General features: G+C 52.9%; 105 protein-coding genes, 1 tRNA gene, 3 rRNA genes, 1 other RNA gene and 3 riboswitches (2 of these 113 cut by a window edge). Of the genes, 89 read left to right on the top strand and 21 right to left on the bottom strand.

The genetic code is table 11. The features are described 5' to 3' along the window. The 4 genes from MKY74_RS03825 to rsmI form a co-directional block, all read left to right on the top strand. Positions 1 to 555, top strand: the 3' portion of a protein-coding gene (locus MKY74_RS03825; protein ID WP_076176646.1) for a PSP1 domain-containing protein. It extends 246 nt beyond the left edge of the window; the window shows 555 of its 801 coding nt (coding positions 247–801); the start codon falls outside the window, past its left edge; its stop codon occupies positions 553 to 555. A gap of 29 nt (positions 556 to 584) precedes the next feature. Next, the gene (gene yabA / locus MKY74_RS03820) at positions 585 to 950 is read left to right on the top strand and encodes a DNA replication initiation control protein YabA (protein WP_076176647.1); all 366 of its coding nucleotides are present in this window, start codon (positions 585 to 587) and stop codon (positions 948 to 950) included. A 111-nt stretch (positions 951 to 1,061) separates the two neighbouring features. Then, positions 1,062 to 1,829, top strand: a complete 768-nt coding sequence (locus MKY74_RS03815) for a tRNA1(Val) (adenine(37)-N6)-methyltransferase (RefSeq protein WP_076176648.1) — start codon at positions 1,062 to 1,064, stop codon at positions 1,827 to 1,829. Continuing rightward, positions 1,826 to 2,710 (top strand): 16S rRNA (cytidine(1402)-2'-O)-methyltransferase, encoded by an 885-nt coding sequence (rsmI, locus tag MKY74_RS03810; RefSeq protein WP_076176649.1) that lies wholly within the window; start codon positions 1,826 to 1,828, stop codon positions 2,708 to 2,710. Before MKY74_RS03815 ends, rsmI begins: the two co-directional genes overlap by 4 nt. Before the next feature lie 307 nt (positions 2,711 to 3,017). Here rsmI and MKY74_RS03805 read toward each other — a convergent pair whose 3' ends face one another. Further along, a complete protein-coding gene (locus tag MKY74_RS03805; RefSeq protein WP_036712714.1) occupies positions 3,018 to 3,272 on the bottom strand; it encodes an AbrB/MazE/SpoVT family DNA-binding domain-containing protein in 255 nt (84 codons plus the stop codon). 323 nt (positions 3,273 to 3,595) lie between these two features. Between MKY74_RS03805 and MKY74_RS03800 the strand changes: the two genes are divergently transcribed. The 13 genes from MKY74_RS03800 to MKY74_RS03740 all read left to right on the top strand — a co-directional run bounded on the left by MKY74_RS03800 (position 3,596) and on the right by MKY74_RS03740 (position 16,300). Further along, positions 3,596 to 4,876: an HD domain-containing protein gene (locus tag MKY74_RS03800; protein WP_076176650.1), complete on the top strand. Its 1,281-nt coding sequence runs from the start codon at positions 3,596 to 3,598 to the stop codon at positions 4,874 to 4,876. Positions 4,877 to 4,934: 58 nt separating this feature from the next. Further along, positions 4,935 to 5,705, top strand: a complete 771-nt coding sequence (locus MKY74_RS03795; RefSeq protein ID WP_076176651.1) for a TatD family hydrolase — start codon at positions 4,935 to 4,937, stop codon at positions 5,703 to 5,705. Between the two features lie 204 nt (positions 5,706 to 5,909). Further along, positions 5,910 to 6,136: riboswitch (cyclic di-AMP (ydaO/yuaA leader) on the top strand. Positions 6,137 to 6,406: 270 nt separating this feature from the next. Beyond that, entirely contained in the window at positions 6,407 to 7,579 is a 1,173-nt protein-coding gene (locus MKY74_RS03790; protein WP_076176652.1) for a 3D domain-containing protein, read from the top strand. 227 nt (positions 7,580 to 7,806) lie between these two features. Continuing rightward, a complete protein-coding gene (gene rnmV / locus MKY74_RS03785) occupies positions 7,807 to 8,361 on the top strand; it encodes a ribonuclease M5 (protein WP_076176653.1) in 555 nt (184 codons plus the stop codon). Then, positions 8,358 to 9,248, top strand: a complete 891-nt coding sequence (gene rsmA / locus MKY74_RS03780) for a 16S rRNA (adenine(1518)-N(6)/adenine(1519)-N(6))-dimethyltransferase RsmA (RefSeq protein WP_076176654.1) — start codon at positions 8,358 to 8,360, stop codon at positions 9,246 to 9,248. The genes rnmV and rsmA overlap by 4 nt, the downstream gene beginning before the upstream one ends. A 56-nt stretch (positions 9,249 to 9,304) precedes the next feature. Further along, positions 9,305 to 10,204 carry a sporulation peptidase YabG gene (yabG, locus tag MKY74_RS03775; protein WP_076176699.1) on the top strand — a complete coding sequence of 300 codons (900 nt, stop codon included), beginning with the start codon at positions 9,305 to 9,307 and terminating at the stop codon, positions 10,202 to 10,204. Positions 10,205 to 10,441: 237 nt separating this feature from the next. Continuing rightward, positions 10,442 to 10,717: a biofilm formation stimulator Veg gene (veg, locus tag MKY74_RS03770; RefSeq protein ID WP_076176655.1), complete on the top strand. Its 276-nt coding sequence runs from the start codon at positions 10,442 to 10,444 to the stop codon at positions 10,715 to 10,717. Positions 10,718 to 10,851: 134 nt separating this feature from the next. Further along, positions 10,852 to 11,031: a small, acid-soluble spore protein, alpha/beta type gene (locus tag MKY74_RS03765; RefSeq protein WP_076176656.1), complete on the top strand. Its 180-nt coding sequence runs from the start codon at positions 10,852 to 10,854 to the stop codon at positions 11,029 to 11,031. A gap of 411 nt (positions 11,032 to 11,442) precedes the next feature. After that, entirely contained in the window at positions 11,443 to 12,297 is an 855-nt protein-coding gene (gene ispE / locus MKY74_RS03760; RefSeq protein WP_076176657.1) for a 4-(cytidine 5'-diphospho)-2-C-methyl-D-erythritol kinase, read from the top strand. Positions 12,298 to 12,417: 120 nt separating this feature from the next. Further along, entirely contained in the window at positions 12,418 to 13,248 is an 831-nt protein-coding gene (gene purR / locus MKY74_RS03755; protein WP_076176658.1) for a pur operon repressor, read from the top strand. Positions 13,249 to 13,442: 194 nt separating this feature from the next. Beyond that, the gene (gene spoVG / locus MKY74_RS03750) at positions 13,443 to 13,727 is read left to right on the top strand and encodes a septation regulator SpoVG (RefSeq protein ID WP_076176659.1); all 285 of its coding nucleotides are present in this window, start codon (positions 13,443 to 13,445) and stop codon (positions 13,725 to 13,727) included. 123 nt (positions 13,728 to 13,850) lie between these two features. Further along, a complete protein-coding gene (glmU, locus tag MKY74_RS03745) occupies positions 13,851 to 15,242 on the top strand; it encodes a bifunctional UDP-N-acetylglucosamine diphosphorylase/glucosamine-1-phosphate N-acetyltransferase GlmU (protein ID WP_163883102.1) in 1,392 nt (463 codons plus the stop codon). 104 nt (positions 15,243 to 15,346) lie between these two features. Beyond that, positions 15,347 to 16,300, top strand: coding sequence for a ribose-phosphate diphosphokinase (locus MKY74_RS03740; RefSeq protein ID WP_076176661.1), 954 nt, complete (start codon positions 15,347 to 15,349; stop codon positions 16,298 to 16,300). 76 nt (positions 16,301 to 16,376) lie between these two features. Here the strand turns inward: MKY74_RS03740 and MKY74_RS03735 are convergent, their stop codons facing one another. Next, positions 16,377 to 16,577, bottom strand: a complete 201-nt coding sequence (locus tag MKY74_RS03735; protein WP_076176662.1) for a hypothetical protein — start codon at positions 16,575 to 16,577, stop codon at positions 16,377 to 16,379. Between the two features lie 149 nt (positions 16,578 to 16,726). Here MKY74_RS03735 and pth point away from each other — a divergent pair, with 149 nt between their 5' ends. The 36 genes from pth to lysS all read left to right on the top strand — a co-directional run bounded on the left by pth (position 16,727) and on the right by lysS (position 55,619). Beyond that, positions 16,727 to 17,287, top strand: a complete 561-nt coding sequence (pth, locus tag MKY74_RS03730) for an aminoacyl-tRNA hydrolase (RefSeq protein ID WP_076176663.1) — start codon at positions 16,727 to 16,729, stop codon at positions 17,285 to 17,287. Between the two features lie 80 nt (positions 17,288 to 17,367). Continuing rightward, a complete protein-coding gene (locus MKY74_RS03725; RefSeq protein ID WP_076176664.1) occupies positions 17,368 to 17,598 on the top strand; it encodes an anti-sigma-F factor Fin family protein in 231 nt (76 codons plus the stop codon). Positions 17,599 to 17,838: 240 nt separating this feature from the next. Beyond that, entirely contained in the window at positions 17,839 to 21,363 is a 3,525-nt protein-coding gene (gene mfd / locus MKY74_RS03720) for a transcription-repair coupling factor (RefSeq protein ID WP_076176665.1), read from the top strand. After that, positions 21,350 to 22,543 (top strand): peptidylprolyl isomerase, encoded by a 1,194-nt coding sequence (locus MKY74_RS03715; protein ID WP_076176666.1) that lies wholly within the window; start codon positions 21,350 to 21,352, stop codon positions 22,541 to 22,543. Before mfd ends, MKY74_RS03715 begins: the two co-directional genes overlap by 14 nt. Before the next feature lie 245 nt (positions 22,544 to 22,788). After that, positions 22,789 to 23,331, top strand: coding sequence for a stage V sporulation protein T (gene spoVT, locus MKY74_RS03710; RefSeq protein WP_076176700.1), 543 nt, complete (start codon positions 22,789 to 22,791; stop codon positions 23,329 to 23,331). 189 nt (positions 23,332 to 23,520) lie between these two features. Next, entirely contained in the window at positions 23,521 to 25,200 is a 1,680-nt protein-coding gene (locus MKY74_RS03705; protein WP_076176667.1) for a putative polysaccharide biosynthesis protein, read from the top strand. A 218-nt stretch (positions 25,201 to 25,418) separates the two neighbouring features. Next, on the top strand, positions 25,419 to 26,909 hold the full coding sequence (gene mazG / locus MKY74_RS03700) for a nucleoside triphosphate pyrophosphohydrolase (RefSeq protein WP_076176668.1): 1,491 nt from the start codon (positions 25,419 to 25,421) through the stop codon (positions 26,907 to 26,909). 316 nt (positions 26,910 to 27,225) lie between these two features. Beyond that, a complete protein-coding gene (locus MKY74_RS03695) occupies positions 27,226 to 27,498 on the top strand; it encodes an HU family DNA-binding protein (RefSeq protein WP_076176669.1) in 273 nt (90 codons plus the stop codon). 1 nt (position 27,499) lies between these two features. Further along, positions 27,500 to 27,778: an RNA-binding S4 domain-containing protein gene (locus tag MKY74_RS03690; RefSeq protein WP_076176670.1), complete on the top strand. Its 279-nt coding sequence runs from the start codon at positions 27,500 to 27,502 to the stop codon at positions 27,776 to 27,778. A gap of 187 nt (positions 27,779 to 27,965) precedes the next feature. After that, positions 27,966 to 28,247 carry a sporulation protein YabP gene (yabP, locus tag MKY74_RS03685; RefSeq protein WP_076176671.1) on the top strand — a complete coding sequence of 94 codons (282 nt, stop codon included), beginning with the start codon at positions 27,966 to 27,968 and terminating at the stop codon, positions 28,245 to 28,247. After that, positions 28,244 to 28,822, top strand: coding sequence for a spore cortex biosynthesis protein YabQ (gene yabQ, locus MKY74_RS03680; RefSeq protein WP_076176672.1), 579 nt, complete (start codon positions 28,244 to 28,246; stop codon positions 28,820 to 28,822). The genes yabP and yabQ overlap by 4 nt, the downstream gene beginning before the upstream one ends. A 60-nt stretch (positions 28,823 to 28,882) precedes the next feature. Next, positions 28,883 to 29,248: an FtsB family cell division protein gene (locus MKY74_RS03675; protein ID WP_076176673.1), complete on the top strand. Its 366-nt coding sequence runs from the start codon at positions 28,883 to 28,885 to the stop codon at positions 29,246 to 29,248. Between the two features lie 125 nt (positions 29,249 to 29,373). Then, positions 29,374 to 29,865 (top strand): S1 domain-containing RNA-binding protein, encoded by a 492-nt coding sequence (locus MKY74_RS03670; protein ID WP_076176674.1) that lies wholly within the window; start codon positions 29,374 to 29,376, stop codon positions 29,863 to 29,865. 536 nt (positions 29,866 to 30,401) lie between these two features. Beyond that, the gene (gene spoIIE, locus MKY74_RS03665) at positions 30,402 to 32,813 is read left to right on the top strand and encodes a stage II sporulation protein E (protein ID WP_373309647.1); all 2,412 of its coding nucleotides are present in this window, start codon (positions 30,402 to 30,404) and stop codon (positions 32,811 to 32,813) included. 166 nt (positions 32,814 to 32,979) lie between these two features. Continuing rightward, on the top strand, positions 32,980 to 33,717 hold the full coding sequence (locus MKY74_RS03660; protein WP_076176676.1) for a vWA domain-containing protein: 738 nt from the start codon (positions 32,980 to 32,982) through the stop codon (positions 33,715 to 33,717). Then, complete coding sequence (locus tag MKY74_RS03655) at positions 33,701 to 34,648, top strand: serine/threonine protein kinase (protein ID WP_076176677.1); 948 nt, start codon at positions 33,701 to 33,703, stop codon at positions 34,646 to 34,648. The genes MKY74_RS03660 and MKY74_RS03655 overlap by 17 nt, the downstream gene beginning before the upstream one ends. A 75-nt stretch (positions 34,649 to 34,723) precedes the next feature. Further along, complete coding sequence (gene tilS / locus MKY74_RS03650; RefSeq protein ID WP_076176678.1) at positions 34,724 to 36,169, top strand: tRNA lysidine(34) synthetase TilS; 1,446 nt, start codon at positions 34,724 to 34,726, stop codon at positions 36,167 to 36,169. A 52-nt stretch (positions 36,170 to 36,221) separates the two neighbouring features. Beyond that, positions 36,222 to 36,761, top strand: a complete 540-nt coding sequence (gene hpt, locus MKY74_RS03645; RefSeq protein WP_076176679.1) for a hypoxanthine phosphoribosyltransferase — start codon at positions 36,222 to 36,224, stop codon at positions 36,759 to 36,761. A 113-nt stretch (positions 36,762 to 36,874) separates the two neighbouring features. Continuing rightward, a complete protein-coding gene (ftsH, locus tag MKY74_RS03640) occupies positions 36,875 to 38,995 on the top strand; it encodes an ATP-dependent zinc metalloprotease FtsH (protein ID WP_076176680.1) in 2,121 nt (706 codons plus the stop codon). A gap of 440 nt (positions 38,996 to 39,435) precedes the next feature. Next, positions 39,436 to 40,374, top strand: coding sequence for a quinolinate synthase NadA (nadA, locus tag MKY74_RS03635; protein ID WP_076176681.1), 939 nt, complete (start codon positions 39,436 to 39,438; stop codon positions 40,372 to 40,374). 39 nt (positions 40,375 to 40,413) lie between these two features. Further along, positions 40,414 to 42,030, top strand: a complete 1,617-nt coding sequence (nadB, locus tag MKY74_RS03630; protein WP_076176682.1) for an L-aspartate oxidase — start codon at positions 40,414 to 40,416, stop codon at positions 42,028 to 42,030. Next, positions 42,020 to 42,886: a carboxylating nicotinate-nucleotide diphosphorylase gene (nadC, locus tag MKY74_RS03625; RefSeq protein ID WP_076176683.1), complete on the top strand. Its 867-nt coding sequence runs from the start codon at positions 42,020 to 42,022 to the stop codon at positions 42,884 to 42,886. Before nadB ends, nadC begins: the two co-directional genes overlap by 11 nt. Before the next feature lie 5 nt (positions 42,887 to 42,891). Then, positions 42,892 to 43,659 carry a type III pantothenate kinase gene (locus MKY74_RS03620; protein WP_076176684.1) on the top strand — a complete coding sequence of 256 codons (768 nt, stop codon included), beginning with the start codon at positions 42,892 to 42,894 and terminating at the stop codon, positions 43,657 to 43,659. 108 nt (positions 43,660 to 43,767) lie between these two features. Then, complete coding sequence (gene hslO, locus MKY74_RS03615; RefSeq protein ID WP_076176685.1) at positions 43,768 to 44,652, top strand: Hsp33 family molecular chaperone HslO; 885 nt, start codon at positions 43,768 to 43,770, stop codon at positions 44,650 to 44,652. Between the two features lie 17 nt (positions 44,653 to 44,669). Then, positions 44,670 to 45,626 (top strand): peptidylprolyl isomerase, encoded by a 957-nt coding sequence (locus tag MKY74_RS03610; RefSeq protein WP_084204274.1) that lies wholly within the window; start codon positions 44,670 to 44,672, stop codon positions 45,624 to 45,626. A gap of 250 nt (positions 45,627 to 45,876) precedes the next feature. Continuing rightward, positions 45,877 to 46,815, top strand: coding sequence for a cysteine synthase A (gene cysK / locus MKY74_RS03605; RefSeq protein WP_076176686.1), 939 nt, complete (start codon positions 45,877 to 45,879; stop codon positions 46,813 to 46,815). A 192-nt stretch (positions 46,816 to 47,007) separates the two neighbouring features. Then, positions 47,008 to 48,606 (top strand): anthranilate synthase component I family protein, encoded by a 1,599-nt coding sequence (locus MKY74_RS03600; protein ID WP_076176687.1) that lies wholly within the window; start codon positions 47,008 to 47,010, stop codon positions 48,604 to 48,606. Between the two features lie 4 nt (positions 48,607 to 48,610). After that, positions 48,611 to 49,192 (top strand): aminodeoxychorismate/anthranilate synthase component II, encoded by a 582-nt coding sequence (pabA, locus tag MKY74_RS03595; protein WP_076176688.1) that lies wholly within the window; start codon positions 48,611 to 48,613, stop codon positions 49,190 to 49,192. Then, positions 49,189 to 50,076 (top strand): aminotransferase class IV, encoded by an 888-nt coding sequence (locus MKY74_RS03590; RefSeq protein ID WP_076176689.1) that lies wholly within the window; start codon positions 49,189 to 49,191, stop codon positions 50,074 to 50,076. The genes pabA and MKY74_RS03590 overlap by 4 nt, the downstream gene beginning before the upstream one ends. Positions 50,077 to 50,111: 35 nt before the next feature. Further along, the gene (gene folP, locus MKY74_RS03585) at positions 50,112 to 50,936 is read left to right on the top strand and encodes a dihydropteroate synthase (protein ID WP_089550450.1); all 825 of its coding nucleotides are present in this window, start codon (positions 50,112 to 50,114) and stop codon (positions 50,934 to 50,936) included. Between the two features lie 59 nt (positions 50,937 to 50,995). Further along, entirely contained in the window at positions 50,996 to 51,358 is a 363-nt protein-coding gene (folB, locus tag MKY74_RS03580) for a dihydroneopterin aldolase (RefSeq protein WP_076176691.1), read from the top strand. Between the two features lie 9 nt (positions 51,359 to 51,367). After that, positions 51,368 to 51,916 (top strand): 2-amino-4-hydroxy-6-hydroxymethyldihydropteridine diphosphokinase, encoded by a 549-nt coding sequence (gene folK, locus MKY74_RS03575; RefSeq protein WP_076176692.1) that lies wholly within the window; start codon positions 51,368 to 51,370, stop codon positions 51,914 to 51,916. Then, on the top strand, positions 51,868 to 52,071 hold the full coding sequence (locus tag MKY74_RS03570) for a helix-turn-helix domain-containing protein (RefSeq protein WP_076176693.1): 204 nt from the start codon (positions 51,868 to 51,870) through the stop codon (positions 52,069 to 52,071). The genes folK and MKY74_RS03570 overlap by 49 nt, the downstream gene beginning before the upstream one ends. A 64-nt stretch (positions 52,072 to 52,135) precedes the next feature. Beyond that, entirely contained in the window at positions 52,136 to 53,158 is a 1,023-nt protein-coding gene (gene dusB, locus MKY74_RS03565; RefSeq protein ID WP_076176694.1) for a tRNA dihydrouridine synthase DusB, read from the top strand. Between the two features lie 269 nt (positions 53,159 to 53,427). After that, positions 53,428 to 53,904, top strand: coding sequence for a transcription elongation factor GreA (greA, locus tag MKY74_RS03560; protein WP_076176695.1), 477 nt, complete (start codon positions 53,428 to 53,430; stop codon positions 53,902 to 53,904). Between the two features lie 200 nt (positions 53,905 to 54,104). Continuing rightward, the gene (gene lysS, locus MKY74_RS03555; RefSeq protein WP_076176696.1) at positions 54,105 to 55,619 is read left to right on the top strand and encodes a lysine--tRNA ligase; all 1,515 of its coding nucleotides are present in this window, start codon (positions 54,105 to 54,107) and stop codon (positions 55,617 to 55,619) included. Between the two features lie 46 nt (positions 55,620 to 55,665). Here the strand turns inward: lysS and MKY74_RS03550 are convergent, their stop codons facing one another. Further along, positions 55,666 to 56,322 (bottom strand): TetR/AcrR family transcriptional regulator, encoded by a 657-nt coding sequence (locus MKY74_RS03550; RefSeq protein WP_076176697.1) that lies wholly within the window; start codon positions 56,320 to 56,322, stop codon positions 55,666 to 55,668. 90 nt (positions 56,323 to 56,412) lie between these two features. Between MKY74_RS03550 and MKY74_RS03545 the strand changes: the two genes are divergently transcribed. The 14 genes from MKY74_RS03545 to MKY74_RS03480 all read left to right on the top strand — a co-directional run bounded on the left by MKY74_RS03545 (position 56,413) and on the right by MKY74_RS03480 (position 70,960). Next, positions 56,413 to 56,952: a hypothetical protein gene (locus tag MKY74_RS03545; RefSeq protein ID WP_076176698.1), complete on the top strand. Its 540-nt coding sequence runs from the start codon at positions 56,413 to 56,415 to the stop codon at positions 56,950 to 56,952. A 387-nt stretch (positions 56,953 to 57,339) separates the two neighbouring features. Continuing rightward, a 16S ribosomal RNA gene (locus MKY74_RS03540) occupies positions 57,340 to 58,892 on the top strand. 201 nt (positions 58,893 to 59,093) lie between these two features. Further along, positions 59,094 to 62,021: ribosomal RNA gene (locus tag MKY74_RS03535) — 23S ribosomal RNA — on the top strand. Positions 62,022 to 62,081: 60 nt separating this feature from the next. Continuing rightward, positions 62,082 to 62,198: ribosomal RNA gene (rrf, locus tag MKY74_RS03530) — 5S ribosomal RNA — on the top strand. Together the 16S, 23S and 5S rRNA genes form the textbook arrangement of a ribosomal RNA operon. A 382-nt stretch (positions 62,199 to 62,580) precedes the next feature. Next, entirely contained in the window at positions 62,581 to 64,038 is a 1,458-nt protein-coding gene (guaB, locus tag MKY74_RS03525) for an IMP dehydrogenase (RefSeq protein ID WP_076176925.1), read from the top strand. 223 nt (positions 64,039 to 64,261) lie between these two features. Further along, on the top strand, positions 64,262 to 65,584 hold the full coding sequence (locus MKY74_RS03520) for a D-alanyl-D-alanine carboxypeptidase family protein (protein ID WP_084204312.1): 1,323 nt from the start codon (positions 64,262 to 64,264) through the stop codon (positions 65,582 to 65,584). 117 nt (positions 65,585 to 65,701) lie between these two features. Then, positions 65,702 to 66,583, top strand: coding sequence for a pyridoxal 5'-phosphate synthase lyase subunit PdxS (gene pdxS / locus MKY74_RS03515; RefSeq protein WP_076176926.1), 882 nt, complete (start codon positions 65,702 to 65,704; stop codon positions 66,581 to 66,583). Positions 66,584 to 66,602: 19 nt separating this feature from the next. Beyond that, positions 66,603 to 67,181, top strand: a complete 579-nt coding sequence (gene pdxT, locus MKY74_RS03510) for a pyridoxal 5'-phosphate synthase glutaminase subunit PdxT (RefSeq protein WP_076176927.1) — start codon at positions 66,603 to 66,605, stop codon at positions 67,179 to 67,181. A gap of 225 nt (positions 67,182 to 67,406) precedes the next feature. After that, complete coding sequence (serS, locus tag MKY74_RS03505) at positions 67,407 to 68,696, top strand: serine--tRNA ligase (RefSeq protein WP_076176928.1); 1,290 nt, start codon at positions 67,407 to 67,409, stop codon at positions 68,694 to 68,696. Positions 68,697 to 68,763: 67 nt separating this feature from the next. Then, a tRNA-Ser gene (locus tag MKY74_RS03500) sits at positions 68,764 to 68,852 on the top strand. Positions 68,853 to 68,983: 131 nt separating this feature from the next. Next, positions 68,984 to 69,328, top strand: a complete 345-nt coding sequence (locus MKY74_RS03495) for a hypothetical protein (protein ID WP_076176929.1) — start codon at positions 68,984 to 68,986, stop codon at positions 69,326 to 69,328. Positions 69,329 to 69,344: 16 nt separating this feature from the next. Beyond that, positions 69,345 to 69,521 (top strand): hypothetical protein, encoded by a 177-nt coding sequence (locus MKY74_RS03490; protein WP_163883141.1) that lies wholly within the window; start codon positions 69,345 to 69,347, stop codon positions 69,519 to 69,521. A gap of 30 nt (positions 69,522 to 69,551) precedes the next feature. Further along, positions 69,552 to 69,707 carry a small acid-soluble spore protein P gene (locus tag MKY74_RS03485; protein ID WP_076176930.1) on the top strand — a complete coding sequence of 52 codons (156 nt, stop codon included), beginning with the start codon at positions 69,552 to 69,554 and terminating at the stop codon, positions 69,705 to 69,707. 170 nt (positions 69,708 to 69,877) lie between these two features. Continuing rightward, on the top strand, positions 69,878 to 70,960 hold the full coding sequence (locus MKY74_RS03480) for a hypothetical protein (protein WP_076176931.1): 1,083 nt from the start codon (positions 69,878 to 69,880) through the stop codon (positions 70,958 to 70,960). A gap of 61 nt (positions 70,961 to 71,021) precedes the next feature. Here MKY74_RS03480 and tadA read toward each other — a convergent pair whose 3' ends face one another. Next, entirely contained in the window at positions 71,022 to 71,528 is a 507-nt protein-coding gene (gene tadA / locus MKY74_RS03475; RefSeq protein ID WP_260845856.1) for a tRNA adenosine(34) deaminase TadA, read from the bottom strand. 286 nt (positions 71,529 to 71,814) lie between these two features. Between tadA and MKY74_RS03470 the strand changes: the two genes are divergently transcribed. Then, complete coding sequence (locus MKY74_RS03470; protein ID WP_341011642.1) at positions 71,815 to 74,115, top strand: ATP-binding protein; 2,301 nt, start codon at positions 71,815 to 71,817, stop codon at positions 74,113 to 74,115. Positions 74,116 to 74,163: 48 nt separating this feature from the next. Then, entirely contained in the window at positions 74,164 to 74,868 is a 705-nt protein-coding gene (rluF, locus tag MKY74_RS03465) for a 23S rRNA pseudouridine(2604) synthase RluF (RefSeq protein WP_076176933.1), read from the top strand. Between the two features lie 141 nt (positions 74,869 to 75,009). On the opposite strand, the gene motB is transcribed toward rluF, so the two are convergent. Together motB and motA are read right to left on the bottom strand one after the other, a co-directional pair. Further along, entirely contained in the window at positions 75,010 to 75,825 is an 816-nt protein-coding gene (gene motB / locus MKY74_RS03460) for a flagellar motor protein MotB (RefSeq protein WP_076176934.1), read from the bottom strand. Further along, positions 75,809 to 76,609 (bottom strand): flagellar motor stator protein MotA, encoded by an 801-nt coding sequence (gene motA / locus MKY74_RS03455; protein ID WP_076176935.1) that lies wholly within the window; start codon positions 76,607 to 76,609, stop codon positions 75,809 to 75,811. Before motA ends, motB begins: the two co-directional genes overlap by 17 nt. A 345-nt stretch (positions 76,610 to 76,954) precedes the next feature. Between motA and MKY74_RS03450 the strand changes: the two genes are divergently transcribed. Together MKY74_RS03450 and MKY74_RS03445 are read left to right on the top strand one after the other, a co-directional pair. Further along, on the top strand, positions 76,955 to 77,248 hold the full coding sequence (locus MKY74_RS03450; RefSeq protein WP_076176936.1) for a hypothetical protein: 294 nt from the start codon (positions 76,955 to 76,957) through the stop codon (positions 77,246 to 77,248). Between the two features lie 186 nt (positions 77,249 to 77,434). Then, on the top strand, positions 77,435 to 77,740 hold the full coding sequence (locus MKY74_RS03445; RefSeq protein WP_076176937.1) for a 4a-hydroxytetrahydrobiopterin dehydratase: 306 nt from the start codon (positions 77,435 to 77,437) through the stop codon (positions 77,738 to 77,740). An 83-nt stretch (positions 77,741 to 77,823) separates the two neighbouring features. On the opposite strand, the gene MKY74_RS03440 is transcribed toward MKY74_RS03445, so the two are convergent. From MKY74_RS03440 to MKY74_RS03415, 6 genes are all read right to left on the bottom strand, one after another. After that, positions 77,824 to 78,183, bottom strand: a complete 360-nt coding sequence (locus MKY74_RS03440) for a c-type cytochrome (protein ID WP_076176938.1) — start codon at positions 78,181 to 78,183, stop codon at positions 77,824 to 77,826. 164 nt (positions 78,184 to 78,347) lie between these two features. Beyond that, a complete protein-coding gene (locus tag MKY74_RS03435; protein WP_076176939.1) occupies positions 78,348 to 78,836 on the bottom strand; it encodes a GNAT family N-acetyltransferase in 489 nt (162 codons plus the stop codon). 221 nt (positions 78,837 to 79,057) lie between these two features. Beyond that, entirely contained in the window at positions 79,058 to 79,549 is a 492-nt protein-coding gene (locus tag MKY74_RS03430; RefSeq protein ID WP_076176940.1) for a C40 family peptidase, read from the bottom strand. A 3-nt stretch (positions 79,550 to 79,552) separates the two neighbouring features. Beyond that, a riboswitch (cyclic di-AMP (ydaO/yuaA leader) is annotated at positions 79,553 to 79,692 on the bottom strand. A 377-nt stretch (positions 79,693 to 80,069) separates the two neighbouring features. Further along, the gene (locus MKY74_RS03425) at positions 80,070 to 80,537 is read right to left on the bottom strand and encodes a C40 family peptidase (RefSeq protein WP_076176941.1); all 468 of its coding nucleotides are present in this window, start codon (positions 80,535 to 80,537) and stop codon (positions 80,070 to 80,072) included. A gap of 4 nt (positions 80,538 to 80,541) precedes the next feature. Next, positions 80,542 to 80,679, bottom strand: a riboswitch (cyclic di-AMP (ydaO/yuaA leader). Between the two features lie 273 nt (positions 80,680 to 80,952). After that, positions 80,953 to 81,795, bottom strand: coding sequence for a hypothetical protein (locus MKY74_RS03420; protein WP_076176942.1), 843 nt, complete (start codon positions 81,793 to 81,795; stop codon positions 80,953 to 80,955). Positions 81,796 to 81,805: 10 nt separating this feature from the next. Further along, the gene (locus MKY74_RS03415; RefSeq protein ID WP_076176943.1) at positions 81,806 to 83,794 is read right to left on the bottom strand and encodes a M1 family metallopeptidase; all 1,989 of its coding nucleotides are present in this window, start codon (positions 83,792 to 83,794) and stop codon (positions 81,806 to 81,808) included. Positions 83,795 to 83,945: 151 nt separating this feature from the next. On the opposite strand from MKY74_RS03415, the gene MKY74_RS03410 reads away from it, so the two are divergent. Then, positions 83,946 to 84,455, top strand: a complete 510-nt coding sequence (locus tag MKY74_RS03410; RefSeq protein ID WP_076176944.1) for a YwhD family protein — start codon at positions 83,946 to 83,948, stop codon at positions 84,453 to 84,455. 131 nt (positions 84,456 to 84,586) lie between these two features. Here MKY74_RS03410 and MKY74_RS03405 read toward each other — a convergent pair whose 3' ends face one another. Both MKY74_RS03405 and MKY74_RS03400 read right to left on the bottom strand, forming a co-directional pair. Next, positions 84,587 to 85,252, bottom strand: a complete 666-nt coding sequence (locus MKY74_RS03405; RefSeq protein WP_084204313.1) for a DNA-3-methyladenine glycosylase — start codon at positions 85,250 to 85,252, stop codon at positions 84,587 to 84,589. 254 nt (positions 85,253 to 85,506) lie between these two features. Then, positions 85,507 to 87,555, bottom strand: coding sequence for a transglycosylase domain-containing protein (locus MKY74_RS03400; protein ID WP_076176945.1), 2,049 nt, complete (start codon positions 87,553 to 87,555; stop codon positions 85,507 to 85,509). A gap of 396 nt (positions 87,556 to 87,951) precedes the next feature. Between MKY74_RS03400 and speE the strand changes: the two genes are divergently transcribed. Both speE and speB read left to right on the top strand, forming a co-directional pair. After that, the gene (gene speE, locus MKY74_RS03395) at positions 87,952 to 88,779 is read left to right on the top strand and encodes a polyamine aminopropyltransferase (RefSeq protein ID WP_076176946.1); all 828 of its coding nucleotides are present in this window, start codon (positions 87,952 to 87,954) and stop codon (positions 88,777 to 88,779) included. 14 nt (positions 88,780 to 88,793) lie between these two features. Beyond that, on the top strand, positions 88,794 to 89,663 hold the full coding sequence (gene speB / locus MKY74_RS03390) for an agmatinase (RefSeq protein WP_076176947.1): 870 nt from the start codon (positions 88,794 to 88,796) through the stop codon (positions 89,661 to 89,663). 97 nt (positions 89,664 to 89,760) lie between these two features. Here the strand turns inward: speB and MKY74_RS03385 are convergent, their stop codons facing one another. The 5 genes from MKY74_RS03385 to MKY74_RS03365 all read right to left on the bottom strand — a co-directional run bounded on the left by MKY74_RS03385 (position 89,761) and on the right by MKY74_RS03365 (position 96,575). After that, positions 89,761 to 91,050 (bottom strand): ABC transporter substrate-binding protein, encoded by a 1,290-nt coding sequence (locus MKY74_RS03385; protein ID WP_076176948.1) that lies wholly within the window; start codon positions 91,048 to 91,050, stop codon positions 89,761 to 89,763. A 173-nt stretch (positions 91,051 to 91,223) separates the two neighbouring features. Beyond that, positions 91,224 to 92,843, bottom strand: a complete 1,620-nt coding sequence (locus MKY74_RS03380) for a response regulator transcription factor (protein ID WP_076176949.1) — start codon at positions 92,841 to 92,843, stop codon at positions 91,224 to 91,226. Next, positions 92,818 to 94,605 carry a cache domain-containing sensor histidine kinase gene (locus MKY74_RS03375; protein ID WP_076176950.1) on the bottom strand — a complete coding sequence of 596 codons (1,788 nt, stop codon included), beginning with the start codon at positions 94,603 to 94,605 and terminating at the stop codon, positions 92,818 to 92,820. The genes MKY74_RS03380 and MKY74_RS03375 overlap by 26 nt, the downstream gene beginning before the upstream one ends. Positions 94,606 to 94,776: 171 nt before the next feature. Continuing rightward, positions 94,777 to 95,613, bottom strand: coding sequence for a carbohydrate ABC transporter permease (locus tag MKY74_RS03370; protein ID WP_076176951.1), 837 nt, complete (start codon positions 95,611 to 95,613; stop codon positions 94,777 to 94,779). After that, complete coding sequence (locus MKY74_RS03365) at positions 95,610 to 96,575, bottom strand: carbohydrate ABC transporter permease (RefSeq protein WP_076176952.1); 966 nt, start codon at positions 96,573 to 96,575, stop codon at positions 95,610 to 95,612. The genes MKY74_RS03370 and MKY74_RS03365 overlap by 4 nt, the downstream gene beginning before the upstream one ends. Before the next feature lie 258 nt (positions 96,576 to 96,833). On the opposite strand from MKY74_RS03365, the gene MKY74_RS03360 reads away from it, so the two are divergent. The 3 genes from MKY74_RS03360 (at position 96,834) to argS (ending at position 100,351) form a co-directional block, all read left to right on the top strand. Further along, positions 96,834 to 98,033: a WD40/YVTN/BNR-like repeat-containing protein gene (locus MKY74_RS03360; protein ID WP_076176953.1), complete on the top strand. Its 1,200-nt coding sequence runs from the start codon at positions 96,834 to 96,836 to the stop codon at positions 98,031 to 98,033. Positions 98,034 to 98,249: 216 nt separating this feature from the next. Then, a complete protein-coding gene (locus MKY74_RS03355; protein WP_076176954.1) occupies positions 98,250 to 98,675 on the top strand; it encodes a DUF1934 domain-containing protein in 426 nt (141 codons plus the stop codon). Then, complete coding sequence (argS, locus tag MKY74_RS03350) at positions 98,672 to 100,351, top strand: arginine--tRNA ligase (RefSeq protein WP_076176955.1); 1,680 nt, start codon at positions 98,672 to 98,674, stop codon at positions 100,349 to 100,351. The genes MKY74_RS03355 and argS overlap by 4 nt, the downstream gene beginning before the upstream one ends. A 155-nt stretch (positions 100,352 to 100,506) precedes the next feature. Here argS and MKY74_RS03345 read toward each other — a convergent pair whose 3' ends face one another. Next, a complete protein-coding gene (locus tag MKY74_RS03345; RefSeq protein ID WP_076176956.1) occupies positions 100,507 to 101,670 on the bottom strand; it encodes a S8 family peptidase in 1,164 nt (387 codons plus the stop codon). A 386-nt stretch (positions 101,671 to 102,056) separates the two neighbouring features. Between MKY74_RS03345 and rpoE the strand changes: the two genes are divergently transcribed. From rpoE to rpmE, 8 genes are all read left to right on the top strand, one after another. After that, complete coding sequence (gene rpoE, locus MKY74_RS03340) at positions 102,057 to 102,614, top strand: DNA-directed RNA polymerase subunit delta (protein WP_076176957.1); 558 nt, start codon at positions 102,057 to 102,059, stop codon at positions 102,612 to 102,614. Between the two features lie 419 nt (positions 102,615 to 103,033). Next, complete coding sequence (locus MKY74_RS03335) at positions 103,034 to 104,635, top strand: CTP synthase (protein ID WP_076176958.1); 1,602 nt, start codon at positions 103,034 to 103,036, stop codon at positions 104,633 to 104,635. Positions 104,636 to 104,810: 175 nt separating this feature from the next. Then, positions 104,811 to 105,194, top strand: a complete 384-nt coding sequence (locus MKY74_RS03330) for a response regulator (RefSeq protein ID WP_076176959.1) — start codon at positions 104,811 to 104,813, stop codon at positions 105,192 to 105,194. 182 nt (positions 105,195 to 105,376) lie between these two features. After that, the gene (gene fba, locus MKY74_RS03325; RefSeq protein ID WP_076176960.1) at positions 105,377 to 106,231 is read left to right on the top strand and encodes a class II fructose-1,6-bisphosphate aldolase; all 855 of its coding nucleotides are present in this window, start codon (positions 105,377 to 105,379) and stop codon (positions 106,229 to 106,231) included. Positions 106,232 to 106,427: 196 nt separating this feature from the next. After that, positions 106,428 to 107,678, top strand: coding sequence for a UDP-N-acetylglucosamine 1-carboxyvinyltransferase (locus tag MKY74_RS03320; protein WP_076176961.1), 1,251 nt, complete (start codon positions 106,428 to 106,430; stop codon positions 107,676 to 107,678). A gap of 197 nt (positions 107,679 to 107,875) precedes the next feature. Continuing rightward, complete coding sequence (gene rho / locus MKY74_RS03315; protein WP_076176962.1) at positions 107,876 to 109,222, top strand: transcription termination factor Rho; 1,347 nt, start codon at positions 107,876 to 107,878, stop codon at positions 109,220 to 109,222. 24 nt (positions 109,223 to 109,246) lie between these two features. Further along, entirely contained in the window at positions 109,247 to 110,521 is a 1,275-nt protein-coding gene (locus MKY74_RS03310) for a radical SAM protein (protein ID WP_076176963.1), read from the top strand. A gap of 122 nt (positions 110,522 to 110,643) precedes the next feature. After that, positions 110,644 to 110,841, top strand: coding sequence for a 50S ribosomal protein L31 (gene rpmE, locus MKY74_RS03305; protein WP_076176964.1), 198 nt, complete (start codon positions 110,644 to 110,646; stop codon positions 110,839 to 110,841). 161 nt (positions 110,842 to 111,002) lie between these two features. Here rpmE and MKY74_RS03300 read toward each other — a convergent pair whose 3' ends face one another. Beyond that, positions 111,003 to 112,250 (bottom strand): stalk domain-containing protein, encoded by a 1,248-nt coding sequence (locus MKY74_RS03300; protein WP_076176965.1) that lies wholly within the window; start codon positions 112,248 to 112,250, stop codon positions 111,003 to 111,005. Between the two features lie 181 nt (positions 112,251 to 112,431). Between MKY74_RS03300 and ffs the strand changes: the two genes are divergently transcribed. The 4 genes from ffs to recR all read left to right on the top strand — a co-directional run. Continuing rightward, positions 112,432 to 112,699, top strand: an RNA gene (ffs, locus tag MKY74_RS03295) — signal recognition particle sRNA large type. A 224-nt stretch (positions 112,700 to 112,923) separates the two neighbouring features. Then, positions 112,924 to 114,645 (top strand): DNA polymerase III subunit gamma/tau, encoded by a 1,722-nt coding sequence (gene dnaX / locus MKY74_RS03290; RefSeq protein WP_076176966.1) that lies wholly within the window; start codon positions 112,924 to 112,926, stop codon positions 114,643 to 114,645. Positions 114,646 to 114,689: 44 nt separating this feature from the next. Then, entirely contained in the window at positions 114,690 to 115,001 is a 312-nt protein-coding gene (locus MKY74_RS03285) for a YbaB/EbfC family nucleoid-associated protein (RefSeq protein WP_076176967.1), read from the top strand. A 27-nt stretch (positions 115,002 to 115,028) separates the two neighbouring features. Beyond that, positions 115,029 to 115,343 carry the 5' portion of a recombination mediator RecR gene (gene recR, locus MKY74_RS03280; protein ID WP_076176968.1) on the top strand. Its footprint extends 285 nt past the window's final position, so 315 of the gene's 600 nt are visible here — the first part of the coding sequence; its start codon is at positions 115,029 to 115,031; its stop codon lies beyond the right edge, outside the window.

Here is a 115,343-nt window from a genome sequence, read left to right as displayed (position 1 = left end):
AAGGATGCTTTTGCCACCTGTTTAAATAAAATCCGCGATCACGGCCTCAAGATGAAGCTGGTGGATGTGGAATTTACGTTTGACCGAAATAAAATTATATTTTATTTTACGGCTGAGGGAAGAGTGGATTTTCGCGAGCTCGTCAAGGATCTGGCCGGTATTTTCCGGACGCGGATCGAGCTTAGACAAATTGGTGTGCGTGACGAAGCCAAGATGCTGGGCGGTATCGGCCCATGCGGTCGCATCCTTTGCTGTTCGTCCTGGCTCGGCGATTTCGAGCCTGTATCCATCAAGATGGCTAAAGACCAGAGCTTGTCGCTGAATCCGACCAAAATTTCCGGCTTGTGCGGAAGACTCATGTGCTGTCTGAAATATGAGCATGATAATTATGAAAGTGTGAAGGAAGAGCTGCCATCAGTAGGCAAAATCGTCATCACATCGTTGGGAGAAGGCAAAGTGGTCGGTATCAATGCCGGCAGCCGAAGCGTCCATGTCCAGCTGTTTGAAATCAGCAAGGTCAAGGAACTGCCATTGGATGATGTTGTCATCAAGTAAACCGTAGAGGTTACTTTCGGGGTGGAAACTTGGAAAAGAAAAATATTTTTGCACACATTCAAGAGATGGAAACACAAATGGAGCAGGTTCACAGTGATCTGGGTGAAATGAAGCTTCTCATCAAAGAGCTGCTGGAGGAAAACAACCGCCTGAGCCTGGAGAATGAGCAGCTGCGCAAAATATTAAAAGGAGCCATACCGGAGGAAGGATCCCCGCTGCCACAACCGGCCCATGCCACAGCAGAGCAGGAGCATGAGATCGAGGACGTGGTGGGGGAAGGATACGACAACCTCGCGAGGCTGTATCACGAAGGTTTCCATATATGCAACGTCTATTATGGACATTTGCGCACAGAAGGCGATTGCCTTTTCTGCCTGTCTTTTCTGAATAAATGAAGCCGTAGGATAACTCCCTACGGTTTTTTTTCAATGTTTTTATGGTTTACAATGGTTTTATGTAAAGTACCAAGGAAGGTTACCCTATGCTGCAGAGAAGGAAAATGAAGAATGAAAATTGATAAATCACAGGTAAGCCTGCGGCCGACGGAACGTCTCGACGATCTGCTGACGCATGATTTGCATATTATCCAAAGCGACGAAGTGTTCAGCTTTTCCATGGATGCGGTACTTCTGGCACGCTTCGCGGGAATTCCGGCCAAGGGGAGAGTGCTCGACCTGTGTACGGGCAACGGTGTCATTCCGATGCTGCTCACCACCCGTACTGCGGCGGCCATCGAAGGTATTGAAATTCAGCCCCGTCTGGCGGACATGGCCCGGCGGAGCGTGGAGCTGAACGGCTTGAATGACCGGGTTCTCATCCGCGAAGGCGATTTGCGGGAGCTGCACAAGGAGACCGGTCACGGCGTATATGACGCCATTACAGTCAATCCGCCCTATATGCCGCTGAACGGCAGCGATATCAAGCTGAATCCTCACCAGGCGATCGCCCGCCATGAAATCAGCTGCACCTTGGAAGAGGTTATTCAGACCTGCTTCAGATTGGTCAAGCCCGGAGGGAAAGTCAGCATGGTTCATAAGCCGCAGCGGCTTGCAGACATTATATCGCTGATGCGGCAGCATCGGCTGGAGCCGAAACGGATTCGCTTTGTTCATCCGAGGGCCCACTTGGAGGCGAATATGGTGCTGGTCGAGGCGATGAGGGAAGGCAAGCCGGAGGTGCGGTTGCTGCCGCCGCTCATTGTATATAATGAGAATAACAGCTACTGCCCGGAAATTCTGGATATTTATTATGGAGCTAAAGAGGGAAAAGAATGAGTCTGAGCATACAAAGCAGTTTTCAGGAAAAAGAAGAGGGCGCGCCGGGTTCGTTATACCTGGTGGCCACGCCCATCGGCAATTTGGAGGACATGACGTTTCGGGCGGTAAAGACGCTAAAGGCCTGTGACATCATCGCCGCAGAGGATACAAGGCAGACGCGCAAGCTGCTCACCCATTTCGACATTTCCCCGTCGATGTTGTTCAGCTATCATGAGCATAATAAGGCGGCAAGCGGACCCGAATTAATACGCTATATAATAGAAGGAAAAAATTTGGCTCTTGTCAGCGATGCCGGTCTGCCGGCGATTTCCGACCCCGGGGCCGATCTCGTCCAGCTGGCGTTGGAACAAGGGATTTCCGTTATTCCGGTCCCGGGTGCCAATGCTGCATTATCCTCCCTGATCGTGTCGGGACTTCCGACCGAGCGCTTTACGTTTATCGGTTTTCTTCCCCGGGAACGCAAAGAGATTCAAGCGGTGCTGGAGCCGCTGCAGGCGGCATCCGGAACGCTGCTGTTTTACGAATCGCCTCATCGGGTAATGAAGACACTCAAGGCCATCCTTGAAATTCTCGGCAATCGGAGAATTGTGCTCGCCCGTGAGCTGACCAAGCGATATGAGGAGTTTGTCAGGGGAACCATTGAAGAATGCCTCGAGTATCTGGAGGAGCATGCTCCGATTGGCGAATACTGCCTCGTACTGGAAGGCGCAGATCCGAAGGAGGAGCAGAAGCAGCGGGATGCTTGGTGGCAGGAGCTGACGGTGGAAGAGCATGTGGAGCATTACGAAGGGGAAGGGTTGCCAAGGAAAGACGCCATGAAGAAGGCAGCCGCCGATCGTGGTGTTTCCAAAAGAGATGTGTATAACGCGCTATTGTAATAAATGCAGTGGTGAAGGAGCAATAGGTAGAAGAGAGTAATTTGGTGGGTAAACCACATTTTTGAAAAGACAGTCGCCTTTTATAGGGATGAAAGTTTTTCCGAGGTTAGGGAATTTGTGGCAAAATGGAAGCAGCCGGAGTTAGGATGCATCGTGCGGCTGCTTCTCTTCTCCTTGTAGCGGTCATCCCGCCGACAATCAAAAAAAATGCCTCCCACGGCCGGGTTCTAAGCCGAGGAGACACCAAGGAGATATGAAAAAGGTTAGAATTAACAATTTGAATTACTCTTATTATATACTAAAAATCTTAATTTGTCACAGGTGTTGGGATTTCTGATATGCAATCGTGACAAACAATTTTTCCTTTGAAGTAAGTAACATTCTCGGCATTGCCGCAGAAGATGCAGGCCGGTTCGTATTTCTTGAGCATAATACGTTCTCCGTCCACGTAAATCTCAAGTGCGTCTTTCTCTCCAATGCCCAAGGTACGGCGCAGTTCAATGGGGATAACTACCCGACCCAGTTCGTCTACCTTTCTTACAATACCAGTTGATTTCATCATAACTGATCATTGCTCCTCTCGCCATAGTTTTAAAATGTCATAATTCGACAACGTTCTCTCTTTAATGATATCAATAATACCAACGATTCCCAAAACAGTCAACCAGTAAATTTGGTTCAATAACCTTACAAATAGCATAACAGCTAGGAAATCACTCATATCAGGATTCTTTTCCAATTATATCGCCTTGGTAGTATAATGTCGATTTGGAAAACCTTAATTCTGCTTATTTCGACATGTATCGACATCAATTGTCAAAAATATTTCAAAATTAAAACACTTAACAACCCGAATTTCACAAAATGAATGGAGTTGACCTGAACATGAACCCACTAAGTGAGGAAAAAGTCTTTAAAGATCCGGTTCACAATTATATTCACGTCCAGGACTCCACGATTTGGAGGCTTATTAATACGACCGAATTTCAGCGCTTGCGGCGGATCCGGCAGCTTGGAACCTCGTATCTGACGTTTCATGGAGCGGAGCACAGCCGTTTCTCCCATTCTTTAGGGGTATATGAGATTACACGGCGGATTATTTCGCAATTTGAGCGCAGCGGATATCCGGATTGGCCAAAAGAAGAGAGGCTGCTGACGCTGTGTGCGGCGCTGCTGCACGACCTGGGACACGGCCCCTTTTCCCATTCGATTGAAGAGGCCTTTCATATGAATCATGAAGACTGGACGCGCCGGATTGTCACCGGAGATACGGAAGTGAATGATATTTTGAGCGAGATTGCCCCGGACTTCCCGGACAAGGTATCCGCCGTCATCGCGAAGACCTATAATAAACCGATTGTGGTGAACCTCGTTTCGAGCCCCTTGGATGCCGACCGGATGGATTACCTGCTTCGGGATGCCTATTACACCGGGGTGAACTACGGTACGATTGATATTGACCGTATTCTGCGGATGCTCCGTCCTTACCAGGGGAGAGTGGTGGTCAAAGAGTCCGGGATGCATGCCGTGGAGGATTATTTAATGTCCAGGTACCAGATGTACTGGCAGGTCTACTTCCATCCGGTAACCCGCAGTTCAGAAATTATTTTGCGCCAAATTTTCCGGCGGGCCAAGGAGCTGTACCACGATGGTTATCCATTTGGCTTTATGGTCGAGCCGCTGCCGCAGCTCTTTGAAGACAAACTGGACGTGCAGGCTTATCTGAAGCTGGACGAGGCGCTGATTCAAACGGCCTTCCTCCAGTGGTCCTATGAGGACGACCGCATACTCAGCGAGCTGTGCACCCGATTTATGCACCGCAAACTGTATAAATATGTAGAAATGGACTCCGTCGATTTGGAAATGATCGATGAAATCCGCCGGGAGTTTGGACAAGCCGGAATGAACCCGGAATATGATCTGGAGATTGATTTTCCGACCGATCTTCCTTACGATGTATTTCGTCCGGGTGACGAGTCGAGCCAGAAACAGATCCTGCTGCTCGACCGCCAGGAGCAGCTGCGGGAAATATCCGAGGTGTCGGATATTGTCCGTTCCATCAGCGGCATTCACCGCGGGAAATATCACTTGTATTATCCGGAAGATAAACTGGAGAAGGCGATAACCGATCTTTCTCCTTCGATTTCTCGTATTTTCAAGCTTTAATGACAAAATACCGTACGAAAATGAACCAGTGGTACCGACAAGAAAGGAGTTCAAATTCATGGAACTGTTCGACACGCATACCCATCTGGATGCGCAACAATTCGACGAGGACCGGGAGCGGGTCATTGACAATGCCGTACAAGCCGGTGTAACCCGGATGATCAACGTTGGTTTTAACCGGGAGACGATTCCATCGACGATGAAGCTGGTGGAAACGTATGATTTTATATATGCGGCCATAGGCTGGCATCCGCAGGACGCCGTTTTTATGCAGGAAGGCGATCTGGATTGGATTGCATCCTTATGCAGTCACCCCAAGGTGGTGGCCATCGGTGAAATTGGTCTGGATTACTACTGGGACACCTCGCCAAAGGACGTGCAGCACCGGGTCCTCCGCCAGCAAATTGGACTGGCCCGAGAGCTCAACATGCCGATTGTTATACATAACCGGGACGCCCATGAGGATATTGTGAAAATATTACGGGAAGAGAAGGCCGGCGAGGTCGGCGGTGTCATGCATTCGTTCTCGGGGAGCTGGGAAACCGCGAAGCTATGCCTGAATATGGGCTTCCATCTTTCGTTTGGCGGACCTATTACGTTCAAGAATGCCAGAGTCCCCAAAGAGGTCCTGGCTCAGGTTCCGATGGACAGGCTGCTCATCGAAACGGACTCTCCTTATCTCACGCCGCACCCCTTCCGAGGGAAGAGAAACGAGTCGGCAAACGTCCGTCTGGTCGCTGAAGCGGCAGCCCAGATTAAGGGGGTTGACCTGGAGGAAATTGCCCATATTACCACCCAAAATGGGCTGGAACGATTTGGAATTGTGTGAAATCGGGAGAAAAACAGCCGAAAAAATGAGCATGAGCGAATGATTAAAGAATTTTAACAAACAAAACGCCGAATATTACATTTTTTTAACCACTTTTTCAAATAAACGTGGTTGATTACCGCTTTACAACATGCATCAAAACAGGATATCATCTTTTCAGTGAATCATTGAGCTGTCGTTAAGGTCTTACCTTCGCAGCTTCATGAACCAGTCTCGCTGAGTCTCCCGCATGGGAGAACGGGGGAACCAATACTGGAGCGGGTCATGATAGACCGGAAGCGGTCCCGTGCTCGCAAGCGTATTTGATTTCTTTTTTGGGTCTCTGGGGTGAATTGAACGGCTTTACGCCATGAGCGTAAGGACGCGAATAGGGCGGCTCTCTTTCGCCCGAACCCGACAGCTAACCCCGTAAGCGGATAAAGAGAGGTACCCTCGTGCATGACAATTCCGATATTCAGACATCCGGAAGCCACGAAAGAGTCCTCGTAAGCTCTTTTCTATCGGCTTCTTTTGTTTTGAATAAAGGAGAGGCAGTCATCATACTGTTGTATAACAGGAGGTGACAAATCATGATGGAGAGATTGGTTCATGGTGCAAGAACGCATGCTTTCTGTGGGTTCTTGTAAAAAATTGAGTATAGTCGCGTCAAATACAATCATGCATAACTCTAGACGGCGAGGCTATGAAGGAGGATCGAGAAAGTGGGCGTTTTCCAACCAGAGAAGACCCATGATTCAAAAATCTCCAGCATGTCTTACGCATTGCGATGGAAGCATGAGAATTTGCGCCAGATCTCCACTGCAGCTATCGTTTCAATCGCGGTTACCCTGATGATCTTGCTGCTCGTGTACAGTCAATCGCGAAAACAAGTTTATTTGGTAGTAGACGGTCAAATGAAATCTGTACAGACCAATACATCTTTACTTCAAGAAATGCTGGATGAGCAGGAAATCAGTCTGAAACCCGAGGACCAAATATCGATGCCGCTGAGCGGGGCTATATCCGACGGCGACAAGGTCGTGATCGACCGCGCGAGTCCTGTGAAGGTGACGGCTGATGGTGCAACGAAGCATTTGTATACAACGGCCAAAACGGTCGGCGACGTGCTGAAAGAAACCGGCGTCAAAGTCAAGGAAACAGACATTGTCACTCCGGCTGTCGAAACGGCGGTCTCCACCAACACGGACATCCGGATCGTCCGGATGAACAAACAAGTGGTACAGCGTCATGAATCCCTCCCCTTCCGGGTGGTCAAAACCTCCGACCCCAGCATTTACAAAGGCGAGTCGCGGGTGATTCAGCAGGGATCTCCTGGCGTCATGGTGCAGTACATCGAGAAGAAGTACAAAGACGGCAAGCTGGTGTCCATGAAAATGGTGGGCAAAAAAGTGCAGACGGTGACCAAGGATAAGGTCATTGCCGTCGGCACGAAGAAAAAGCCTGTTCCCGTAGTGACCGAAGTCAAAACAGCCGTTGCCAAAGCTTCTTCTACCCCTGCCAAGGTGAAGAAGGTCAGCAGCAGCAGCAGTAACAACCGGCTCAGCAAGGCCGGCGTTGACTTTTCCTACAAGAAGCTGATCAAAGTCTCCATGACCGCTTATTCGTCTGGCGAGTCCGGAGTCGGCACACGCACCGCCACAGGAACACGTGTCACGGAAGGCCGCACGATTGCGGTTGATCCAAGCGTCATTCCTTTGGGATGGTGGGTTTACATTGAAGGCGTTGGCTTCCGTCGTGCGGAAGACACAGGCGGAGCCATTAAGGGAAATAAAATCGATATATACTACGATTCCGTCCAGCAGGCACGCAACTTTGGCCGTAAATCCGGCCTTAAGGTGTACGTGATCGGTCCGGTCAAACCGGAGCTGAACTAATTTCGTTTTACTTTGCCATTCTAATGTTATAGTATTATGATCATGAAAATGTCATGCTAAAGAAGAGGAGCTTTCCTCTTCTTTTTGTTGTTAAATTACAGCAGTTTGTCTATACCGGGACCCCGCAAAGTACCTGAACAGGCATCACGGTTTATGCCCACTTGCAGGGACTTGGCTGTCCGGCGGCATTGACGGGTATAATGTACTCGAAAGGAAGACAGGAAATCATGATTAAAGAAGTCATTGTGGTGGAAGGCCGGGATGATACCGTGGCCGTGAAGCGGGCGGTGGATGCCGATACGATCGAGACGGGCGGCTCCGCCATCAATGCGCGTATACTCCAGCGGATTGCGCTGGCCCAGGAGCGGCGGGGGGTCATTGTGCTGACGGACCCGGATCACGCCGGCGAAAGAATCCGCAAAATCATTTCGGCCAAGGTGCCTGGCTGCAAGCATGCGTTTATCCCGGAGGCCGATGCAACCCGCAAGGGGGATATCGGTGTGGAGAACGCCTCGCCTGCGGCGATCCGCAGAGCCTTGGAGCGGGTTCACACCTCTTATGAGGGGGCGGAAAGCCAGATCGACATGGAGGACCTGATGGAGGCGGGGCTGCTGGTGCACCCGGATGCCGCCGCCCGGCGGATGGCGATGGGCAACCTCCTCGGTATCGGCTACTGCAACGGCAAGCAATTTTATAAGCGACTCGCCATATTTCAAATATCCCGCGAAGAATTCGCGGATGCGCTTGCCCGTATCGAAGATGAAGGAGGCCGGACAACGTGAACGGCATGGACGACATCGCCACACCAAGGCGAACCAAAGAAATCATCCAGCGCCACGGCTTTTCATTCAAGAAGAGCCTGGGGCAAAATTTTTTGATCGACCAAAATATTTTAAATAAAATCGTGGACGCGGCCGGACTCGATTCCACCAAGGGTGCCCTGGAGATCGGTCCTGGTATCGGCGCCCTGACCGAAAAGCTGGCCCAGCAGGCAGGGGCCGTCACGGCGGTTGAGATCGACCAGAGGCTGATTCCGATCCTCGAGGAGGTTCTCGCCCCATATCCCGGCGTAAAGGTACATCATGGGGATGTACTGAAGACGGACCTTGCTGCGTTGTTTAAGAGCAATTTTGCCGGCGTATCCAAAGTCAGCGTCGTGGCTAACCTTCCGTACTATGTGACGACGCCGATCTTGATGAAGCTGCTGGAGGAGCGGCTCCCGCTGGAGAACATCGTCGTGATGATCCAGAAGGAGGTGGCGGACCGGATGGCCGCCCGGCCGGGCACGAAGGATTACGGCAGCCTGAGCATTGCCGTGCAGTATTACAGCGTGCCGGAGCTGGTGTGTATCGTACCGAAGACGGTATTCATTCCACAGCCGAACGTTGAATCGGCCGTGATCCGTCTGGCCGTGCGGGAACAGCCGCCGGTTGTGGTTGACGATGAGCGTCATTTCTTCGAGGTGGTACAAGCATCGTTCGCTCAGCGGCGGAAGACGATATCAAACAATCTGAAGAGCCGCTTCTTCCCCAATGAGGGACGGGAGCGTCTGGATCAGCTGCTGCAGGCAGCGGGAATCGACCCGTCCCGCCGCGGCGAGACGCTCAGCATTGAGGAATATGCCGTGCTAAGCAACCTGCTGCGGAAGGAAGGCATCGGCTTAAATTAAACAAAAGATGAACCAATAGGGGGATTCGCCCATACCATGGGGTAGGGGTGATGTTCATGAATATTGGAGACCTGGTCGTGCGCAGATCCTACGGCGGCGATATCGCGTTCCGCGTCGAGGATTTGCGCAGGGACGAAGCGGTGATTAAGGGAACAGAGTTCAGACTTCTGGCGGATTCTCCGCTCGATGATCTGGTAAGGGTTCCTTATGCGCCGGTAAGCGAAAAAACCGAGAAAGCAAATATTAGAGCAAACGAGTCGCTCAGTTTATTGAAACGTCACCGTCAGGAGCAGACCCAGCGGAATCAGGCCACCTTGAGCGGAAGCGGGGAATGGGGAACAGCTGAGCCGGCTTATTTCGAAGTCCCCGGGAAGGTGCTTCATCTGGATGGAGATCCGAATTATTTGAAAAAGAGCCTGAGCCTGTATGAGCAGCTTCGGGTTCCGGCCGAGGGCCATTATGTGAATGAGGCCGGGATGGCGGACGCCCTGTACCGGCTGCTGCCTCGGGTCCGGCCGGATATTGTGGTGATCACGGGTCATGACGGCGTACTGAAGCATCGCCAGAATCATGATTTGTACAGCTTGAACAGCTATAAAAACTCGCAAAACTTCGTCAGGGCGATTCAGGTCGCGCGCCAGTTTGAGCGCCATTACGATCAGATGACGATTATCGCCGGCGCATGCCAGTCGCACTTTGAGGCGCTGCTGCAGGCCGGAGCCAACTTTGCCAGCTCCCCGGGGCGCATCTTGATTCATGCCCTGGATCCGGTATATGTTGCCGCCAAGGCGTCGTTTACATCGGTTAGAGATACGATCAATATGACGGATGTGCTTCACAATACGATCAGCGGCACGCAGGGCGTCGGGGGCATTGAAACCCGCGGGAGCTACCGGATCGGCCTGCCCCGGCTGAACGACTTAACCAAGCTTAAAGTGACGCCGTCGGCCATTTAACATGACCGGAAATGCCATGCAAAGCTCTTGACCTGACAGTATAACGAAATGCAGGAACCGTAATCTGCCGGCGGATTGCGGTTTTTTGTTGTTATCCGGGTGTAAGCAGAAATGAGCTGGGGTTCCGCAAAAAAATTCGTTGACAACATAAAATTGATGCTGATATAATTATTGTTTTGATTTGACAAAACTCTCTTTTCGAGTTATAATGGACAAGGAAAGAGGTGGTCGTCGACAATGGCTAAAAATACGCTGTTGGAAATCAAACGCAATCTCGAAGCTCACGTGGGTCAGAAGATTTCGCTTCGGGCTAACGGTGGTCGTCGCAAGACCGTCGAGCGTACTGGTGTTTTGGAAGAAACGTACCCATCTGTTTTTATTGTGAAATTGGATCAAGAGCATCAAACCTTTAAACGTGTTTCATACAGCTATGCCGATATTCTTACGGAATCCGTGGAGGTTATTATTTGCGATGATAATACCGGCACCCGGATCGAGTTGGAGAAAGCGTAACTTTAATGACAAAACAGCCTTCCTGATGGAGGGCTGTTTTTAGTTGGCAGGGGGATATGGAATGAGGAGCGGCCGGGAGCGGGATAATACTTATGGCAGCAGCCTAATTCCGATGGAACCAAAGGAGGATGTTCATGAGCCGCAGACGCCGCAGTGTCATGTCGGATGAGCTGAAGAATGAGTTGGCTAAGGATTTGGGATTTTACGAAACTGTCCAGCAGGAAGGCTGGGGAGGTATTAAGGCCAAGGATGCGGGCAACATGGTAAAAAGAGCGATCCAGCTTGCCGAACAGGCCGCCGCACGTAAATCCTGATTCACACCAGCAATACCGGCGGAGGCCTCCCAAGCGGGAGGTTCTCCGTTTTTTGAATTAAAGGCTGTGTCCGCTCCGCCCTTTGTCTGTAAACGGAAAATGACTTGACTGGTTCAGTTTGATATAATGATTTGAAGTTGCAGATTTCTGGATTGAACCCAAGAGAAAAAAATGCTTGAGGTTCATTCCAGATTTCTGGATTGAACCCAAGAGAAAAAAATGCTTGAGGTTCATTCCAGATTTCTGGATTGAACCCAAGAGAAAAAAATGCTTGAGGTTCATTCCAGATTTCTGGATTGAGCCCAAGAGAAAAAATGCTTGAGGTGCATTCCAGGTTTCGGATTGAGCCCAAGGATTCGAAGCGGCTTGTGTCAATCCAGATAGAGGGAATCTTGAGGGTGGGTGAACGCCTTGAAAATTTACGAAAAAGCACCGGCCAAAATCAATTTGATGCTGGATGTATTACATAAACGGCCAGACGGGTACCATGAGGTGGAAATGGTTATGACGATGGTCGACCTGGCGGACCGGCTGGAGATGTCGGCTTTGCCCAGGGATACGATTATTATTTCAAGCCAGGCGGGATACATACCGTTGGATGAGAAGAATTTGGCGTTTCAGGCCGCAAGGCTGATTAAGGACCGGTACGACGTCAAGAGCGGTGTGCATATCCATCTGGATAAGAAGATCCCCGTAGCAGCAGGTCTGGCCGGAGGAAGCAGCGACGCCGCCGCCACTCTGCGTGGTCTGAACCGGTTGTGGGATTTGAACATTCCGATAGAGGAGCTGCAGAAGCTGGGTGCGGAGCTCGGATCGGACGTTCCGTTCTGCGTGACTGGAGGTACCGCTCTGGCGACAGGGCGGGGTGAAAAGCTGACGCCTGTGGCGAATCCGCTGCAGTGCTGGGTGATTTTGGCCAAACCGCCGATTAACGTGTCGACCGCGGAGGTCTACGGCAAGTTCAGAGCGGCGCAGGTCAAGGAGCATCCATCGGCCCAAGGCATGATCCGTGCGATCGAAGCGGGAGACTTTCATGGCGTATGCACCCGCCTGGGGAACGTGCTGGAGGATGTGACGCTGAGGCTGCATCCGGAAGTGCAGCAGCTGAAGGAAGGGATGCTGCGTCTTGGCGCAGACGGGGCTTTGATGTCGGGCAGCGGGCCGACCGTATTCGGCCTGGTGTACAAGGAATCGAAGGTGGCACGAATCTATAACGGGCTGCGGGGCTTTTGCAAAGAAGTGTATGCGGTGCGCCTATTGACCTAACTTCGCCAACCATGTTGTACAAATCCGTACAAAAATGATATATTCTTACTATAATATTCGGATTTTCTGGGTGATTTTGCTTTAGATTCCGATGAATACAGCGATAGCGAGGAGTATTTCGTGAAAAAATTAAAGCGAAGCGCGCGTTTGGTGGAGATGACGCAGTATCTTTTGTCCAGACCGCATACATTGATCCCGCTCACCACATTTGCCGATAGATACGGAGCCGCCAAGTCTTCGATCAGCGAAGATTTGGTTATTATCAAGGAAGTGTTTGAGGAGGAAGGCATCGGGGACCTGCTGACGCTGGCTGGGGCCGCCGGAGGCGTGAAATATATTCCGAAAATGCCGAAGGAGCAGGCGCTGGTGTTTGCGAACGATCTTTGTTCCCAGCTTCAGCAGAAGGACCGGATTCTGCCCGGCGGGTATTTGTACATGTCCGATTTACTGGGACAGCCTTCTCTTATGAACGAGGCGGGAAAGATTTTTGCCACTGCATTTTCCGGCAAGGACATCGACGTGGTCATGACCGTGGAGACCAAAGGGATTCCGCTGGCATATGCCACCGGAGCCCAGCTGAACCTGCCGGTTGTTCTCGTGCGCCGGGACCACCAGGTTACGGAAGGATCTGCCGTGAGCATCAATTACGTGTCGGGATCGCATAAGAGCATCCACACGATGTCCCTTTCGCGGCGGGCGCTGAAGGAAAAGTCGCGCGTCCTGATCGTGGACGATTTTATGAAGGCAGGCGGCACCATCCAGGGCATGGTAGATCTGCTGGCCGAATTTGATGCCGAAGTCGCAGGCGTAGGCGTATTGGTCGAGTCGGGAGCGGTGGAATCAGAGGAGCGGCTCCTGCACGATTATGTGTCCCTGGCGACACTGACGGCGGTCGATCCAAAGACGAAAGAAATATTTGTGAGCCCGGGGAATTATTTTGACCCGTCTTAACGTTGAAGAGGCCTGCGGATTTTGTCGATAAAAATATTTTATCGGCGAATAGTTCCGAAGTCTGTCGACACTCACATTCTTATAAAAAAATTCCTGATTTTAGGACATTTTGTTAACTTAAAAAAGAGGATTTCGCGCATGCTGTGTGGAATTATACACCAAGTCTCTGATGGAAAAAGGTGGTGAACACACACATGCAAATTACGGATGTCAGACTCCGCCGCGTTAACTCCGAGGGGAGAATGAAAGCAATCGCATCCATTACCATTGATAACGAATTTGTTGTTCATGACATTCGAGTCATCGATGGAAACAATGGAATGTTCGTTGCTATGCCGAGCAAACGCACTCCGGATGGAGAATTCCGCGACATTGCCCACCCAATCTCTTCCGGCACCCGGGAGAAGATTCAAACGGCCGTCCTGGCGGAATATGAACGCGCTGCCAGTGAAGAAGAAGTGATCGAGGAAGGCGCTTAAGTTTACAATTGGGGTTCAAGGAAAGGAGAGCCAGGACTATGGCTCTCTTTTCTTTTTGCTTATAATACGATATATTCAGTATTGAGCGAGTTCTAGAGTAGGAGGTCAAGATCCTTGAAAAGAATGGCGATTGTTCTTGCCGCAGGGCAGGGAAAACGAATGAAATCCAAACTATACAAAGTGCTTCATCCCGTCTGTGGCAAACCGATGGTTGGGCACGTGGTGGATACCGTCAAACAGGTGAACTGCGAACGGAGCATTGTCATCGTTGGCCACGGGGCAGAGGCTGTCCAATCTTATCTGGGTGAGGCCGCTGAATACGTGCTGCAGGAGCAGCAGCTTGGTACAGGCCATGCGGTGAAGCAGGCCAAAGCTTTACTGGGCTCGGAAGAAGGCTCAACCATTGTCATCTGCGGCGATACTCCGCTGGTCACGGCCGAGACACTGCAGGGACTGACGCAGCTGCATGAAAGCAACAACGCTGCCGCCACCGTACTGGTTGCCTATACGGACCAGCCGCAGGGTTACGGGCGCGTGATCCGCAGCGAGGACGGAAGCGTACTACGTATCGTTGAACAGAAGGACTGCACGCCGGAAGAGGATGCGGTTCGTGAAATCAATACAGGCACTTATGTTTTTGATAATGCGAAATTGTTTGCCGCTTTGGAGAAGGTAACGAACAACAACGTCCAGCAGGAATATTATTTAACGGACGTGATCGGGATTCTTGTAGGCGAGGGAGAAACCGTTCTCGGCTATGTGACCGACGACTACGCTGAGTCGATCGGCGTTAATGACCGCCGTGCACTTTCAGAGGCTGAAGGATTAATGCGGGAACGCATTAATATCCGTCATATGCTGAACGGCGTCACGATCATTGATCCCGCTTCAACGTATATCGGTGCCGACGTGACCATTGGAGCCGACTCCGTGATCTATCCCGGCACGGTACTGAAGGGAAAAACGGTTATCGGTGAAGATTGCGTGATCGGCCCGCAGAGCGATATCAGCGATTCTGTCATCGGCGATGGCGTGACGATCAAGCATTCGGTGCTGGATCAGGCAGAAGTGGGTTCTAGAACATCGGTAGGCCCGTATGCATATCTGCGTCCGAAATCCAAGCTTGGGGAAGACGTCAAGATCGGCGATTTTGTGGAAGTGAAAAATGCAACGATCGATAACGGCTCCAAGGTTTCGCATCTAAGCTATGTCGGCGACGCGACGGTAGGCAAGAACGTCAATGTCGGCTGCGGTGCGATAACGGTCAACTACGATGGGTATAATAAGTTTATGACTGAAATTGAAGATGATGCTTTTATCGGCAGCAATGTGAATCTGGTGGCTCCGGTGAAAGTGGGCAAAGGAGCCTACGTAGTAGCGGGCTCGACGATTACCCAATCGGTTCCTGAAAATGACCTGGCCATCGCCAGAAAACGCCAGGAGAATAAACCGGGGTATGCCGAGAAAATTCGCTCCAAGGCCAAAGCCAAGAAGGAAAGCAAGCAGCAGGTTTAAACGTAAAGCGTCCCCGTCTTACCGGGGAGTGTGAGATACATGGTTTCAAGCGGCATGGAGGCAGGCCAGAATTTCAATGAACCAGCACGGAGGGTTTTAATTCTATGACTTATTGTGATTCGAAGTTAAAAATATTTACATGTAATTCCAATCCGAAGCTCGCACAGCAAATTGCGGATTATATCGGCATCCCCATGGGGGATTCGCATACGACCAGCTTCAGTGATGGTGAGATTCAGGTAAAATTATCGGAGAGCGTTCGCGGCTGCCACGTTTATGTCGTGCAGTCGACATGTGGTCCGGTAAATGACAATCTCATGGAACTGCTGATCATGGTCGATGCGCTGAAGCGTGCTTCTGCGAAGAGCATTAACGTCGTAATCCCTTATTATGGGTATGCGCGTCAAGACCGTAAGGCCCGTTCCCGTGACCCGATTACCGCTAAGCTGGTTGCGAATCTGATTGAGAAGGCGGGTGCCCACCGTGTCATCACGATGGACCTGCATGCGATGCAGATTCAAGGCTTCTTCGACATTCCGGTTGATCATCTGCTTGGGGTGCCGATTCTGGCCCAGTATTTCCGTTCCAAGCAAATCGAGAATCCGGTTGTTGTGTCTCCTGACCACGGTGGTGTGGTTCGTGCCAGAAAACTGGCTGATTTCCTGAATGCCCCGCTGGCCATCATTGATAAACGCCGTCCGGAACCGAACGTAAGTGAAGTCATGAACATCATTGGTCATATCGAAGGCAAAACGGCCATTTTGATCGATGACATTATCGACACGGCCGGCACGATCGTGCTTGGGGCCAATGCCCTGATGGAAGGCGGCGTCAAGGAAGTGTATGCTTGCTGTACGCATCCCGTCTTCTCCGGCCCGGCGATGGAACGCCTGGAGAATTCTCCGCTCAGTGAAGTCATCGTGACGGATACGATTCCGATTATGCATCCGGAGCCGAGCAAGAAGATCAAAGTTCTGTCGGTAGCTCCGTTGATGGGTGAAGCCATCATCCGTGTGCATGAGGAATTGTCCATCAGCAAGCTGTTTGAAATCGAATAAGGCAAGGGAAGGTATATGCAAAGAGAGGGTTATGTTTCCTGGCTCCAGGAAATATAACCCTTCTCGCGCATGCTCTTTAATATCCGGGAGTCGACACAAACGTATACAAATTCCGGTTGTAGAGCGTACCTTGAATTTCAACGAAGTGCTTGGTGAATGAGGTAATCGTTCCAATGTCCACGTGTACGCCCTGCCGGAGAACCTGAACGGGAATGCCGTGGATCTGGTGCTGCTGAAAGTGCCGGTGCAGCGTAAGCAATTGGCCGAATTCAGTCATGAACCGTACCACCTTCTTATGGTGATCATGGATGCCATGGCAAGAAGCGATGCAGCATCCTATACTCTATTGTAACAAAATTTGGTGCTAATGCTAACTTGCACAGCAGGCGTAGCGGCAGCGGCCGGTTTGGAGGATCGAATAACGCAATGAAATGGATTGTAGGACTCGGGAATCCGGGATCCAATTATGAAAAAACGCGCCACAACGTCGGTTTTATGATGCTGGATGCGCTGGCGGAGCGGCATGGTATTAAGTTTGGGCCAAGCAAATGCAAGGCGCTGATCGGCGAGGGCTTTATCGGAACCGACAAGGTCGTTCTTATCAAGCCTATGACGTACATGAACCTGTCCGGAGAAGCGGTGCGGGCCTATATGGATTATTACAAGGCAAAGCTCGAGGACATGATCGTCGTTTATGACGACATGGATACGGCAACCGGCAAAATCCGCCTGCGGTATCAGGGCAGCGCCGGAGGCCACAACGGCATCAAATCGATCATCCAGCATACGGGGACGCAAGTGTTCGACCGGATCCGGATGGGGATTTCCCGGCCCGAGCCGGGATACGCGATTGTCGACTATGTGCTCTCGAATTTTCCGAAAAAGGAGAACGAGCTGCTGAAGACGATGATTGAGCAAGCCTGCGACGCCGCAGAGTTCAGTCTGAACCATACCTTTGAACAAACGATGGCCAAGTTTAACGGTTGATCTCGGGGGCAGGAACCGGGGGCTAAACGAACGTTTTTTCGGGCATACTGAAGTATAAACGACTTTCAGGAGGCATATAGATGGCAATAAATTATATTTGCCGGCACTGCCGCACGCCGCTCGGAAAAATAGATTCGTCCCTGGTTACCGACGCCCAGCTGGGGTTCCATTCCTTGACCCCGGCAGAACGTAGAGATATAATAGCGTATGATTTAAGCGGCGACGTAACGGTCAAAGTGATCTGCGATTATTGCAGAGAAGCGCTGGAGAACAATCCGGAGCTGAGCCTGTTGGCAAACCCGCTTCAATAATGTTGTGCGCGAAACCGCGGAAAATGCGGACAGATACCGTGAATGGAAGGGCCTTGGCAGTGCTGCTGAGGCTTCTTTTGGGTATTCCTTTTGTCCAGTCTCCTAAGACCAGGCGATGTCCGCTGCCGGTAGATATATTTTAATGAAGCACAGCGAAAAATCACCGCAGTCAGGTATTTTATGGTAAAATTCAATCTACCATCCAAAAGATAACAAGTAAGCATAAGAGAGGTGCCCCCTTTGTTACATGCACTTATAGAAGCTTTCTCTAAAGATCCGGATTTGAAGTCGATTACCGCCGGGTTATCGGCCGGTATGAAGGAACAGCTCGTTTCCGGGTTATCGGGGTCCGCGCGTCAGGTTATGCTGTCGGCACTGTTTGAAGAAATCAAACGCCCGATGCTCGTCGTCACTCACAACATGTTTTCCGCCCAGAAAATCGCGGAGGATTTACAGGAAGCGCTTTCACCAGACCGTGTGCTGTTGTATCCGGCCAATGAGCTGGTGGCAGCCGAATCCGCGGTATCCAGTCCAGAGACCCTTGCGCAGCGTATTGATGTGCTGATGAAGTGCGCGCAGGGGTTTTCGGGCATTGTGGTGGCACCGTTTTCGGGTGTGCGCCGGTTTCTGCCTGCCCCGGAAGTGATGGCCAAAGCCCAAATTGTGATTCAGGATGGAGGCACACTGGACGCTCAAGCATTTCTGGCCCAAATGATCGAAATGGGATACGAACGGGTAGAACGGGTCGAAGGCAAGGGCGAAATGAGCGTACGCGGAGGAATTATCGACTTTTACCCGATGACCTCCCTATTGGCCTACCGCGTCGAGCTGTTTGACGACGAAATCGATTCGATTCGCACATTTGACCCGTCCGATCAGCGGTCAATCGATAAAGTTAAGGAAGTCACTATTACGCCATGCAAGGAGATCATCGCCGATCACCAGAGGCTGGAGCAGGCAGCTGCAGCCACCGCTCAACTGCTGGAAGAGCAGCTTGGCAAGATGACTGACCGGCAGGCAAAACTGCGTCTAACGGAAGAAATGAAACGGGAGATGGAGCTGCTGCGCGAGCATGTCTATTTTCCAGAAATCTATAAATATATCTCTCTGCTCTATCCGGAGCGCAAGACGCTGTATGACTATTTACACAAGGACACCGTCCTCATTCTCGACGAGCCGGCGCGTCTTCTTGAAACAGCCAAACAGCTGGAGCGTGACGAATCCGAGTGGAACTTGCATCTGCTGCAGAACGGAAAGACGCTGCCGCAGCTGCATTTGTCCGTTGACGGCGACGAGATCCTGTACCAGCGTCCGTTCCAGACGATATTCATGTCGATTTTCCTGCGTCAGGTTCCGCATACCCAGCCTCAGAACATCCTGAACTTTATCAGCCGGGGGATGCAGGATTTCCATGGGCAGATGAACGTGCTGAAAGCGGAAATGGACCGTTGGCATAAATCCGGGGTTCAGGTGATGATGCTTGCCAGCAGCGACGAACGGCTCGACCGGATGCGGCGGGTGCTGCAGGACTATAACATCGAGGAGCCGATCATGCTGCAGGGTAATTTGCAGACGGGCTTTGAGATGCCGTCCATTCATCTGGCGGTGATTACCGAGGGCGAAATGTTCTCCCAGAAGCAGCGGAAGATCCGCAAGCTGGGCAAAAACATTGATAACGCCGAGCGCATCAAGAGCTATACCGAGCTGAAGGTCGGCGATTATGTCGTCCATCAAAACCACGGCATTGGTAAATATATGGGTATCGGCACACTGGAAATAAATGGAATCCACAAGGATTATATGCATATCCTGTATGCCGGCGGCGACAAGCTGTCCGTGCCGATCGAACAGATCGATCTCATTCAGAAATACGTCGGTTCAGAGGAAAAGGAGCCGAAGATTTATAAGCTGGGCGGCAACGAGTGGACACGCGTTAAAAATAAAGTCCGCTCTTCGGTACAGGACATCGCCGACGATTTGATCAAGCTGTACGCCGAGCGGCAGTCGACGCCGGGATACGGCTTTGAGAAGGACACGACCGAGCAGCAGGAATTCGAGGAAATGTTCCCTTACGATGAGACACGCGATCAGCTGCGGGCGATCGAAGAGATCAAGAAGGATATGGAGCGGAACCGTCCGATGGACCGGCTGCTGTGCGGAGACGTAGGCTACGGCAAGACCGAAGTGGCGATCCGCGCTGCGTTCAAGGCTGCCATGGAAGGCAAGCAGGTGGCCGTTCTTGTGCCGACGACGATTCTGGCGCAGCAGCATTATGAGACGTTCAGGGAGCGGTTCTCGGGATATCCGATGAACATCCAGGTGCTGAGCCGGTTCCGTTCGCGGAAAGAGCAGAACGAAACGATCAAGGGGATCCGCCAGGGGACGGTCGACGTCGTGATCGGGACGCACCGCTTGTTGTCCCAGGATCTGGTGTTCAAGGATCTGGGCCTCCTGATTGTGGACGAGGAGCAGCGGTTCGGTGTGACGCATAAGGAGAAGCTGAAGCGTCTGAAGACGAATGTCGACGTGCTGACCCTGACGGCGACGCCGATTCCGCGGACGCTGCATATGTCCATGCTGGGAGTCCGGGATCTGTCTGTCATCGAGACGCCACCGGAAAACCGCTTCCCTGTGCAGACGTATGTCGTGGAATACAGCCAGACGCTGGTGCGGGAGGCCATCGAACGGGAGCTGGCCCGCGGCGGTCAGGTGTATTATCTGTACAACCGCGTTCAAGGCATTCATGAAATGGCCGCCCAAATTTCGGCGCTGGTGCCGGAGGCCAAGGTTGGAGTGGGCCACGGGCAAATGTCGGAGACGGAGCTGGAGAAGACGATTCTCGACTTTCTGGACGGGGAATACGACGTCCTTGTCAGCACGAGCATTATCGAGACAGGTGTCGATATTCCGAACGTAAATACGCTTATCGTGCATGATGCTGACAAAATGGGCCTGTCCCAGCTCTATCAGCTGCGCGGCCGTGTCGGACGCTCCAACCGGATTGCGTACGCGTATTTTACGTACCAGCGGGATAAGGTGCTGACCGAGGTGGCGGAGAAACGGCTGCAGTCGATCAAGGAGTTTACGGAGCTTGGCTCCGGCTTCAAAATCGCGATGCGCGACCTGGCGATCCGCGGAGCGGGGAACCTGCTTGGTGCGGAGCAGCACGGGTTTATTGCCTCCGTCGGCTTCGACCTGTATTCGCAAATGCTTGCCGAGGAAATCCAGAAGCGGAAGGTGTCCGTTCTCGGAGAAAAGGTCGAACCGGAGAAGACGTGGAACACCGCGCTCGATATCGGCATCGATGCGTATTTGCCGTCCGAGTACATTTATGACAGCATTCAAAAGATTGAAATTTATAAGAAAGTGGCGGCAGTTTCTTCGTTCGACGACGGGAAAGAGCTGGAGGATGAGCTGCTGGACCGCTTTGGGGAACTTCCTGAGGCGGTAACGAACCTGCTGACCGTCGCCCGGCTGAAGGTATACGGCAAGATGTACGGCATCGACTCCATCAACCGCCGTGGGGATGATCTGATCCTCAAATTTTACGAGGGGCAGGAAAAGGCCGTCAGCACCGCGAAGCTTGCACAGGTTGGCAATCGCTTCGAGAGACGTGTACAATTTGAGCAGGATGCTCAAATGACGATCCGAATCAAAGGCAAGGGGCTTGATGACAAGCAGCTGCTCGATCTGCTGGAACAATTCTTGGAAGCGATCCGTGAGCTGTTCAAATCGAAGGAGGAACTTCAGGATGTTGTTCAATAAGAAAAAAGCATGGAGAGGAATTCTGCTGACTTTGGTGTGCGTACTGACCCTTTCCGTGCTGGCAGCCTGCGAGAAAGGCGGCTCCGATAAAGAGAAGGATGCCAGTAAACCGGTGGCAACCTATGAAGGCGGAGAGATTACGGAGAATGAATTTGAGACACAGAAAAAAATCATGACGTTTATGTCTCCGGAATATGCCCAATTTATGGACATGGCCGATTTCCAGGATTATTTGGTGAAGCAAAAAATTGCTTTTAAATATTTGAGCGGCAAGGCTACGGACGATGCCAAGAAGGAAGGCGAGAAAAAGGCCGGCCAGCAAATTGACCAAATGAAGAAACAGGTGGGCGATGACCAGTTCAAGCAGCTTCTGGGCGACCAGAAGCTCAAAGAGGACGAGCTCAAGCAATATTTGGTGCAGGTTATGACGGTTATGGAGGATATGAACGCCAAAGTGACCGAAGACGACATCAAGAAGCAGTATGAGGCCAACAAGCAGGATTTCATGGTGGCCACGGTGCATCATATTTTGATCGGGCTAACCGATTCGAATAACAAGGAGCGTACCAAGGAAGATGCGCTGAAGATTGCCAAAGACGTCAAATCGCAGCTGGACAAAGGGGGAGATTTTGCCGAGCTGGCCAAAAAGTACTCGGATGATTCCTCCTCCAAGGACAATGGCGGCGTCTACAAAGACTTTACCGTTGGACAGTGGAGCGTGCAGGAGTTCAAGGAGCAGGTGCTGACCCTTCCGCTGAACAAAATCAGTGCTCCCGTCGAGTCCAATCTCGGATACAGCATTATCAAGGTCGATTCCCGCAAGGACACGCCTTATGACAAGCTGACGAACGATCAGAAAGAAATGATCCGGAGCAATCTGGGCGCATCGAAGATCGATCAGTTTATGCAGAATGATCTGACGAAGATCATCAAGAAGATTGATCTGCCGAAAACGGCGGATACGTCCAAGAGCGGCACGGGAACAACCGGAACGGGAACGTCCGGCAGCGGCACGGAAGGCACTCCTTCCGGGGGCTCTACTTCCGGTACATCCGGAAGCGGAGACGGCGCCGGTACAGGCACGACAGGCAGCAGCAGCGGAGATGCCAAAACCACCGATAAAGGTACGACTACTTTTGAAGAAAAGGTAACCGAGCCCGGCGAGGGATCGGGCAAATAATCCATATTCCGCATTGAATCGTGTGCGGGAAGGAAGGCGCGGGCCAGACCCGCGTCTTTTTTTGCGGCAATGAGCTGGATAAAATGTGCAGAACAACCGCAACTAATAGTTCCAACATCATGTATAAGGAATTGGGAATGGATGAATACTATGGGCAGATATCACAACTTATATTCCTGGGACTCACCTCTTCCCATAAGAACAGTAGTTGAAAAATCTTCTCTAGAAAGCGGGGCAACATGTTAATGAAAGCTACTGGAATAGTCCGCCGTATCGATGACCTGGGCAGAGTGGTCATCCCTAAAGAAATCAGACGTACACTGCGTATCCGTGAAGGAGATCCGCTTGAAATTTTTGTAGACCGTGATGGTGAAGTTATTCTGAAGAAATACTCCCCGATCGGCGAGCTGGGCGATTTCGCCAAGGAATATGCGGAGTCGCTGTATGAAGGCACCGGACATACGACCATCATTTCTGACCGCGATACTTTTATCGCCGTTGCAGGCGGCTCCAAGAAGGAATACTTGGAGAAACCGATCGGATCCCTGATCGAGAACTGCATGGACAGCCGCAAGACGCTGCTGGAAACAAACCAAGGCAGCTACGAAATCAGCAAGGACCATCAGGAGAATCTGTCCTCCTTTGTGGCCGCGCCGATCATTTCCGGCGGAGATCCAATTGGTTCAGTGATCCTGCTGAGCAAGGACGAAGCGACCAAGATGTCGCAGCTGGAAGTCAAAATGTCCGAGACAGCCGCTGCTTTTCTTGGCAAGCAAATGGAGCAGTAATCCGGCAGCCCGGTACGGCTCTTCCTCGAGCACCCGAAGCTCCCCCTTCATATTCACGGATAATCCGGGAATGAAGGCGGGAGTTTTTTGTGTCCGCGCTCCTCAGGTATAATAGGTGTATTCGTATCAAAAAAACGGAAGCAACGCCAATTGACCGAGGTTGAATCCGGGCAAAAAGTAGGGAAGAGGATGAAACAGACAGGTGCGGCATCGAAGATGCTGCAGGGGGCTTTGATTTTAAGCATGGCTATGGTGCTGTCGAAACTGATCGGCACGCTGCAGAAAATTCCGCTGCAAAACATGGGTGGGGATGCGGTGTTCGGCATCTATAACACGGTATATCCGCTCTATTCATTAATGATGACGATCGCACTCGCGGGCCTGCCCGCCGCGATCTCGAAATTCGTCGCAGAGGACGAAGCCGTCGGGGGGACGGGGGAAGGACTCCGGGTGATGAGGCTGTCCTCGGTGCTGCTGGCGCTGCTGGGCATCGTCCTGGGGGCCGCCGTGTACACCTGCGCTCCGCTTATCGGGACCTGGATTGACAATTCCAGCGTCGTGCCGGCGGTGCGAACGGCGTCCTTAGCGCTGCTGTTTGTGCCGGTGATGACCGGGATGCGCGGCTTTTTTCAGGGATATCAAAACATGATGCCCACCGCCGTTTCGCAGATCACGGAGCAGTGTGCGCGGGTCGCCGTCATGATCGGGCTGCTGATTTACCTGACGGGGATCGGGGCGAAGCCGGAGACCATCGCAGCAGGGGCACTGCTGGGATCGGCTGCTGGCGGAGCCGCGGGTCTCATCGTCATGCTCGGCTATTGGCGCAGGTTCCGGCGGAATCAGCGTGGCTCTGCCGACGAAGAAGGCGCTGCCGTGTCGGCGCACAAGGAGTCTGCCGTTCGGACGGGCCAGCCGCATCAAGCCGGGCGGGAAAGCAGCTGGAGCCTGCTGAAGCGGATCCTGCTGTACGCGATTCCCGTCTGTCTGGGTTCACTGGCCGTGCCTTTAATCGGCATGGTGGACAGCTTTACCGTACCGCGGCTGCTCAAAGCCGGAGGCGCCGGCGAGGCGGGGGCCATGATCCAGTTCGGCATCTACAACCGCGGCATTCCCATCGTCCAGCTGGTAACGATGCTGGCTACGTCGTTGTCGGTGCTGTTCATCCCCGCTTTGGCGGAGGCCAAGGCGAGAGGCGACCGCGAGCTGGTGAGCGAGCGTACCCGGCTGTCCCTGCGCTGGTTCTGGCTGCTGGGACTCGCCGCATCGGTGGGGATTGCCATTCTGGCCGATCCCTTGAATATCGCGCTGTACCAGGACACGGCGGGCAGCGGCGTCATGCGCTGGATCGCCTTCACTGCCGTCGGCAGCGCGCTCAGCATCATTTCAGCCGCGCTCCTGCAGGGCGTCGGCATCGTGCGTGCGCCGGCCGTGCACCTGCTGGCCGCGGCAGCGGCGAAGACGCTGCTGAACCTGCTGCTGGTTCCGCAGCTGGGCATTACCGGCGCGGCCATCGCCGGCGTGGCCGCGCACTTCCTGGCGGCAGCGCTCAACATCGCGCTGCTGGCCCGCAGCACCGGCCTGCGCATTCGCGCCGGTGCCGCCTTGGCCAAGCCGGCGCTGATGCTGGCCGGCATGGCCGTGGTGGCGGGCGCTGCGGCGCTCGCGGCGGACGCGGTGCTGTCCGCGCTCGGGCTGCCCGCCCGCCTCGTGGCCGCCGCGGCAAGTGTTGCCGGTGCCGCGGCCGGGGGCGCCGTGTTCCTCGCCGGCGCCGTGCTGGCCAAGCTCCTTACCGAAGAGGAGCTTGCGATGCTGCCGAAGATCGGCCGTCCGCTGACCGCCTTACTGAAGCGGGTTCGGCTGCTGCGGTAATAACCGCAGGGACTGGGGAATCTTCTATTTTTGGCCGTCATAGAGGGAGAATGATAGAAGGCGGGGGATTAAAGGATCCGCTGAACTAGCTTCAGTAAAGGGCCGGGCCACGCGGGGACTCTCTTGCGCTTCTGGTTTTCTTTTGAAAAAGAAACCATGATATAGTATATTTATGCCCCATTCCCGGAAGAATGGGAAATAGAGCGGAGGAATGACATATGAGCGCAGTACTGAAGGTTGTCGGTCTCGGTTCGGGCAACCCGGATCGGCTGACGATGGGTATTGTGAAGACATTGCAGCAGGCATCACAAATCTACGTCAGAACGAAAGAGCATCCAGTCATGTCGATGCTGGAGGAGCTGAAGCTCGAAGTCAGTTCGTTTGACCACATCTACGAAGCGCATGATTCGTTTCCGGAGGTGTACGCCTCCATCGCAGAGCGGCTGCTGGAGCTGGCTTCGGCCGCCGATGAACAGAGCGTGATCGTCTATGCGGTGCCCGGGCATCCGATGGTGGCGGAGTCCACTGTTCAGCTGCTGAGGGAGCACTGCCCGCAGAAGGGGATCTCCCTTGAAATCTTGGGCGGGGAATCCTTTCTCGACGAAGCCTTTATCCGACTCGGTTTTGATCCGATCGAAGGCTTTCAGCTTCTCGATTCCACCGGCATTCGCAGCAGCATGCTGCAGCCCCAGCTGCACACCGTAATCGGGCAGGTATACGACGAGTTTACTGCTTCTGAGGTGAAGCTGTGCCTCATGGAGCTCTATCCTGACGATTACCAGGTCGTTGTCGGACATGCGCTTGGTGTCGAAGGGGAGGAGCAGGTGCTTCAGGTTCCGCTGTATGAGCTTGACCGTGCCCTTGGTTACGGTAACCTCTCGCTCGTGTACGTTCCAAGAAGCGACGACGAGAGCCTGCGCCAGCGGACCTTCGCCCGGCTTCATGAGATCGTCGGCATTCTCCGCAGCCCGGAGGGCTGCCCGTGGGACCGGGAACAGACGCATGCGTCGATCCGGAAAAATCTCATCGAGGAAACCTACGAGGTGCTGGAGACCATCGATGACGATGACCCTGAGCATATGCAGGAGGAGCTTGGCGATTTGCTGCTGCAGATCATGCTGCATTCGCAAATGGAGGAAGAGGAAGGCACTTTCAGCGTGTTCGACGTCATTCAAGGGTTGAATGACAAGCTGATTTTCCGCCATCCGCATGTGTTCGGCGAGAACAAGGCCAAGGATGCGGAAGCCGCCTTGCAGAACTGGGATGCCATGAAGGCCGAGGAGAAACGCCGTAAAGGCATTGAGCCGGAGAAGGCGTCCGCCCTGGACGGGATTCCAAGAGACCTGCCGGCGCTCATGAAGGCATATAAGCTTCAGAAGAAGGCATCCAAGGTCGGGTTCGACTGGGATTCCATCGAGGGCGTATTCGACAAGATCGAGGAGGAGCTCGGAGAGCTGCGGCAGGCCGTGGCGGAGGGACAGAGCGTCGACGAGCAGGTAGGCGAGCTGGGTGACCTTTTGTTCGCGGCGGCGAACGCGGCCCGGTTCCTGGATGCCGATCCGGAAGAAGCGCTGTCGAGAACGAACCGCAAGTTCGTCAGCCGGTTCCGTTATATCGAGGATGTGCTGCACGCAGAAGGCAAAACGCTGCAGGAAGCCAGCCTGGATGAGATGGAGGAAATTTGGCAACGGGCCAAAAATGAGGTATGATATGAAATCTCCGGTCCCCGGAGGGACGGAGGGCGCCTTCAATGCCTGCGAAGTGAAGCCCTTTTAGCGAACAGGAATGAATGACTTTCGTATTTCATGGTTCCGATTTCGCGCAAAATTTCCGTTAGATGACACCCAGCAACCTCTTTTTGCAGGGATTTCCTCGGAAATTATAAAAAATTGGCGGATTGAGGCAGGAATTCGGGCGGCACAGCAAGAATACCATACAGAACGCGCCAAAAGCGGTATGATTTGGGGCTAAGCTCCTCTACCGCGCCAATACTTATTTCTTTGTATATTGGGAGGATTATAATTTATGAACAAGACAGATCTGATCAACAACATTTCCACGAAAAGCGGTTTGACTAAAAAAGACGTGGAGTCCGTTCTGAACGGTTTCCTGGGTGAAATTGAGGAAGCTCTGGCAAGCGGTGAAAAAGTTCAGCTGATCGGCTTCGGCACTTTTGAAACCCGCAAGCGTTCCGGTCGTACAGGCCGCAACCCGCAAACCGGCAAAACCATCGAAATTCCGGAATCCAACGTTCCTGCCTTCAAAGCGGGCAACAAGCTTAAAGAAGCCGTAAAATAAGATGCGCGTCGACAAATTCCTTAAGGTATCAAGGTTAATTAAGCGGCGTACTGTTGCGAAGGACGTCTCCGATCAGGGAAGGGTCCTCATTAACGGCAGGGAAGCCAAGCCCAGCAGCACGGTCAAGGTGGGCGATGAGATCACCGTCCAGTTCGGCCAGAAGCTGGTCACCGTGAAGGTGGAGCGGCTTGCCGAAACGACCCGCAAGGACGAGGCGAACAGCCTGTACACCTTGGTCAAGGAAGAACCGATCGCCAAAGATAACGGTTTGAACTGGTAAGCGGGCATTCCAGAAGGCATATACAGCAGCACATTAGAGGCATCTTCCGATCACGATCGGGGGATGCCTTTTTAGCTTGGCATGATGTTCAGCTTGTGCTTAAAGTTCCTCCGTTTCACCCGGCAGGGCTGGTTCTAAACCCCGAAACCGCTCCATAAGCTATTGTTAAGAAGGAGGGGTACATGCCATGATCGAGCAAGCGAAAAACAAGCAGCATGAATTGCATATGCTGAATCGCAAGCAGCTGCACCTGACGGGGGTAAACAATGTGGAGAGTTTTGACAGCGAGGAGTTTCTGCTCCAAACCGAGCTAGGGCACCTGACCATCAAAGGCCAGAATTTACATATTAAAAATTTAAACCTGGAAGAAGGCCTGCTCTCGATCGAGGGCCACGTGAATTCCCTGGTTTATTTGGATCCCGGTTCGCACGGCAAAAACAAAGGAATGCTCGGCAAGCTGTTTAAATGAGTCCACAGATTCAATGGATTACCCTGCTGTGGATGCTGTTCTCGGGAGCGGCGTTGGGGGTGGCCTATGACAGTTACCGGGTGCTGTCGGGCCAGCTCCACTTTCCGAAATGGACCCTTCATGTATTGGACGTGCTGTACTGGAGCGCTGCGGCCCTGTTTGTGTTTCGGATGCTGTATATCAGCAATTACGGCCAGCTTCGGTTTTATGTATTTGTGGGACTCTTTATTGGGGTATGGGTATATTTTTTAATCTTGAGTGTTACAACCCAGCGTTTTGTGGTAATGTTAATAAGGACAGTACGTTACGTGATTGATGTGGTCAAGCGTTTGTTTCGGGCGCTCGTCTGGGCTCCGATCCGTGCGATCTTGAAACTGTTGAAGTGGATTGCCGTCATGCTCGGCAGCCTCCTGATGTTTCTCCTCCACGTGATCCTGCGCTGTCTCACGCCTTTCTGGAAGCTGCTTCAATGGATGCTCCGCCCCATCACCTCCCGTCTGAAGATGCCCGAGTGGTTCAGGAAGTTTCTCACCGCAGCTGCAGAGCTGTGGAAGCGATGGTTCTCCAAGGAGTAGACAAGGCTTAGGAACGGCCCGTTACGCAACGATTTCCGTATTTGTAAAGAGGAGGCATTCATGGGAAAATACGCTGCATCACCAGCCCAAACCCGTCCGCAGACTACACAAAAGAATGACAAGCAGCCTGCCGGTCATCATGCTGGCGCACGGAGGCGGATTTTTTTATGGCTGACTTTCATGATTCTGTTTATGGGGTGGGCAGGTTATACCTTTATTGACCAGAATTCGCAAATTGCGGACAAGAGTTCCGAGCTGTCGAAGAAGCTGAGGCTGGAGGCACAGACCACACAGACGAAGGCACAGCTCGAGCGGGACGTGAAACGGCTGAACGATCCGGAGTATATCGGACAGTTGGCAAGGAAGAAATATGGTCTGTATTTGCCGGGGGAAACTCCGATTCATGCGGAATCCACCAGCCCTTAATATAGGCGCTGAAGTGGGTTATTACTCAGTTGACCTGGGTTTACGCTTTATGTATAATCAAATCACCACAGCCAAGGTTTTATTAAATCTTGTTGTATATTTTTAAGGGAGGATCATTTTATTCTATGGCAATCGAAGTGGGCACCAAGTTAGAAGGCAAGGTGACAGGCATAACGCATTTTGGAGCATTTGTGGATCTGTCAGGAGGTGTCACGGGTCTCGTTCACATCTCGGAAATCGCCGATAATTACGTCAAGGATGTCAACGATCACCTGAAGATCAATGATGTTGTGACAGTGAAGGTGATCAATGTCGATAAGGACGGCAAGATCGGGCTTTCCATCAAACAAGCTGTTGATAAGCCGGCATCCGAAGCTCGGCCTCCAAGAGGACCAAGACCGGAACGTACCGGTGGAGGCGGCGGAGACCGTTTTGGCGGTGGCGGTGGTGGAGGTTACAATCGTGAACGTGGCGGGCGTCCGTTTAAGCCTGCGGCCAACAAGACTTCATTCGAGGATAAAATGTCTCGTTTCCTAAAAGACAGCGAGGAGCGCATATCGTCGATCAAGAAGAACACGGAATCCAAGCGCGGAGGCCGTGGCGCGAAACGCATGTAATTTTTACTAACAGATTAGAGCATACGATAACCGTATGAAGCAGATAACCGTAGAGGGCGCCAAGCCTTCTGCGGTTTTTTTGTTTTTGCTGCGGGCCAGGCGCTGTTCTGCAGTCTTCTTCCCATCAAGGGCGGCATTCGGTAATTTTGTCGTTCTGCAAGAAATTACCGACAGCATCCAACGCCATTCCAGCTATCTCTGTCGCAATCGCTAGCCGAAGCGGTGATTTTATTCGGGAGATTCCCCCGGATCGAACCCTCTGGAAACGGGCTGGAAGTGTTGGGGGACAACCAGTCGACCCGGATTTCCGATCATTCGGGAACGCAGGCTTTTTTGTCGGAAATTTCTTGGGCGCTTGTCCGCTGTTCTGACAAACTTTCATGTTTCACCGGTTCTATAATGGGTACCAACAAATCCTACGAAATGGTGGTGCCAAGCTCATGGAAAAATGGAATGTGATGGACGTGCCTGTCATGAAATCGGCAAAGGGGGAAGCGGTCGTGGACGGAATGAGCTGGTCGGAACGGATCCGGAACATGTCGGCCGTGCAGCGGCCGATGCAGTTCCTCGCAGCAAAGAAGTGGATGCTGCTGCTGACTTTTATGGGCTTCTTACTCGGAAAAGCCATGATACTGGACGAGCTGTCGCCGTTTGCGGTCGCCTTTTTTGCAGTCATCGCCTTCATGCGGCGGGATTACATCCTGCCGGTGGGGATGGCCGTAATCCTGGGCTCCCTGTTTGCTCCGTTTCCGGCACCGCTGATCATCGCGGCCGAACTCATCATCTTCCACCTGATGTATAAAGGGCTGAACGCCTTTGACCATGCCGAGTTATCTTACGCCCCGCTGATGGTGTTCGTATCCGCCTTCTGCGTCAAAATATTCATGGTGCTGATCGGTCCGCCGTTTACATGGTATTCCCTGATGATGACCACTGTCGACGCCGTACTCAGCTTTGTGCTGACGCTCGTGTTCATCCAGGCGATTCCGGTGTTTACGTACAGGAAAAAGAACTATCAGCTGAAAAATGAAGAAATTCTATGCCTGATTATCCTGCTTGCTTCCGTCATGACGGGTGCGGTGGGTTGGAGTATATATAATTTGTCCGTGGAGCATGTCCTCTCCAGGTACCTGATCCTGGTGTTTGCGCTGGTCGGCGGGGCGCCGCTCGGGGCTTCGGTCGGCGTCGTAACCGGGTTGATTCTGAGCTTGGCGGATATATCGGCCATTTATCAGATGAGCCTGCTCGCTTTTTCCGGGATGCTCGCCGGCATGCTGCGGGAAGGGCGGAAGGGGGCCGTATCCATCGGCATGCTGCTGGGCTCTTCCATCCTGTCTATCTATTTCAGCGGTCCGGGCGACGTCATGCAGTCCACCTGGGAAACCTGTATCGCCATCGGACTGTTTCTGCTGACCCCGAAGGCGATGATTGCGGTGATCTCCAAGTATGTGCCGGGGACGACGGATCACAGCAAATCGCAGCATGAGTACGCCAAGCGGGTAAGGGATCTGACAGCCGAGCGGGTGACCCAGTTTTCGCAGGTGTTCCGTCAGCTGTCCCAGAGCTTCGGCCAGGTGTCCGGCACGGAGGAGGTGAGCAAGCGGAACGAAGAAATGGACCATTTTATGAATGCCGTGACGGAAGGGGCGTGCGCGAACTGCTTCAAGAAAAACCATTGCTGGGACGCGAAGTTCTATCAAACCTATAAATATATGACCGACGTGATGACTTCGGTGGAGGAGAATCCGGAGATGTCGGCTGAGGACGTTCCGGAGGAATGGAAGAGAATGTGCGCCAAAACCGGCGACGTTGTGGATGTCATGAAGCAGCAGTATCATCTCTACCAACATGATATGCAGTGGAAACGGCAAATATACGACAGCCGTCAATTGGTCGCCGAGCAATTATCGGGCGTATCCCAGGTGATGGAGGACCTGGCTAAGGAAATTCAGCGGGAAGGACAAGCGATGTACCGGCAGGAGGAGCAAATTCGGGACGCGTTGGAGAAGCTGGGACTGTCGATCCAAGGGATCGAAATTATCAGTCTGGATCCCGGACATGTGGAAATTGAAATTGTGCATGCGTATACAAGGGGGTACGATGAATGCCGTAAAATTATTGCGCCGCTGCTGTCCGATATATTGGACGAGCATGTGGCCGTGCTGAATGAAACGTTCAGCAGCACCAAAGACGGGCTTGCAACCGTCATGTTCGGATCGGCCAAAACGTTTGAAATTACGACGGGGGTGGCCGGGGCCGCCAAAGGAGGAGATCTGCTGTCAGGCGACAGCTTCAGTACGGTTGAGCTGGGCAACGGCACTTTTGCCGTGGCGCTGAGCGATGGAATGGGCAACGGAGAGAGGGCAAGGCTGGAGAGCAGCACCGCGCTGAACATTTTGGAGCAGCTGCTGCAGTCAGGCATGGATGAGAAACTGGCGATCAAATCGGTGAATTCCATTCTGATGCTGAGATCCCCGGAGGAGATTTATGCGACGGTGGATATGGCGTTGATTGATCAATATACAGCGGAAACGACGTTTATGAAAATCGGCTCCGCCCCAAGTTTTATCAAACGGGGCAATGAAGTGATTCCCGTCTCGGCAAGCAACCTGCCGATCGGCATTATTCAGGATATTGAGGTGGACTTGGTCACCTTGAAGCTGCAAGCAGGGGACATCGTTATCATGATGACGGACGGCATCTATGATGCGCCGGGTTACGCCGTGAACAAGGAATTGTGGATGAAGCGGATGCTGCAGGAGATCGAAAGTAACGACCCGCAGCATATTGCCGACTGCCTGCTCGAGAAAGTGATTCGTTACCAGCAAAATCAAATTCATGACGACATGACCGTCGTTGTCGGAAAGGTGGAGCATTATCAGCCGGAGTGGGCTACCCTGCATGTGCCGGGCGTCGACCGCATGGAGCGGCCGCGCACGGTCAGCTGACCGCATTGCCGGATCACGATCGGAGGTGAATATGTAAAACTAGTTGTTATCCGTCCCATTGCCCGGGAAATGGGATGGAGAGGCCGGGCAGCCGTTTGAATCTCTCAAAAGTGGAAATACTAGAACCTAAAGGGTGATAGACACTTTTGGGAGGAATGATGCCATCATGAAACAAATTTTATTAATTACGGACGGATGTTCCAATGTCGGGGCAAGCCCGGTCATGGCCGCGGCTCATGCGCTGCAGGAGGGAATTACGGTAAATGTCGCCGGTGTGATCGATTACGGAACGATTGGGGAGCTTGGCAGCTTGGAAATTGCTGAAATTGCCAAGGCCGGCGGGGGGGTGAGCCGCATCGTGGGAACCAGGCAGCTGGCTCAAACGATGCAGATGATGACGCGCAAAACAGTGGTTCAGACAATACAGCAGGCGGTTAATAAGGAGTTAAAGACGATTTTGGGGGACGGATCCCTGGAGGAGCTTCCGCCCCAGCAGCGGTCTCAGGTAGTTCAAGTCGTGGATGAGCTGACCGAAACGACACCGCTTCAAGTCGCCCTGTTGATTGATGCCAGTGCCAGTATGAAGCCGAAGCTGGCTGCGGTCGAGGACGCCATTCGGGATTTGATGCTCAGCCTGCAGGCCAGGGAAGGCCTAAGTGAACTGGCTGTATTCCATTTTCCCGGACGGAACAGCGGAGAGGACGCCGTCATGGACTCCGACTGGATCCAGGATCTTGGCGGAGTGCGCAACTTGTTCCAACGAATCCAAATGAAAGGGGCCACGCCAACCGGACCGGCGATTCTGAAGGTGATTGATTTCTTCCGTTATGGTACACTAGACGGACAAACCTGGCGGGGAAATGACGGAGAAGGAGAAGGGATGCTCGGTGACTACGTCGTCTAGACCGGCATATCCGGCCGGAACGGTAATTACGGGAAAATGGCATAATAACCGCTTTGTGATCCGGCGAGTGCTTGGACAGGGCGGCAATGGCATCGTGTACCTCGTTCACAAGGCCGGATACCGGAATTTGTACGCGCTGAAAATGGGGTATGACACGCTGGATCTGCAGTCGGAGATCAATGTGCTGACCTCATTGCAGTCACAGAGCAGGCGCCAGGACGGGCTGAAGGGGAGCTTCAAAACTCCGTTTCTGCTGGAAGTGGATGATTTTACGGGGATGGGTAAAGAAGTGCCATTCTACGTGATGCGTTATATTGAGGGGAATCCGATCCATCATTTTATCCGCCGGCGGGGCGAGGAATGGGTTGGAATTACAGGGCTGCGGCTGCTCGAAAAGCTGACCGGCCTGCATCGGCTCGGGTTCATATTCGGAGATCTTAAGCCCGACAATGTCATGGTATCGGATTATGGGCAGGTGGAATTGATCGATTACGGCGGCGTCAGTAAAATCGGACGCAGCGTCAAGCAGTTCACGGAATGGTATGACCGGGGTTACTGGAATGCCGGCAGCCGCAGCAGCGATGAAGCTTACGACTTGTTCGCTTTTGCCGTGCTGATGATCCAGCTTCTGAATGAAGAGGGACTGAAGGCGGCCTGCGCCCAGCTGCTTCCGCAGACGCGGAACCGCTCGGAGCTGCTCACCCTGATCGGCCGGAGCCCGAGGCTGAAGCCGTATGCCCAATGGCTGCGCAAAGCAATCCAAGGAGAATTTTCGGGGTCCAGGGAGGCACTGGCCGCGTGGAAACAGCAAATTTATGCACCGGCCATTTCCGGCAGAGCCCCGGGCAAGACGCCGAGGTGGCTGATCAATACGTTTGCCTTCTCAGTCATTATGCTGGGAGCTGCGGTGTACTTTGTATTTTTTAAATGAGCAACACCAGATCGGTGAGCTGTATAATAGAAGATATTGATACATAGGCATGTATGCGAAAAAAGGAGAACATGGATGGAGAGCAGGCAGAAGTTCAGCACAATTAAAGAGCAAGTGCTCCGCACAGCGGAAGAGCACCGCTTATGGTCTCCCCATGACACCCTCGTAGTCGCAGTATCCGGAGGTCCGGACTCTGTGGCTCTTTTGCATGTTCTGAAGGACATTTCCGAAACGGCGGTCCCCCTTAACCTCATTTGTGCCCACGCTCACCATGGGTTGCGGCCGGAAGCGGATGAGGAAGCCGAACTGGTCCGGCGGCTGGCCGCAGAATTAGGCATCCGGTTTGAGATGGCCAGAGTCGACGTACCTTCTTATATGAAGGAGAGCGGCAAAGGGGTGGAGGAGGCGGCCCGGTTCAAGCGCTATGAATTTTTGTTTGAAACGGCTCAGGCCTGCGGTGCCAACACTATCGCTCTGGCCCATCACGCGGACGATCAGGCGGAGACGGTGCTGATGCATTTGCTGCGCGGAAGCGGGCCGGGGGGGCTCCGGGGAATCCGGTTCAAAAGACGGGAAAAAAATGTGGAACTTATCCGCCCTTTCTTACGTATATACAAAACAGACCTCGTGGATATGTGTGAGCAGAATGGTTATCCTTACGCTGTCGACCAGACCAACTTCCAGACCGAGTACAGACGGAATGCAATCCGTCTGGATGTCTTGCCTTATTTAGGGCAATATAATAGTCGGATTGTTCAATCGATCAATCAGATGGCTGACATTATCGGCCCGGAAGACGACTTCGTGGAACAGGCAGCGGTGAACGCATACCGCGAACTGGTACAGTGTAATCATGGAAGGCACGCTTTTCGGGCGCCTTCCTTTTTGGCCTTACATGTCGCTTTACAACGGAGGTTGATTAAACTAATATTAAATTATCTGTCGCCGGGTTCCGAAAACACCGATTATCACAAGATCGAAACCATTCGGCAGGGGATTCATCAGAAAGACAGCACAACATGGCACCTGGATCTGGGCTGCGGCCTGGTCTGCGTACGCGAATACGATTGGATTACGTTTATGCACGGGGTGCCGGAGAAGATGATTGGCTATACATATCGGTTGGATGCAATCGTCCCGGAGTTGTGGTTGCAAGAAATAAGGAAAGTCCTGAGAATGGCGGAGCATACGCCTGAAGTAAATCAATTGTCCAAGATGGCGTTAGACGGTCATCAAGCGGTTTTTGACGCCGATGAGCTGCAGTTTCCGCTCACCATCCGTTCAAGACAGCCTGGGGACACAATGAGAATCATGGGATTAAACGGAAGCAAAAAGGTAAAAGATATTTTCATTGACGCGAAGATACCTCCATCCATGCGCTCCCGCATACCGGTTCTTGTTGACGGTTCAGGCAGCATCGTATGGATCCCGGGTGTAAGGCGTTCGATTCATGCCGCTGTAGGTGCGCATACATCGACGGTGCTTCACTTTTCCTTGGAGGATGCGGGGAATGCGGAGTAACTGTAATGGTCATTGTTAGGCTTTCATAGTATAACGTAGGAGGTTCGCTCAGTTGCAAAACGATATTCAAGAAGTTCTGATCAGCGAAGAAGAAATCCAGAAGAAAATTAAGGAACTCGGTGCCGAGCTGAGCTCGGTATATGAGGGTCGCAACCCTCTTGTGATTTGTGTACTCAAAGGCGCGTTTATTTTTATGGCGGATTTGGTTAAAAATATGACAGTACCTATGGAACTCGATTTCATGGCCGTATCCAGTTACGGGGCGCAGACCAAGTCTTCGGGCGTTGTCAAAATCATCAAGGATTTGGATGTCCCGGTTGAAGGACGTGACGTGCTGATTGTCGAAGATATTATCGACAGCGGTCTCACGCTGAGCCATCTGATTGAGCTGCTCAAGAGCCGCAACGCCAAATCGACGTGCGTGGTTACGCTCTTTGACAAACCTGCCCGCCGAACTGTGAAGCTCGAGGCGGATTATACCGGATTCGTACTCCCTGACGCGTTTGTTGTCGGATACGGTCTGGATTACGCTGAGCATTACCGGAACCTGCCCTACATCGGGATCTTGAAACCGGAAATCTATACCCACTAATTGCGCTACTCAAGCCCATGAGCTTAAGCACGCTCATGCCTTTACCACCTCTATTTGAGATGGTCAGACAGGCTATGGTAAAATAATTAAAGTGTTTTGAGAGGAGGTAGGGGATGAATCGGTTCATCCGGAATTCTGGTTTTTATTTGATTCTTTTTTTAGTTGTGGTGGGCATAGTCCAGTTTGTCAGCAACAGCGGTGAATCTGCTGACAGCCCTAGATACGATCAATTGCGCCAGCAAATCGCTGCTGGTAACGTATCGGAAATTACGGTTCAATTCGACGGTTACGCCTATCTGGTAACCGGTAAATATAAGAATAAACCGGCCGACGTTAAATCAGAGAATTTCTCGACCTACACTCCGGCTACAGATGCTGCAATCGAAGAGCTGGTAGCTGCCAGTGACAAAACCGGCATGAAATTCACCCAGAAGAAGATGGAAGGCGAAAGCGTCTGGCTGACGCTGCTCTCTTCCCTGATTCCTTTGGTTATTATGTTTATTCTCTTCTTCTTCCTGTTCAATCAAGCGCAGGGAGGCGGGGGCAAGGTTATGAACTTCGGCAAGAGCCGCGCCCGCCTATATAATGAAGAGAAGAAAAGGGTTACCTTTGAGGATGTTGCGGGAGCTGACGAAGAGAAGCAGGAGCTTGTCGAAGTCGTTGAGTTCCTGAAAGATCCGCGGAAATTTGCCGCAGTAGGTGCCCGTATTCCTAAAGGGGTTCTCCTCGTAGGCCCTCCAGGTACAGGTAAAACCCTCCTCGCCCGCGCTGTAGCAGGTGAAGCCGGAGTTCCGTTCTTCAGTATTTCCGGTTCGGACTTTGTGGAAATGTTCGTCGGGGTCGGTGCATCCCGTGTGCGTGACTTGTTCGAGAACGCCAAGAAAAACGCACCATGTATTATCTTCATTGACGAGATTGACGCCGTAGGTCGTCAGCGCGGTGCCGGACTTGGCGGCGGGCATGACGAACGCGAACAGACGCTGAACCAGCTCCTCGTTGAGATGGACGGTTTCGGCGGCAACGAAGGCATCATCATCGTGGCTGCAACGAACCGTGCCGACATCCTCGACCCTGCGCTTCTGCGTCCAGGCCGTTTTGACCGTCAAATTACGGTCGATCGTCCAGACGTGAAAGGCCGCGAGGCAGTACTGAAGGTTCATGCACGCAACAAGCCTCTGACCAAAGACGTCAAGCTGGATGTTGTGGCTAAACGTACGACAGGCTTTACCGGCGCCGAGCTGGAGAACCTGATGAACGAAGCGGCGCTGCTTGCTGCACGTCGTAACCGTAAAGACATCTCCATGCGAGAAGTTGATGAAGCGATTGACCGTGTCATCGTCGGTACCGAGAAGCGCAGCCGCGTGATCAGCGACCGGGAGAAGCGGATTGTCGCTTACCACGAAGCCGGCCACACGATTGTGGGCTACTTCTTGGAGCATGCCGATATGGTACACAAGGTAACGATCATTCCACGCGGACGCGCCGGCGGATATGTCATCATGATGCCGAAGGAAGACCGGATGCTTGTGACCAAGCAAGAGCTGCTTGATAAGGTGACGGGTCTCCTGGGCGGCCGGGTCTCCGAGGAACTGTTTATCGGTGAAATCGGAACAGGCGCATACAGCGACTTCCAGCAGGCTACGGGCATCGTCCGCAGCATGATTATGGAATACGGTATGAGTGAGAAGCTTGGACCGCTTCAGTTCGGGTCCTCGCAAGGTCAGGTATTCCTGGGCCGTGACCTCGGTCACGAGCAGAACTACAGTGATTCGATCGCTTATGAGATCGACCAGGAAATGCAGCGCATGACAAACGAGTGCTACGAGCGGGCGAGAGACCTGCTGACCAAGTACTCGAAAGAGGTTCACCTCATCGCGAACACGCTGCTTGAGAAGGAGACGCTCGAGCTTGAACAGATCAAGGAACTGATCGAGCAAGGTTATCTTTCTGAAGACGGCCCGAAAGAGGGCGGAAGCGGAAATGATGAAGGTTCCTCCGAGCATGGCGCTCCTGTCATCGACAACGTCGGTGACGTGCGTGTACGCATTCAGGGCAAGGATAATACCAGCCTGCCAACGGAAGAAATTCCGAACGATGTTCCATCCAACTTGCCGAATGACCCGCCAAGCGATATCAACACGGATACGCCGGGCGACATTCCAAATAACAATGATGGAACGAATGAGAATCCAGGTTCGGGCAACGGCGGAACACCGCCGGAATCCAGATCCTAATCCCATTGCAACAACAGCCCGGAGACGGTTAGCCGTCTCCGGGTTTTTTGTGTCGTTTGCCAGGAAATAAGAGCGGCGGACATTTGAGGTGTTCAAGCATTGAAGCCGACAGCGTTCCGCCTTAACTCTGTCGCACCAGTTAATTTTTTTGAGGGATAGCAGCGATTGGGGCGGCTGCAAGCTCCAAATAGAAGCGAGGCGGCTTAATCGGACGGAATCGAGCGGGAAGCTTTGTTTTCTTCCGGCTAGATAGCATATAAAGATCATTTTAGTCAATTGACAGTATCGTGAACCTTGTGTAAATTAGTTGATAAACAAGATGGTCTCGAGGTTGCAACGGGCAACTTTGGGAGAATTTTCACAAACTATTCATGATGTTATGAGGTTATGAAGCCATCAACCGGGTAAAATCATGGGATTTCAGAGGGAGTGGGTTACTGGTGGAAGCTCTGGCACTGGAGCATAAGCAGGAACAAAAGCGGGAACTGACGGAGAAGCTGCTTAAGCTAAAGAAGGAAAGAAACGCCATTATTTTGGCGCATTATTATCAAAGGGATGAAATTCAGGAAGTAGCGGATTTCCGTGGCGATTCCTTCCTGCTTGCCCAGAAAGCGGCTCAAACCGATGCGGAAGTCATCGTCTTCTGCGGCGTTCATTTTATGGGTGAAAGCGCTAAGATTCTGGCTCCGAACAAAACGGTGCTGATTCCGGATGAGCGTGCAGGCTGTCCAATGGCCGATATGGTCAACGTGGACGGACTCCGCAAACTGAAAGCGCAGCATCCTAACGCCAAAGTCGTTACGTATATCAACTCTTCGGCAGAGATCAAGGCGGAAACGGATATTTGCTGTACCTCTTCCAATGCGGTAAAGGTGATTCAATCGGTCGATTCCGATGAGATCATCTGGGTACCGGACAAAAATTTGGGTCACTATGTGCAGCAGCATACCGACAAGAAGCTCATCATTTGGGAAGGGTACTGCAATACGCATGATATGCTGACGGTAAAAGACGTTGTGGAGATGAAAGCCAAATATCCCGACGCCGAATTTGTCGTACACCCGGAATGCCGTCCGGAGGTCGTAGCCATGGGCGATTTCGTCGGCAGCACCACGGCGATTTTGGAATACTGCAAAAAATCAAGCAGCAAACAGTTTATCGTTGGAACCGAAGACGGTACCGGATACCAGCTTCGTCTCGACAGCCCGGATAAGGAGTTTCATTTCGCCACCAAGTTTTTGGTATGCCCGAACATGAAGGTGAACAATCTGAAAAAACTGGTGAAGTGTCTGGAAACCATGAAGCCGCAAATCTACGTGCCGCCGGTTGTTGCAGATAAAGCCAGAACTTCTTTAGAGCGCATGTTACAAGTACAGTAGCATGCGCTACTCTTTCTCTTAAGACAGGTGAACAGGCACATGATTCCACAATATCTGGTTGACTTTGATCTGCAGACTTTGCCCCGGACCAAGACGGATGTCATCGTCATCGGCTCGGGCATAGCCGGGTTGTATACGGCGATTCAGGCAAGCCAGGACCGGCACGTCATCATGATCACGAAAAAAGCACTGCTCGAAAGCAACACCCGGTACGCTCAAGGGGGGATTGCCGCGGTCATTTCGGAAGATGATTCCCCGCAGTATCACCGGCAGGATACGCTGATGGCGGGGGCAGGGCTGTGTTCATCCTCCTCGGTGGACCTCTTGGTCAATGAAGGCCCGGAGGGCGTCAAGGAGCTGATCCGGCTCGGCACAACGTTTGACCTGGAGAACGGGGAGCTTGCCCTGACCCAGGAAGGCGCACACAGCCACCGGCGAATTTTGCATGCCAACGGGGACGCGACCGGCTACGAAATTGTCAGAGCGCTGGCGGAGAAGGTTGCGGAGCATGATCATATTGAGGTATGGGAGCATCACTTTGTAATAGACGTTATTACAGAAGACGGCGAGTGCAAGGGAGCACTGGTTCAGCGCCCGGATGGACAGCGGATCTTTGTGCAGGCTAACGCGACCGTGCTTTGTTCCGGCGGCGCGGGACAGCTCTACCGGTATACCACTAATCCGGAAGTGGCCACGGCCGATGGTGTGGCGATTGCCTATCGGGCAGGGGCTGAGGTCCGCGATATGGAGTTTATTCAGTTTCACCCGACCGCTCTTTGTTATCCGGGTGCTCCGAGGTTTTTAATCTCCGAAGCGGTTCGGGGCGAAGGCGCCGTTCTGAGGAATATTAAAGGCGAACGTTTTATGGAGAAATACCATGAGTTGCTCGAATTGGCGCCGCGCGACATTGTCGCCCGGGCGATCCTCAGCGAAATGGACGAAACGAAATCCACCTTCGTCTATTTGGATATTACCCATGAGCCGGAGGATATGCTTAAGCATCGGTTTCCGACCATTTACGAAACGTGCATGACTTACGGATTGGATATGTCGACGGACTGGATTCCAGTGGCTCCGGCTGCGCATTATATGATGGGCGGCGTCAAAACGGACCTGAACGGCGAGAGCAGCATCAAGCGGCTGTTTGCCTGCGGCGAAGTGTCCTCGACCGGTGTTCACGGCGCCAACCGACTGGCCAGCAACTCGCTTTCTGAAGCGATCGTGTTTGGACGGCGTATTGTGAACCGCCTGCGGGAACTGTCCCCACTGGACTGGGAGCCTAAAGATATCCGGGTCGATGAGGGGCGTCTGGAATCGCCAAGGCAGGCCATTGTAGAGCGTCGGCTCAAACTTCAGAAGGTGATGGTGCGGTACGTTGGTCTGCGCCGGAACAAGACGCTGCTGCTGAAGGGGCTGGATGAACTGAAGCGCCAGCTGCCGATTTTTCAGTCCGGACTGAGCAAGCGTGAGGAATTTGAATTTGCCAACATGCTGACCAGCAGTTTGCTGGTGACCAGCGCGGCATTGTCCCGGGAAGAGAGCCGTGGGGCGCATTACCGCGAAGACTTCCCCCTGCGGGATGACGAAGGCTGGCGCAAGCATCTGCTGCAGCGGCGGGATCAAGAAATAGTGGAGGAAATCAGCGATGACGTTTAACGGATATGATGAAAGTCTTGTGGAATCCATCCGGCTGTGGCTGAGAGAGGACGTCGGGTCGGGAGATGTGACGACGCTGTCGACCATCCCGGCCGGTCATGAATCCAAGGGAATCATTCATGCCAAGGAAGATGGCGTGGTAGCCGGACTGCCCGTATCGGAGCTTGTGTTTCAAGTCGTGGACCCGGCGCTCACATTCACGCCTCAAGTATCGGAAGGCAATTTTGTAAAGAAGGGAACGGTACTCGCTGTCGTGGAAGGCAGCACGCACCGGATTTTGACGGGGGAGCGGCTGGCCTTGAATTTGCTGCAGCGCCTGTCAGGCATTGCGACCCGGACACGTTCGTTCGTGGATGCGCTTGAGGGCCTGCCTACCCGCTTGGTCGATACCCGGAAGACGACGCCGGGACACCGCATGCTGGAGAAATACGCGGTGCGCGTCGGCGGGGGAGCCAACCACCGCTTCGGGCTGTACGATGCTGTGATGATCAAGGACAACCATATTAAAGGCGCTGGCGGAATCCGCCAGGCCGTGGAGCGTGCCCGGGCGTTTATCCCGCATACGATGACCATCGAAGTGGAGACGGAATCGCTTGAGCAGGTCGAGGAAGCGCTGGAAGCCGGTGCGGACATCATCATGCTGGATAACATGAGCCAGGATCTGATGAAAGAGGCTGTCCGGCGTATTAAGGCCAAGTCCCCGCATGTGACCGTGGAGGCTTCCGGCAACGTGTCTTTGAAGACTGTGAAGGGGATCGCGGCCTGCGGCGTCGACGTCATTTCGGTCGGCAGACTGACGTATTCCTTCGACAGCCTGGACATCAGCCTTGATCTCAATGCGGTGAAGGAGGGATAGCCCCCGTGATTCTGGTGATCGACATCGGGAATACGAACATCGTCTTGGGGATATACAGAAACCGGGAGCTATTGCATCATTTCCGTCTCAGCACGGTCAATCATTCCACGCCGGACGAGTACGGCATTATGTTCCGGAACATGTTTCAGATGTCCGGGATCCCGGTTAGCGATATTGAGGGCGTGATTATTTCTTCGGTGGTACCGCCTATGGTCCATGTCATTGAGGAGATGTGCCAAAAATATATCCACCATTCGCCGCTCATCGTGGGACCGGGGATTAAAACCGGGCTCAATCTGCGTTACGAAAATCCGCGCGAGGTCGGGGCTGACCGGATCGCCAACGCCGTTGCCGCCGTGGAGAAGTACCAGGGCCCGCTCGTCGTGATCGATTTTGGCACGGCTACCACATTTGACTGCATCGATCCCAAAGGCGCCTATCTCGGCGGCCTGATCGTGCCGGGCATCGGCATTGCGACCGAAGCGCTGTATCAGCGTGCATCGAAGCTGCCTCGGATTGAGCTGGAGAAGCCCAAAAAGGTCATCGGGCGAAATACAGTCCATGCGATGCAGGCAGGCATTATTTTCGGATACGCCGGGCAGGTTGACGGCATTGTAGAGCGGATTCGCGGCGAGATGCAGGTGCCCTCCCTGAAAGTGGTCGCAACGGGCGGACTGGCGGATCTGATCGCCAGCGAAACGAAGGTCATCCAGGAAGTGAATCCGCTGCTGACGCTCGACGGTCTCCGGATTATTTATGATCGCAACCGCTGAATTGCCAGAAAGATCAACCGGATCCCCAAAAAGGCCTGTTTTGCGGTAAAATAGATAGATAATGGCAGAGCCTTCCCGGCTCATCCAATAAAGGAGGCAGTACACATAATGGAAAACAAACAGGACCGCCTCATCCGGGGCACGGCCATGAACGGACGGGTCCGGGCTTTCGCGGTGAGAACGACGGCTCTCGTGGAGGAGCTTCGCAGAAGGCATGATACGTGGCCTACCGCCACAGCGGCGCTGGGACGCACGCTGACAGCCGCTGGTATGATGGGCGCCATGCTGAAGGGCAAGGAAAAGCTCAGCATTCAAGTCAAGGGCGACGGACCGATTGGACAGATCGTCGTAGAAGCCAACTCCTTTGGCGAAGTGACGGGATACGTCACTAATCCGCATGTCCATTTGCCGAGCAACAGCCAGGGAAAACTCGACGTAGCCGGCGCGGTTGGCCGTGAGGGATACCTGCACGTAACGAAAGACCTGGGCCTCAAAGAGCCTTACCGCGGAAGCGTACCGATTATTTCGGGAGAGCTCGGAGAGGACTTTACGTATTATTTTGCCGTATCGGAGCAAACCCCTACTGCGGTTGGCCTCGGCGTACTCGTCGCTCCCGACAATTCCGTGCTCGTGGCCGGCGGCTTTATCATTCAGCTGCTTCCGGGCCTTTCCGATGAGGAAATCACGGCGATCGAGCAGGCGGTAAGCGCGATTCCGCCGGTAACCACCCTGCTGGACCAAGGGTTGGAGTTGGAAGATATGCTGAAGCAGCTGCTTCCCGATGTAGAGGTTCTCGAAGAAATGGACATCAAGTTTCGCTGTCAGTGTTCCCGTGAGCGGGTAGAGCAAACGCTGGTCAGCCTGGGCCAAGCGGAACTGGAGCGTTTGATTGAGGAAGATGGACAGGCGGAAGTGGTGTGCCATTTCTGCAATGAAGCGTATGATTTTGACAGGGAACAACTGCAGCAAATTCTTGAACAAGCCATGAAGTAAGGGGCGGGTTCGATGATATGATAACCAGACAGGAGAAGGGGCTGTGGGCCGCGGTCATTATTTTGGCAGCGGGCGTGTTGTTTATGGGGAGTCTGATTGTCATCCGTGGACTTAAACCGGCAGATGAGCCGTCACCGGCTGAAGACAAGCAAGCAGGGGCGGATGCGGTGGCGTCTTTTAACGGCAGCACCATTACGGAAAGCGATTGGGTCGAGGAGCTGAAACGGACGCACGGGGAGGAAGCATTGACGCAGATGCTGAATCACAAGGCGGTATATGCGGAAGCCCAGTCCCTGAAAATTAAGGTGACCCCGGAGGAAGTGACGGAGGAGATTAACCGGGAAATGCAGGGTTACGCTTCCCCGGACGACTATTATCGGGAGATGGCCGACCAGCTGAACCTGACTCCCGAGGAGATCCGGGCGGAAACCGAGTACCGTCTCACACTGCAAAAGATCGCAACCGCAGGAATTCGCATCACGGATGCGGAGGTACAGCGTTATATCGATCAGCATCAAGAGGAGTTTGCAGCCAAGAAGGCTTATCATCTTGCCTGGATTCAGACGGATACCGAAGATGAGGCGAATCGGGTGCTTGACCGACTGCAGCAGGGAGAGGATTTCGGCACGCTGGCGGCAGCGTACTCCCTGGATGAATTTACACGCGATCAAGGCGGCGATCTGGGGACGGTGGAGGAGGATGATCCTTTTATTGCTCCGGAAGTACTGCAGACAGCCTCAACCCTGAAGCCAGGGGACGCAGCGGGTCCGGTACGGCTAAATGACGGATATGCGGTCGTCCAGCTGATCAGCGTGGAGAACGGCAGTACCAAGAGCAGCGAGGAGATCATTCGGGAGGCCCGCAAACAGCTGGCCTTAAGCGAGGCGGTTCCCCTTTCGCAGCTGGAAGAACAGTTGAGAAACAAATATGACGCCAAAATTTTGATCAAAATATCGCCATCCAAAGCATCCTGAAACGACAGAAGCGGCAGGCAAGATGATGAGCCCTGGCTAACCTACGTTTTCAGGATGTTTTCTTTGTTTACAACCAGGCCTTACGTCCGGGTTCGTATTGACATTGAGGTGGAAGGTTGATAAGATGAAGGTATAAATACCTACTTATTTACTCGGATATAGTTTGATCCAAGCCAGCCAGATTCTCTTTCTAGAATTTTGTATACAGCAGTTATTCATCAAATTCATTATAAACAGGGAGGATTTACCTATGGCTAAGGTCGTCAACAACGTAACGGAATTAATCGGAGGAACACCCCTTGTCCGGCTGAACCGGCTTGCACCGGAAGACAGCGCGGAAATTTACTTGAAGCTGGAATATCAAAATCCGGGCTCCAGCGTTAAGGACCGGATTGCGATCAGCATCGTCGAACAAGCGGAGAAGGACGGCCTTCTGAAGCCTGGCGGTACGATTGTGGAAGCGACAAGCGGCAACACCGGTATCGGTCTGGCTATGGTAGCTGCAGCCAAAGGCTATAAAGCCGTGATCGTCATGCCTGAAACGATGAGCCTCGAGCGCCGCAACCTGCTTCGCGCTTACGGTGCAGAATTGGTTCTGACACCGGGAGCTGAAGGCATGAACGGTGCCGTTAAGAAAGCCGAAGAAATCGTGAAGGAAAATCCGGATTACTTTATGGCTGAGCAGTTCAAAAACCCGGCCAACGTGAAGATTCACCGCGAAACGACGGGTCCGGAAATTGTGGAAGCGATTGAATCCATTGGCGGATCCCTCGACGCCTTCGTGGCAGGAATCGGAACGGGCGGAACGATTTCCGGTGCCGGCGAAGTGCTGAAGAACCGCTTCCCTGACATCAAGATCGTGGCTGTTGAGCCTGCGGCTTCTCCAATTCTGGCAGGAGGCAAACCAGGACCGCACAAAATTCAAGGTCTGGGCGCCAACTTTATTCCGGATATCCTTAACCGTGACATCTACGATGAAATCATTCACGTGGAGAACGACGAAGCCTTTGAAACGGCACGCCGTGTCGCCAAAGAAGAAGGCGTCCTGTCCGGTATTTCTTCCGGCGCTGCCGTGTTCGCCGCACTCAAAGTGGCCAAAGAGCTCGGTAAAGGCAAACGTGTCGTGGTAGTCATCCCAAGTAACGGCGAACGCTATTTGAGCACACCGCTGTATAACTTTGAGGCGTAATTAGCGTCTTATAGATTGTAAAAACTCTCGCCCCTGCTGCCGGTCTATCCGGCTGCAGGTTTTTTTTGTTCATATTGCTGCTCATTGGCAGCCAAATCAGGTATCTTTTTGGAAAAAGTCTTTTCAAACCTGCCGACTCCAAGTATACTGACAACCAATAGACGGGTCTTGTTACTAAAAGGGGATCAGAAAATGAAGAGAAATGAGCGCGGTTTGATCACCTTGGATCAATGGATGACTTGGGCCGCAGAGGGCATCACGATGTTTCCATATGTGCTGTCGTCCGGAGAATGGGACCGGCAGGAAGAAGGGGAGCTCCCGGCGGCTTGGACGTCAGCCTGGGAACAGGCTTCGCACTATTCCTTCGTACTCGAGAGCGGTAAGGAAGGGCGGTACACCTACCTGGGGCTGCGTCCGGTGTCGGTTCTTCACGGAAAAGATCACGGTGGCGTCGTGACGCACCTGCTGAGCGGGGCGACGGAGAAGGTGGACGGAAGTCCGCTGCAGGTGCTGCAGCGGTGGATGGCGCCGTACCGGGCTCCCCAGCAGCCGGATCCAGAATTGCCGCCCCTTCTTGGAGGATGCGTTGGCTTTCTAGGGTATGACATCGTTCGTTCCCTTGAAAATCTGCCTTCCACCGCAGCCGATCTTCCGGCATTCCCGGATTATTTGTGGATGCGGATGGAAGAGTTGTGGGTACATGATGCAGACAGCCGGAAGGTGTACTGCACGGTCCATGTGCATTTTGATGCAGAAGGGCTGGACAGGGATCTGATCGGGCAAAGGCTGGGTGTGCTTTACGAGGAGGCTGCCGAGCGTGCCCGGTCCATGCAGTCGCTGTGGCTGTCCATGGTGAACCTGGACGGCGGGATCCAGGCCGAAGCGGACCGGCGGCGAAAGCAGGCAGAGGAGCTGTCCCCCCGGATGGAGTGGCCGCAGCTGCGTACCGGATTCCCGCAGGAATCCTTCGAACAGGCTGTGCGGGCCATCCAGCAGTACATTCGCGAAGGGGACGTCTTCCAGGTGAATCTGTCGCTCCGTCAGGAGCTGGACCTGCATTCGCCGCCGGAGCAGGCCTATGAATGGCTTCGCCTGCTGAACCCTTCCCCTTACATGGGGCTTTTGCGCTCACCGGGTTTCACGCTGGTCAGCGGCTCCCCGGAACTGTTGGTGAAGCTTCAGGGGGAGCGGATCAGCACCCGCCCGATCGCCGGCACGAGGCGCCGGGGGCTGACCCCGCAGGAGGATGCGGCCATGGCGGCCGAGCTGCTGGGCAGCGAGAAGGAGAGAGCCGAGCATATCATGCTGGTGGATCTCGAACGCAACGATTTGGGGAAGGTGGCTGCGTACGGCTCGGTACACGTCCCGGAGCTGATGACGGTCGAGCATTACTCCCATGTGATGCACCTCGTTTCTCAGGTGGAAGGCCGGCTCGCTCCGGGCAAAGGCGTATACGACGTGATCGCCGCCTTTTTCCCGGGAGGAACCATCACGGGCGCCCCTAAGGTGAGGACGATGGAGATCATCGAGGAGCTGGAACCCGTAAGGCGCGGGCCATACACCGGCTCAATCGGCTGGATTGACTACAACGGCAATATGGAATTAAATATTATCATAAGAACGATGGCCGTCCTGGAAGGTACGGGATATATCCAGGCCGGGGCGGGAATCGTCATCGATTCCGACCCTTACCGGGAATACCGGGAATGCCAAAACAAAGCCAAAGGCATGATCCTGGCGGTTCTCGCAAGCGAAGAGGAATCCGCCGCCAAATCTGGGATAAGGGGATGAGCATATGATTTTGGTTATCGACAATTATGACTCTTTTACGTACAATCTGGTGCAGTATTTGGGGGAACTCGGACAGGAAGTGAAGGTATACCGCAACGATGAAATTACCGTGTCCGGCATTGAGGAGCTTGCACCCGACCATATTTTGATTTCCCCGGGCCCCTGCACGCCGAACGAGGCGGGGATCAGCCTGGAGACGATTGCGAATTTTAAAGGCAAAATCCCGATTTTCGGCGTATGCTTGGGTCACCAGGCCATTGGGCAGGCATTCGGCGGCAATGTCATCCGTGCTGAACGGCTGATGCACGGCAAAACATCGCCGATCCATCATCACGGCAACTCCGTGTTCGAAGGCCTTCCTTCGCCATTTACAGCGACAAGATACCATTCGCTGCTTGTTGAGCGGGACAGTCTGCCGGACTGCCTGGAGATCACCGCAGAAACCGAGGAAGGCGAGATTATGGGACTGCGTCATAAGGAGTATCCGATTGAAGGCGTCCAGTTCCATCCGGAGTCGATCATCACCGATTACGGACATCAAATACTGCGCAATTTCCTGAAGCAGACCGCAGGCGCTAAAGCATGAAGAAGATAGGATTGAACGGCGGGATCGTGGATGCCGCCGACGCCGTGGTACCTGTAATGGATCACGGCTTTTTATACGGAATGGGGTTGTTTGAGACGCTGCGGACATACCGCGGCCGGCCCTTTTTGCTGGAGAGGCATTTAAAGCGGATGGCGGAGGGCTGCCGGATGCTGGGCATTCCCTTTTCGCCGGAGGATGCCCTTGCTTCCATGCCTGGCTGGATTGAAGCCTTGATGAAGGAGAACAGCCTTGAGGAGGCTTACATCCGTTATACCGTCAGCGCTGGCGTTGATGTTCTCGGGCTTCCCGGGGAGGAGTACAGCCGTCCCAATCATGTTCTGCTTGTGAAGGCGCTGCCGGAGGTGCCTGAGAACCTCTACACGCAAGGGAAAGCCCTGCAGCTGCTGGAAACGCGGCGCAACTCTCCCGAAGCTCCGATCCGCTTGAAGTCGCTCCATTACATGAACAACATTTTGGCGAAAAGAGAACTGGCGGCTGTGAGTGATCCGCGTTCCCGCCAGGCGGAAGGCCTGATGCTCGATGTGCGCGGACATGTCAGCGAAGGCGTCGTCAGCAATGTGTTTTTTGTGAAAGAAGGGGAACTCTATACACCTGATGCATCCACCGGGCTGCTGCCCGGCATTACGCGCCAGGTTGTGCTTGAGCTCGCCGGCGCGGCAGGCATCCGCTGCACGGAAGGCCTGTATACGTGGGAAGATCTGCTGGCCGCAGATGAGGTGTTCGTGACCAGCTCTATCCAGGAGCTTGTGCCCGTTACGCTCCTGCTGGACAGGCAGGGAACGGGCAGAACGGTGGGTCGAGGCGCGGCCGGCCCGATCACCCGCAGGCTGCTCGATTTGTACCGACAGAAAGCAGGGATTTGACAGTGAAAACGACAATCTACGAACGTAACTTTACAATGGGTCAAGCCGTGCTGAGGCTCGGACAGTCTACCCAGGTGATGGGCATTTTAAATGTAACGCCCGATTCCTTCTCCGACGGCGGCCGGTATGTGGATCCGGACACGGCCGTACGCCATGCGCTCAAAATGATGCTGGACGGCGCCGACCTGATCGATATCGGAGGAGAATCAACCCGGCCGGGATATACGCCGGTATCCGCGGAAGAGGAACTGGCCCGCGTGATTCCCGTGATTGAGGCGATCCATAAAGCGGCCCCGCACATTCCGATCTCGATCGATACGTACAAGGCGGAAGTGGCTCGCCAGGCCATTCTGGCCGGTGCCCATATCATCAACGATATTTGGGGAGGCAAAGGCGATCCGGACATGCTGAAGGTGGCAGCCGAGCTGGGCTGTCCGATCATTCTGATGCATAACCGGCAGGACATGGACTACACCGATTTTGTGGAGGACGTTGTCGCCGACCTGGAAGAGAGCGTGCGCCTCGCCTTGGCGGCCGGAGTTCGTGCGGAACATATTATTTTGGACCCGGGGATCGGATTTGCCAAAAACGGAGAGCACAACTTGAAGCTGATGACTCAGCTGGACCGTTTGAATCAGATTGGATATCCTGTGCTGCTGGCCACGTCCCGCAAAAAGTTCATCCGCAGCGTGCTGGATCTGCCGGTGGATGATTTGGTCGAGGGCACCGCGGCCACGGTGGCGTTCGGAATCGCCCAGGGCTGCCAGCTGGTGAGGGTCCACGATGTGAAATCGATCAAAAGAACCGTCAAAATGTGCGATGCGATGATATACACTTCAGCGGTTGTGAGTCGGGAATAACGTTTTATATACAGGATCATTTGATACGATGTTGATTATTGGGGAGGCGGGAGTAGAAAATGGATAGAATGGTCATTCACCGCATGGAGTATTACGGGTATCACGGCGTGTTCGAGGAAGAGCGCAAGCTCGGCCAGCGCTTCTACGTCGATCTGGACATGGAGCTGGATTTGCGCGCAGCCGGAGAGAACGACGATCTCACCCAAACGGTAAATTATGCCGAAGTCCACGAAACGGTCAAAAACGTGGTAGAAACCGAGTCTTTTCGCCTGATTGAAGCTTTAGCCGAACGTATTGCATCTGTTGTACTGGACACTTATACTAGTATCAATGCACTGACGGTCAAAGTGACCAAACCGCATCCTCCATTTGACATCCACTTTCAGGGTGTTACTGTGGAGCTGCATAGAACAAGAAAGTGAGACTCCACCATGAATGCACATTTCACCTCTGAGCTATCAGAGGCTTATATTGCTTTAGGGGCAAATTTGGGTGACCGCGAGCATACGCTGATGGAAGCTATTCGGCGCCTGGATGAGGATCCCCGCATTACGGTAGCCCGCTGTTCCCACCTTTATGAGACGGAGCCTGTGGGTTATGTGGACCAGCCCCTCTTTTTAAATATGGCCGTGTGCGTCCGCACAAGTTTGGATTCCCATGAACTGCTGCACGTGATGCAGGGGATTGAGAACGGGCTTGGGCGCATTCGGGAGATCCATTGGGGGCCCCGGACCGTCGATTTGGATTTAATCTGGATGGAGGGCCGCAGGGAGAACACGGAAGAACTGGTGCTGCCGCATCCCCGGATGGAGGAGCGAGCCTTCGTGCTGGTTCCCTTATCCGATATCGTTCCTCCCGACGAGCCTTCCGGCTTATATACAATCGTAGAGACAGCTCTGGATAAGCTGGATGGAAAGGAAGGTCTGCAGCTTTGGAAAACATGCAGCTGGCGAAGCGCGTCCGCGCCTTCCGGAAGCTAAAAGGCTACACGCAGCAGGAGCTCGCAGCCAAGTGCGGCATATCGCTTGCGGTGCTGGGGGCCATCGAACGGGGAAACCGTCGTGCAGAAGAACAGGTTTTGATCAAAGTAGCGGAAGCACTGGGTGTATCTGTTCAGGAACTGAGGAACGGTTAGACTTTTGAGAAGCAGGAATACTGCTTATGTATATACAATGAATAATAAGGGGGGAAATGACGCGATGCTGAAGATTGGCGATATTGAAATGAAAAACCAAGTCGTGCTGGCACCGATGGCGGGCGTGTGTAATCCTGCGTTCCGTCTTATCGCCAAGGAATTCGGAACGGGTCTGGTCTGCGCAGAAATGGTCAGCGGCAAGGCAATCGTTCACGGCAACCAGCGCACGCGGGAAATGCTATATGTAGATGAGCGCGAGAAGCCGCTCAGCCTGCAGATTTTCGGAGGGGACCGGGATTCCCTGGTGGAGGCGGCCAAAGTTGTGGACCAACAGACCAACGCCGATATCATTGATATCAATATGGGCTGTCCGGCTCCGAAAGTGACCAAAATCGACGCCGGTGCACGCTGGCTGCTCGATCCCCAGAAAATTTATGAAATGGTCTCCGCGGTCGTGGATGCAGTCGATAAACCGGTGACCGTGAAAATGCGAACCGGATGGGACAGCGACCACATTTACGCGGTGGAGAACGCCCAAGCGGTAGAACGCGCCGGAGGCCAGGCAGTCAGCCTGCACGGCAGAACCCGGGAACAGCTGTATACGGGACATGCGGATTGGAACATTATAAAGCAAGTTAAAGAGTCGGTATCGATCCCGGTCATCGGTAACGGTGACGTGGTTACGCCGGAAGACGCGCGGCGCATGCTCGACGAAACCGGATGTGACGGGGTTATGATCGGACGCGGCGCTTTGGGAAATCCGTGGATGCTGTACCGTACGATTGAGTACCTCAAGAGCGGTGAGCTGCTTCCGGAACCTGCGGCTGAAGAGAAGATCCGCATCGCGATTCTTCATATGGACCGTCTGATCGCGCTGAGAGGCGAGTTCGTGGCGGTACGCGAAATGCGCAAGCATCTGGCATGGTACCTGAAAGGTCTCAAAGGGTCCGCGCGGATCAAGGATGAGATTATGGAAGGAACGAAGCGCGACGAAATGGTCGGAATATTGGAGGATTTTGTGGCGAACCTGAACCAGCGTGCCGAAATGGAAGCCGAGGAAAAAGGTGTGGAAGCGGTGGCCCAATAAGATGGGCGGCCGCGGCTGCACCCCTGTCATTGACATTTTGAAACGGTTACCATATAATTTTGCAGTATAAATTCGACTCTTCGTTTAACAAGCAGCAGGAGGATGTTCTGATCCTTCAAATTTTGCATATAGTTTTGCATATATATAGATTGAACTAAAGTAAGCATTGCCATCTCCTGACCACGGAGCAAGAACGTAAGTTTCTTTAGTTCATTCTATGGAAGCAGGGTGTTTTTTAATTTATTTACATGACAGGAGAATCGGTTAAGATGAGCGATAAAGAAGTCATTCTTACACAGGACGGACTTAAGAAGCTGGAAGACGAACTCGAGAACCTGAAATCGGTGAAGCGCCGCGAAGTCGCGGAGCGCATCAAGGTTGCCATCGGCTACGGTGATATCAGTGAGAACTCCGAATACGAAGACGCCAAGAACGAGCAGGCTTTTATTGAAGGCCGAATCATTACTTTGGAAAAAATGCTGCGCAATGCCCGGATCATCAACAATGATGAGATCAACACGGACATTGTGGGCGTAGGTGCTACGGTAACGGTGCAGGACCTGGAATTCGGCGATACGATGGAATATACGATCGTCGGTAGTGCCGAATCAGATCCGCTGAACAATAAAATTTCCAATGAAAGCCCGGTCGGCAAAGCAATCATCGGCAAGCAAAAAGGAACCGTCGTGGATGTAAACGTTCCTGCGGGCGTCATTCAATATAAAATCATCGATATCAAAAAGTAATATCCATGCTTTAGGATTGAAAGAAAGCTTCCTTGAGGAAGCTTTTTTTCAAGATTGTGGAATGTAACACTTGAGCTAACGTCGAGGCAAAGGAAAGGCCCCACTTGGTGGGGTTATTTTCGGATATAGATGGCAGACGGCATGCCGCTTGGACAAGCGGGAGAGGTATAGCAGTGAAATGAAGGAGATGAAGACTGACCATGTCAGAAGAAGTGAACAATCAGGAACAGGAAATTGAATTAAGCGAGATGCTGAAAATCCGCCGGAGCAAGCTGGACGAGCTGCGTGCACTGGGGATCGATCCTTTTGGCAAAAAATACGAGAGAACCAGCATGGCAGGCGATCTGCTGAGTAAATATGACGGTATGACGAAAGAAGAGCTGGACGAGCAGCATGCTGAAGTTCGCGTTGCCGGACGGATTATGGCAAAGCGCGGCATGGGTAAGGCCATTTTTGCCCATATCCAGGATCTGAGCGGCAAAATCCAGATCTATGTGCGTCAGGATTCCGTGCCTGAGCATGCGTTTGAGGCGTTCCGCCTGCTGGATCTGGGCGATATCGTCGGCATCGCCGGAACGATGTTCAAGACGAAGACCGGGGAAACGACGATCAAGGCCAGCGAGGTGGAGGTTCTGTCGAAATCCCTCTATCCATTGCCGGATAAATACCATGGCCTCAAGGACGTGGAGCTTCGTTACCGTCAGCGTTATGTGGATTTGATCATCAATCCGGAAGTACAGCAGACGTTTATTGCCCGCTCGCGGATTATTCAATCGATGCGCCGTTACCTGGATTCACAGGGCTACCTGGAAGTTGAAACTCCGACACTGCATGCGATTGCCGGCGGAGCCGCGGCCAAGCCGTTTATTACGCATCATAATGCGCTGGACATGCAGCTGTATATGCGGATTGCCATCGAGCTTCACTTGAAGCGCTTGATTGTGGGCGGTCTTGAGAAAGTATACGAAATCGGACGCGTATATCGTAACGAGGGTATTTCCACCCGCCACAATCCGGAATTTACGATGATCGAGCTGTATGAGGCTTATGCCGATTACAAAGACATCATGAACCTAACCGAGAACATGATCGCGCATATTGCGCAGGAAGTGCTCGGCACCAAAGTCATCAACTATCAAGGGCATCAAGTCGACCTGACTCCGCCTTGGCGCCGGGTATCCATGGTAGATGCGGTCAAGGAAGTCAAAGGCGTGGACTTCGGCGTGCATATGACGGACGAGGAAGCTCACCGTCTGGCCAAAGAACATAACGTCAAAGTCGAACCGCACATGACATTCGGTCATATTCTGAACGCGTTCTTCGAGGAATTTGTTGAGGAAACGCTGATTCAGCCGACGTTCGTGACCGGGCATCCGGTGGAAATTTCGCCGCTTGCGAAGAAAAACGAGCAGGATCCGCGGTTTACTGACCGTTTTGAGCTCTTTATCGTGGCCCGTGAGCATGCCAATGCATTCAGCGAGCTGAACGACCCTATCGATCAGCGCCAGCGTTTTGAAGCACAGCTGAAGGAACGCGAGCAGGGCAATGACGAAGCGCATGAAATGGATGAGGATTTCCTCACCGCGCTGGAGTACGGCATGCCGCCGACCGGTGGTCTGGGTATCGGCATCGACCGTCTGGTGATGCTGCTGACGGATTCTCCGTCGATCCGTGACGTGCTGCTCTTCCCGCATATGCGGAATCGTCAGGAGTAGTTTTCAGGCTTTTAGGGAAAATAAATAAAAGGAACAGCTGTCGTGATCATGTATCACGCGGCTGTTCCTTTTTTGCATTTGAGTCTGGCTTCTGTGCCATGGAATGGACATCCGGCTGGCATAAGGATAACAAATGCCGTTTTATGACCGCGACCATGACCTCAGGGGTCACACGCTCCGGACGCATTACGGCATGGATGGCCAGGCCGTCGAGGACGGCGTAGAAGCGTTCCACTTCGATGGCAAAATCCAGACCGGGAAGCAGGAGCTGGCCCTCTGATAAGCCGTTGAATACGGTAACGAAAATCGACCGCAGCTCGTCGTCCACCTGATGGCGCAGCGTACGTAAGGAATCATCCGACAGCGACTTGACGACAAAAGAAAACCACACCTCCATTTCCAGCCGCTTTTCGTTGTCGGTAGGGAGAACCTCATGCAGAAGAGAAGGAATGTCCTGCATCAGGTCACCGGAGAAGACCGTATCGTATATTCGCTGCGATACCCGCTCGGATACCCGTTTCATGGAATAGGACAGGAGCTCGGATTGGGTTGAAAAATAATGCCTCATCGAGCCTACGGAGATCCCGGCCTCTTCCGCAATGTTTCGGACGGAAGCTTGCTCGATACCGTGCTTCTGAATGACGCGCCAGGTGGCCTCGGCTACTTTGGTTTTCTGTAGTTCATGATCAACAATTTTGGGCATGTACTCATTATACCACGTGCTTGATTTATTTAGTACGACTGTGATAAATTGATTTTAGCACATTTGTATTAAATAAGGAGTGGGATAGGTTTGATCGGTATATGGATTGTAGGGTGCGAAATAGCCTTCTGGGTTTTGGTGTTAGCCGGGCTTAGCGTCCGGTATTTGGCAGGATGGAAAAAGGGCGGTGCCGCGCTGCTGTTGATGACTCCTGTAGTTGACCTTCTCTTGATCATTCTTACGATTATGGATCTGCGCGGCGGAGCCGAGGCGGAATTTATGCATGGGCTGGCTGCGGTGTACATCGGTGTAACCATTGCTTTTGGCCACCGGATGATTCATTGGGCGGACGAACGGTTCGCCTATCGTTTTGGGGGAGGGGCTAAGCCCCAAAAGGCACCCAAATACGGAAAGGCACATGCGAGACGAGAGCGGCAAGGGTGGTTTAGACATGCGCTGGCTTGGGTCATCGGTTCGATTCTGATCTTTCTCATGATTGTAGTGGTTAATGACCCCGAGCGTACCGAAGCGCTTAAGCAAGTTCCATTACTGTGGGCATGGATTGTTGGTATTGATTTCGTTATCAGTTTCAGTTATACGCTTTGGCCAAGGAAGAAGAAAGGCTACTGATTTATCAGCAGGTGCCGCAGATATGAATTGCATGATTAGGCAAACGGTCGGCACCTTATATATGCAATTAAATTATAATTTCAGAAAAAGACTTGCATAATACAACAATGCGTGTTATATTAATATTCCGGCCAATGATTTGGTTGTTACTTGAATCAAATCACAAGCTTTCATAATTAAATCTGAAAAAAAGATTTAAAAAAAGAGCTTGCTAAGTTGAGCCGAACATGATATACTATAAAAGTTGCTGAGGCGATGAGCTTCCGGTAACGAAACGAAGTTTGATCTTTGAAAACTGAACAACGAGTGAGTATAAACGCGATGGTCTTATGACCGGAGCGATTGAGATTAAATCAATCTCGTCAGATTCAAAATGAGCTACAAACTTTCTTGGAGAGTTTGATCCTGGCTCAGGACGAACGCTGGCGGCGTGCCTAATACATGCAAGTCGAGCGGACTTGATGGAGAGCTTGCTCTCCTGATGGTTAGCGGCGGACGGGTGAGTAACACGTAGGCAACCTGCCTGCAAGACCGGGATAACCCACGGAAACGTGAGCTAATACCGGATATCTCATTTCCTCTCCTGAGGGGATGATGAAAGACGGAGCAATCTGTCACTTGCGGATGGGCCTGCGGCGCATTAGCTAGTTGGTGAGGTAACGGCTCACCAAGGCGACGATGCGTAGCCGACCTGAGAGGGTGAACGGCCACACTGGGACTGAGACACGGCCCAGACTCCTACGGGAGGCAGCAGTAGGGAATCTTCCGCAATGGGCGAAAGCCTGACGGAGCAACGCCGCGTGAGTGATGAAGGTTTTCGGATCGTAAAGCTCTGTTGCCAGGGAAGAACGTCCGGTAGAGTAACTGCTACCGGAGTGACGGTACCTGAGAAGAAAGCCCCGGCTAACTACGTGCCAGCAGCCGCGGTAATACGTAGGGGGCAAGCGTTGTCCGGAATTATTGGGCGTAAAGCGCGCGCAGGCGGTCATTTAAGTCTGGTGTTTAAGGCCAAGGCTCAACCTTGGTTCGCACTGGAAACTGGGTGACTTGAGTGCAGAAGAGGAGAGTGGAATTCCACGTGTAGCGGTGAAATGCGTAGATATGTGGAGGAACACCAGTGGCGAAGGCGACTCTCTGGGCTGTAACTGACGCTGAGGCGCGAAAGCGTGGGGAGCAAACAGGATTAGATACCCTGGTAGTCCACGCCGTAAACGATGAATGCTAGGTGTTAGGGGTTTCGATACCCTTGGTGCCGAAGTTAACACATTAAGCATTCCGCCTGGGGAGTACGGTCGCAAGACTGAAACTCAAAGGAATTGACGGGGACCCGCACAAGCAGTGGAGTATGTGGTTTAATTCGAAGCAACGCGAAGAACCTTACCAGGTCTTGACATCCCTCTGACCGGTCTAGAGATAGACCTTTCCTTCGGGACAGAGGAGACAGGTGGTGCATGGTTGTCGTCAGCTCGTGTCGTGAGATGTTGGGTTAAGTCCCGCAACGAGCGCAACCCTTGATTTTAGTTGCCAGCACTTCGGGTGGGCACTCTAGAATGACTGCCGGTGACAAACCGGAGGAAGGCGGGGATGACGTCAAATCATCATGCCCCTTATGACCTGGGCTACACACGTACTACAATGGCCAGTACAACGGGAAGCGAAGCCGCGAGGTGGAGCCAATCCTATCAAAGCTGGTCTCAGTTCGGATTGCAGGCTGCAACTCGCCTGCATGAAGTCGGAATTGCTAGTAATCGCGGATCAGCATGCCGCGGTGAATACGTTCCCGGGTCTTGTACACACCGCCCGTCACACCACGAGAGTTTACAACACCCGAAGTCGGTGAGGTAACCGCAAGGAGCCAGCCGCCGAAGGTGGGGTAGATGATTGGGGTGAAGTCGTAACAAGGTAGCCGTATCGGAAGGTGCGGCTGGATCACCTCCTTTCTATGGAGAATCGCTTCCTGCGATGGAAGCATTCAAATACTAAATCTAGCCGGTCGGCTAGTTACTCACTCGTTGGTCAGTTTTGAGAGTTCAAACTCTCAATTTGATCCTTGAAAACTAGATAACGAAACGAATCTGCGTTTTAGAAATATCCTTTTAGCTGAACTTGTGTCACAACAAGTTAAGTTTTAAAAGTAGCATGGTTAAGCTACTAAGAGCACACGGAGGATGCCTAGGCGCTAGGAGCCGATGAAGGACGTGGCGAACAACGATACTGCCTCGGGGAGCTGTAAGCAAGCTTTGATCCGGGGATGTCCGAATGGGGAAACCCGGCTGATGTAATAGTCAGTCACTCATAACTGAATACATAGGTTATGGTGAGGCATACCAGGGGAACTGAAACATCTAAGTACCCTGAGGAAGAGAAAACAAGAGTGATTCCGTCAGTAGCGGCGAGCGAACGCGGAACAGCCTAAACCGGTCAGCTTGCTGGCCGGGGTTGTGGGACGTCTCACATGGAGTTACAAAGGAATTGGTTAGGCGAAGAGGTCTGGAAAGGCCCGGCATAGAAGGTAAAAGCCCTGTAGCCGAAAGTCAGTTCCCTCCGAGACGGATCCCGAGTAGTGCGGGGCACGTGAAACCCCGTATGAATCTGGCAGGACCATCTGCTAAGGCTAAATACTCCCTAGCGACCGATAGTGAAACAGTACCGTGAGGGAAAGGTGAAAAGCACCCCGGAAGGGGAGTGAAATAGAACCTGAAACCGTGTGCTTACAAGAAGTCAGAGCCCTGTTTATGGGTGATGGCGTGCCTTTTGTAGAATGAACCGGCGAGTTACGTTCCCGTGCAAGGTTAAGGTGAGAAGCCGGAGCCGCAGCGAAAGCGAGTCTGAATAGGGCGATTAAGTACGTGGACGTAGACCCGAAACCGTGTGATCTACCCCTGTCCAGGGTGAAGGTGCGGTAACACGCACTGGAGGCCCGAACCCACGAATGTTGAAAAATTCGGGGATGAGGTGGGGGTAGCGGAGAAATTCCAATCGAACTCGGAGATAGCTGGTTCTCCCCGAAATAGCTTTAGGGCTAGCCTCGGTGAATAGAGTCGTGGAGGTAGAGCACTGATTGGGTGCGGGGCCCGCAAGGGTTACCAAGCTCAGTCAAACTCCGAATGCCATTGACTTGTAACCGGGAGTCAGACAGTGAGTGCTAAGATCCATTGTCAAAAGGGAAACAGCCCAGACCATCAGCTAAGGTCCCCAAGTGTGTGTTAAGTGGGAAAGGATGTGGAGTTGCACAGACAACCAGGATGTTGGCTTAGAAGCAGCCACCATTGAAAGAGTGCGTAATAGCTCACTGGTCGAGTGACTCTGCGCCGAAAATGTAACGGGGCTAAACACACCACCGAAGCTATGGCTTGATGCTTGCATCAGGGGTAGGGGAGCGTTGTATACAGCGTTGAAGGTGTACCGGAAGGAGCGCTGGAGCGTATACAAGTGAGAATGCCGGTATGAGTAACGAAAAGATCAGTGAGAATCTGATCCGCCGAAAGCCCAAGGTTTCCTGAGGAAGGCTCGTCCGCTCAGGGTAAGTCGGGACCTAAGGTGAGGCCGACAGGCGTAATCGAAGGACAACAGGTTGAAATTCCTGTACCACCGTAAACCGTTATGAGTGATGGGGTGACGCAGGAGGGTAGTGACGCGAGCTGATGGATGCTCGTCCAAGCAGTGAGGCTGGTGTGTAGGCAAATCCGCACACTTTAAGGCTGGGCTGTGACGGGGAGGGAAAATTATAGTACCGAAGGTCATGATCTCACACTGCCAAGAAAAGCCTCTAACCAGGTGAAGGTGCCCGTACCGCAAACCGACACAGGTAGGCGAGAAGAGAATTCTAAGGCGCGCGGAAGAACTCTCGTTAAGGAACTCGGCAAAATGACCCCGTAACTTCGGGAGAAGGGGTGCCCCGGTAGTGTGAATAGCACGAGGGGGCCGCAGTGAAAAGGCCCAAGCGACTGTTTAGCAAAAACACAGGTCTGTGCGAAGCCGCAAGGCGAAGTATACGGGCTGACGCCTGCCCGGTGCTGGAAGGTTAAGGGGAGCGGTTAGGGAGTAATCCCGAAGCTGTGAACCGAAGCCCCAGTAAACGGCGGCCGTAACTATAACGGTCCTAAGGTAGCGAAATTCCTTGTCAGGTAAATTCTGACCCGCACGAATGGCGTAACGACTTGGGCGCTGTCTCAACGAGAGATCCGGTGAAATTTTAATACCTGTGAAGATGCAGGTTACCCGCGACAAGACGGAAAGACCCCATGGAGCTTTACTGCAGCTTGATATTGGATTTGGGTACGATCTGTACAGGATAGGTGGGAGCCTTTGAAACCTGAGCGCCAGCTTGGGTGGAGGCGCCGTTGGGATACCACCCTGATCGTATCTAGGTTCTAACCTGGTACCGTAATCCGGTATGGGGACAGTGTCAGGTGGGCAGTTTGACTGGGGCGGTCGCCTCCTAAAGAGTAACGGAGGCGCCCCAAGGTTCCCTCAGAATGGTTGGAAATCATTCGAAGAGTGCAAAGGCAGAAGGGAGCTTGACTGCGAGACCTACAAGTCGAGCAGGGACGAAAGTCGGGCTTAGTGATCCGGTGGTACCGCATGGAAGGGCCATCGCTCAACGGATAAAAGCTACCCTGGGGATAACAGGCTTATCTCCCCCAAGAGTCCACATCGACGGGGAGGTTTGGCACCTCGATGTCGGCTCATCGCATCCTGGGGCTGAAGTAGGTCCCAAGGGTTGGGCTGTTCGCCCATTAAAGCGGTACGCGAGCTGGGTTCAGAACGTCGTGAGACAGTTCGGTCCCTATCTGTCGTGGGCGTAGGAAATTTGAGAGGAGCTGTCCTTAGTACGAGAGGACCGGGATGGACGTACCGCTGGTGCACCAGTTGTTCCGCCAGGAGCATGGCTGGGTAGCTACGTACGGACGGGATAAGCGCTGAAAGCATCTAAGCGTGAAGCCCCCCTCAAGATGAGATTTCCCAGTATGTAAGACCCCTTGTAGACGACGAGGTAGATAGGTTGGAGGTGGAAGTGCAGCAATGCATGGAGCTGACCAATACTAATCGGTCGAGGGCTTATCCAAAAAAATATAAAACACAGATTCGTTTCGTATCTAGTTTTCAGGTGATCAAACACTTGAACGTTTGGTGGCGATAGCGGAGGGGTTCCACGCGTACCCATCCCGAACACGACCGTTAAGCCCTCCAGCGCCGATGGTACTTGGACCGAAGGGTCCTGGGAGAGTAGGACGTTGCCAAGCGAAGGACCACTGTTGATGAATATCAACGGTGGTTTTTTTGTTTTATTCAGACCCTTGGAATGGAATGTTGAGCTTTTGATACAATTCAGGGCCTGGCAACCTAAAGGTAGTTCCCCCTCCAGTTTCATGTATGAACCGAAATGATTTTGGACATCCCACCAATGGGATGTCTTTTGCATATCTTGTCCGCTTCAAGTGGACATGTATTTGCCCCTGCAAGACAAGGGCGATTCCTCTCATTTTTACCAGACTGATTACCTTGACAGCTTCGAGTGGGCTTTGCTAAGATGGCAATAATATATTTTCAGAAACGATTTTCAAGCCTTGTTGCATAAGGATTTTAACAAATACATTACATGACAAATGAGGGGGAAATTACGAAGTGTGGGAACAAAAATTTGCTAAAGAAGGATTTACGTTTGACGATGTTTTGCTGGTACCCCGGAAGTCCGAAGTGCTGCCAAAGGAAGTCGATGTGTCCACGAGATTAAGCGATTCGGTTAAGCTGAACATTCCTTTGATCAGTGCAGGGATGGACACAGTGACGGAAGCTGCCCTGGCCATTGCGATTGCACGTGAAGGCGGCATCGGCATTATTCACAAAAATATGTCGGTTGAACAGCAAGCGGAGGAAGTGGATCGGGTTAAGCGTTCCGAGAGCGGCGTTATCACCAATCCTTTCTCACTGACAGCCGATCATCTCGTATCCGATGCCGAACAGGTCATGGCGAAATTCCGGATTTCGGGTGTTCCGATTGTGGACGAGCATAACAAACTGATCGGTATTCTTACAAACCGCGACCTTCGCTTCGTTCATGATTACAGCATCAAGATCTCCGAAGTGATGACTCGTGAAAATCTGGTAACTGCCCCAGTAGGTACGACGCTTCAAGAAGCCGAAGTCATTCTGCAGCAGCACAAAATTGAAAAGCTGCCGCTGGTTGATGAGAACAACACATTAAAAGGTCTTATTACCATTAAAGATATTGAGAAAGCCATTCAGTTCCCGAACGCGGCAAAAGATGCGCAAGGACGTCTTCTTGTAGGCGCGGCTATCGGTATTTCCAAGGATGGTTTGGATCGGGCCGCAGCTCTGGTCAAGGCCGGTGTTGACGTCATCGTCGTCGATTCCGCGCACGGCCATCATATCAACATCTTGGATGCGGTTCGCCATCTGCGCAGCTTGTACCCGGATCTTACGATCATTGCAGGCAACGTGGCTACGGGTGAGGCGACACGCGACCTGATCGAAGCGGGTGCTTCAGTTGTCAAAGTCGGTATCGGACCGGGATCGATCTGTACGACGCGCGTTATTGCCGGTATCGGCGTGCCGCAAGTCACAGCGATTTACGATTGTGCTTCGGTAGCTAAAGAGTACGGAGTGCCGATCATCGCAGACGGCGGTATCAAATACTCCGGCGAAATTACCAAAGCACTTGCAGCCGGCGGCCATGCCGTTATGCTGGGAAGCTTGTTTGCGGGAACGGAAGAGAGCCCTGGGGAATCGGAAATTTACCAAGGCCGCCGCTACAAGGTCTACCGTGGCATGGGCTCCATGAGTGCCATGAAGCAAGGCAGTAAGGACCGTTACTTCCAGGATGACGATAAGAAGCTCGTTCCGGAAGGAATTGAGGGCCGCGTCGCTTATAAAGGTCCTTTGTCCGACACGATTCACCAATTGATCGGCGGTCTCCGCTCGGGCATGGGCTATTGCGGAACGAAAAACCTGCAGGAGCTGCGTGAAGATACCCAATTTATCCGCATCACGGGTGCGGGTCTTCGTGAGAGCCATCCGCACGACGTGCAGATCACGAAAGAAGCTCCAAACTACTCGTTGTAATATTCGACACGGTTTGCACAAAACCAACATCTTCTTGTACAGACAGGCCTAAATTAGGCCTGTCTGTCTTTTTTTGCAGTATACCCTGTGTTAGAATAGACAAGTAAGATTTAAGGGCAAGAGGGGAGTTAACAATTCATTGAGTAAGAAATGGAGCAAGTTGGGGAAACCATCTTCGCACAAACGCAAACGTCACTTTGTCAAAAAGAGCGTAGCCTCGGTTATGCTATTGAATATGTTAATGCTGTCCGCTCTACCGGCCATGGCTTTGGCGGAGGGAACAACAGCAACAACAACCACTACGAATACCGCATCGACTACTACGGCCAGCAAGGTGCCAAGCGTATCGTCTTTGCAGCTTCAAGTGAAATCCGCCGTGTTGATCGAACCAACGACAGGACAAGTCCTCTTGTCGGTGAACGCGGATCAACCACTGCCGCCAGCCAGTATGACCAAGATGATGACCGAATATCTCATCGCAGATATGGTCAAAAAGGGCAAGTTTAAATGGGACGATGTCGTGACCGTTGGCGATAATGCTTCCAAGACAATCGGCTCGCGTATTTTTTTAGATGCTAATGATCAACATACCGTTGAGGAACTGTACATAGCGATGGCGGTAGGTTCGGCGAACGATGCTACCGTTGCACTGGCTGAGTATGCAGCCGGGTCTGAACAGGAATTCGTCAAGCTAATGAATGAAACGGCTAAGAAGTTCGGGATGAAGACAGCCCACTTTATCAACTCCACTGGGCTCGACCGTGCGGATATGCCTGAGAAGTATCGTCCTTCGGCTGAAGGGGAGACGGTCATGTCCGCGATGGACGCTGCCATCCTGGGCAAGCATATCGTCCAGGACCATCCGGATTTTTCCAAATATACGGCGATCCAATCCTATAAGTTCCGTGAGCGCGATAAAAATCCGATCATCAATTGGAACTGGATGCTTGAAGCGAATAAGGATATTCCGAACTTTAAGGCTTACGCCTACCCGGGGTTGGACGGCCTTAAGACGGGTCATACCAATAACGCCGGCAACTGCTTTACGGGAACGGCCGAACGCGATGGGATGCGCCTGATCAGCGTCGTCATGGGAACGAAATCGGAAGCACAGCGCTTTACCGAGACCCGCAAGGTGCTTGATTACGGCTTCAACAACTTTGAGATCAAGCAGGCCGTGGCCGGCAAATCCAAGGTTGAAGGTCTGGACTCCGTTGAGGTCAAAAAAGGCGTCAAAACTTCGGTCGGCGTCGTAACGGATGCCCCGGTCTCCTTTATGGTACCTAAAGGCTCCGATGCCAAAGGCGTTACCTTCAAAACTCAGCTTGAACCGGCGGACAAGCTTGTGGCTCCGATCAAGCAGGGAACCAAGGTCGGTACCATCACTTATACCTATAAAGTAGATGGGATTGAGAAGCCTCAGACGAAAACCGTCAATTTGATCACATCGGACGAAGTGGAGAAGGGCAGCTGGCTGCGCCTGTTCTTCCGCGCTATTAAGGAAATGTTTGGTGATTTATTTGACGGAATCAAAAATCTTTTTTAAGATCAATATAAGATTTTTGCTTTAGTCCACAAAAGCAGCTCTGCAGAGTATGCAACCATCCTGCCATCCATAGGCAAGGGCGGATTACATGATATATATTTCGGGAGGCGTAAACCATTGGAAACGGGAACTTCGAGAGTTAAAAGAGGTATGGCTGAAATGCAAAAAGGCGGCGTCATCATGGACGTCATGAATGCCGAACAGGCAAAGATCGCTGAAGCTGCGGGCGCAACGGCCGTTATGGCATTGGAACGCGTTCCTTCGGATATTCGTGCTGCCGGCGGTGTAGCGCGTATGGCTGACCCTACGATCGTAGAAGAGGTTATGAAAGTCGTATCGATTCCGGTTATGGCGAAAGCCCGTATCGGTCATTATGTGGAAGCGAAAGTGCTTGAATCCCTCGGCGTCGACTACCTCGACGAGAGCGAAGTTCTGACGCCTGCCGATGAAGTATTTCATATCGACAAATGGGACTTCACCGTGCCGTTTGTTTGCGGCGCCAAAGACCTGGGAGAAGCGCTGCGCCGCATCGGCGAAGGCGCGTCGATGATCCGTACGAAAGGCGAGCCGGGAACAGGCAACATTGTCGAAGCCGTTCGTCATATGCGTCTGATCAACAGTCAAATCCGCAAAGTGCAAAGCATGTCGAAGGACGAGCTGTATGCCGAAGCGAAAAACCTTGGCGTACCATACGACCTTCTGCTTGGTGTTCACGAGAGCGGCAAGCTGCCGGTCGTTAACTTTGCTGCGGGCGGCGTGGCTACTCCAGCCGACGCGGCGCTGATGATGCATTTGGGAGCCGACGGAGTGTTCGTGGGATCGGGTATTTTCAAATCCGATAATCCAGAGAAGTTTGCCCGCGCGATCGTGGAAGCAACAACGCATTACCAAGACTACAAGCTGATTGCCGAAGTATCCAAAAACCTGGGTGCGCCAATGAAAGGCATTGAGATTTCGAAGCTGAGCCCGTCTGAGCGGATGTCGGACCGCGGCTGGTAAGAGAGAGAAGGCTGGACATATGAAAATCGGGGTACTGGCGCTTCAGGGTGCCGTAGCAGAGCATATTCGCAGCATCGAGCTGGCCGGCGCCGAAGGCATCGCCATTAAAAAGGTAGAGGAACTGGAGCAAGTTCAGGGCCTGATTATCCCTGGCGGCGAAAGTACGACCATCGGCAAGCTGATGCGGAAATACGGGTTTATTGAAGCGATTCGCCAATTTTCGGATGCAGGCAAGCCGATTTTCGGCACCTGTGCCGGATTGATCGTATTGGCGAAGTCGATCGAAGGCCAGGAAGAGCCCCACTTGGGGCTGATGAATATCACCGTGGCGCGCAATGCTTTTGGGCGTCAAAGGGAGAGCTTTGAAACAGATTTGGACGTCAAGGGGATTGAGGAGCCGGTTCGTGCCGTCTTTATCCGTGCTCCTCTGATCCGCAGTGTGGGCGATGGAGTCGACGTACTGTCCTCCTATAACGACGAGATTGTGACCGCGCGAGAGGGCCATTTGCTCGCCTCTTCGTTCCACCCTGAACTGACGGATGATTACCGGCTCCATCAGTATTTTGTGGATATGGTAAAAGCCAGTCAAGCGTCTTAAATCAGCAGGATAAACGATGGTAACACGATGACACCTTGACTCTTTTGATGATATCTAAACGCTGCCTCCTGGGTAAGCTTTAGGTAAAAGGTATTCCTCGGCTGGCGGCGTTAGCGGCGGTCTGAGGATACCTTTCAAGGGGTCAGGGTTGTTTTTTGATTCAAGCAGGTCTCATCATGGAAGTACGTCGCACAAGACGTTTTTCTTTTTAGGAGGAATTGTCCAATGTTGGATGTGAAAATATTACGCGGTGATTTCGCGAGAGTGGAGCAGGCGCTCAAAAACCGGAACAAGTCGCTGGATCTGATCGCCGGCTTTCCCGAGTTGGATACCCGCCGCCGGGAGCTGCTGCAGGAGAGCGAGGCGCTGAAAAACCGCCGCAACACCGTTTCCGGTGAAGTAGCCAAGCGCAAAAAGAACGGGGAGAACGCCGACGAGCTTATTCTGGAGATGCGTCAGGTTTCTGACCAGATCAAAGCGATGGACGAGGAAGTTCGCGAACTGGAGGCGTCTATTTCTGATCTGACGATGGCCATTCCGAATATTCCGCACGAATCGGTACCGGTCGGCCAGTCCGAAGAAGACAATGTGGAGCTGCGCCGGTGGTCGGAACCGACGATGTTTGATTTTACGCCAAAAGCCCACTGGGATCTGGCCCAGGACCTGGGCATTCTTGATTTTGAAGCGGCAGCCAAGGTTACGGGTTCGCGGTTTACGTTCTACAAGGGGCTCGGTGCCCGTCTGGAGCGTGCGCTCATCAACTTTATGATGGATTTGCACAGCAGCGAGCATGGCTACGAAGAAATGCTTCCGCCTTATATCGTCAATGGGGACAGCCTGCGCGGTACCGGACAGCTTCCGAAGTTTGAAGAGGATCTGTTTAAAATCCGTGACACGGACTACTATTTGATCCCGACCGCTGAAGTGCCGGTGACCAACTATTACCGTGATGAAATTTTATCGGTGGAAGATCTGCCGAAGCACTTCGTGGCTTACAGCTCCTGCTTCCGTTCGGAGGCCGGTTCAGCCGGACGTGATACACGAGGCTTGATCCGCCAGCACCAATTCAATAAAGTGGAACTGGTGAAGCTTGTGCATCCGGATTCCTCTTATGAAGAGCTTGAGAAAATGACGGCAAATGCGGAGCGCGTTCTTCAGCTGCTGAAGCTGCCGTATCGCGTGATGGCGCTCAGCACGGGAGATATGGGCTTCTCGGCGGCAAAAACGTACGACCTGGAAGTTTGGCTGCCTGAGAGCGGTGCTTACCGGGAAATCTCCTCTTGCTCGAACACGGAGGACTTCCAGGCACGGCGTGCGAATATCCGTTTCCGTCCTGAGCCTAAGGCCAAGCCTGAGTTTGTGCATACGTTGAATGGATCGGCACTTGCCGTAGGACGGACCGTGGCGGCCATTCTGGAGAATTATCAGCAGGCCGACGGCAGCGTGGTCGTTCCGGATGTGCTTCAGCCTTATATGGGCAATGTTAAAGTTATTGTCCCTAAAAGCCAGGGTTGATATTAGCATTAAACTGTGGTAATATATTTTTGTTACGCGTTGCGTGACACTGATGTATTTTCCACGTGGAGGGGTACCGAAGCGGTCATAACGGGGCGGTCTTGAAAACCGTTAGGGCGCAAGTCCACATGGGTTCGAATCCCATCCCCTCCGCCATTTAAACAAACCAATGACAAAGCCTATTCTGCTTATGCAGGAGCGGCTTTTTTTGTTTTTGCCAAACGCCGTTATCGCATAAAAAGAGCGCATCCTCCGCACATTAACAAAGGCAGGGGAGGTGTTCAATCATGAACCGAGACTTTGAATTGAACCAAAACAAATTGGTCCAAGCTTGGCAATCCCAGCTTCCTCAAACGCTTGACTCATCCGACCAGGCACAGGTGTTTGCCGACGAGGCAAATCCCCAGGCGCTGCGGATCCATATCGATACCGCGGGACGGTCGAAGTATTCATTCGACTTCCAGTGCTCCTACGTGGATACACGGGAGGTTAAAGTGGATCTGGTGGATGTAGAACGCGAAGGACGCACGGTAGACGAACGCACGGATGTCATTCAGAATATGGCGCAGGATTACACCCGCCAAATTCACGAGTGCGCCCAAGCCCTTCACGATTTGACGCATCACTCTTAAGAAGAGAGGGACAACGATGACCAAAGCCAAACCGGGTGTCGACAAAAATCTCAGCAACGTCGTCGAGGATTTGGATCAAACGGCAGTGAACAGCCATCAGGCAAATCAGTTGCAGCAGAAGCGAAATGATCGCAGGCATGAAGATGAAATCAATCATCAGCACACGATCGACCTGGAGCATCCGCATTCTTAACCATCCTAATGTATACAGGGGGAATCGCCGATGAGTAAACCAAACGCTGTTCCGGTACCTGAAGCGCAAGAGCAGCAGCCGCGTAACCGGGACCGGGAGCGGTCCGGTATGCAGGAGCCGTTGTCCGGATCGAAGAAGGTCAAGAACCGGAATCATGTTAGTCATTTGAATAGAGAAGGGTCCTAAGGTCCCGTCTAAAAAGGCATCCGGCTAAAAGCCAGGATGTCTTTTTTTGCGTTAAAAATGAAAATTCACCAAAAGATTTCCAAAAAAGGGTTCCGGTAACGGACGATATCGTTTATGATTACAAGGGGTATTTTTTTGCTTTTTAGAGATGAGAGGAGAGAGAGATTGTGATGAAGAAGAAATGGGCAGCCCTGATTCTTACACTGGTCTTGGCAATGACCGTGGTGCTTGCAGGCTGCAGCAGCAAGAAGGAACCGAAGGAAGCGCTGGAGGCTTCGGCCGTCAACGCGATGAAAATGACATCGTACGAAATGAAGAGCAAGGTAACGATTAAAGATCTGCAGGTTACCAGTGCAAGTGCGGATAACGCCGCAGCCAGCCAAGTGATGAGCATGCTGAAAAATGCGGAATTGACGATCGATGGGGTATATCAGAACGATCCACAACAAACGGAGATGACGCTCGGAATTAACCTGAAGGGCGACATGTCCATGAGCTTTAACATTCCGATGGTAATGACCCAAGATAAATTGTACGTCAAAGTGCCGAGCATCCCGATGCTGCCGCTGCCTGAAGACGTTGTAGGTAAATTCCTGGTACTCGATATGAAAGAGCTGGCGGAACAGCAGGGAACGTCCTTTAACCCCGACATGATGAATCCCGAAAAGACGAAGAAGCTCGCCGGCGAAATTATGAATACCCTGTTTACCGAATATGATGGTAAGAAATATTTTAAAGACGTTGCTGTTAAAGATGCTAACCTCCCGGATGGCGTGGATGCCAAGCAGGTGGTTCAATTCTATGTAACCAATGACAACGTGAAAGAAGCGGCTGACATTCTGGTGAACAAAGCGCTGCCGAAAATTCTTGATATTATCAGCAAGGAAGAGTACCGTGAAATGCTCGGCGTTAACCAGGAAGACATCGACGATATGAAGAAGGATCTGAACTCGACGGACAGCAAGGATGAAATCAGCAAAGGCCTGAACGACCTGAAGAACTACCTGAAAGTCAACCAGTTCGAAGTCAACACGGCTATCAATAAAGATAACTTCCCTGCTTATCAGGATGCTGTGATGAACGTAGAAATGAACGATCCGGAAACGAAGGACAACATGAAGCTGTCGCTGCAGGCGACGAGCCAATACAGCAAGATCAACGAGAAGCAAACCTTCAGCATCGGCATTCCAAAAGAAGCGGATGTTATTACGATGGAGCAGCTTCAGGAGAAAATGGGAGCTACGGCTTACTAAGCAAGCCCCGTACGAATCACAACAGCCCGGCCAGGGTTACTGGCCGGGCTGTTTGTTTGTGTCAGCCTTTCCCCCGCAGCTTGCGGAAAAACTGGGTCAGCAGCCCAGCGCATTCCTCCTGCAGCACATCGGCAATGACCTCGGTGCGGTGGTTGAAGCGCGGCTCCTGCAGCAGGTTCATCAGCGTTCCAGCGCATCCCGCCTTGGGATCGTAGGTGCCGTAGACGACCCGCGGGATGCGGGACTGGACGATCGCGCCGGAGCACATCGGACACGGCTCCAGCGTGACGTATAGCGTGCAGTCCAGCAGGCGCCACGATTGTACGGCTATGCTGGCTTCCCGAATGGCGACAATCTCAGCGTGGGCGGTCGCGTCCTGGGACGTTTCCCTTAAGTTATAGCCCCGCCCGATGATCTCCCCGTTGCGGACGATGACCGCGCCGATCGGCACCTCCCCCAACTCCTCCGCCAATTTGGCTTGGTGGATCGCCTCGCGCATCCAGTGTTCATGACGATCATTATCCACAGACTCATCCACATGAAGCGGATGTTTCGTTTGATTTTCCAACGTAAAAGAGCCTCCCTGTACCGAATTTCGGCTTATTCAGCGAACAAGCATTCTATTGTTAACATGCTGTGCATAAATTTGTGGATAACTATTTGATTACGCACAGAATTATCCCCAATTTATTAAATGGTGCTGTGAATATGTTGATAAGTTGTGGACATGCTGCGTTATTTCGAGTTAAGCTGATCATTTTCGACAAGCTTTTCAAATATCAGCCTACAGAGTATGATGGAATAGATTATTCCAATTATCGCCAAGGCAAGATTAGAGGTGACCCGATGTGTCAATGAAGAAGAAACTGTCCCTCACCATGGCCGGTTCACTCTGTCTGATTTTACTTTTAAATATTATTCTTAGTTTGTACACAACGCAAGCCAGTTTACGCCGGGAAAGTGAACGCAAAATGCTGCTGGCCGCCAGGCAGGTGGCCGCTTCCATTGAGCAGAGCCAGGAGAGCGCCGGCATGGTCGAACGCCAGATCGGGGAGCTTCTGCATGTAGCTGCCAAATTGGCTGCCAAAGAGCTGGACCCGGATATCCAGAACATTACGAACGAGCAGCTGGCCAAGCTGAGCAAGCAGGTGGGAGTCACCCATATCGCCCTGCTGGTCCGAACCGGTGATGATATTATCATTGCCAAGTCCTCGGAACCTGCTGAGCTCGGTCTATCCACCAAAGACTGGGGATACTGGTATAAGGCGTTTAAGCAGCTCTTTGAGGAAGAACGCGTAACGATTCCGTACGGGGCGGCTGCCGACCATTTTTGGACCGGACCGTTTGAATATTCGAACTCCAAGCCGAACGTGATCGACAAATGGGGTTATTATTATGACGCCAAACGAAATTATATCATTGATCCGTATATTCGCACCGATTCACTCCATCAGATCGGAACCCATATCCCGAGTCCGGAGGAGGTGCTCGACAAAACGAAGAAAATCAACGGGGAGATACTTGAAATCAGCTGCATCAATCCGCAGACCTTTGCGGGCGTCCGAATGTCCGGACAAGGATATGTCCATGATAAGACTAAGCTGCATAATCGGCCGATACGATACGGTACCTATACATATATCGACCTCGAAAACGACAAACAGGCTGTGGAGAAGGCGGCACAGACAGGAGCGAATGTCGTTTATGAAACGCGCATCGATGGTAAAAAGCTGTTAAAGAGCTTTATCCCTGTGAACAGTGCGTCTCAGGCATCCTACATCATCAGCATTGTCATGGATTATGCGCAAATATCCAAGGTATTGCAGAAGCAGCTTGTCTCTTATATATCGATTTCGGCCTTTCTGTTGATTTTGTTCGTCATTGTAAGTTATAAGCAGGCCGGATACTTCATTCGGCCGATCGATGCGATTCTGGGTAAAGTGAAAAACGTCGCCCAGGGGCGCTTTGATACGCCGCTTGTCATCAACAGCAAGGATGAGCTTGGATTGCTTGCCGCCAAAATCAACACGATGACCGATAATCTGAGCAGCTATACCGACCAGCTAAAGCAGGCCGTGGAAGAGAACCGCTCGGTGAAAGAGCATCTGGAGTCTGTCATCCAGCAGACGGCGGATGCGATTCATACGACGGACCTTGAGGGGAATATCCTTCAGGTCAATCAAGCTTTTGAAAAGCTGTACGGCTGGTCAAGCCATGAAGTGATCGGTAAGCGGATCAATCTGATTCCCGGCCATTTGGAGGGGGAAGTGCAGGCAAGGCTCGACGCTTTAATGCAGGGCGAACAACTGCCTGCAGTAGAAACGGTCCGAATCAAGAAGGACGGGACCCCTGTGGAGGTCAGCATCAGCACGTCAGCGGTCAGGGATCCGGAAGGAAAGGTCGTATCGTTCATCAGCATCTCAAGAGACATGACGGAACGCAACCGGATGGACGAGCTGCTCCGCCGGTCCGAGAAGCTGACCACGGTCGGGCAGTTGGCGGCCGGGGTGGCGCATGAGATCCGCAATCCGCTCACGACGCTGCGGGGATTCCTGCAGCTGCAGGAGTATAACAACCGCGTCGATCCGAAGCACAACCAGATCATGCTGTCTGAGCTGGAGAGAATCAATCTGATCGTGAGCGAATTTTTAATTTTGGCCAAGCCCCAGGCTGTGCACTTCCGAAATAAAAATGTTCGTGATATTTTAGAGGATGTGCTGTCGCTGCTGAGCAGTCAGGCCAATCTGCACGGGATTGAGTTCGTCATGTCCTCCCAGACGGACGAGACGGACGTTCACTGCGAGGAGAACCAGCTGAAGCAGGTCTTTATCAATTTGCTGAAAAACGCCATGGAGGCGATGCCTGAAGGCGGCGTCATTCGTATCGAACTGTTCCGGCCGGACCCGAACCACCTGGGGATTACGATTACGGATGAAGGCGTAGGGATTCCTGAGCACCAGATGGAGAAGGTAGGAGAACCCTTTTTCACCAACAAGGAAAACGGGACAGGCCTTGGCCTGATGGTCAGCCAGCGGATTGTGGAGGGCCATAAAGGATCACTTCAGATCGAGAGCGCCGTTAACAAGGGCACTCAGGTTACGTTAACGCTGCCGGCGGCACAGCCGGAGCATGGGGAAGGACCAGAACGGGAATGATCCGCACTCTTGTCCGGGGTAAACCATAATGAGATGGGGTTATAAGCTTTGAGGATTAACAAATATATCAGTGAGACCGGGTATTGTTCCCGGCGTGAAGCGGATAAGCTGGTAGAGAGCGGGAAGGTGACGATCAACGGCGTTCAGGCGGTGTTGGGCAGCCAGGCGGAGGAAGGGGACGACGTCCGCATCAACGGCCGGCCCCTGCAGGCGAAGAAGGAGACGCATGTCTACATTGCGCTGAATAAACCGGTTGGGATCACCAGTACGACGGAGCAGCATATCAAGGGCAACATTGTGGACTTCGTGGGCCATTCGGAGCGGATTTTTCCGATCGGCCGGCTGGATAAAGATTCCGAAGGGCTCATCCTCCTGACGAGTGACGGCGACATCGTCAATAAAATACTGCGGGCCGAAGGCAAGCATGAGAAGGAGTACATCGTCACGGTGGACAAGCCGGTTACGCCGTCCTTTTTAACAGGCATGGCCAGCGGGGTGAAGATTTTGGGCGAAATGACCCTTCCCTGCAAGGTAACGCGGATCTCGGAGCGGGTGTTCAAGATCATTCTGACCGAGGGGAAAAACCGGCAGATCCGCCGGATGTGCAGCGCCTTCGGCTACGAGGTGCGCCGACTGCAGCGAATCCGGATTATGAATATCCACCTGGGATCCCTGGGCAAAGGGAAATGGCGCGATTTAACGCCGCAGGAAAAGGAAGAGCTTGGACAGCTGCTGAATTACCGCCTCGGATAGAGGGCAGGCCTGATACAGGGTGAGGGCTTCAACCTATAATAAAAGGCCGGAAGACCATTCCCTGAGACATGTGCCGTCTACTATCAAAAAGGCTGCTCCCTTTATCCAAAGGGAACAGCCTGTCCATTAGTTATCGCTATGCTATTTTTTATTCGTGGTTACCGGGATTTGCTCGCTGATATTCTGGTACTTCCGGATAATGGATACCTCGACGCGGCGGTTTTTAGCACGGCCGGCTGCGGTATCGTTGGAAGCCACGGGCCGGAACTCGCCAAAGGCGGTGGAGGTGAACTTGGCCGGGTCGAGCTGCTTGTTGGTGAGCAGAATCTTCAGGAAGTTCAGCGCCCGGTTGGAGCTCAGGTCCCAGTTGGACGCGTACTCGCTGTTCGAGATCGGCATATTGTCCGTATGGCCGGACACGACGACGTCATACGTCGGGAACTGCTGCAGCATGCTGCTGATGGCGAGCGCCAACTGGCGTGACTCAGGCTTCACCTGAGCGCTGCCGGAAGCAAACAGGGCGTTGTCGCTGATCGTGATCGTAAGCTGCGATTGGTTCAGTTTGGTATCCAGCTGGTTCGTCAGGCCGTTCGTTTTGATATATTGATCCAGCTGCTGCTTCAGCTTCTCCAGGTCTTCCTGTTCCTGCTTAGCCAGCTGGGCTTTCTGTTTCTTGTCATTGTTATTCGTGACGATGCTCTCTTGGGAGTCTTTTTTGCCCTGGTCCATATTTTTATCCATCGGCAAATTGGATCTGAAGTTGAGCACGCCGTTTCCGGTGCTGAGGGCATTGTTGAAGGCCTGGCTCATTTCCTCGAATTTCTTGGCGTCCGTGGCGCTCATGGAATAGAGCACGATAAACAGGGCCAGCAGCAGTGTCAGCAGGTCGGCATAGGGGAGAAGCCAGGATTCGTCGGCATGCTCCTCATGCGGTTCATGTCTAGTCTTCTTGGCCACCTGAACCATCCTCCTTCTCATTCATTTGAGCGCGCTCGGAAGGGGTTAAGAAGACGGAGAGCTTCTGGCTGATCGCAATGGTGGATACGCCGGATTGAATCGACAGCAGTCCTTCCACCATCATGAGCTTGAGCTCCACTTCTTTTTTGGACAGGCGTTTCAGCTTATTGGCGATCGGGTGCCACAGGACATAACCGGTAAAAATACCGAGCAGCGTCGCAATAAAGGCAGCGCCAATCGCGTGGGCCAGCTCGGCCATATTCTCCATCTTGGTCAGGGCGGCGATCAGGCCGACGACGGCGCCAAGCACCCCTAGGGAAGGAGCATACATACCGGCTTGGGAGAAGAGCAGGGCACCTGCACGGTGACGCTCTTCCGTCGCCGCAATATCTTCCATCAAGACGTCGCGGACGAACTCCTGGTCGTTACCGTCGATAATCATGCGCATACCGTTGCGCAGGAAGGCGTCGTCGATTTCTTCGACCTTGGTCTCCAGAGCGAGGAGGCCTTCCCGGCGGGTGATGGAGGCCCACTCCATGAACAGGGTGATGAGCTCTTGACGCTGCATGAGCTTTTGTTTGACGAAGGTCATTTTTAACAGCTTGGGGAACTTCTTGATCTCAGACATCGGAAAGCCGATAAACAGCGTAGCGGCGGTTCCGGCGAGAATAATGACATAAGCGGCGGGCGTCAGCAGGCTGACGATCGGGGCGCCCTTCAGCACCATGCCGACTAGGACGGCAACCACACCGAGTATCAGGCCAACAATCGTTGAAATTTCCATTGCACACCTCATCCATGAGAAATAGAATTGAATCCTTTCGGAATCGACCGCGTTTACATCCTTGCAACATGGTCGCTTTCACAAAAAACGGTTTATATTATTTATCGACACCATTCTCTTTTTTTTTAAGGGATATTTTCCGGTATAATGAAATGACAAGGTTCATCTGTCCTACAAAATCAAGTCCGAGCACCATACCCTGAAGGGAATAATCACAGCACAAACGGGTGACGAATGGCCCACTTGAGACCCTGACACAGGGGCGCATGGAGCAGGGCATTCACCATTCACAATCATCGCTTATAGATCGTATGAGTAACTAAACTTCGATATGGAGGGAATGGCATGGGTGTTAAGCATGGTCGTGACTATGACGGCATATTGACCGATTTGACGGCAGCTGTCGGGGAAATTCCGGACAGTTATTTATTTTTTGAAATGGCGGAGCAGGATTGGATGCAGCTGGGCATCGAAGAGAAGCGTGAGGTGCATGAGGCGCTGGCGGAGGATTTGTTCTATGCGCTGGGAGCCGAACCTGTCATCACCGTTGGAAGCGGTGTCGTGATGTATGACAAGGACCATCACCGGATCAACCTCTTGATCGGCGACGAGGAGCTGACCGTAGTCTCACTGATATAGTCCCTGGGGCCGGATGGATTTTATAAACCCGTCCATGGTAAGATATTATTCGTATGTACTCTCCTTGAAGAAGCATGATTACATTCAGGGATGAATACAATGGGTAAAGGTTTTTCGCCCGAGCATACATTAATGACACATCCTGGTGAACCTCGGGGATGTTAGGTTTCAGGGAGGAACGGAAGAATGGTATATACGCAAGAAGAAGTAGAAACGCATTTGTCTAAGCTGGAAGGCTGGGAGCTTGAAGAGGGCCGCTGGATTGTGCGCAAATACGTTTTCTCCAATTTCATGAAGGGCATTTCCTTTGTGGATGAGGTTGCGGCCATTTCAGAGGCTTTTGGCCACCACCCCTTTATTACGATTGATTATAAAAATGTGACGCTGCGTTTGACTTCATGGGATGAAGGCGGGATTACGTCCCTGGATGTCAAGGAGGCCCACCAATTTAACGAACTGTTCGAAAAAATGCGTTCCGGCGAAAAAAGGTAACGAGAATAATGCAGCAAATAAAAACACGCTTTGCGATGAACGTCCCGTTCTTCCAAAGCGTGTTTCTGTATGCGTTACAACTGTTATTTCTTCTCAGCCAACCACTGGGCCACATTGGCAATCTCTTCAGCTTTCAACTTGTCTTTAAAGGATGGCATGCCGCCTTTACCTTTAGTGATAATGGTGTAAATCTCTTCAGCGGACAGTTGGCTTCCGATCTTTTGAAGGTTCGGGCCTACGGCACCCTGAAGCTGATCCCCGTGACAGCTAATGCAGCCTTGGTCTTTAACCACAGCTTCGGCCGCTGCGGCGTCCATCGTGACTTCCGGCATGGTCGGCTTCTCTTCTTCCGCCACCTGCTCTTTGCCTGGAAGCGTAAACATGAGCACAATTGCCATAACCACTGCGATCGTTAATACACCGCTCATGATCCATTTTTGCATCCGTTTTCGTCCTTTCTATGTAAACTGTCATTCTTCATTCCTTCATTATAACGGAACAAGCCATCACATCAAATAGTTTGTGTCAAAAAAGCAAACGAATCCAAACTTGGGGCCACCAAAAATACACAAATTTGTACCATTTTTATGATGATGGAATTTTCAAGTTAGACCCCTTCATAGACCATACAGTGAAACAGCTGTTCACCTTCAGGGGTCAGCTTGGGGTAGGTATCAGCGATGACAAACCCCGACTTCCCGTAAGCCCGGATGGCCCGCTTATTCCAAGTATGCACTTCAAGGTCGATTTCGTCCCCAGGCCGTCTTTCACGGGCTGCGGCGACCACAGCCTGCATAAAGCTCTTACCCAGCCCCTGGCCGCATAAATCAGGCCGCATGCCAACACCAAGCCGGGTCACGCCTGCCAAGGGAAAGAACTGCGCGAACCCGCACAAGGTATGATCAGCATCCAGGACGGACACATATTGGCTTTGCCTCACCTCAGGATCACCAAATTCGACGCCAAGCGTCTCCATCTGATCCCACGGCAGCCAGCCGTATAAATCGTATGGAGGCTCGTACACCCAGGCGCAGACGGTCTCAGCATGCTCCCGGGTCATGGGAACGATCATGAAGCTCTCATGTTGGAGGTTCATGTGCAGATCTCCCTTCCAGACCTCCCTGTAGGATTTGAACATTAGAGAAAAAATATTCCGGATTGTCCCAGATATCTGTTTAATTTCAGAATAGAGGGGTAAATGAGGAGTAGCGGGCGGGAATGGAAGGGTTACCCATTTCTGTCCGCAAAAAATCCCGCAAAAGGAGATTTCGGCAAAAATCTCATTCTACGGGATCTCGTACCCTTGCTTTACCTGCATTACTGGACGTCATCTACGTCCTCGGAATCGACGGCGGCGGTTTTGTATTTATCCGTACTCATGATTCGTTTGGCGCCAACGTAGCGGTTGACGTAGTAGCTGTCGCTCAGAGAGCTGATGATCACACCGCGAGAAGTGGAGGCATGTGCGAATTTTCCGTCGCCGACGTAAATTCCGACATGGGATACTCCGGCTCCCGATGTATTAAAGAATACCAAGTCGCCTGCTCTCAGATCACTGCGGGATACGGCCGAACCCATGCTGAACTGGGAACCAGACTGATGGGGCAGATCGATGCCCAATTGATCAAATACATACATTGTAAATCCCGAGCAGTCAAATCCGCTTGTTGTGGTTCCGCCCGTTCTGTACTTGGTTCCGATCGCACTGTCGATCACTTTATCCATCTTGGAATCCGCGAAAGCGCTTCCTGTGCCGACCGTGAGCACGATGGCGAAACTCATGATTGCTGCTGCAAGCTTCTTCTTCAAGTAAAATACCCCTTCCGGCGCCTGCGAGGTTAGCTTAAGGATTCGGTAGAAGGCCCCCTATGATCCCTCTGAAGCAAGATCAATTCACCCATAACTGGTTCCCCCGCTTTCCTTAGTGTGAGGAAATTCGGCATGAACTTTTTACACTATGTATCATTCCCTGGTACTTCTTATTCGTTCGCAACTTTGTGTCAGGTAAAGATTACAAAGTTGTTACTATCGCTGGGACTATTGTAACAAAGGAATCGGACTTTGGCAATTGTTTCTAACAGAAAAAGAAGATTTGTAGGAAAATTTATAGGAAATGATGTTTATTTGTTGGACGAGTGGGTAAAAGAAATGACAAGGGTGGAAAAAACAGGGGAAAACCGTGGATTTACTCGTGTAAAAAAATTTTTTGAAATGCTGTTACCTTTTCGGTGGTTCGTACGTCTAATAAGTAACAACAAACCCGCGGGGCGATTTCGGCAAAAATCAGCGGCGCGGGTTGTTATGGATATGCATTGTTTTCGAGAGATAATCAATTGTAAACCGCAGCTTGATATTTGGCCGTACTCATGACCCGTTTGGCGCCAACGTAGCGGTTGGCGTAGTAGCTTTGGCTCAGTTTGCTGATGGTAACGCCTTTCGAAGAGGACGCGTGCGCGAATTTTCCGTTGCCGATGTAAATACCGACATGGGATACGCCTGCGCCTAGGGTGTTAAAGAAAACCAGGTCTCCTGCTCTCAGCTGGCTTTTGGAAACAGCGGTACCTGTTTTATATTGCGCAGCGGATACACGCGGGAGGTTTAACCCCAGCTTTTGGTACACGTAACGGGTAAAACCGGAGCAATCGAAGCCGTTCGTAGTTGTTCCGCCGGTTTTGTAAGAAACGCCGATCGTGTTGTTAACGATGTGATTCAGAGATGAATCCGCAAATACGCTGCCGGTGCCCATGGAGAACGCAAGTGTAAGGCCCAGCGCTGCGGCTGCCAACTTCTTCTTCAAAAAAATAAACCCCTTCCAATGCCTGCGAGGTTAGCTTAAGGATTCGGTAGAAGGTCCCCTATGATCCCTCTGTAGCGAGATCAATTCACCCAAAATTGGATCCCCCGCTTCCTGGTGCCCGGGAATTCGGCTCGTGATGATTGCACCGGAAATGGACATGCTGACAAGTTACCTATAATCGTACATACCAATCAAATGAACGGACAAATGATGAAATCAGTTACAGCAAAGTCAAAATCGTTACAGCAAAGATTACAAAGTTGTTACTAAGTTCGTACTCGGATTATTTTAACAGAGGATTTATACTTTGGCAAATGGTTAACAATCATTTTACAACAAAAACCCCGCCTCTTTTCAACAGAAAGAGACGGGGTTCTTCTTTTATCAGCGGGTTAAAGTTATGACAAAATTTTAACTATTCCGAAATATTTTTTTTCGTACGGTTCATTTGCTGATGCCACAAATCATATTGGGAGGAGATATTCCATAATTTAAAGATACAGCTGACCATATGGTAGCCCTGTTGGATAATCAGGGTGGCAAGCCCTGCCCAGATCAGAGAGACGCTGCTGGTAATGCCATACAAGAGCAGGCTGACCGTGCCCAGCAGAACGGATATGCCGATGACCGGCAGCGCGCTTCGCAGGCAGATCCAGAGCGAGGAGAACATGCTGGTTCCACCGGTTTTGCCAAACTGCATGAACAGAATCATCTGATGGACGATGTAGCAGTACAGAAGCCAGACTGCAATGTACGGGATGCAGTGAAGCAGCTGGGCATGGTTTTGGATCGCGCTGAGCAGGATGGGATACATCTTCGGGATCATCCAGTATAACGGAGCGGCGATAAGCACCCATTCGATCAGGTGAAAAAGAAACACCGTTTTGCCGTGCAGCTTCATGCCCTGGAAGAAAAACAGTCCGCGTTCTCCCTGATGCTCCCGGTGCAGGCCGTAGAAGATGCCCGCGTGGATAAATGGGGTCAGCAGCATGCGGAGGGCGACCATTCCCAGGAGAACCCAAAGGTAAGTATGCACGGTGCTGCTTTGCGTCAAGCTCATCTGTCCCTCTACATAATAGAGGACCTGGCTGAGTTCGGTCGGCGGGGGATCGGGATACCGCATCAGCAGCGGCACGACCGCCGAATCGATCAGACGGTACAGGAAGTAGCCCCAGAGCAGCTGGTACAGGAACATGATGATCATGACATAAAATTGGTCTTTGACGCTTTTCCAACCGTTAACAATATAGGATTTCACTGCTCTCACCTCACCAGGACAGACTTCCAAGCAGGGTTTCAATCAGCTTGGTAATGCTTACGTTCCAGCGGAGGAGCACTTTATGATCCATGTCCGCCTTCAGGTAGTTGTTCACATGTTTGTTTTCCAGCACGATCGTATAGCCGGGATCGATCATGGCCCAGGCCAGCGGGGAGCTGTATGTCAGCTTGAACTGGGTGCTGGCGTTCTTTACGTCCCAAACCTTTTTGATCTGATGCCCGTCCGTAAACGTGAACAGTATCGGCACCTGCGGCAGATCGCCGCCCTTTTTGCTGACCTTCACCAAAGAATCGTACCGGGGCTGCGCCGAATCCTTATCCTTGCGCACCGTAATTTCGTCGACCGAAAAATCGGCCATCTGGCTGCCGTATACATATTGATCGAAGAAGGTCTGCCACGACTTGCTGGTTACCTGCTCGACCACCTTTTGAAAATCGGCCGTGGCAGGATGTTGGAAACGGTATTTCTTCGCATAGGTGGACATGATTTTCTTCATGGTCTGGGCGCCGGTCAGCGTCTCCATTTCTTTCAGGACCATCTTGCCGCGGTAATACACGTTCAGTGCATATTGATTCTGCGACGTATATTTCCAGGCGTCCTGGGTCAGCGGCGCAGGCGAAGCGATGAGCGAGGACTGGATCGGCAGATTGGGGATGACGCCGTATTCCTGCTCCATCAGCTTATCCTCAGCGTAGGAGGTGAAGCCTTCGTCCAGCCAGGCCTCCTCGAACTCGTTGCTGGCGATCATGCCGTAGAAGTACTGATGGCCGATTTCGTGGATGACGGTCCGCTCGAGATCGTAACCCGGGGAGTCGTCCTTGGCCCCGAAGGCGGTAATCAGCGTCGGATACTCCATGCCGCCTGCCCCGTTGCCTGCTTCGGGCGGGACGACGATAGACAGGGTGGAATACGGATACTTCCCGTACCATTTGCTGAAATATTTAAGCGCGGCCTTGGCGGCGTAAAAATAGCGCTCCTTCAAATCCTTGTGGGCGGGATCGAGATACAGCTTGATCCGGACCCCGGGCACCTCCGCTGAAGAGAACGGCTCCTCGGCGACGATAAAGTCGGGGGATGCGGCCCAGGCAAAGTCATGTACGTCGTCGGCGTAGAACTGATAAATCTTCTCGCCGTTCTTGATCTGTGAGTTCTGTACCGGGAAACCGGTTGCGGCCACCGTGTAGTTCTTCGGCACGTGAATGCGGACGCTGTAAATGCCGAAGTCGGAGTAGAATTCCGAATTGCCGTGGTACTGGTGCAGGTCCCAGCCCTCGCTCGTCCGGCCGCGCGTTCCCACGGGCTCGTAGACGGCGATTTTGGGGAACCATTGTCCGGCCATGACAAAGTTACCGGCGGTTCCCATTCTGGCGAAGATTTTGGGCAGTTGGACTTCGAATTGCATGGTCAGCGTGATGCTTTCGCCTGGTTTCACCGGCCGCGGAAGACGCACCTTCATCAAGGTCTTGTCCTTCGTATTGCCGTCATCCGGCTGCACGTATTGAATCCGGTGCATCAGCGACAGACCGTCTGCGGTTTTCATCGCAGTCAGTGTCATAGACCCAAAGCCGTCGGCAGGCATCGTGTCATTGCGCAGCTTACCGCCGGATTCCTTCATAAATGTCGTATCCATGGAAGCGAAGGCGTTTGGATAGAGGTGAAAATACAGCTCGTTTACCGTTTTTTTGCCGGGATGGGTCCAGGTCAGGGTCTGGGTTCCTTTAATTACCCGGCTGTCCGGATTAAGGGTCGTATCGATGTGATATTCCACCACCCGCTTGCTGAGCACCTCCGCGGTCGGCTGCTGGACGCTCTCCATCGGTGACGGAGGCTTGTAAGCCGCTGGAGGCTTGGCCTGATCCGGAGCGTAGGAAGGCATGGACTCGGGCGAATCCTTAAAGACGAACCACATTGTTCCCGTAATCAGGAGTACAAGAACGAGAAAGGATAAAAAGACGAGTTTGGCGCGTGCTGGGGCCATATACGAATACCTCCCGTTGACAAGCATCTACAGCATGTATATGTTGGCTTTCCAGCGATTATTAGTTAAAATAAAATTAAGTTGGACGGGTATCCACAAATCGCGGAGGCGCAGCGAGCGTTTCTGTTTTCAAATAGGAGGAACATCGGAAATGGACAACAAGGAACAGGTAGGCAAGAAGCCCATTGCACTGAATATCGTCAGCGGCAAGAGCAAGCACAAGATGGGCTTTGGGGCAGGCTCTATCGATCTGAACAACATTTCTCCGGTCATTATCGACCGCGGCGAAGCCGTCATCGATATCGGAGCGATGCACGCCAAGAGCAAGCCGGAGCGCCGCATTCGCTTTACGCCGAACCGGGAGGAAGTCCCGAACGGACGCCAGGTGTGGATCGTATGGGTCGCGGTGGACCGGGACGAGGATGGACAATTCTACGGCGGTGCCACGGCCAGTGAGATGTGGATCGATGAAGAAGAGAGACGGGGCTGGAAAATTCTTGCCGATCACGTGAACCGGATGGATGCCGCGCTGAAGCGGAAATTTATGCTGGACGAATTGGGATCTGAGGAAAAGACGCTGCTGAAGAACCTGCTGGTGTCGCATAATGAGCAGTGGTGGGAAGCTTCGCCGGATGAGCTGAAGAAGGCGCTGGAGGTATAGCGTAAATCGCGGGCTCTCCTCGTTATAAGAACAAAGGACCTGTCTCCTGCTGACGGATGTATCGATCCGTGGGCAGGGCAGGTCCTTTTTTGCATGGCATGAAGGGACAGGGACTCGTGTACAGCACGGAATTAACCCCTCAGCGAAAAAGGCAGCGGTTCAGGGGCTTTGACCGACACGTACGGATGGCCGTCGATATAAAACCGCCACGGCTTGAGGGCGTACTCCTCCGCGTAATCAATATTGATCCGTGGAGACTGGATGATCGGCAGCTCATCAGCCCGGTCGCCGGACTCAAGCCGCAGCGGGCTGTCCGCATGACGGAGCACGCAGCCATTCAGGCTGCGGTCGATCCGCAGCGCGCGGCACAGCTTGCCGGGGCCGTTGCACAAGTTGGCGGCTTTGCCGGAGACGCTGCCCCGGTACCGGCGCATCAGCTCGGCGTCATGCCCGCTTAGCGGCTCCACCGCCCGGATGAGCACGGCCTGCGGGTCGTCCGCGTCGCCGACGACAACGTTGACGCAGTGGTACATGCCGTAGATCAGATACACGTAGGCCAAGCCCCCGGCGGCAAACATCGTCTCGGTCCGGGCGGTGCGCCGGTTGCCGTAGGCATGGCTCCCTTTGTCTTCGGCGCCGCCGTAGCTCTCGGTCTCCACGATCCGGCAGCGGATTTCTCCGTCTTCGGTCTCCCGGACCAGCGTCTGGCCGAGCAGGCGGGGCGCGGCTTCCAGTGCGGTCATGGCGAGAAGCGAGGGGGAGATCAGCCGGCCGCCCTCGTTACCCGGGTTCATCATCAGGATCACCTCTTCGGGTTAGTTCATTCTATATATAACCGGAATTCAGCGCGAAAGGCAAAAGGTAACCCCGCAAAGCATGGCTTGAATCCTTGGTCCGGTGTATCGGGCTCCCTGGGAGAGGGGGCCCGCCAAACCGATGCACTTCGGAAGGAGGCAAAAAAGGGAGCGGCTTTACCGGCTCCCTTTTTCATATATGGTTTTTGGGCGGCGCTCAGCCTATTCTAGCACCGCACCTTTATAACGCGCTGCGTTTAGTCGGTCAGCCACCGCTTAAAGTCGGACCACCAGGAGTGTTCTTCGGCCTTGTTTTTCACGTCCGGCTGCTCCTTCTCTCCGCCGTGAAGCGAGCAGTATTCGGTCGGTTCCGTACCTGCGATGAATACCTCAAGCTTCTTGTGGGGGCAATCGGCCGTGGCTAGCTTGCCGGATTCTTCATCAATGTAGACGCTAACGACGCCGCTCGGAATCGTGAAAATTTTGGGCGGTACGTTCTCCAGTGCCTTCTCGGTGTACTGGGCAAAAATGGGCGCTGCCCGGTGGGCGTCCGTCGTCGTAATCGTCTTGCCCTTGTCAAAACCGACCCAGACGGCGGTCGCAAGCTCCGGCGTATATCCGACCAGCCAGGCGTCGGTATCGGTCGTTCCGGTTTTGCCGGCCACGGGACGCTTCATGATGGAGGAAACGCGGTTACCGGTCCCGCCGGATTCAAATACGCTCTCCATCAGATGCGTCAGCACGTAAGCCGCCGCCGGATCGACGACCTGCTCGCCGGCGGGCTTGGGAGCCTCGTAGATTACCTCGCCGGCGGCATCAGTAATCTTCAGTACGGCGACGGGCGGGATCCGCTTGCCGTTGTTGCTGATCACCGCAAAGGCGGACGCCATTTCGAACGGGCTGATCGGCGAGGTACCGAGCGCCAAGGAGGGGACGGACTCGAGCGGGCTGACGATGCCGAGCTTGCGCGCTGTGGCGATCACATTATCCGCCCCGACCTTCAGCATCGTATTGACCGCGTAGATGTTGTCCGAGGCTGCGATGGCCTGCTCCATGTTAATTTCGCCCAAATATTTGTCTCCATAATTGCTGGGCTGATACGTTTTCCGGTTGTTGTCGTAGTGAAACAGGGTCGGTTCGCTGTTAAACGTCGTGAGACCCGTCATCGTCTTAGAAGACAATGCCGTTAAGTACATAATCGGTTTGAAGGAGGAGCCGGGCTGGCGCGTCTTGGCCAGCGCATGGTTGTACTGGCTCTCCTTGTAGTTCTTGCCGCCGACCATCGCTTTGACATAGCCGCTCCGCGGGTCGATCGACACGAGCGCGGTCTCCAAATCGCTGGCTGAATCCATGCCTTTGGCCACCGCCTCCTCAGCCGCGGCTTGGGCATGCGGGTCCAGGGTCGTATAAATGTTAAGACCGCCATGATCGAGCATGTCCTCGCTGATGCCGAGCTGGCTGGTCACCAAATTTTTTACATAATCCCGAAAATACGGCGCCGTCAGGTTGGATTTCTGCTGTCCCTGCGGTTTGATCGCCAGCTTCTCGGCTGCAGCCTGGTCCGCCTCCTCCTGCGTAATATCGCCGGTGGCCACCATGGTTCCCAGGACGATCTTCTGCCGTTTCTTGGCATTATCCAGATGGGTGTAGGGCGAGTAATAGGTCGGCCCCTTGGGAATCCCGGCCAGCATCGCGCTTTCCGCCAGGTCGAGATCTTTGGCCGGCTTGCCGAAATACATCAGGGAGGCTGCTTCGATGCCGTAAGCGCCGTGACCATAGTAAATTTCATTCAAATACATTTGAAGGATTTCATCCTTGGTATACTTCATCTCCAGCTGAGCGGTGTACATGGCTTCCTTGATTTTGCGGGACCATGTTTTTTCATGGGATAAATATAGATTACGGGCAAGCTGCTGCGTCAGGGTGCTTGCTCCCTGAACCCGGGCCATATGCTCCAGGTTGACGAGTGCCGCGCGTCCCATGCCCTCCAGATCAAACCCGAAATGGCCGTAGAACTTGCGGTCCTCCACCGACAGGGTCGCCTTCACGAGCAGCGGTGAAATTTGATTGAGCTTGATAGGTTCGTAGCTGCGCCCGCTGGCCGAAAACGTGGCGATTATGTCGCCTTGACTGTCCAGAAGGCGCGAATTGCGGTCCGTGTCGGCAAGCGGAAGGTTTTTTTGATACAGCCAGCCGAGCAGAACACCCCCCGCGATCAGAAGGAGGACGATCATGCCGGTGAAGAGCTTTAGCATCAACAGGAACCGGTTTTTCCGTTTGGGCCGCCGCGTGAATAGGTTCGCCATGTACTGTAGCCCCTTTCCTTACTTAAAGAGAATGGAATGTATAGCTTTTCAGCGGAGCTGAACAATCTGATACTTTCATTATGGGAAATGCAGGCAGCAGATATTCACGCCGGGCCCGGGATTCACGGGAAAAGCGCTCGGCCTTCCGGTCATGCAGGGCGAGGGGCATAAGGGCCACCTGAGGGATAAAAATCCCGTGCTGACGCGGCCTCAGCCAGGGGACGAAGCGTTAGGAAAGTGTTTCTTTACACGAATTTCTTCTATCGCGTATAATTCAAAGGATGTGTTTATACATCGGCAGTTTGGTACAATAAAGAAGATGTACGTGCTACTCGAGAACATGCGGCAGGGAAGATCAATCCCTCCTTTATCCTGGGAAGAAAGAAGGTAATGACGATGGAATTGTGGTTTACGGAGAAACAGACGCCCGCATTCGGTATTACTGCCAAAATCAAACAAACGTATGTAAATGAAAAAACCGATTTTCAGGATCTGGCCATGGTAGAGACTGAAGAGTTTGGAAATATGCTGCTGCTTGACGGAATGGTGATGACGACCGAGAAGGATGAATTCGTATACCATGAAATGGTGGCGCACCCGGTGCTGAATACGCATCCGAATCCGAAGCATGTCCTCGTCGTAGGCGGCGGAGACGGCGGCGTGATCCGCGAAATCATCAAGCATTCGAAAGTGGAAAAAGCCGTGCTCGTCGACATCGACGGCAAAGTCATCGAGTATTCGAAGAAGTACCTGCCGTCCATCGCGGGCAAACTGGAAGATCCGAAGGTGGAAGTCCTGGTGAACGACGGCTTCATGCACATCCACGAGCACAAGAACGAATACGACGTCATTATGGTGGACTCCACGGAGCCTGTGGGCCCGGCTGCTCCTCTGTTTGAACGCGGCTTCTACCAAGGCATTTATGAAGCGCTGAAGGATGACGGCATTTTCGTGGCGCAAACGGACAACCCTTGGTTTAAGGCCGACTTGATCCAAAAGGTGAACAAGGACGTGAAGGAAATTTTCCCGATCGTGCGCGTTTATGCGGCGAACATCCCGACATATCCGAGCGGCTTGTGGACCTTTACGATGGGCAGCAAAAAATACGATCCGCTTGAGGTGGACGAGTCGCAAATTCCGGAGATGGACACGAAGTACTACACGCCACGCCTGCACAAGGCGGCTTTCGTATTGCCTAAATTTGTGGAAGATCTGACGAAATAGGGGGAGGCAACATCATGAAACTAGATCAAGCTTATTCGGGCAACGTATTTATTTGCAGCTCGGACGATTACGAAAATTCCAAGGCGGTCATTTACGGCATGCCGATGGACTACACGGTCAGCTTCCGTCCGGGATCCCGGTTCGGTCCGGCGCACATCCGCCAGGCTTCCGTGGGTCTGGAGGAATACAGCCCTTACTTGGATAAAAGCATTCTGGATCTCAAATACTTCGACGCCGGCGATCTGCTGCTGCCGTTCGGCAATGCAGGACGCAGTCTCGAAGTGATCGGCGAGTACGTGGGCAAACTGCTCGGCGACGATAAATTTCCGATCGGGCTCGGCGGCGAGCACCTGGTGACCTGGCCGGTGATCCAGCAAATGTACGCGAAGTATCCGGATCTGATCCTGATCCACATCGACGCGCATGCCGACCTTCGCGAGCAGTACGAGGGCGAGCCGCTGTCGCACTCGACGCCGGTCCGTAAAGCAGCCGGGCTGATGGGCGGCAAGAACATCTACCAATTCGGCATCCGCTCCGGTTCGCGCGAGGAGTTCCAGTATGCCCGCGAGAACATCAACTTCTATCCGTTCGACGTGGCGGCTCCGCTTCGGGAAGCCCTGCCGCAAATGGGCAATCGTCCGGTATACGTCACGATCGACATCGACGTGCTCGACCCATCGGCGGCGCCGGGAACGGGAACCGCGGAAGCGGGCGGCATCACTTCCAAGGAATTGCTGGAGGCGGTGCACCTGATCGCCAATTCCGAAGTCAACGTAGTGGGCTGCGACTTGGTGGAAGTAGCGCCGATCTACGACCATTCGGAGCAGACCCAGATCGTGGCGGCGAAGCTGATTCGCGAAATGCTGCTCGGATTTGTAAAATAAAGAGACGTAAAGAAGCACCCGATGCTAACCGGGTGCTTCTTTGTTGTGCCATCGTACGAGGATGGTGATCCGAGATAAAGCTGTGAGAGCTGCAAAGCTAGTCCAAGCTTTTGCTCAGCTTGACGATTTGGTTCCAGCCGTCGTCGATGCTGATTTTCCCGAACATGATCGACTGCGTGATGTTATCATACTCCTTCGTGAAATTAGCCCAGCCGCCTTTATTGCCGGGACCCGGGTCGAACGCGGCCCCGTCCTTGGACACTTCGTTGATCAGGCCCAGTGCATTTTTGTCGACATCGGTGAACTTAGGCTTGAGCGCATCAGCGACGGTCTTGTTGACTGGGATTCCGCGGGAAGTGCCGAGGATATCGCCGGCTTCCTGGCTGTTGACGAACCAGTCGATGAACTTCTTCGCTTCGTCTTTATACTGGCTGTTGGGGCTGACGCTCCAATACATGGAGGCTTTGAGCCATCCGCCCGCCTGTGTCCCCCGCGGCTGGGTCGTCAGCGCCATAACGCCCGGCTTCAGGGCGTCCGTTCCGCCGAATTCCGCGGCATGCGCGCCCCGGAGCAGAATTTTCTCTTGAATGAGCAGATCCATCTGCGCGTCCTGCGATTTATCCGACACCGTCACATCCGGCGGAGGCACAAGATGGTCCTTGCGCAGCTGTGCCCATTTGTTCATCCAATCTTTCCAGGTGGTTTCGTCGTAGTGGAACTTTCCGTCTTTGCTCATCGAGAAGCCTTTACCCATGCTCAATTGATAGGACATGTAGGATGCGCCGTCTGCCGTCAAATCCCGGGTCAGGTATTGGTCTTTGGCCAATTTCGGCTTCAAGTCGCGCGCCATGGCGAAAAACTCATCCCATGTCTTGGGAGGCTGAACCCCTAAGCTGTCCATGATCGTCTTGTTATATACCATGCCCCAGGCGTTGTTGCCGAGCGGCATCGCGTACAGCTTGCCTTGATAGGTGCCGGTTTCGAGCAGAGCCTTGTCGATGTTATCCGTCGGAATGGACGAGAGATCCTCCAACCGGCCGCTGGAGGCCCAGTCGTTGAACCAGGCGGCATCCATTTGGAAAATATCCGGGGTGTTTTTCCCTGCGGACTGGGTCGAGAGCTTGTCTTGGTATCCGTCGAACGACTGGTATTCCGGCTCGAATGTGATACCCGGGTTGTTTTTGGAGTATAAATCAAGCGCTTTCAAGGTTGCGTCGTGACGGGCCTGCGAGCCCCACCACATGATCCGCAGCGTGATGGACTTGCCGTTTCCGGTGCCCGCAGCTCCGGTTTCTTCCTTCTTGACCCCGCTGCAGGCGGATAGAACGAGGGACAGCATAAGGACGGCCGCAGTGCCTGCGGCAAGACGTTGCCATGATTTTCTCATTGGTTGAACCTCCCTTAAGTAACGGAACTCTTTCTTGCTCTAAGGTACCAAGCCGAGGAACATCCGCGTAGCGGACGATCCTACAAATCGTTTCAGTATTTTACGAATATCGGTGAACTGTCGGCTGCGTTTGTCCTGTATGCGGGGCGGATCCAGGATCGACTGGAGCTGCGTTAGGCCCGGTAGAACTCGGTCGGGCTGCGCCCGGTATGCTTTTTGAACAGCGTGGTAAAGTACGGAACGTTGCGGTATCCGACCCGCTCGGCAATTTCGGCGATGAGCAGCTTTTTCTCCAGGACCATGCTCTTGGCTTTTTCCATCCGGACCCGGGTCAAATAATCGCCGAACGTCTCGCCGGTGAACTGGCGGAACAGGGTGCTCAAATAATTTTTGGAAATATAGACCTGATCGGCGACATCCTGGAGGTGGATGTTTTCGGCGTAATGCTCGTGAATGTACTGAATGATAAACTCCACCGTTTCCTTATGCTTCAGGTTCTCATTGGGAGTAAACCGGCGGCAGATCCGCTTAACCTTCTCGGCCACCCAGGCCTTCCACTGCTGCTCGTTTTCTATCAATCCCAGCTCCTTGGACAGATCCGCAGGAGGCAGCTCGTCGTCAAGCTTGTGGCCGGAATCGTACAGCGTGAAAGAGAGGATGGCAAACAGCTGTGTCCCGAGGGCTGCCAGCTCGCCGGGAGATAGCTGTGCCACGCCGCTGTCGCTGCTTGCGAAATCCTCCAGCGCCAGCAGGGCCCGCGGCTCATCGAAGGTCCGAACCGCATCCGCCATTTCCTGAAAAAATCGGACCGGCCGCACGTTTCGCGCTGCCGGATGCCGGAAGCCGGCTTCGGTGTAGACGTAGACGCAGGGATGGTTTGCATCAGGCTCTCGCCGCTCGGCCAGTGCCTGAAAGGCCTCTTCCGTGGAATCCGCAATAGCCGTCCAATCGTCTTTCCGGAGGCCCGCCCCGATACGCAGCTTGACCTGAAGGTAGCGGTCCACTGACTCAATGATGCGCCCGGCCAGTGCCAGCACCTCGGAGCGAAACGCTTCTGCGGGCCAGGAGAGGGGCTTGTACAACAGCAGGGTCATATGATGACTATGCAGCTCTAAAAAGTAGCTCCTCAGTCCATCCTGCCTGGCCAGCTCCTCGACCGTATTACCGACGGCAAAGCGGAACAGGTGCCAGTCCCGGGCCGAGATGCCTTCCGTCCGCCCCTGCCGCTTGATTTCCAGGGCCAGCATCATGAACTGGGCGCCTTTCCAGCCAAGCCGGTCCAGCATCCGGTACGGCCCGGTCGGTGGGGAAAAGGTCCCGCCCGTGAGGACCGATTTTACCCATTCCCGCTCCAGGTAGGGCTCGTACTGCATCAGCCGTTCCTGAAGCTCCTGCTCCCGGTTCTCTGCCGCTCTTTTCTCCGACAATTCGGCGATTACGCGCTGCAGTACCTCACGGATCGTAGCCGGTGAGGCCGGCTTGGGCAAATAATCGTCGACCTGCAGCCGCAGCGCTTTGCGGGCATAATCAAAGTCCGAGTAGCCGCTTAAGATGATGATTTTGCCGTCAAACTGCTGCTTGCGAAGCTGCTCGATCATTTCCAGCCCGTTCATGACCGGCATATAGATGTCCGTAATGACGATATCCGGCTTGGCAGCTCTGATCAGCCGGAGCCCCTCTTCACCGTCCATGGCCTCCCCGATGGGTCGGATGCCGAGCTGCTCCCAGGGAATGAGCCGCGACATCCCCCCAAGCACCTGCCGGTCGTCATCCACGATCGCGAGTGTCCACATCACTTCGTCCTCCTTCCAAATCTCGCTGCTGCGTCAGCTTCGGAAGATAAATTTCCGCCTCGGTGCCTGATCCGCCGGTACGATTCCGGAGCGATACGCCAAAGGGCGGACCGAAAAATACTTGAATACGCTCGGTTACATTACGGATGCCGTATCCGCCAGTCGGATGGCGCCTCCGGGTCTTCCAATCGTCCCGCAGGCCGACGCCGTCATCCCGGATCCGGATCCGGATGCCGCGGTCCTCTTGCACGGCATTCAGGACGATTCGGCCATGGCTGCGTCCATGGAAGCCGTGCACGATGGCGTTTTCCACGAAGGGCTGCAGGGTCAGCTTCGGAATCAGCAGCTGCCGCAGATCCTCCGGACAGTCGATCTCCCAGTCCAGACCTTGGCCCCTTTTGAACTGCTGAATTTTCAAATAGCATTCGACGTGAAGCAGCTCATCCTGCATCGGGATCAAGGATTCGCCGCCGGACAGCCCGATACGGAACATTTGCCCCATTAGTTCAAGCACCCGGCTGATCTCCTCCTGCCCGGCCTCCAGCGCCATCCAGTTCAGCTGATCCAAGGTGTTGTAGAGAAAATGGGGGTTGATCATCGCCTGCAGCGCCTTGATTTCAGCCTCGCGCTGCGCTTTGTACTGCTGTTCCAGCGATTGGTACAGCGTCTCGATCCGCTCGGTCAGCTTGCGGTAGCCGCTGAAGAGACTGCCGAATTCGTTGCGGTATTCCGTAGGCAGCGGCAGCCCCTTCTTGCCGGGATTGAATGCCTGCATCAGCTGGACCAGCTTCCGGATCGGCACCGTGAAATTCCTCGAAAGGAACAGCGTGAAGAATACCGACAGCAGGATGGCGGCCGCTCCGATCACAGCCATGGTCCATGCCAGGCGGACACTTCCGCCTGTGATGTCCTTCCATGGCGTAAGCTCCACCAGCATCCAGCTGCCGGGGGCCGTGCGGGACCAGACGGTCAGCATGTTCTTCTCCGGAAGCGAGCCTGCCGCTTCCAGCAGCTGATGCGCATGGCCGGCATCTCCGCTGACCTCCTTCAGGATGGCATCGATTTCTCCGGGAGGCGGAGCGATCCGGGTGTGCATGATCATCCGGCCGCCGGAATCGAGCAGCAGCCGGCTGGCCGAGGAATTGTCCTCGGTCAGGATATCCTGCAGAAACTTGACGCGGACGTTGATAATGAGGATTCCGCGGTTTACCCCGTCCGGCGTCGTGATTTTACGGATAAAGCTGATGACCTGCTGCTTCCCCTGCGGCGAGCCGACCTCCCGCTGTCCGATCCAGACGAAGTCGGCCTTGTCGACGGCCGGGTACCAGCTTTCCCGGCTGGCGTAAGCTAGCGGGAGGTACTGAATGTTGGCGTTCGGGTCGACTTGCAGCGGATTGCTCATATAGATCTGAAAGGAGAACATCGAGCGGGAGCTGTTCAGCATCGGCGCCAGATAATCCCGGTTCAGCTCGTCCCTGGCCGTTTTGCGGGCATAATAGTCTCCTTTCATCGTCAAATAATTGACCAGCGGGGAGTTGATGGCTACGGCGAGCGAGGTCTGCTCCACGGCGCTCATCTGGTCGGTGAGCTGTTTGTTGAGCTGCTGCAGCACCGCCTGTTGATACATAGAGGCGCTGTCCGCCTGCTCATTGGCGGAGAACCGGTAGCTGACGATCATCATGATCGTGATCAGAAGCGCGATAAAAGCGGCAAAGCTGAAGAAAAACACATAATCGATACGGAACATGCGAAACGGATTCATGGCTTTTCCCCTCCTCTTGGGTGCGGCGAGGCCATAGCGTTAACGCGCTGCTATCCCAAAGCGGCCGTTCACGGCGCGCCGGGAGAGAGACTTACGTTCACGATACGGTCCGGAAGAAAAGCATGGAATGAGCGAGTCCCCGTGACTTTCGTTTATTGCGCTCCAGGATGACTAGCCTTTCAGCCCTGACGTAGCGATGCCCTCGACAAAATGCTTCTGCGCCAGGAAGAAGATCACGACCGGCGGCAGCACGGAGAGCAGGGACACGGCGAGCAGCTGACCCCACGGCACGGCCGACTGGGAATCGATGAACATTCGGAGCGCCAGCGGGACGGTATATTTGTCCACGGTGTTCAGATAAATCAGCGGACCGAAGTAATCGTCCCAGCCCCAAATAAACGAGAATATCATGACTGTGATCAGCGCCGGCAGGGTCAGCGGCATGACGATGCGCAGGTAAATGCCGAACCAGGTGCAGCCGTCGATTTTCGCCGACTCGTCAAGTTCCCGCGGAATGCCCCGGATGAATTGGACGATCAGAAAAATAAAGAAGGCTCCCCCCATGGCTGACGGGACGATCAGAGGCAGATACGTGTTGATCCAATCGAAAGAATGGAACATCGTATACTGCGGGATGAGCGTGACCTGGCCCGGCAGCATCAGGGTCATCATCAGGATGGAAAACCACAGCCCTTTCAGCGGAAAGGTCAGCCTGGCGAATCCGAAGGCCACCAAGCTGGCGGAGATGACATGCAGCACCGTGGTCGCCACGTTCAGCTTGAGGCTGTTCATGAAGAAGCGTGTAAACGTATACTTGGGCAGCGCGTTCCAGCCTTCCGTATAATTCTGCCACAGCCATACTTTGGGGAACAGGGAGGGCAGGCTGATCTCGGCCGTCGATTTGAAGGAGGCGCCGATCCACCAGAGTACGGGGTAGAACATCACAAAGCAGAACACGATCATCAGAATATGAACCAGCCAATTTTGTTTTTTCAGAACGCCTGTCATTTGCGACCCTCCGTTTCCGTTTCGTAGAACACCCAGTATTTAGACGCGATAAAATTAATCGCTGTGGCGATGCCGATAATGACCAGCAGGATCCAGGCCAGTGCCGAGGCGTAGCCCATCTGCAGCGAACCGAAGGCTTTGTTGTACAGGTACAGGGCAAACATTTCGGTCGAATTGACCGGACCTCCGTTGGTAACGACAAACGCCGAAGTGAACATCTGGAACGCGTTGATGATCCCCATGATCAGGTTGAACAGAATGACGGGCGACAGCATGGGCAGCGTAATCCGGATGAATTTGCGAAAAGGTGTGGCCCCGTCCACGGAGGCTGCTTCGTACAGCTCCCCGGGAATTTGCTTAAGACCTGCCAGAAAAATAATCATCGACGAGCCGAACTGCCACGCCGTCAGCAGCACCAGGGTTCCGAGGGCAGTGGAGGGCGTTCCGATCCAGTTCTTCGGGGCGATGCCGACCAGAATCACAAGATGGTTGATAAATCCGTTGAGGCCGAAAATGTTGCGCCACAGCACGGCCACCGCCAGGCTTCCCCCGATCAGGGACGGCAGATAAATGATCGTACGGTAGAAGGAAATACCCCGGATATTCCGGTTGAGCAGCATAGCGACCAGCAGCGCCGCCAGCAGTTTCAGGGGAACCGAAGTGATTACGTACAGGAAGGTCACCTTCAGCGAATTGAAAAAGAGCCGGTCCTGCGAAATATCCTGATAATTTTTGAGCCCGATCCAGCGGGCTGGTTCCAGCAGGGAAAACTCGGTGAAAGATAAATAGAAGGATTGAATAATGGGCCACAGCTGTAAAATGAGAAAGCCCAGCAGCCAGGGGGCGATGAACAGGTAGCCGGCCAGCGGGGCGTTCCAGCGTCCTTTCAACGTTTTGGCAACCGTTTTCATGTTTTTGCCCGGCTGGGCCTTGTCCGCCGCCGGTATCGTTTGTGCATTCAAAATCAATCACCTCACGCCTTTTAGTAGCTCTCATTGTATCGTGGGCTGAACCTTGCCTGTAGTCGAAGGATGCACAAATTCTTTCACTATTGAATGGTGTTTGCTCCTGTTTGGCTTGCTTCGCTCTCTTGTTTTGCGCTGTGCGCAAAGCCAAAGTCGCTCACCAATCCAAACACTCGCATGCATGAGGAAGAGGACGTTTCTTTGCGAGTGGGGAATTCCCAAAGAGGGTAATGTAATCGATATGGAGGTGTCGTTATGATCATAAAAAAGCTGCTTAGAAGCTCTTCCTTGGCCGCCGCTGCGCTTATGCTGATGATGCCGGCGGGCTGGGGACTATCCCCAACGCAGACTTCGGCCGCCGCCTCGGCGCCTGCTCCCTGCGGAAGCGGCGATCACGGCCTGCTTCAGCAGGAGCAGAAACAGCATATGGAGGAAGGCGCGGACCCGCTTCATTTTACCGATATTCAGTTTCTGAACGGGTCGACGGGCCGGGCGGCAGGAACCGGGTTTATGATCGGCACATCGGATGCGGGGTGCCACTGGCAGGAAATTTACACGGGGAAGTGGAATTTTGCCCAGATTAAATTTACGGACAATGTGAACGGATGGGCCATCGCCACCCTGCCTTCCCACCAGACCACGCATCTGCTCAAGACGGTGGACGGCGGATCGCATTGGAAACCGGTGTATACGGCCAATCTGCCGTTTAACCGGCTGGAAGCGCTCGGCAAGAATACGGTGTACGGCTACACGCAAAATGGCGCCTACCGGACCGAGAACGGCGGGAACAGCTGGGTGAAAATCCCTACGCCGGCCAATACGAGATATGCTACGTTTCGGGATAAGAACAACGGGTATGTCCTAGTTATAGTTCCCGGCTCTGGCTATAAAGTACTGGGCACGGCCGACGGCGGACACAGCTGGAGCACAAAGCTGAACGTGAAGTTTGACTCCCCGTACCCTGCGGGCGGACAAATTTACAGCAAGAACAATCAGGTCTGGGCGCTGTTCTATGGCGGTTCAGGCATGTCCCAGGTATCCTATTCGCTGTATGGCAGCACGGATCAAGGCGTACATTGGAAGCGTGTCATCGCCCAATCCACGGCAGGCGGAGGTCCGGCTCCCGGCAGTGGGGCCGCTGTCGTTAATCAGGGGCCGGCCCAACCAGGCGGACACCCCGGCAACATGCAGCTGATCAGCAAGGAGACGGCCTTTCTGTCCGGTGGCTCTCCGGCGGGCGGCATGGTGTCTGTCGGGGTGACTTATAATGGAGGAAAGACGTGGAAGAACGTAAAGCCGTCCATTCATGGTTACGATTCACGGATCTCCTTTACGGACGGCAAGACGGGCTGGCTTGTGGTGACCAGCGCTACCAAATCGTCGATTTATGCCACCCATGACGGCGGTGCCAGCTGGAACCGGAAGTTTGCATTTAAGGAAGCGTTGAATCCTTAGACGGAAGTAACAAGGTACGAATGAAGCTGCAGTAACAGTCATAAGGCGGGGCTGCCGGTTAACACTGGCGGTTCCGTCTTTTTTGGAATACGAATCCCCGGCACTGTGAAAGCTGTACAGTAGCGGCAGTCTGCGGCAGGCACGGTTTGTATTGAATTGATACAGCGAACTGGATATAGTAGTACAATAGGAAAGAATAGATTGGAGTATTGCGTAATGCCAGATGCCAGAAAAGCTACCGTCCGTCTGCGCAGCCGTCATGACGGCCAGGAGGTCAACCAGGAGATGACGGCGCAGGTATTTGCCCGCGGACAAGCTCTGTATGTGATGTACGAGGAGCCGGAAGCGGATTTGCAGGGGCGGAAGACCAAAACGACAGTGAAAATCGGCGCAAACAGCCTGAAAATGATCCGGCACGGCGCCGTGGAGTCAGAGCAGTCTTTTCAGGAGGGGCAGCGGCTTCCCGGCTTTTACCGTTCGCCTTATACGTCCTTTAACCTATCGACGGATACACGCTCCCTCAAGATGGACCTGGACGGAATGACAGGGGAAATCAGCTGGGCGTACGATCTATATGTATACGAGGAATGCACAGGGCATTTCACCATCAGCTTTTTTATACAGGAGGATAATCAATCATGACACTCAATCCACTCGAACAGATTCACCAGCTGGTTTTAGAGGCGGTCAAGGACGCGGTGGTCGCCGCCGGGCTGGCCAGCCGTGAAGAGCTCCCCAGCATTACGCTTGAGGTGCCGAAAGATAAATCTCACGGGGACCTGGCCACCAACGCCGCCATGCAATTGACCCGGATCGCGAAGAAAAACCCGCGCCAGATCGCCGAAGCGATCCTGGAGCATATCGACGTAAAGAAGGCGTCCATCGAGAAGGCCGAAATCGCCGGCCCGGGCTTCATTAACTTTACGCTGAACAAAAGCTATCTGTACCCCGTGATCGAGCAGGTCTACGCACAGGGGGAGGACTATGGACGCGTACAGCTCGGTCAGGGACAGCGCGTGCAGGTCGAGTTCGTCAGTGCCAATCCGACCGGCAGCCTGCACTTGGGACATGCCCGGGGAGCGGCCGTGGGCGACGCCCTGTGCAACATTTTGGACTTTGCCGGATATGAAGTAACCCGCGAATACTATATCAACGATGCGGGCAACCAGGTCGAAAACCTGTGCAAATCGATCGAAGCCCGGTACCTGCAGGCGCTTGGACAGGATGCGGAGATGCCTGAGGACGGATACCATGGCGAGGATATCAAGGGATTTGCCAAGGAACTCGTCGCCGAGAAGGGCGATTCCCTGCTGTCCATGGATCCGGGCGAGCGGACGGCGTTCTTCCGTTCATACGGCCTGGAGAAGGAGCTAGGCAAAATCAAACGCGATTTGGCACGCTTCCGGGTACATTTTGACGAATGGTTCAGCGAGACTTCCCTGTACGAGAAGGGGCTCGTTGAAGCATCCCTGGACGAACTGAAAGCCAAAGGCCAGGTGTACGAGCAGGACGGCGCCACTTGGCTGCGGACGACTGAATACGGCGACGACAAAGACCGTGTATTGGTGAAAAATGACGGCACCTATACGTACCTGACACCGGATATCGCGTATCACCGGGACAAATACAACCGCGGCTACGACCGCATGATCAATATTTGGGGAGCTGACCACCACGGCTATATCCCGCGGATGAAAGCAGCCATGCAGGCCATCGGCAACGATCCCGACAAATTGACCGTGCTCATCGCGCAGATGGTCAGCCTGTTCCAGAACGGGGAGAAGGTCAAGATGTCCAAGCGTACGGGGAAAGCCGTAACGATGGAGGACCTGATGGAAGAGGTCGGCATCGATGCCATCCGCTACTTCTTCACGATGCGCAGCATGGACTCCCATCTCGATTTCGACATGGATTTGGCCATTTCGACGTCCAACGAAAATCCGGTGTTCTATGTGCAGTACGCGCACGCGCGGATTTGCAGCATTTACCGTCAGGCGGAAGAGCAGGGCGTTGCGCTGCTCCCGCTGTCCGAAGTGGACCTCACGGTGCTGAACACGGAGCATGAGTATGACCTTCTCCGTAAAATCGGCGAGCTGCCGGAGGAAATCGCCACTGCTGCAGCGGGCTACGCGCCGCACCGGATGATCCGTTACGTGTATGACTTGGCTTCCCTGTTCCACAGCTACTATAAGGCGCAGCGCGTTATCACCGAGGATGCCGCTCAAACGCAGGCACGCTTCGCCCTGCTCGGCGCCGTGCGGACCGTTATCGCCAACGTGCTGAGAATCGTGGGCGTATCCGCTCCGGAGAAGATGTAATTCCTTCTTCCCCATTTGAATACGCCGAACATATGAAAGGCCGTCTCCGGTATTTGCCGGAGGCGGCCTTTTTCAACAAATGCTAAATATTGTAGTTATTTGGCATGTACGTGAGCAGAAGCTCCGTCTGTCCTGAGCGGTACAGCCGCTCTCGTCTAGCTTGGATTATTTTTGCGTTTCATGCCTTCACGCAGAAGCCGGTAGGCATTGATTTCACCGGTGTGCACGACGCGGGATTGCCCCTTTCTCGGGCGCAGCGGCGTGGCGGTTGCGACGAGGAGCTCTTTAATTTCGGCCGGCGACAGGTCGGGGTTTTGGGCAAGCAGCAGCGCGATTGATCCGCTGACATGCGAGGTCGCCATGGAGGTGCCGCTCATCTCGTGGTACTTGCCGCGCGTCCAGGAAGAAATAATTTTATCGCCCGGCGCATAAATATCGATGAGGTCGCCGCGGTTGCTGAAACTGGCGATGCGGCGGTTCCGGTCGGTCGCTCCCACGGATATGGTCTGCCCGTACCTTGCAGGATAGTCGATGCTCCGCCGTTTCCCGTCATTGCCGGACGAGGCGACGATCGAGATCCCGGCCGTATAGGCTTTGCCGACGATGTCCAGCAGCGCCTTGCTTTTGGTCTTCATGCCGAAACTCATATTGATGATGTGCATGCGGTTGCGGACGCACCAGTCGATTCCCTGGATAATGTCCGAGACATAGGCGGATCCGTTGTTGTCGAAGGCTTTGACCGGAAAAATCATGGCCCGCGGGGCGACGCCGATCATGCCGTCGGGACCGTTCGCGGCAGCAATGGTTCCTGCAATGTGGGTGCCGTGCCCGTTGTCATCGAGGGGCAGCAGATGCCGGTGCAGCAGATTGATCCCTTTGGCCAGCGACTGGCGCAGATCGGGATGATAGTAGTCGGCCCCGGTATCGATCACTCCGATCCGGATGCGGTAGCCCGTCGAAGTGGACCAGGCTTTGGGAGCCTGAATTTGCTTGACTCCGTACGGGATGCCCGGGCTTTGGTTGACTTTGTTGTTCACCAAGGTATGGACCTGCATTTGGGTGTCTTCTTCAATAATAAGATCGTCATGATACTTGGACATCAACCTGCTGCTGACCGGAAACGGAGCGATGATGGCCTCGAGGAGATCGGACACCTGGATGCCGGGCATGTTCGGATACCGAAGGTGAAGCGTCTGCAGCCGATCCTGACAGGCATAGAAATGCCGCGGTTCGCGAAACCTGATAATATTTTTTTCTCCGGACGATACGGGACTCTCCATATCTTCAAGCAGCATCTGGATAAAATCGGTGTAGTCCATGTTGGGCAGTCCCCCTCATAATGAACCCTGCTTTTGCATTGTATGAGCGGGGAGTGCGGCAGGAGTGGGAACATGCCCTTTTTTGACGAAATAGGCCCTGCCCCGATGTCAAAAGCCGGAGGCGGACATAATATAGACTGAAGAGGCCATGGGCGTCTCTTTCCAGGTCCCGTGAGGAGTTTCTCCTTCGTGGGCGGATACAGTCGGAAGGCGGAGGTTACTCCGCCTTTTCATTCGCCTTTTTTGGGACAACCTTGCATCCTTCCTTTATGCACTTAAAACTTGCATTTTATTTATAAATAGGTTTTACTTAGTTTTGATAATGGATATGTTGTTATAAGTAACGATATATAAGGTGAACTTTGCGTGAGAGGAAGTGTCCGTAAGTGAGTAACTCACTCCAGCTGAAAATGGATCCCGAGAAAATCCGGGAAATGCCAATGGTCGACCTGGCCTTTGCCATTTTGAAGGCGGCTAATACGCCGTTTTATTATCTCGACCTGATGAAAGAGGTAGCCAAGCTTCGCGGTTTGACGGATGAAGAAGTTAAAGAGACCGTTGCGCAGCTATATACAGAAATTAATATCGACGGCCGGTTTGCCTGCGTAGGAACGAACCTGTGGGGACTGAAGCGCTGGTATCCGATCGACCGCTCCGAAGATCCGATCAGCAGCTCCAAGCGTCCGCGCATCATTAACGATGACGACGATGATGAGGATGACGATTTCACGGACGAGGAAGATACGTTTGCTGAGGACAGCGACGATGATTTCGACCGGATCGATGAGGATCATGACGACATCTATTCCGATGACGATTCCGAGGAAGAAGTGGAAGATGACGAAGACGTGATGCTCGACGACGAGGACCTGGAAGATGAAGAGGCCGTTGAAGAGGATGAGGAAGAGGAAGAAGAAGACGACCTCGATGAGGAAGAAGATTAATTCCATTCGCAGAATCGCCAATCCTCTCTTGACACGGGACAAGGCACAGAGTAAACTATTGCATGGGCTTATGATTGAGATTTAAATATGCGTAAAATAATAAAAAGTGCCCCGTACTACGGGTGTCACTTTTTTGTTTTTTAATGCGGTATGTCATGGAAGCGGAACTCTCCTTCCACCATATTCGCGGGGGTAGATGAACTGGGAATGGAATGGAAATGATTCGTCTTTTTTAGTTCAATCTATATAATGTCGATTACCCAATTGTGCCATTTGAATTCAAATGGCGCATTGTTGTTCACAGAGAGAGAAAGCAACAAACTTGTTTCGGCCCGATTCCGATGAAAAAACGTGAATTGGGTTACGCTAAACATCATATGTCGCCTGAATTTCTGGACTTTAATAGGAGGGTTTTTACAGTGACAAAGTATATTTTTGTGACGGGCGGGGTCGTGTCTTCCTTGGGTAAAGGAATTACCGCCGCTTCACTCGGAAGGCTGCTTAAAAATAGGGGTTTAAAGGTGACGATCCAGAAATTCGATCCGTATTTGAACGTAGACCCCGGCACCATGAGTCCTTACCAGCACGGTGAAGTATTCGTAACGGACGATGGCGCCGAGACCGACCTTGATCTGGGGCACTACGAAAGATTCATCGACATCAACCTGTCCAAGAACAGCAATGTCACGACGGGGAAGGTGTACTCCTCGGTGATCAGCAAAGAACGCCGTGGGGAATATTTGGGCGGAACGGTTCAGGTCATTCCACATATCACGAACGAAATTAAGGAGCGGGTGTTCCGTGCAGGCCGCGAAGCAGGCTCTGACGTCGTGATTACGGAAATTGGCGGAACCGTCGGCGACATTGAAAGTTTACCGTTTCTTGAGGCCATCCGTCAGATCAAGAGTGAGATTGGCCGCGAGAATGTGATGTACATCCACGTGACACTGATTCCTTACATTAAAGCTGCAGGGGAAGTGAAAACCAAGCCGACCCAGCACAGCGTGAAGGAACTGCGCAGCATCGGCATTCAGCCGAATGTGATCGTATGCCGGACGGAGCATGAGCTGTCTGCGGATATGAAGGCGAAAATCGCACTGTTCTGCGATATCGACGAAAGTGCGGTCGTGGAATGCCGCGACGCATCTACGCTTTACGAGGTACCGCTGAACCTTCGCGATGAAGGGCTTGACGAGATCGTGGTTAACTACTTGAAGCTGACGACGCCGAAGCCGGACATGACCGAGTGGGAAAGCCTGGTGGATCGCATTAACAAGCTGGAGAAAACGGTGGAAATCGCCATCGTCGGCAAATATGTCGCTCTGCATGATGCTTATTTGAGTGTGGTTGAGTCCCTTTCCCATGCAGGCTTTGACGCAAACGCCGATGTAAAAATCCGCTGGGTGAACGCGGAGGAAGTGACCGATGAGAACGTGGGCGAGCTGCTGCACGGCATCGGCGGCATTCTGGTTCCAGGCGGCTTCGGTGACCGCGGGATTGAGGGTAAAGTATCGGCGATCCGTTACGCCCGTGAGAAGCAAATTCCGTTCTTCGGCATTTGCCTCGGCATGCAGGTGTCTGTGATCGAATACGCCCGTTCCGTGCTGGGACTCGAAGGAGCAAACAGCTCGGAGATCAACCCGTCCACCGAGTATCCGGTGATCGACCTGCTTCCGGAACAGAAGGATATTGAAGATCTGGGCGGAACGATGCGCCTTGGATTGTATCCTTGCAAACTGGCCGAGGGTTCCCTGGCGATGCAGTGCTACAATGACGAGCTCGTCTACGAGAGACACCGCCATCGTTATGAGTTCAACAATGAGTACCGTGAGCAGATTGAAAAAGCGGGCTTGCGCATTTCCGGAACGTCCCCGGACGGACGTTTGGTGGAAATTGTGGAACTTCCGGGCCACCCTTGGTTCCTGGCTGTGCAGTTCCATCCGGAATTCACGTCACGTCCGAACCGTCCGCAGCCGTTGTTCCGTGAATTCGTGAAGGCTGCGCTGCAAGTAGAACGTTAATATACAGCTATGGGTCTCCCTCAGGAGGCCCATTTTTCATTTATATGAAGTTGCAGGAATTTGTATCTAGAAGGCGAATACCTTTAAATGGAGATTGCAGGAGTATGGAATTAACAGTTTAGTTAGGAATTAGGGGTATGATTCGGACGCAGCTGATTGTTGGGAGGTAAGTTGAGTGGATAACAAAAAGGTATTGATCGTCGATGACCAGAACGGTATTCGCATTTTGCTCATGGAAGTGTTCAACAGTGAAGGTTATACGACGTTTCAGGCGGCCAACGGCAAAATTGCACTGGAAATTGTGGAGAAGGAATCGCCGGATCTGGTTCTGCTCGATATGAAGATTCCCGGAATGGACGGGCTTGAAATCCTGAAGCACATCAAGGAAATGAATCCATCCATCAAAGTGATCATGATGACGGCCTACGGAGAGCTTGATATGATCAAGGAAGCGACCGAGCTTGGAGCACTCATGCACTTTACGAAGCCGTTCGATATCGATGAGATGCGGGTGGCGGTAAACATGCAGCTCAAAGACAGCCCGGTTCAATTTGGCTAGAGCGATGGAATTCTGCTGACCTGGCAGAATTCTTTTTTTTGCCCTGCCCTTCCTATATCTGCTTAATTTCAAATGCTTGTTTAGCATTTACAATATGATGTGGTATAATAGCGCTGAATGCAATGCGAATTTCGGCTTAAAACCCTTAGATCAGACAAACACTTTTTAGGAGGATTGGAACCATGCCATTAGTATCCATGACAGACATGTTAAACAAAGCACTTCAAGGGAAGTATGCGGTTGGTCAATTCAACATCAACAACCTTGAGTGGACGCAAGCGATTCTTGCTGCCGCCGAAGAAGAGAAATCCCCGGTAATCCTGGGCGTATCCGAAGGCGCGGCTCGTCATATGGGCGGATTCTATACCGTTGTAAAAATGGTGGAAGGCCTGCTTCATGATATGAAGATTACGGTTCCCGTAGCCATTCACCTGGACCACGGTTCAAGCTTCGACAAATGTAAGGAAGCGATCGACGCTGGATTTACGTCCGTCATGATCGATGACTCTCACAGCCCGATCGACACCAACATCGAAACGACGCGCAAAGTTGTTGAATACGCGCATTCCAAAGGGGTTTCCGTTGAAGCCGAAGTTGGAATGGTCGGTGGTCAGGAAGACGACGTAGTCGGATCTGTTATGTATGCCAAATTGGATGACTGCGTACGCATCGTCAAAGAAACCGGAATCGACACACTGGCTCCGGCGCTTGGCTCTGTTCATGGACCTTACAAAGGCGAACCAAACCTCGGTTTTAAAGAAATGGAAGAGATTCGCGACGCCGTGAACCTTCCGCTCGTTCTTCATGGCGGGACAGGCATCCCGACGCATGATATCAAGAAAGCCATCTCTTTGGGCACATCCAAAATCAACGTCAACACAGAGAACCAAATCTCGTTCACCAAAGCGGTGCGTGAAGTTCTTGCTGCTAAACCGGACGTATACGATCCGCGTAAATACATCGTTCCAGGCCGCGATGCCATCAAGGCAACCGTTGTCGGCAAAATCCGCGAGTTTGGATCCAACAACCAGGCTTAATGTTACACAAGGTTTGAAGTGGGGCCCAGCCCTACGGTGTGGTTCATGATATAGAGGGCTGCCCCGCTCCGGGGCGCCCAATTGAATAGCAAGGAATGGAAAGCACACCGCTTAGCCGGTGTTTTTCCATTTCATACACCAAAATGGACACAGAACTATTTTGCGGCTGCGAAGTATGTGGGGGGAACCTTAGCTTATGGAAAAATTGATGATCAGCGGTGGACGCCCACTGCAAGGCACCGTTTCAATCAGTGGGGCGAAGAACAGCGCCATCGCGTTGATTCCCGCGGCTATTTTGGCGGAGTCCGAAGTAATACTGGACAACCTGCCGCTGCTTAGTGATGTGGCGGTTTATGCAGAAATACTGGAAGAGCTTGGGGCAAAGGTGTCTTGGGATGGGAGCCAGATGAACATCGATCCTTCGCGGATCGTATCCATTCCGATGCCCAACGGGCCGGTGAAGAAGCTGAGAGCCTCCTATTATATGATGGGTGCGCTGCTTGGCCGGTTTAAGGAGGCTGTCGTCGGTCTGCCGGGAGGATGCAATTTCGAGCCCCGTCCGATCGATCAGCATATTAAAGGTTTTGAAGCGCTGGGCGCGACCGTGACGAACGAGCATGGCGCGATTCATCTCCATGCGAAGGAGCTGCGCGGGGCAAAAATTTACCTCGACGTATCCAGCGTAGGCGCGACGATTAACATTATGCTGGCGGCTGCCAGAGCCAAAGGCTCCACAATTATCGAAAATGCGGCGAAAGAGCCTGAAATTATAGATGTGGCCACGCTTCTGAACTCCATGGGAGCCATTATTAAAGGCGCCGGCACGGAAACGATTCGTATCGAAGGCGTATCCGAGCTGCACGGCTGCCGCCATTCCATCATCCCGGACCGGATCCAGGCGGGAACATATATGATTGCCGCCGCGGCAACGCGCGGTGACGTATTGATCGACAATATTATTCCTAAGCATTTGGAAGCCGTCACAGCCAAGCTGCTGGAGATGGGGGTCCAAATCGAGGAGCTCGACGAGAGCATTCGCGTGATGGGGAGTCCATCATATGGCCATGTCGATGTGAAAGCACTGATATACCCAGGATTTGCTACAGATTTACAATCGCCAATGACCAGTCTGCTAACCCAGGCTGAAGGCGTAAGCGTGCTCAGCGATTTTGTCTACAGCAACCGGTTTAAGCATGTGCCGGAGCTGGTCCGCATGGGCGCTAAAATCCGCGTCGAGGGCCGTTCGGCCGTCATCGAGAAGAGCCGCCTAAATGCGGCCAAAGTCAAGGCTTCCGACCTCAGAGCGGGGGCTGCGCTGGTGATCGCCGGCCTTACGGTCGAGGAAGGCGTGACGGAAGTGACCGGCGTGGAGTACATCGACAGGGGTTACGATCACCTCGTCAGCAATCTGCGGATGCTTGGCGCCGATGTTTGGCGCGAACAATAATCAGGGTGCTGTAATATTAGGAGAATGCGGGAAATAGATTGAATGAAGCTGATTTTTTCATCATGACCTGCATATCTCCTTCTAATTTGGGTAATCCTATCCTAATGAGGATTTTCATAGACTCATAGATTAGCGTCTTCATCCATTTGATGCTAAGCTCTTGTCAGGACTTATAAAATTGAATAGGTGGTTATTACATGGATTTACAAATTGCCGATTTGGAAGAAATGAAGCTGACCGAATTGTACAAACTGGCGAAGAAGTACCAGATCCCTTATTACGGTCAGTTGAAGAAGAAAGAACTGATTTTTGCTATTTTGAGAGCGCAGGCCGAACAGAGCGGACTTATGTTTATGGAAGGTGTGCTCGAGATTCTCCCGGAAGGTTACGGCTTCCTAAGGCCGATCAATTACCTGCCAAGCACCGAGGACATTTATATCTCCGCCTCCCAGATTCGTAAATTCGACCTTCGTACGGGAGACTTGGTATCAGGGAAGTGCCGCGCACCGAAGGAGAACGAGCGGTATTTCGGTTTGCTGCAAGTCAATGCGGTCAACGGGGAGAGCCCGGAGACGGCATCCGAACGTTTACACTTTCCGGCACTGACTCCTCTCTATCCGCAAAAGAAACTTGTGCTTGAAACATCCCCTAACCATTTGTCTACTCGAATTATGGATTTGCTCGCCCCGGTCGGTCTGGGACAGCGCGGTTTGATCGTTGCACCTCCAAAAGCAGGTAAAACGCTCCTCTTAAAAGAAATTGCCAACAGCATTTCCACCAACAATCCCGAGATTGAACTTTTTGTACTGCTGATTGACGAACGTCCTGAGGAAGTGACGGATATGCAACGTTCCGTAAAAGGAGAGGTGGTTGCGTCAACGTTTGATGAGCTGCCGGAGAACCACATCAAGGTTGCGGAACTGGTGCTTGAACGCGCGCTGCGTCTGGTTGAGCATAAGAAGGACGTTGTCATTCTGATGGACAGCATCACCCGTCTGGCCCGTGCTTACAACCTGGTCATCCCGCCATCCGGACGTACGCTGAGCGGCGGTATCGATCCGGCGGCATTCCATCGTCCGAAGCGGTTCTTTGGTTCTGCCCGGAACGTGGAGGAAGGCGGCAGTCTGACCATTTTGGCCACAGCGCTGATTGATACCGGTTCGCGGATGGACGATATCATTTATGAAGAGTTTAAGGGAACCGGCAACATGGAGCTGCACCTGGACCGCAAGCTGGCCGAGCGCCGCATTTTCCCGGCCATCGATATCCGCCGTTCGGGAACGCGTCGTGAAGAAGTACTGTTAACGAAGGATGAGCTCGATACCATTTGGGCGATCCGTAAAAATATGAACGAATCCGCCGACTTCGTGGAGGGATTCTTGAAAAAATTGCGTGACTGCAAAACCAATGCCGAATTTTTGGCTTCCTTTGACGTGCATGGAGCAGGAAACGGCCATAGCCGCAGTTCCTCCTCGTCCTCGAACAGCCACAGCAGCAACCGGCGCACCTCACGCCCGTCGACGGCTTCCGTGCCGCTGACTTAAATTTAGCATAAAGAGGAGAACATCATGTATCTGGTATATGCCGATGAAAAAGGCAACGTATTTGATCATCCCACACTGTACGGTCTCGGCCGCAGCGCGGATATGATCGTGGAGATTATGGAAGATGAGTTGATTCCCCTGCCGGAAGGCGCGACGCTGGTCGGCCTCCCCAACACCTGTGCCATTGGTATGGATCCGGAAACGGGTGAGATGACGGCGCTCCCGGGAGACGCTCAGGCTGTGGGGGCACTGCTCCCGCAGGGTTACACCCGGTTATGCCTGCCCGGCTATGTGAAGACGGACAAGGAATACAAGCTGCCGCTCTTTGGTTACTCGGCTGTCGTGTGGAAGGACGGACAATTTTACACGACGGGCCGGCTGTCGGATGACCCGGAGAAGTGGAACCCGCTGAACTGCGATGTAGAGGAATTGGAGCTCGGCGTGAAGCGCCTGACGGAGAAGTATCCGGAGAACCGGTTGTACCAGCATTTGTCTAATTGTGCGCTCGGTTATGAATGTCTGACCGCATCGAATACGTTTTTGAATCGTTGGGAAGGGGCCGTTCCGGTATCTTACTCCTGTAATGCCGGCTGCTTCGGGTGTATTTCAGAACAACCGGATGACAGCGGATTTGTGGCGCCCCAGACCCGGATGAATTTCAAACCGAGGGTGGACGAGCTCGTTCAAATTATGCTGGAGCATTTAAAAACGCCGGAGTCGATCATCAGCTTCGGACAAGGCTGCGAAGGCGAACCCTCCACACAGGCCAAAATCATTATTGAAGCGATGCGCGAGGTGCGTTCGATCACGGATATGGGATATATTAATATCAACACGAATGCCGGCCTGACGGATTTCATCCGCGGCATCGTCGATGCGGGTCTCGACCTGATGCGGGTGAGCACGATCAGCGCGCTGGACGACCATTACAACGCCTACTATAAGCCGCGTGGTTATACGCTTGCCAATGTGGAAAAATCGCTGAAGTATGCGTCGGACCAAGGCGTTTACACGTCCATCAACTATTTGATTTTCCCTGGCGTCACAGACCGCGAAGAGGAAATCGAGGCGATGGTGGAGTTTGCGCGCCGGACCAATCTGAAGCTGATTCAGCTGCGCAACCTGAACATTGATCCGGAGAGCTATTTGGAATTGATCCCGCCGGCCAAAGGCGAAATTTTGGGTATGAAGCAGGCGATTGAAATTTTCCAAGCGGAGCTTCCGGATGTGGTCATCGGTTCCTATACCCATGTTCCGCCTCCAAGCTTGATCCGCCCGAAAAAGCCGATTCTGTCTTAATCCGGCAGCGCCTGGAACGGGAAGAAACCATTGATTTATAGGCGCGTCCCTGCTATAATGAATTTATGTGTCAACATAACTCTGGGTCCGCCTGAGGCTCAGGGCAAAAAGAGGTGAAAGTCATGAAAACAGAAATTCAACCAAAATACCACGTTACTACGGTAACTTGCGCATGCGGCAACACGTTCGAAACGGGTTCGGTGAAAGAAGAGCTTCGCGTCGAAATCTGCTCCAACTGCCATCCGTTCTTCACTGGTAAACAGAAATTCCTGGATGCTGGCGGCCGTGTTGATAGATTTAAGAAGAAATACGGAATGTAATTGCTGCCTGGCAGCATAGATCCGTTATATTTTTAACAAATGACAATCCCCGGTTCGATGAACCGGGGATTTTTTCTTTAATAAAATATAATTACAATAAAATCCGATCCTGTATTCCGTAGGAAACCTTCCTTTTACGCACCATGCATGTGTTCCGCGTCTTAATTGTTCAAGTCGACCGATTGGCCGATTTTTGTCCATACGTTGGTTTTATTAAAGCCGAGGCGCCATAAGGCGATACCTTTCAGATTGTACCGTTTGGCCAGGCCAATTTTGGTGTTCACGGTGTTTTCGTTTTCGCTGGCAAGGTTAACGCCGAGAACCAGTTTGCTGGCAGGCACCTGTTTGAGCGCAAGCTGGATGGCCGCATCCACTTTGTCGTTAGGCTGTGGGTTTTTCTCATCGGTATAGGCATAAGCCATGACGATAAGCTCATCGGCCAGCGTGCCAAGCTTTTTATAATCGTATCCATGAAAAGAACCGTTCAGCGGCGGCAAGGCGATCGACAGCTTCAAGCCCTGGGCGTGAGTGGCGGCAGCTGCTTTTTGAACGAAAGCATTAAAGGATGCCTGTACAGCCGCTGCGTCCCCCGTAAGCCCGAGTCCTTCCAAGTCCAGCAGGATGCCTTGGAATCCGTTAGTTTTGGCCGTATCTACCATCTGCTGAATCAGGCTTGCCTGAAGCTCAGGTTCCTGGGTCGCCTTCGTCAGTTCCATCTTGGTATCGCCGGAAAATACCATCAAATAAGGGGTGGTGCCGGCTGCAGCAGCGGAGCTGACGAGGCTCTCCGGCGTCACATCGCCGGCCGCTTGCGGCCATTTAAAATCCTGGCCTGTCGTTGTAAACCGGCCCTGATCGTCGATGCGGCTCCAGCCAAAGGCGGTTGCGTCGAAGCTTGGAATCAGGCTCGACTCAGAAAATGATGAGATGGCGTAAAAGGCAAGCGTATACATTTTTTCTTGGGGGGACACGATAGTAACGGTATGCGTGGCCTGATCCCAGTTGACGCCGGCGCCGAACTGCTGGCTGAAGAAGCTGAGCGGAATTAGGACGCTTCCTCCGGACATTTGGGGAGCTACGGTCAGCGCCGTTTTGGTCCCGTCTACGGTCGCGCTGCGGCTTCCGACGGTCAGAACGACCTTTTTCGTGGAATCCTTGCCTGTCTTTACTGCTGTGATCTGCTTGGCCGAGGCATTCCACTGCACGCTGATGCCCAGCGCTTCGGAGATGGCCCGGAAGGGCACAAGTGTCGTTCCTTGAACGACTTTGGGTGCAGCCGGGAAAGGCAGTGGATATCCGTCCAGCACGATGCTGACGGGTGCAGCGGCGCTAGCCGGCTTCTGGCCGATGCCGCTCCAGGCAGTGGCTGCAATGAGCAGGCACAATGCGGTTTTGGTTGCTTTATTCATGCGCGATGTTCCTTTCCGTTTAAAATCGTATGTGTAGGATTGGTTGTGGTATAGGACCACTATATCAATAAACGTTTGCTAGATGAATATGGAACGAGAATAATAGATTTATTTTCGAGCGTTTATCCACTTTCTGCCGGGTGGTTGCTTTTTGTACAGGCATGCGATATACTTATTTTCACCGTGCTAGATGGGGAGGTAGCGGTGCCCTGTAACTCGCAATCCGCTGTAGCGAGGTTGAATTCCTGTTAGAGGTATTGTCGATGTGAGGTTTGGTCCCTGCGTGCAATGTTGACGGTTGGGTCCTCCGCAATGAGTACTTGTGAACCTGGTCAGGTCCGGAAGGAAGCAGCCATAAGCAAGCCCACTCTTGTGCCGGAGGATAGCCTAGCCCGAGTTGTTACGCAGGGGTGCCACTCGGATCGCAATCATCAATAACAGGTGCACGGCTTAAACTTGACAATGATTTCAGCATCTTTGCCATCAGGTGGTAAAGATGCTTTTTATTTATTCCGGATGTTTTCATGGCGGCCTTTCAGTCACGGACGCAGGCGGCGGACAGGTAAAAGCCTGCTGCAACATGCGTGTTGGACGTTTTGCATGACGCCGGATTATAGTATAATGATGAGGCAACGAACCCACGCTTAGTGGAAGTTGAAAGAGGGTAAGCAAAGTGGAACATATAGCGTTGTACCGTGCCTGGCGGCCTCAGTCGTTCCGGGACATGGTGGGACAACAGCATATCATTCAAACGCTGCAGAACGCGATCCGCGAACAGCGGGTTTCCCATGCCTACCTGTTCAGCGGCCCGCGCGGAACCGGTAAAACCAGCGCGGCCAAAATTTTGGCCAAAGCGGTGAACTGCGAGCGTGGACCTGCAGCGGAGCCGTGCAATGAATGCGAATCCTGCCGCAGAATTACATCGGGTGCGGTGATGGACGTTCAGGAGATTGACGCTGCTTCTAACCGCGGCGTGGAAGAAATCCGCGATCTTCGCGAGAAAGTGAAGTACGCACCGACCGAAGTAAGGCAGAAGGTTTATATTATTGACGAAGTGCATATGCTGACGACAGAGGCGTTTAATGCGCTTCTGAAGACGCTGGAGGAACCCCCTCCACACGTCATGTTTATTTTGGCGACGACCGAACCGCACAAGCTGCCGGCGACGATTATATCGCGCTGTCAGCGCTTTGATTTCCGCCGGGTATCCCTGGAGGAGCAGACGGATCGGTTAAGACAGATTTCACAGGAAGAAGGCATTGAAGCGGAGAATGAAGCGCTTCAATATATAGCAAGGCTATCCGACGGCGGGATGCGGGATGCACTGAGCATCTTGGATCAGATTGCGTCGTTTACCGGCGGTCATGTATCTTATGAACAAGTGCTGAGTATGACTGGTGGGATTGCTTCGGAGCAATTCGGCAAACTTGCACAGGCCATTCTGGAAGGTGACGTGGGCCAGGTGCTCATGCTGGTGGAAGGTTTTATGCAGGAAGGCAAGAGCGCCGATAAATGCATGGAGAACCTGCTGTATTATTTCCGCGATTTATTGATGATCCAGATGATTCCGCAGGCAGACAAGCTCACGGACCGTGTCCTTCATCCGGAAGAATACAAGGAGATGGCTTCTGCCTTTTCCCGCAAGCAGCTGTTCCAAATGATCGATACGCTCAATCATTATCAGAGTGAAATGAAATATGCTTCCCAGCCTCAGACCTTGTTCGAGGTTGCGCTGCTCAAGCTGTGCGGCATTCCCCGTGAAGCGGGGGAGAGCGATCGTCCTCAGGAGGCGGCGGCTGATTCGGCTGTGATCAATCAGCTCAAGCAGCAGGTTGCCTCTCTGGAGAAGAAGCTCGAGCGATTCATCAAGTCCGGTGCGGCTCCGGCCGCTGGTAATAGCGGATCATCCAGGCCTGCAGCTCCGCCAGCCCCGCGAATGTCGTCGGCCGCGAAGATTCCGGCGAATATGGATCAGTTTGTAGCAAGTAAGGGAAGTCCTGAATTTATGGAGATTCAGCGCCAGTGGGCTCATATTCTGCAAGGAGTCAAGGAGGAGAAGGTGACGGTCCATGCCTGGTTTATGGACGGCGAGCCGGTTTCCGCGACTGATGACGCCTTGCTGGTTGCCTTTAAAAATAATATCCACCGGGAAACGACCGAGAAGCCGGCCAATAAGCAGGTGATCGAGGGTGTGCTGCACTCCGTGCTCGGCAAACCGTATCATTTGGTTACCATGATGCAGCGGGATTGGAGCGCCTCGATGGAAGGGTCTGCGCAGCCCAAGGAAGAGTTGAAGCTCGAGCATGAGCATGAATCGAAAGATCCGAATTCAAAACCATGGATTGATGAGGCGCTCCAGATGTTTGGAGAGGACCTCGTTGTCATAAAAGATTAGCCGCACCTTGAAGTGCACTCAATTAATTAAAGGAGAGATGACCCATGAATAATATGAATCAAATGATGAAGCAAGTGAAAAAAATGCAGGAGCAAATGCTCAAGGCACAGGAAGAGCTTGCTGACAAAAAAGTTGAAGGTACATCCGGTGGCGGCGTGGTTACCGTGGAAATGAACGGCCACAAAAAACTGCTCTCCATTACGATTAAGCCGGAAGCTGTTGATCCGGACGACGTGGAAATGCTGCAGGATCTGGTGATGACTGCTGTGAACGATGCGCTGAGTAAAGCGGACGAAATTGCGAATGCCGACATGGGCAAATTTACAGGCGGAATGAAAATTCCTGGCTTGTTCTAAATTTAGAGCTGAAGGAGATCCTGCGCTTTGTATTATCCCGAACCGATCTCGAAGCTGATCGATGCGTTTACGCGACTGCCGGGCATCGGGCCGAAAACCGCGGCCCGGCTTGCTTTTCATGTGCTGAACATGAAAGAGGACGACGTCATTGACTTTGCCAAGGCCCTGGTCAGCGTCAAGCGGAATCTCACCTACTGTTCCGTATGCTGCAATATTACAGACACCGATCCGTGCCGGATTTGCCAGGATAAAACGCGCGATCCGTCTGTCATTTGCGTAGTGCAGGATCCCAAAGATCTTGTCGCCATGGAGCGGACCAAGGAATTCAATGGTTATTATCAC

It is taken from the genome of Paenibacillus sp. FSL R5-0378 (assembly GCF_038009285.1).
Classification (GTDB): Bacteria; Bacillota; Bacilli; order Paenibacillales; family Paenibacillaceae; genus Paenibacillus_AQ; species Paenibacillus_AQ favisporus.
Note: the sequence above shows the minus strand (reverse complement) of the source record. Positions and strands in the feature narration are given on the sequence as shown.

Excerpts from the sequence above, each read along its gene's own strand:
- MKY74_RS03815 (WP_076176648.1), top strand. The coding sequence starts at position 1,062 with ATGAAAATTGATAAATCACAGGTAAGCCTGCGGCCGACGGAACGTCTC.
- rsmI (WP_076176649.1), top strand. The coding sequence starts at position 1,826 with ATGAGTCTGAGCATACAAAGCAGTTTTCAGGAAAAAGAAGAGGGCGCG.
- MKY74_RS03805 (WP_036712714.1), bottom strand. The coding sequence starts at position 3,272 with ATGATGAAATCAACTGGTATTGTAAGAAAGGTAGACGAACTGGGTCGG.
- MKY74_RS03800 (WP_076176650.1), top strand. The coding sequence starts at position 3,596 with ATGAACCCACTAAGTGAGGAAAAAGTCTTTAAAGATCCGGTTCACAAT.
- MKY74_RS03795 (WP_076176651.1), top strand. The coding sequence starts at position 4,935 with ATGGAACTGTTCGACACGCATACCCATCTGGATGCGCAACAATTCGAC.
- rnmV (WP_076176653.1), top strand. The coding sequence starts at position 7,807 with ATGATTAAAGAAGTCATTGTGGTGGAAGGCCGGGATGATACCGTGGCC.
- yabG (WP_076176699.1), top strand. The coding sequence starts at position 9,305 with ATGAATATTGGAGACCTGGTCGTGCGCAGATCCTACGGCGGCGATATC.
- veg (WP_076176655.1), top strand. The coding sequence starts at position 10,442 with ATGGCTAAAAATACGCTGTTGGAAATCAAACGCAATCTCGAAGCTCAC.
- MKY74_RS03765 (WP_076176656.1), top strand. The coding sequence starts at position 10,852 with ATGAGCCGCAGACGCCGCAGTGTCATGTCGGATGAGCTGAAGAATGAG.
- spoVG (WP_076176659.1), top strand. The coding sequence starts at position 13,443 with ATGCAAATTACGGATGTCAGACTCCGCCGCGTTAACTCCGAGGGGAGA.
- glmU (WP_163883102.1), top strand. The coding sequence starts at position 13,851 with ATGGCGATTGTTCTTGCCGCAGGGCAGGGAAAACGAATGAAATCCAAA.
- MKY74_RS03740 (WP_076176661.1), top strand. The coding sequence starts at position 15,347 with ATGACTTATTGTGATTCGAAGTTAAAAATATTTACATGTAATTCCAAT.
- MKY74_RS03735 (WP_076176662.1), bottom strand. The coding sequence starts at position 16,577 with ATGACTGAATTCGGCCAATTGCTTACGCTGCACCGGCACTTTCAGCAG.
- pth (WP_076176663.1), top strand. The coding sequence starts at position 16,727 with ATGAAATGGATTGTAGGACTCGGGAATCCGGGATCCAATTATGAAAAA.
- MKY74_RS03725 (WP_076176664.1), top strand. The coding sequence starts at position 17,368 with ATGGCAATAAATTATATTTGCCGGCACTGCCGCACGCCGCTCGGAAAA.
- MKY74_RS03715 (WP_076176666.1), top strand. The coding sequence starts at position 21,350 with ATGTTGTTCAATAAGAAAAAAGCATGGAGAGGAATTCTGCTGACTTTG.
- spoVT (WP_076176700.1), top strand. The coding sequence starts at position 22,789 with ATGAAAGCTACTGGAATAGTCCGCCGTATCGATGACCTGGGCAGAGTG.
- MKY74_RS03705 (WP_076176667.1), top strand. The coding sequence starts at position 23,521 with ATGAAACAGACAGGTGCGGCATCGAAGATGCTGCAGGGGGCTTTGATT.
- mazG (WP_076176668.1), top strand. The coding sequence starts at position 25,419 with ATGAGCGCAGTACTGAAGGTTGTCGGTCTCGGTTCGGGCAACCCGGAT.
- MKY74_RS03695 (WP_076176669.1), top strand. The coding sequence starts at position 27,226 with ATGAACAAGACAGATCTGATCAACAACATTTCCACGAAAAGCGGTTTG.
- MKY74_RS03690 (WP_076176670.1), top strand. The coding sequence starts at position 27,500 with ATGCGCGTCGACAAATTCCTTAAGGTATCAAGGTTAATTAAGCGGCGT.
- yabP (WP_076176671.1), top strand. The coding sequence starts at position 27,966 with ATGATCGAGCAAGCGAAAAACAAGCAGCATGAATTGCATATGCTGAAT.
- yabQ (WP_076176672.1), top strand. The coding sequence starts at position 28,244 with ATGAGTCCACAGATTCAATGGATTACCCTGCTGTGGATGCTGTTCTCG.
- MKY74_RS03675 (WP_076176673.1), top strand. The coding sequence starts at position 28,883 with ATGGGAAAATACGCTGCATCACCAGCCCAAACCCGTCCGCAGACTACA.
- MKY74_RS03670 (WP_076176674.1), top strand. The coding sequence starts at position 29,374 with ATGGCAATCGAAGTGGGCACCAAGTTAGAAGGCAAGGTGACAGGCATA.
- spoIIE (WP_373309647.1), top strand. The coding sequence starts at position 30,402 with ATGTCGGCCGTGCAGCGGCCGATGCAGTTCCTCGCAGCAAAGAAGTGG.
- MKY74_RS03660 (WP_076176676.1), top strand. The coding sequence starts at position 32,980 with ATGAAACAAATTTTATTAATTACGGACGGATGTTCCAATGTCGGGGCA.
- tilS (WP_076176678.1), top strand. The coding sequence starts at position 34,724 with ATGGAGAGCAGGCAGAAGTTCAGCACAATTAAAGAGCAAGTGCTCCGC.
- ftsH (WP_076176680.1), top strand. The coding sequence starts at position 36,875 with ATGAATCGGTTCATCCGGAATTCTGGTTTTTATTTGATTCTTTTTTTA.
- nadB (WP_076176682.1), top strand. The coding sequence starts at position 40,414 with ATGATTCCACAATATCTGGTTGACTTTGATCTGCAGACTTTGCCCCGG.
- nadC (WP_076176683.1), top strand. The coding sequence starts at position 42,020 with ATGACGTTTAACGGATATGATGAAAGTCTTGTGGAATCCATCCGGCTG.
- hslO (WP_076176685.1), top strand. The coding sequence starts at position 43,768 with ATGGAAAACAAACAGGACCGCCTCATCCGGGGCACGGCCATGAACGGA.
- MKY74_RS03610 (WP_084204274.1), top strand. The coding sequence starts at position 44,670 with ATGATAACCAGACAGGAGAAGGGGCTGTGGGCCGCGGTCATTATTTTG.
- cysK (WP_076176686.1), top strand. The coding sequence starts at position 45,877 with ATGGCTAAGGTCGTCAACAACGTAACGGAATTAATCGGAGGAACACCC.
- MKY74_RS03600 (WP_076176687.1), top strand. The coding sequence starts at position 47,008 with ATGAAGAGAAATGAGCGCGGTTTGATCACCTTGGATCAATGGATGACT.
- pabA (WP_076176688.1), top strand. The coding sequence starts at position 48,611 with ATGATTTTGGTTATCGACAATTATGACTCTTTTACGTACAATCTGGTG.
- MKY74_RS03590 (WP_076176689.1), top strand. The coding sequence starts at position 49,189 with ATGAAGAAGATAGGATTGAACGGCGGGATCGTGGATGCCGCCGACGCC.
- folP (WP_089550450.1), top strand. The coding sequence starts at position 50,112 with ATGGGTCAAGCCGTGCTGAGGCTCGGACAGTCTACCCAGGTGATGGGC.
- folB (WP_076176691.1), top strand. The coding sequence starts at position 50,996 with ATGGATAGAATGGTCATTCACCGCATGGAGTATTACGGGTATCACGGC.
- folK (WP_076176692.1), top strand. The coding sequence starts at position 51,368 with ATGAATGCACATTTCACCTCTGAGCTATCAGAGGCTTATATTGCTTTA.
- dusB (WP_076176694.1), top strand. The coding sequence starts at position 52,136 with ATGCTGAAGATTGGCGATATTGAAATGAAAAACCAAGTCGTGCTGGCA.
- greA (WP_076176695.1), top strand. The coding sequence starts at position 53,428 with ATGAGCGATAAAGAAGTCATTCTTACACAGGACGGACTTAAGAAGCTG.
- lysS (WP_076176696.1), top strand. The coding sequence starts at position 54,105 with ATGTCAGAAGAAGTGAACAATCAGGAACAGGAAATTGAATTAAGCGAG.
- MKY74_RS03550 (WP_076176697.1), bottom strand. The coding sequence starts at position 56,322 with ATGCCCAAAATTGTTGATCATGAACTACAGAAAACCAAAGTAGCCGAG.
- MKY74_RS03520 (WP_084204312.1), top strand. The coding sequence starts at position 64,262 with ATGCTATTGAATATGTTAATGCTGTCCGCTCTACCGGCCATGGCTTTG.
- pdxT (WP_076176927.1), top strand. The coding sequence starts at position 66,603 with ATGAAAATCGGGGTACTGGCGCTTCAGGGTGCCGTAGCAGAGCATATT.
- serS (WP_076176928.1), top strand. The coding sequence starts at position 67,407 with ATGTTGGATGTGAAAATATTACGCGGTGATTTCGCGAGAGTGGAGCAG.
- MKY74_RS03495 (WP_076176929.1), top strand. The coding sequence starts at position 68,984 with ATGAACCGAGACTTTGAATTGAACCAAAACAAATTGGTCCAAGCTTGG.
- MKY74_RS03490 (WP_163883141.1), top strand. The coding sequence starts at position 69,345 with ATGACCAAAGCCAAACCGGGTGTCGACAAAAATCTCAGCAACGTCGTC.
- MKY74_RS03485 (WP_076176930.1), top strand. The coding sequence starts at position 69,552 with ATGAGTAAACCAAACGCTGTTCCGGTACCTGAAGCGCAAGAGCAGCAG.
- MKY74_RS03480 (WP_076176931.1), top strand. The coding sequence starts at position 69,878 with ATGAAGAAGAAATGGGCAGCCCTGATTCTTACACTGGTCTTGGCAATG.
- MKY74_RS03470 (WP_341011642.1), top strand. The coding sequence starts at position 71,815 with ATGAAGAAGAAACTGTCCCTCACCATGGCCGGTTCACTCTGTCTGATT.
- motA (WP_076176935.1), bottom strand. The coding sequence starts at position 76,609 with ATGGAAATTTCAACGATTGTTGGCCTGATACTCGGTGTGGTTGCCGTC.
- MKY74_RS03450 (WP_076176936.1), top strand. The coding sequence starts at position 76,955 with ATGGGTGTTAAGCATGGTCGTGACTATGACGGCATATTGACCGATTTG.
- MKY74_RS03445 (WP_076176937.1), top strand. The coding sequence starts at position 77,435 with ATGGTATATACGCAAGAAGAAGTAGAAACGCATTTGTCTAAGCTGGAA.
- MKY74_RS03440 (WP_076176938.1), bottom strand. The coding sequence starts at position 78,183 with ATGCAAAAATGGATCATGAGCGGTGTATTAACGATCGCAGTGGTTATG.
- MKY74_RS03435 (WP_076176939.1), bottom strand. The coding sequence starts at position 78,836 with ATGAACCTCCAACATGAGAGCTTCATGATCGTTCCCATGACCCGGGAG.
- MKY74_RS03415 (WP_076176943.1), bottom strand. The coding sequence starts at position 83,794 with ATGGCCCCAGCACGCGCCAAACTCGTCTTTTTATCCTTTCTCGTTCTT.
- MKY74_RS03410 (WP_076176944.1), top strand. The coding sequence starts at position 83,946 with ATGGACAACAAGGAACAGGTAGGCAAGAAGCCCATTGCACTGAATATC.
- MKY74_RS03405 (WP_084204313.1), bottom strand. The coding sequence starts at position 85,252 with ATGATGAACCCGGGTAACGAGGGCGGCCGGCTGATCTCCCCCTCGCTT.
- MKY74_RS03400 (WP_076176945.1), bottom strand. The coding sequence starts at position 87,555 with ATGGCGAACCTATTCACGCGGCGGCCCAAACGGAAAAACCGGTTCCTG.
- speE (WP_076176946.1), top strand. The coding sequence starts at position 87,952 with ATGGAATTGTGGTTTACGGAGAAACAGACGCCCGCATTCGGTATTACT.
- speB (WP_076176947.1), top strand. The coding sequence starts at position 88,794 with ATGAAACTAGATCAAGCTTATTCGGGCAACGTATTTATTTGCAGCTCG.
- MKY74_RS03385 (WP_076176948.1), bottom strand. The coding sequence starts at position 91,050 with ATGAGAAAATCATGGCAACGTCTTGCCGCAGGCACTGCGGCCGTCCTT.
- MKY74_RS03380 (WP_076176949.1), bottom strand. The coding sequence starts at position 92,843 with ATGTGGACACTCGCGATCGTGGATGACGACCGGCAGGTGCTTGGGGGG.
- MKY74_RS03375 (WP_076176950.1), bottom strand. The coding sequence starts at position 94,605 with ATGAATCCGTTTCGCATGTTCCGTATCGATTATGTGTTTTTCTTCAGC.
- MKY74_RS03370 (WP_076176951.1), bottom strand. The coding sequence starts at position 95,613 with ATGACAGGCGTTCTGAAAAAACAAAATTGGCTGGTTCATATTCTGATG.
- MKY74_RS03360 (WP_076176953.1), top strand. The coding sequence starts at position 96,834 with ATGATCATAAAAAAGCTGCTTAGAAGCTCTTCCTTGGCCGCCGCTGCG.
- MKY74_RS03355 (WP_076176954.1), top strand. The coding sequence starts at position 98,250 with ATGCCAGATGCCAGAAAAGCTACCGTCCGTCTGCGCAGCCGTCATGAC.
- argS (WP_076176955.1), top strand. The coding sequence starts at position 98,672 with ATGACACTCAATCCACTCGAACAGATTCACCAGCTGGTTTTAGAGGCG.
- MKY74_RS03345 (WP_076176956.1), bottom strand. The coding sequence starts at position 101,670 with ATGGACTACACCGATTTTATCCAGATGCTGCTTGAAGATATGGAGAGT.
- fba (WP_076176960.1), top strand. The coding sequence starts at position 105,377 with ATGCCATTAGTATCCATGACAGACATGTTAAACAAAGCACTTCAAGGG.
- MKY74_RS03320 (WP_076176961.1), top strand. The coding sequence starts at position 106,428 with ATGGAAAAATTGATGATCAGCGGTGGACGCCCACTGCAAGGCACCGTT.
- rho (WP_076176962.1), top strand. The coding sequence starts at position 107,876 with ATGGATTTACAAATTGCCGATTTGGAAGAAATGAAGCTGACCGAATTG.
- MKY74_RS03310 (WP_076176963.1), top strand. The coding sequence starts at position 109,247 with ATGTATCTGGTATATGCCGATGAAAAAGGCAACGTATTTGATCATCCC.
- rpmE (WP_076176964.1), top strand. The coding sequence starts at position 110,644 with ATGAAAACAGAAATTCAACCAAAATACCACGTTACTACGGTAACTTGC.
- MKY74_RS03300 (WP_076176965.1), bottom strand. The coding sequence starts at position 112,250 with ATGAATAAAGCAACCAAAACCGCATTGTGCCTGCTCATTGCAGCCACT.
- MKY74_RS03285 (WP_076176967.1), top strand. The coding sequence starts at position 114,690 with ATGAATAATATGAATCAAATGATGAAGCAAGTGAAAAAAATGCAGGAG.